Consider the following 114674-nt stretch of genomic DNA (forward strand, 5'->3'; position numbering starts at 1 on the left):
CCCGAGTTCGCGGTCGCGGCCGTGGTGGCGGTGCCGAGTACGAGGGTGGTGAAAGCGGTGGCGGACAGTGCGCGAGCGGTACGGCTCAGCGGCATGGGGCTCGGTCTCCTTCGGCCGTCGGCTGGGGACCCCCACGCCCGGCTGCGGCGACGGAGGCGGAGCACGACCGGCATGCCCCGCAGTCCATCAGAGCCCGCCGCCGCCCGGGGCGCGCGCGGCCGGGCACCATTCGTGCCACGCCGACGCCCGAGCGGGTGACCCGGCGCGCATCCGTGCCGTCAGCGGCGAGACTGCGCAGATGTCACGCGACGTCCTGCATGACCTGGTCGCGCAGCCGGTTGCAGCAGCGGCTGATCAGCCGGGAGACGTGCATCTGGGAGATTCCGAGCTGTTCGGCTATGGAGCTCTGGGTCATGTCACCGAAGAACCGCATGTAGAGGATCGCCCGCTCGCGTTCGGACAGGGCCTCCAGACGGGGCTTGACCGACTCGCGGTCGATCACGATGTCGAGGGCCGGGTCGGCGAAGCCCAGTGCGTCGCTCAGGGAGTAGCCGTCCTCGCTGCCCGGCAGTTCGGCGTCCAGCGACAGCGCCGTGAAACTCTCCAGGGCCTCAAGACCGGCGCGTACCTCGTCCTCGCTCATCTGCGCGTGCGCGGCGATCTCGGCGACCGTGGGCTCCCGGCCGGGGATGGTCTGGGACAGGTCCTGACGCGCGAAGCGGACACGGTTGCGCAGGTCCTGGACCCGGCGCGGTACGTGCAGGGTCCACATGTGGTCGCGGAAGTGCCGCTTGATCTCACCGGTGACGGTCGGCACGGCGTAGCTCTCGAAGGCGTTGCCGCGCTCGGGGTCGTAGCGGTCGACGGCCTTGACCAGGCCGAGCGCCGCGACCTGCCGCAGATCGTCGAAGCTCTCACCGCGGCTGCGGAACCGGCCGGCCAGCCGCTCCGCCATGGGCAGCCAGGCTTCGATGATCTGGTCGCGGAGGGTGTCGCGCGGCGGACCCGGGGGCAACGAAGCGAGCCTGCGGAAGTCCTCCGCGGTGTCGGGGGCGTCGTCGTGCGGGTGGTGCCTTGCGCTCGCGTGAGTTCGCATGATGCGTGCAACTCCCTTGAGGGTGCTCAGGTTGGACGGTCAACCGTGAGAGCGCACCCTGGAACCGGACGGGCACACCCGTGGGGCGAGGACACAACTCCCACGGACGTGCCTCCTGTCCGAAGCACTGAACGTCGCCTGCCCCGCGCATCACGGAGCAAACACGGAGTCCCGGACCCGGAACCCAAAAAGATTGCGCCGTTCCCCGCGCCCCCGAGAAGGGGCGCGGGGAACGGCGCAATCGGTTAGGGGCGCGGGGAACGGCGCAGGCGCAAGCGCTAACGTGACCGTTCGACCCGCCGCTCGTCCCAGACCGGCTCCGCCGTCTCCCGCACCCGCCCATCGCTGCCGAACACCAGATAGCGATCGAACGCGCGAGCGAACCACCGGTCGTGGGTGACGGCCAGCACCGTCCCCTGATAGGCCTCAAGACCCTCCTGAAGGGCCTCCGCCGACTCCAGGTCGAGGTTGTCCGTCGGCTCGTCGAGGAGCAGGGCCGTGGACCCCTCCAGTTCGAGCAGGAGGATCTGGAAGCGGGCCTGCTGGCCGCCCGACAGCCGGTCGAACCGCTGCTCCGCCTGCGCCGTCAGCTCGTACCGCCGCAGCCTCGACATCGCGGCCCCGCGGTCCTGGGCGTGCTCGGTCCACAGGATGTCGAGCAGGGGACGCCCCACCAGCTCGGGGTGCGCGTGGGTCTGCGCGAAGTGACCGGCCACGACCCGCGCGCCGAGCTTCCACTCCCCCGTGTGCGCCACCTCGCCGCCCGCCAGCAGCCGCAGGAAGTGCGACTTGCCCGACCCGTTCGAGCCGAGCACGGCGACCCGCTCGCCGTAGAAGACCTCAAGGTCGAAAGGTTTCATCAGCCCGGTCAGTTCGAGCCCCTTGCAGGTCACGGCCCGTACGCCGGTGCGTCCGCCGTGCAGGCGCATCGTGATGTCCTGCTCGCGCGGCGGCTCCGGCGGCGGGCCGGCCTCCTCGAACTTGCGCAGCCTGGTCTGCGCGGCCTGGTACCGCGAGGCCAGCTCATGGCTGATGGAGGCCGCCTGGCGCAGACTGAGCACCAGCTTCTTCAGCTGGGCGTGCTTCTCGTCCCAGCGCCGCCGCAGCTCCTCGAAGCGCGCGAAACGCTCACGACGGGCCTCGTGGTACGTGGCGAAGCCGCCGCCGTGCACCCAGGCGTCGGCGCCGGCCGGACCGGGCTCCACGCTGACGATCTTCTCGGCGGAGCGGGCGAGCAGTTCCCGGTCGTGGGAGACGAACAGGACCGTCTTGCGGGTCTCCCGCAGCTTCTCCTCCAGCCAGCGCTTGCCGGGGACGTCGAGGTAGTTGTCCGGTTCGTCGAGGAGCAGCACCTCGTCGGAGCCGCGCAGCAGCGCTTCGAGGACGAGCCGCTTCTGCTCACCGCCCGAAAGGGTCCGTACCTCGCGGAACTGCGCCTTGTCGTACGGCACGCCGAGCGCGGCGGTGGTGCAGATGTCCCAGAGCGTCTCGGCCTCGTACCCCTGGGCCTCGGCCCAGTCCGAGAGTGCCTGCGCGTACTGCATCTGCGCGGCCTCGTCGTCGACGGTCATGATGCCGTGCTCGGCGCGGTCCACGGCCCCGGCGGCCTCGCGGATCCGGGGCTGGGCCACCGACACGAGCAGGTCGCGCACGGTCGTCTCGTCCCGTACGGAGCCCACGAACTGGCGCATCACCCCGAGTCCGCCGCTCACCGTGACCGTACCGCCGTGCGGTTTCAGTTCGCCCGAGATCAGCCGCAGCAGTGTCGTCTTGCCGGCGCCGTTGGGCCCCACGAGCGCCACCACGGACCCTTCGCCCACCCGGAACGAGACGTCGCCGAGCAGCGCCCTCCCGTCGGGAAGGTAGTACTCCAGGTGCGCGGCTTCGAGATGTCCCATGGTCGGGCATTGTCCGGGGCGGACGGGCGACGGGGCAAACCGATATGCGCGCCGGGGGCCCGCCGGGGTAGACGATGGGGCATGACCGTTGAAGTAGACCTCACCGCCACGGGAGCCGGCCATGACCTGCTCAAGCGACTGATGGCCCTGGACCTCCGCCTCTTCGAGGCGGTCGCGACCCGGCACTGGCCGGGCGCCGACCCGCTGCTGCCGAAGCTGAGCCGCAGCGCGAACCACGGGGTGCTGTGGTTCGGCGCGGCGGCGGCCCTCGCGGCGACCCGCTCGCCCCGGGCACGCCGCGCGGCCGTCCGCGGTATCGCCTCGCTGGCCCTGGCCTCGGCCACGATCAACACGGTGGGCAAGCGCTCGGTGCGCCGGCCGCGCCCCCGGCTGGACGCCGTGCCGGCGATGCGGCAGCTGAAGCGGCAGCCGATCACCACCTCCTTCCCCTCGGGCCACTCGGCGTCGGCGGCTGCCTTCGCGACGGGCGTCGCCCTGGAGTCCCGTTCGCTCGGCGCGGTGGTGGCCCCGGTGGCCGCCGCGGTGGCCCTGTCCCGTATCTACACGGGTGCTCACTTCCCGAGCGACGTGCTCGCCGGTGCAGCGTTCGGAGTGGGCACCGCCTTCGTCGCACGCGCCCTGGTGCCGACGCGTGACCAGCTGCCGCCCCCGGGCCGGCCGCGCGCGGACGTGCCCGCGCTGCAGGACGGGGAGGGCCTGGTGCTCGTGGTCAACACGTCGGCGGGCACCGCGGACCGTATGCGCGCCATCGGGGACGCCCTGCCGCTCGCCGAGGTCGTGGAGTGCGAACCCGTCCATCTGCGGGCCGAGTTGGAGAAGGCGGCGGCCCGCGCCGAGGTGCTGGGGGTGTGCGGCGGCGACGGCTCGATCAACGCGGCGGCCACGGTGGCCCTGCGCCACGGCCTGCCGCTCGCCGTGCTGCCCGGCGGCACGCTCAACCACTTCACGAAGGACCTGGGCGTGGAGGACGTACGCGGCCTGGGCCGCGCCCTGACGGAGGGCGACGCGGTACGGGTGGACGTCGGCCGGTACTCCGCCGGTGACCAGGAGGGGTACTTCCTCAACAACTGCAGCCTGGGCGTCTATCCGGAGCTGGTGCGCGAGCGGGACCACTGGTCGAAGCGGATCGGCGGCTGGCCGGCCGGAGTGGTCGCCACCCTGCGCGTCGTGCGCGCGGGCCGGCATCCGCTGCGGGCCGAGTTCGACGGCAAGGAGCGGCCGCTGTGGCTGCTGTTCGCCGGGAACGGCACCTACCACCGGATGGGGCCGATCCCGGCCCGCCGCTTCGACCTCGCGGACGGCCTCCTCGACGTGCGGGTCGTGCACGGTGGCCGCTTCCCGGCCGTACGCCTCCTGGCCGCGGCCGTGGCCGGACCGCTGACCAAGTCGCCCGTGCACGCGGCGCTGCGGGTCGGCGGCCTTCGCGTGCAGGGCGTCGAACCGGGCACGCTGCTGGCCTTCGACGGCGAAGTCACGCCCGTGGAGGGTGATGTGACGATCCAGAAGCTCCCGGAGGCACTGACGGTCTACCGTCCGAGCGGCCCTCGCTGACCAGCCGTCAGTCCGTATCGTGATACACGGGTCTCATAATTCGACATGGCGGCGTAGCTTGACAGGTATTCCCGTACGAGTGAACGGATGCCGCCATGCCGAAGGAGACCGCCGTGTACACGCACGGCCACCACGAGTCCGTGCTGCGCTCGCACACCTGGCGCACGGCCGCCAACTCGGCGGCCTACCTCCTCGGTTCGCTCAAGCCCCACATGCGGATCCTGGACATCGGCTGCGGGCCCGGCACCATCACCGCGGATCTGGCCGAACTGGTGCCGCAGGGGCACGTCACCGGCGTCGACCACGCGCCGGGCATCCTGGACCAGGCGCGGGCCACGGCGGCCGAACGGGGCCTGGAGAACGTCGACTTCGCCGTGGCGGACGTCCACGCGCTGGAGTATCCGGACGACACCTTCTGCGTCGTCCACGCGCATCAGGTGCTGCAGCACGTGGGTGACCCGGTGCAGGCGCTGCGGGAGATGTACCGGGTGACCGCGCCGGGGGGCTTCGTGGCCGTCCGGGACTCGGACTACGCGGCGATGACCTGGTATCCGCGGTCCCCGGGCATGGACGACTGGCTCGACCTGTACCGGCGGGTGGCCCGTGCCAACGGGGGTGAACCGGATGCCGGGCGGCGCCTCAAGTCCTGGGCGCTGGCGGCCGGCTTCGACGACATCACCGCTTCGGCCGGCACGTGGTGCTACTCCACGGCGGAGGAACGTGCCTGGTGGAGCGGGCTGTGGGCGGACCGTACGGTCGCGTCCGCGTACGCCCGTCTCGCGACGGAGGGGGGTCACGCGGGCGTGGAGCGCCTGCACGCGATCGCCGCTGCGTGGCGGGAGTGGGGACGCCAGGAGGACGCCTGGTTCGCCGTCCTCCACGGCGAACTCCTGTGCCGCAAGCCGACGCCCTGAACCGGCGGGGCCGTCCGCGCCGTTCCCCGCGCCCCTATTGGCGAAAAGCAGGGGCGCAGCCCCGCTTTTCAGGGGCGCGGGGAACGGCGCAGTCTTTTGTCTTTTTGGGGGCGCGGGGAACGGCGCAATCTCTTGGGCCCCCACCACAGCCCCACCAAGGCCCCGCGGCTACTCCCTCGGGAGCAGGGGGCCCAGCGGGCCCAGATCCAGGTTCAGGTCCTCGGGGCGGAGCCCGTAGCGGTCCCGCAGCTCCGCCATCCGCTCGTCCAGGAGCATCAGCGTCAACCCGATCCGCTCCTCCTGGTCCTCCGACAGATCCCCCGTGTCGAACCGCCGCACGGCCTGCCGCTCCATCAGCTGCCGCAGCAACTCGACCACGGTCAGCACGAGCTTGATCAGATCCCGCTCCACGGTGTCCGGTTCGAGGTCGAGCCGACTCCGCCCGGCCTTCTTCCCGGCCCCGGAGCCGGGAACGGCCCCGGTCCCGGTCCCGTTCCCGGTTCCGAAGACCGCGTCGTCGACGACCCTCTGAAGTGCTTCCCCGGCGCTCACAGCATCGCCTCCCACGGCGCGGGAACGTTCTCGTTCACCGAGCTGATGAGCGCGTTCAGATCGATACGTACGAGATCGACGTCCGCGATCCGCAGGGTGAGGTCACCGGTGATGACGACCCCACCCGCGAGCAGCCGGTCGAGGAGGTCGACAAGAGCGATCTCCCGGCGTTCCACGACAGTCACGCGTCCTCCCCGCTGAACGAGTAGGCGGCCCACGGACCGGTCAGCTCGACCCGCAGTCCCGGCGCGTCGTCCTTGGTGCGGTCCACCAGTTCCACGAACGCCTCGGATTCCGTGCGCGACACCAGATAGGCGGCGTTCAGGAGGTTCCGGCCGGGCGCGCGGGAGAGCGCCGAGTTCTGCGGTGCGTGGATCCGGGTGTCCTCCGCGTACCCGGAAAGGGACTCGTGGAGCCGGGCCGCGAACTGCTCGGCCCGCTCGAACTTCTCCTCGCTCTCCCTGCGCTGGGCGCGCCGCTGCCGCAGATAGTCGCGCCCCGACCCGGCCCTGCCGGGAGCGGATGCCGACCGCGCGGCCGTACCGCCGGAGACGTCCGGCTCCCCGGAGGTCTCCGTGGGTTCCGAGTACACCTTCACGCCCCACTCCACCCGCCCGTCGAGCCGGTCGAGTGTCCGCAGGAAGGTCTCCTCCCGCTCCTCCATCATCGTCCGGACCCCGCTGTCGTCCAGGAACACCGTGGCGAGCCGGAGCGGCAGCGGCGAGGTGACGACGGTGAGGGCGTCGATCACGTTCTGGTGGGCCCGCGCGGTCGCGCCGAGCCAGTCCAGGTCCTCCAGATGGGCCCGCAGCGGCTCCTCCGCGAAGTCCGCCTCGGGCACCTGGCCGACGACCGCGACCAGGTCGCCGTGGACCAGTTGCTTGGGCGGCACGCCGGCCACCCCTGTCAGCTGGGCCGGCAGGGGTGTACCGAACGGGCGGCAGACGGCGTAGACGTAACGCAGGCCACTCATTCCTGGGCTTCCTTCTTCGCGGACTTCGAGGGTGCGCTCCTGCGCGCGGGCACTTCGGCGCGCGCTTCCTCCAGCTCCGCGACCTGCTCCCGCAACTCGGCGTTCTCACGGGCGAGTTCGTCGCGGCCGGCGCGGGAGGACAGCTGCGGATCGCTCTCCCACCAGTCGATCCCCATCTCCTTCGCCTTGTCGACGGAGCAGACGATGAGCCGCAGCTTGATGGTGAGCAGCTCGATGTCGAGCAGGTTGATGCGGATGTCACCCGCGATCACGATGCCCTTGTCCAGGACCCGTTCGAGGATGTCCGCGAGATTGGCGCCACCTCCGTTCCCGTAGGGGTCGGGCAGACGCTGAGCCGTGGTCATCGACGGCCCCTGGCGCCGGCGGGCTCACGCTCGCGCTCGTCCGCCTCCTCTTCCTCCGGGACCTCTTCGTCCTCGTACTCGGCCTCGGGGGCGTCCTCGTCCTCGTACGCCTCCTCGCCCTCCGGGACCTCCTCGTCCTCGTACTCGGCCTCGGGGGCGTCCTCGTCCTCGTAGCCCTCTTCGTCCTCGGGCAGCTCGTCCTCGGCGGACTCCTCGTGCTCCGGAGTCTCCTCGGCCGAGGCCTCGGTGTCCTCCGTGTCCTCGGAGGTCTGCTCGGCTTCCTCCTCCTCCGCGACCGCGTCCTCGTGGCTCGTGACGACCTCGCCGTCGCGGATCTCGCCGCGCCAGCCGTCGTCCGCCTCACCCTTGATGGTGATGAACCGGGCGAAGTTCTTCAGGTCGAGGCGTGCCCTGCGGCCCTGGGCGCGCCAGATGTTGCCGGTCTTCTCGAACAGACCCTTGGGGTAGTACTCGATGACCAGCAGCACGCGGGTGAGGTTCTCGGCGAGCGAGTGGAAGGTGACGACGCCCTTGGTGGTGCCCTTGGCGCCCTCGGACGTCCAGCTGATCCGCTGGTCCGCCACCTGCTCGGTGGTGTGGGCCTTCCAGCTGCGGCTGGACCAGAAGATCTTCATCTGCCAGTCGGACGTCGTGTCGTCGGCGCGGTTCGCGCTCTTGACGCCCTTGGCGAAGGTGCTGAAGTCCTGGTACTGGGTCCACTGGTCGTAGGCCGTGCGCAGCGGCACACCGACGTCGATGAACTCGATGATGACGGTGGGCTTCTTGCCGGCGCCGCCCTTGCGCCTGCCCTTGCCGCCGGTCAGGTTCTTGAACGCGCCGACCACGCTGTCCTTGGCCTTGCCCGCGCCGAGCTCCAGCGCGGTGCGCATCGGCCCCTTGCCGTCGGCCAGTTTGCGGCCGCCGTCGAGGGCGAGCTTGGCGAAGCCGGGGCTGTCGCCGGAGGCGATGTCGTTGAGCTTGCCCGTCGTCTGCCCGAGCTTGGTTCCGACTCCGACCAGCAGTCGCTGGGCCTGGGCGGCCAGGTATGCCTGGGCCTCCTCCTTGAGCCGGTCGACCGCCTCGCTCTGGGCGACGGAGGTCAACGGGTTGCTCTTGGCCTGCTTGGTCGCGGACCCGAGGGTGTCAGTCATCGTCGCCGCCTCCCCTCGTCGTACGGGCCCGGGTGGTGCGGCGCGTGGCGGTCTTCGCCGCGGCCGTCTTCCTGCCCGGAGCCTTCTTCGCGGCCCTGGCCGCCGTCTTCTTCGCCGGAGCCTCGTTGCCGGAGCTCCGCCTCTCGGCGGCCTTCTTCGCGGGCGCCTTCGAGGTCTTCTTCGCGGGAGCCCGCTTGCGGGGCCGCGGCTTCTCCTCGTCGTCGGCCGGCTCGCGGTCCGCCGCCTCGTCGTCGTCCGTGTCGCGGGTGCCGCGGGCGGAGTCGTCCGGGTCGTCGTCCTGCTCGTACTCGTCGTCGTCGTACTCGACGTCCTCGTACTCGTCGTCCGGCTCCTCGTCCCGCTTGCGGCGCTTCTTGCCGCCCACTCCCGGTACGTCGGGGACCGCGTCCGGGACCACGCCCGCGAGCTGGTCCTGCACCTGGCTGGTCCGCCCGTGCAGCCGGTCGGCGAGACCTGTGATCTGCCGCTCGACGAGTGCTCCGGTGGCGGCCTTGCCCACGCCGCGCAGGTCCCCGCGCAGCTGGTCGCCGATCTCCTTGAACTGCGGGTTGTTCTGCAGTTGCGTGGAGACCAGGTCCGCGAGCGCCCGCGGGCTGAGGTGCAGCCGTTTACCGGCCACCATGGTGCCGACGGCGAACGCCAGCTTCATCTTCTTCGTACGTCCGAGGACGTATCCGGCCCCTACGGCGAGGCCAAGCCCTAGTCGGTTCATTGTCCAGTCCCGTTGTTGCCTGTTCCGGTGCCCCTGGTCATGGCTGTCTCCAGCCTGTCGAGGAGCTCGTCCTCCATGCGGTCGAACTCCGCCTCGTCGATCTCGCCGGCCTCAAGACGCTCCTCGAGCCTGCCGAGTTCCGCGCGGACGACCGCCGGGTCGTAGTACTGGCGCTCGGCCTCGTTCACCACCTGCTTCATGGCCCAGAGGCTGCCGCGCACGGGGGCGAACGGCAGCATCAGGACCTCTCCGATCAGCCCCATGTCATCAACTCCTGTGTTCAGACGCTCAGTTGCTCGCCTTGGCGGGCTCGGAAGGGCCCGGCTCGACGAAGCTGTAAGGAGGCAGCGGTCCGTGGACCCGCAGATCGAGATGCGGGTGTCCCTTGCGGACCTCTTCGACGGCGGCGATGAACGTCTCGGCCGAGTCGCGGTCCACGAGGAACGAGAGGTTGGCCAGCCAGCCGGTGGACTCGGGGCCCACGCTGACGGCGGCGGCCTCCGGCTCCAGCGCCCGCTGGATCTCGGCGGCGTCCTCGACCTCTCGGTTCTTCACCGCGGCGACCACCATCTCGCCGAGGCGCAGCTTGTCGTCGTAGTTGCCGCCGCCCGCACTGCGGTTGGCCTCGGTGAGGGCCCTGACGTCCGGGTTCTCGGACATCACCCGGTGCAGTACGGCCTCTTCGTCGTGCGTGGCCTTGACGTTGTACTCGACCTTGCCCGCCAGCGCGTCGAGGCGCTCCTTGAAGTGCTCGGCGCGCTCGGCCAGGACGCTCGCCACGGCCGCGTCGTCCGTCGAGACACTGCCGAACCGCATGGGCAGCACCGGGCCGCCCGCGCCGGCCTCGGCCAGCACGTTCTGGTGGGCGAGCAGGTCCCTGCGCTTGGGCCGCAGCCCTTCGGGCGCGTCACTGACGACGGCGGCGAGGTCGCCCTCCTTGATGACACGCACCGCCAGAGCCGGCTCGCCGACGCCTTCCGTGCCGTCCGGGAGCGTGGGCAGCGAACTGGACGTGATGCCGTAGACGTACGTGCTCACTCCTGCTCCTCCTTACGGCGCGAGGCGGCGGTCTTGCGGGCACGCGGGCGCGACTCGGACTGGCTCTCCTCGCGGGACTGCTTGAACGCGTCGGAGATGGTCTCGGCGGCACCCGACAGGGCGCCCTTGGACTTGCCCTTCGCGCCGGACTCGGTGATCGAGCCGACGAGGTCGGGGAGTCCGGGGCTGCGCTTGGGTCCGGCTTCCAGGTCGAGGCGGTTGCACGCCTCGGCGAAGCGCAGATAGGTGTCGACGCTGGCTATGACGACACGTATGTCGATCTTGAGGATCTCGATGCCCACGAGGGAGACCCGAATGAAGGCATCGATGACGAGCCCGCGGTCGAGAACGAGCTCCAGGACGTCGTAGAGGCCGCTGGAGCCGCCTCCACCACCGGATTGCTGTGCCGGGACAACGGTCATACCGACCGGCCCTCCTTGTCTGTCGGGGTGTGTGGGCAGGTGGACGGGCTAGCGGCCGCCGGATTTCCGGTTGTCGGCCCTGCCGCGTTCGTAACGACGGACGCGTCGGTATCCGGTGAGTTCGCCGCGCGGGTCGAGGGTCACCTCGTAACTCGCGAGCAGACTCATCGTGTCGGGGACCCGGACCAGTTCCAGGACCTCGATCTCCAACGACCAGCCGTCCTCGGTGCGTTCGAACGACGACACCGACTCGGCCTCCATGCCGGTCAGCTCGGCGAGCTGGCCGCGCGCCTGGCGCAGCACGTCCATGGGACCCAGCTCGTCGTCGTCCGCAGCGCTCCTCTGCCTGCTCTTGGATGAGTTCGATGAACTCTGTGAATCTGATGTGTTGGATGTGTTCGACATGGCCACCTCGAACACCGAGTGACCGGCCGATCGTTGACCAAACCTGCGAGTGTCGGCGCTCAGCCCCGCAGGGCGTTCAGCCGGCGCCTGGCGGGCCCGAGCGCGCGACCGCTGCGCAGCAGCCCTGACCAGGGGTTGGTGCGGGCCTGGTCGACCGCGTCGGCGATCGTCCAGCGGCGCGGGCCGAGTTCCGCGTCTTCGAGCTGGTCCCAGGTGACGGGCGTGGCGACCGGGGCGCCCGGCCTGGCGCGGACGGTGAACGGGGCGACGGTGGTCTGGGCGTAGGCGTTGCGCTGGATGTCCAGATACAGCCGGTCGCCGCGGTCCTTCTTGCGGGCCTGTGTGGTGAGCCGGTCGGGGTGTGCCTCGGTGAGCGTGTCGGCGACGTCCTTGGCGAAGGTGTGCACCTCGTCGAAGCCGTGCCGCCCGTCGAGGGGTACGACGACGTGCAGTCCGCGTGAGCCGGTGGTCATCAGGGCCGACGGCAGCCGGAGTTCGTCGAGGAGTTCACCGAGGAGCCGCGCGGTGTCGCGTACCGGCTCGAAGTCGTCGGTGGCGGGGTCGAGGTCGAAGACCAGCCGGTCCGGCCGGTCGACCGTGCCGTCGGCCGAGACCCGGGCGAGCCACCGGTGCAGGGTCAGACAGGCCTGGTCGGCGAGGTAGACGAGGGTCGCGGTGTCCTCGCACACGGGGTGCAGGACCGTGCCGCCCTCCTTGGGCACCTCGACCCTGCTGATCCAGTCCGGATAGTGGTCCTGGACGTTCTTCTGCATGAACTTCGGCCCGTCGAGCCCGTCCGGGTACCGCTCCAGCATCAGGGGCCGCCCTCGCAGGTGCGGCAGCATGAACGGGGCGATCTCCCGGTGGTACGCGACGATGTCCGCCTTCGTGTACTCCTTCGCCCCTCCCCCGGCGGATCCACCGGACCCGCCGGATCCGCCGGGGAACATCACCTTGTCCGGCCGGTGCACCTCGACGGTCCGCCGGCCCGCGCGTACGGCAGTCATCGCACCACCGCGTTCTCCACCAGCAGTTTCACCGCGGCCACGATCGACTCGGCGTCGATGCCGGCCGCGCGCAACTGCTCGGCGGGGGTGGCCGAACCGGGCATGCCGCGTACGGCCAGGCGGACCAGGCGCGGGGTGGGGCGGCCGTCGAGGAAGGCGTCGAGGACCGCGTCACCGATGCCGCCCTCCTGGTGGTGGTCCTCGACGGTGAGCAGGCAGCCGGTCTGCTCGGCGGCCTCGCGCAGGGTCTCCCGGTCGACGGGCTTGACGGAGTACAGGTCGACGACCCGGACGGCGATGTTGTCGGCGGCGAGCGCGTCGGCGGCCTTCAGTGCCTCGTGGACGGTCACTCCGGCGGCGACGACGGTCAGCCGGTCGTCCGTGGAGCGCCTGAGCACCTTGCTGCCGCCGACGGGGAACTCCTCGTCGGGGCCGTACAGGACGGGCGTCGCGCCGCGTGAGGTCCGCAGATAGCGGATGCCGTCGAGGCCCGCCATCGTGGCGACGAGTGCGGCCGTCTGGTTGGCGTCGCACGGGTAGAGCACGGTCGAGCCGTACACCGCCCGGAACATGGCCAGGTCCTCGACGCCCATCTGTGAGGGCCCGTCCTCGCCGATCGCGACACCCGCGTGCGAGCCGACGAGGTTGATGCCCGCGCCGCTGACCGCCGCCATCCGGACGAAGTCGTGGGCGCGGGTGAGGAACGCGGCGAAGCTCGACGCGAACGGCACCCAGCCGCGTGTGGCGAGTCCCACGGCTGCGGCGACGAGTTGCTGCTCGGCGATGTAGCACTCGAAGTACCGGTCGGGGTGTTCCTTCGCGAAGAACTCGGCGCGGGTCGAGTCACCCACCTCGCCGTCGAGCGCGACGACGTCTCCGCGGGAGGTGCCGAGCGCGGTGAGCGCCTGGCCGAATGCGTCCCGGGTGGCGACCTCGTCGCCGGTCTCCCAGCGCGGGAGTTCCAGGTGTCCGGCCCGTACGGCGTGCAGCATCCGTGCGGCGGACGGCTGCCCGACCTCGACGCGCAGGTCGCGCGGGCCGCCGAGTTCCTCGATCGCCTCGTCGGCGTCGGGCAGCGGCTTGCCGTGCAGGCCCTCGCGGTCCTCCACCGACGCGACGCCCTTGCCCTTGAGGGTGCGGGCCAGGATCGCGGTCGGCTGCCCCGCTGTGGACACGGCCTCGCCGTACGCCCGCTCGATGTCCTCGACGTCATGGCCGTCGACCTCGACGGTGTGCCAGCCGAAGGCCTGGAAGCGGCGGGCGTACGCGTCGAGGTCGTGGCCGTGCCGGGTGGGGCCGCGCTGGCCGAGCCGGTTGACGTCCACGATCACGGTGAGGTTGTCGAGCTGCTCGTACGCCGCGTGCTCGGCGGCCTCCCAGACGGAGCCCTCGGCCAGCTCGCTGTCCCCGCACAGCACCCACACGCGGTAGCCCACCCGGTCGAGCCGCTTGCCCGACAGGGCGATGCCCACGCCGACGGGCAGGCCCTGGCCCAGCGATCCGGTGGCGGTCTCCACCCACGGCAGCCGGCGCGGTGTCGGATGCCCTTCGAGGCGGCTGCCCAGGGTGCGGAAGGTCAGCAGTTCACTGTCCTCGATGGCCCCGGCGGCCTTGTACGCGGCGTACAGCAGCGGCGAGGCGTGCCCCTTGGAGAGTACGAAGCGGTCGTTGCCCGGGTGGGTGGGCCGCTCGAAGTCGTAGCGGAACTGCCGGGCGAGGAGGACCGCCATGAGGTCGGCGGCGGACATCGAGGAGGTGGGGTGCCCGGAGCCCGCCGCGGCGGCCGCGCGCACGCTGTCGACGCGCAGCTGCTGGCCCAGCTCGATGAGTTCGGGGGTGTTCATGGTGTTCCTTCCACAGGGGGTTCCGCCGGGGGTTTCGCGAGAGGTCGCGCAGGGGGTCCGGTGCCGGGCCGGCCCGGCACGCGTGCCGTTTCGGGTGAGGCCGTGTCGAGCGGTACCGACCAGGACCTGACGAGGCCGAGCTGTACGCCCTGGCGGGGCAGTACGGCGTCCAGGAGCCAGTCCGCGGCGACCCGGACGCGGTTGCCCGGCATCGCGGCCAGGTGGTAGCCGCGGGTGACGGCTCCGGCGACCGGTCCGGAGAGCGGGACGCCGAGCGGGTTGGCGGCGGCCTTCACCCCGCCGAGGTCGACGACGAAGCCCAGGTCGCGGTGGCGGTAGGCGCGGGGTTCGCCGACGCCGAGCGAGGCCGCGACGTTGCGTCCGGCCGTCCGGCCCTGCCGCCAGGCGTGCTGCGCGGTCATCGGCGTGTACTCGCCCGGTTTCTCCAGGTCGGGCACGGCGGCCGCGTCACCGCAGGCGAACACCTCGGGTCGGCCGGGCACCTGGAGGTTCGGTTCGACGAGCAGCCTGCCCTGTTCCATGGGCAGCCCGAGGCCCTCGGCCAGCGGATCGGGCCGTACGCCGACGCACCAGACCAGGGTCCGGGTCCTGACGAGGTCGCCGTCGCTGAGCAGGACCCCGTCCCGGGTGGCCTCCTTCACGGAGGTTCCGGTACGGATCTCGACGCCCCGTTGCCGCAGTACGCGGTCGGCGGTGCGGGACAGTCGCTCGTCCAGCTCCGGGAGCACGCGCGGGGCGATGTCGACCAGCGTCCAGCGCGGCCACAGGCCCGTGCGGTGCGGCTGCCCGCGCACCAGGGCGTCGGTGAACAGCTGTCCGTGCGCGGCCACTTCGGTGCCGGTGTAGCCGGCGCCCACGACGACGAACGTGCACCGGGCGGCGCTGGTCGCGGGGTCGTCGGCGGCGGAGGCGAGTTCCACCTGCCGGGTCACGTGGTCGCGCAGGTACAGCGCCTCGGGCAGTCCCCGGAAGCCGTGCGCGTGCTCGGCCACACCGGGGACGGGCAGCAGTTTGTTGACGCTGCCGGCGGCGAGTACGAGCCGGTCGTAGGAGAGCGTGCCCTCGTCGCCCTCGGGGTCCGTGTAGTGGACGGTGCGCGCGTCGAGGTCGATGCCGTCGGCCTCGCCGAGCACCAGGCGTACCCGGGGCAGGGTGCCGGTCAGCGAGACGGTGACGCGGCGCGGCTCCAGGACACCGGCGGCCACCTGCGGCAGCAGGGGCAGGTAGAGGAAGTAGTCCGTCGGGTTCAGCAGGACGATGTCCACCGGGCCGGCCTTGCCCCGGGCCTGCCGGGACAGGGTCTGCGCCGCCCGGTACCCGGCGAAACCCGCTCCGACAATCACGACGCGGGGTCGGCTCATCGGTCGGCTCATCGTCGCCTCCGGCGGAATCGCGCATACGGGGCTTTCCGCGTCCCCCTGGCCCGGTTGCCCAAACGTCGGGCCCCGGGTCGGCGGCCGTGCACGCCGGGCCTGCGGGGACGCCCTCGGGCCGGGTTCCGGTCGCCGTGGAGAACCGGCGTGGCTCCTTCGACCTCTACCGACTTCTACCGCAGGAAGGCCGCCGCCGCAGCTCCGGAAGTGGACTTCGTGACGTGCCGTCCGGCCATGGCCGAGCCCGGGGCACGGCCGACGAGGTTCCCGGGCGGGCGGCGGGCAGGACGGACGCGGGCAGCGAAGGCCGGGGCCACACCTTTGTGGCCCCGGCCGGTATGAGGGTCCGGGCTGCGGCGCGGCTCACCGGGCCCGGGTGTCCGGGGCCGTGTTGCCGGGCGCGACCGGCGGCATCGGGGGCACGTCGAGTCCGTCGGCCGTACCTGCGGGGACGCCGCCGCCGGCCACCTGAGGGGCGCCGTCCGGGGCGGGCTTGTGCGCCGACGGCCGCGCCGCGTTCCGCAGCACGTACGCCAGCGCGCCGAGCACGGCGGCGGTGATCAGCGCGGCCGCCCAGTCGGGCAGGCCGATCGCGAGGGCGAGACCGACGGTGAGCGCGAGGGCCGCGCCCGCGTAGAGGGCGACGGCACCGGACGCGGCGTACATCGCGGCCGTCCGGCGCTGCTTGCGGGTCTGTTCCCGCAGCTCCTCGCGGATGGCGTCACGGGCCACCTGTGCCAACTCGTCGGCCAGGTGCTTGTCCAGATGTTCCATGTGATCGATGCGGTCCATGCGCTCCGGGTACCCGCCGCCTCCGGTGCGTAACGCCCGCCGGGCCGGACCGGACGTGCCGGGACACGGGATCCGTCCGAAACGATCTCCTTCCCGGCCGACCCCAACTAGGCTCGTCCGCATGGACATTCTGGGAGCCACGCTGCGCATCTGCGTCGACGACCTGGAGGCTGCGGTCCCCTTCTACGAGAGACTGGCGGGTGGACCGGCGCTCCGTTTCGAGCGCGGCGGTGTCTCCGTCGCCGCTGTCGGCTGCTTCCTGTTGATGAGCGGGCCGGAGTCGGAACTGGAAGTACTCCGCAAGGTCTCGGCGACCATCGCCGTCGAGGACGTCGACGAAGCCCACCGGGTGCTCACCGAGTCGGGCGCACACGTCGTCGCGGGCCCGGTGGCGACACCCGCCGGGCGCAACCTGATCGCGATGCACCCGGACGGGTACGTGTACGAGTACGCGGACCGCCGCACGTCGGAGTAGGTTCAGCCGGTGCCTTCGGTGCCGGGCGGGCGCATCCGGAAGTCGTAGCGCTCCGGCAGGGGTTCGTCGCAGATCCGGGACCACAGCAGCCCGATCGCCTCGGCTCCCTCGCGCAGGTCGGCCACCTCGAAACCGGCGTCGAAGACGGCACGCGCCGCGTCCCGGTCACCCTCGGCGAGCAGCAGCCGCGCCTCGATCAGCCGGAACCGGCCGCGTTCGCGGGTCGCCGGGCGCAGCCGTTCCCACACGGAGCGGGCGTCCGCGGCGCGCCCTGCCGCGAGCAGCGCACCGATCGCCTCGCGGCCGAGCGCGGCGGTGGCCGCCGTCCAGGTCTCGCCGTCGTCGCGCCGCTCCTGGCACAGGTCGTCGAAGGCGTCGGCGTACCGGTCGGCGGCCCGTTCCCGGTTGCCCGCCTCCTGGTCGGCGACGGCGAGGCAGCGCAGCAACGGCCAGAGGGACGGGGCGAGTTCGAGGCCGCGTTCCCAGCTGCGCACGGCCTGGGCCCGGTCGCCCGCGTGCCACTGGGCGACTCCCAGGTGGTATTCCGCGAGCGGTTCCGCGGGGGCCGTCTCCAGCATGTCCCGCCAGTGCGGGGCGACCAGCGTCTCTCCGGGCGGCCCGACCCGGCGCTGCTCCGGGAAGGAACCGGACCTGAGCAGCTCGGCCCACGGCTGCTGGGCGTCCCCGAGCGTGGCCTCGTCGAAGGGGGTGCCGGGCAACTTGTGTGCGGCGCGGAGCACTTCGAGCGCTCCCCAGCCGGAACCGACGGCGAGCACCTCCTCGGGTTCGGTGTCGGCGGAATCCAGCCAGCGCTCGTACGCCGTCTCGAACTCCGCTCGCGGCAGGGCCCGTTCCAGTCCCGCCTCGACCTCGGAGCGGGCGGCGGCCCAGTCGTCGCCGTGCACCTGACGCGCGTCGGTACTCAGCGGTCCGTACGCCTCCAGCCAGGTCACCTCGCTCTCCGCGTCGAGGCGTACGTGCTCCAACTGGGTGCGGGCCAGGCCCGCCTGGATCTCGCAGTAGCCGTCGGTGCCGGGCTCGGTGAGCCATTCCTGCCAGCGGCGCCCGCCGGTGCCGGTCCCCCACACGAAGAGTTTGCGTCCGCGCAGTGCGTCGGTGGAGGTCTGCGCCAGCCCGTGCCCGGCCTCGTCCAGGGCGGCGATCCAGCGCCGCTGCCCGTCGGGCACCTCGTAGAAGTAGTCGGCCGGGTACTCACCGCGCCGCGGATACGTCCGGTCGACACCCTCGTACGCCGGGACGGGCACCCGGCGCAGTCGTCGCTCGTACCCGAACTGCCAGGCCTCCTCGGCGGGCGCGAGCACCCTGCGGTCCTCCGGGACGGCGGTGTTGGACCACCAGTACAGCGGTGCGGCCCTCTCGTGCGGATTGCGGACGCGTACGCCGACGTACAGGAAGTCGGAGCCCTCCGGCAGCCACAGGTCGACCTGGAAGGGCAGGTCGCGCAGCCGCTCCCACTCCCACAGGCGCAGCATCCGTGTGCCGTCGGGGGCGGTGACGCGGGCCGCGTGCAGCGGTGAGCAGGCGAGGGTCGAATGGCCGGTGGCGCCGACGTTCCACTCGATGCCGCCGGAGAACCAGGCGCCGTTGAGCGCGAAGTCCGCGGGCTGCAACACCGGGTTCCGGTAGAGGAGTTCACGGTCGGACGGCTTGTGGAAGAGGGAGACGAGCCGGCCTCCGAAGCCGGGCAGCACGGTCGCTCGCAGCCGGTCGTTCTCCAGGACGAGGGTGTCGACCTCACGGGGCGTACGAGTCCTCCCGTACCCGTCCCGGACGCGCTCGGGCAGGAGGCTGCGCAGTGGTTCGTACCCCATCTGCCGGGCCATGTCGCGGGGCAGGCCCTCGCGTTCCCGCTCGCCCACGTGGTGCGTCTCGTCGAGCGGGCGCAGCGGTGGCAAAGGGTTGGCGGGGCCCAACTCCGCGACCGGAAGCGTCAGTACGTCACGTCGAATCGTCGTCACGTCGACCATGGAACAGGGTGGACGGCCGGCCGACCAGGGGCTCTTCCGGTCAGGATCCGGTCAGGACTGCGCAAAGGCCGCGACGACGATGTCGGCCAGGAGGGCGCCGGCGGTTCCGTCGGGGTCCAGGTCGGGGTCGTAGATCGTGACGTTGAAGCCGACGCAGTGCGGGGAGCGCACCAACGGCCGCAGCAGTGCGACCAGTTCGTCGGGCAGCAGCCCGTCGGGGTCGGGGCTGTCGACGGCGGGCATCACGGACGGGTCGAGCACGTCGGCGTCGAGATGCACCCAGAAGCCGTCCAGGTCGGGCACCTCGAAGGCTTCGGCGGTGGCCCGTGCCAGGGCGTCGGCGCCCCACTCCCGGATGTCGCCGACGGTCACCGTGGGCATCTTCAGCGCGGCCAGCTCAGCCCGGTCGTCCTCGAACTCGTCGCGGATGCCGAAGAACCGTACGTCCTCGTCGCGCAGATAGGGCTTGAGCCCTTCCAGGTCCGTCAGGTCGTCCTGGCCGCGGCCGGTGGCCAGGGCGACCTCCTCGCCGCCCGCCGCGCCGACGTGGCCGGAGTTGCCCGGGTGGCGGAAGTCGTGCGAGGCGTCCACCGCCGCGAGCCCGTAGCGGCCGATGCGGCGCAGCGCCAGTGAGGCGCCGAGCTGGATGGAACAGTCGCCGCCGAGGACGACGGGCAGTTCCCCGGCCCGTACGTGTGCCTCGATGCGGTCGGCGAGCGTGCGGGTGTACGTGGCGAGCGCGGCGGCGTTGAAGACGCCGTCGCCCTCCTGCCAGTCGCCGCGGTCGTAGCGCGGCGGTACGACCACGCCGCCCTCCAGGGCGTTCAGCCTCCGCACGATCCGCTGCTCGCGCAGGGCGCCGGCCAGCTTGTAGCAGCCGGGCACCGTGCCGGGGGCGGGCGGGCGGAGCCCGAGGTTCGAGGGGGCGTCCAGGACGACGAGATTCCGAAGAGCACTCACGTTCGAATCATATCGGCGGTGATGGCCCAGCGCTCATGATCCCGCCAGGCCCCGTCGATGAAGAGGAAGTCCGGCGAGAAGCCCTCCAGCCGGAACCCGCAGCGGTTCGCCAGCGCGATCGAAGCGGCGTTGCCCGGCTGGACGTTGATCTCCAGCCGGTGCAGCCCGAGCGTGCCGAACGCGTACCGCACGACCAGGTCGAGCCCCTCGCTCATCAGCCCGCGGCCGGCCGCGTGCGCGAAGGCCCCGTACCCGAGCGCCCCGCACAGGAAGGCGCCCTCGACGATGTTGTTGATGTTGACGAACCCGGCGATCCCCCCGCCGTCCTTCTCGCAGACGAAGAACCCGGCCTTGGTCGGATCGTCGATCAGCCGGCCCGCGTACGAGGTGTAGGCGGCGGGGGTGCCGGGCGGGAAGAGCCACGGCTGGTGCAGGGCCTTGCTCTCCCGGGCCCGGGCGGTGAACTCGGGCCCGTCCTCGTGGGTGAAGGGGCGAATACCCACGCGGGGGCCTTCGGCGAGGTACACGGACGCGGACGCGGTGGAGCCGGACATCCCGCCACGGTACGCCTGCGCTCCGCTCGGGGCGTGGGGGACCTCCTGCCGGCCGGTGTGGACGTGGGGGCTGGTCGCGCCGTTCCCCGCGCCCCTCAAAAGACGAAAGACTGCGCCGTTCCCCGCGCCCCTGGGGGGGGGAGCGCAGCGTTCAGCCCCGGCGGCGCATGAAGTACGCCCCGCACAGCGCTCCGATCACCGCCGTGGCGAGCAGCGCCATCCACAAGGGCATGGTCACCTCGGGAATCAGCAGACGGATCTTCGTGGCCCGGGTGTTCTCGAAGATGAAGACCAGCCCGAGAACGGCCAGCGCGACGACAGCCACCCGCCCGGGGGTGAGCAGGCTCCCCCTGCCCGCTCCCGCGCCACCACCACCGCCACTGTTCTGCGAAGTCTTCGGGCTCATGGGACCAGGATGGCCTCAGGAGCGGAGGTCACGCGCGGTGAGGGACCCCTCCGGGTGAGGTGAGGTGAGGTGCGGCCAGACCGGGCCTGGCCCATGGATGTCAGGCCAGGGCCGGTACATCCAGTGTCAGGGCCCCCGCCCCCGCGTCCAGCTCCGCCCGCACCCCGAACGGAATCGTCAGCGCCCCGTCCCCGTGCCCGAAGCCGAACTCCTCCGCGATCGGCACCCCGAGCCCGCCGAGCCGGTCGAGAACCAGGTCCCGCACCCGCTCGTACGGATCGCACCGGTCCCAGGACCCGAGCAGGATCCCCGCGACGCCGTCGAACCAGCCGGCCCGCAGGAGCTGGGTGAGGTAGCGGTCCAGGCGGTACGTCTCCTCGCCCACGTCCTCCAGGCACAGCAGGCCGCCGGCCGCGGAGGGCCGGGCGTGCGGTGTGCCCAGCTCGGAGGCGAGCAGGCACAGGCAGCCGCCGAGCAGGACGCCCGAGGCCCGCCCCGGGACCAGCGCCTGTCCGGCCGACCTGATGGTCCGCACGGTCTCCGGCTCGAAGAGGGTCGCCCTGAGGTGCTCCTGGGCGCGGGCGTTCTTGACGAAGTCGATGCCCGCGGCCATCGGGCCGTGCAGGGTCACGAGTCCCAGCCGGGCCGCGAAGGCCTCGTGGAGGGCCGTGATGTCGCTGAACCCGAGGAACACCTTGGGTCCCGCGGCCCGCAGGGCGTCCCAGTCGAGCAGGTCGGTCATGCGCTGTACGCCGTAGCCGCCGCGGGCGCAGAACACCGCGTCCACGGACGGGTCGCACCAGGCGGCCTGGAGGTCGGCCGCCCGGTCGGCGTCCGTGCCCGCCAGGTAGTCGAACCGCCCGTGCCGGTCCAGGACATGGGGTGCGACGACCGGTTCCAGGTCCCAGCCGCGCAGGATGTCGAGGCCCGCCTGGAGGCGTTCCTCGGGCACGGGCCCGCTCGGCGCGACGACGGCGACCCGGGCTCCGGCGACCAGCCGCGGCGGCCTGACAAGGTCCTTCAACGGCCGGTCACTTGACGAGCTCCAGTGCGGGAACGCCGGGCGGAGTGAGGCCGAACACCTGCGCGTACAGGGAGAGTTCGGCCTCCAGGGCGCGCACCATCGTGTCGGTGCGGCGGAAGCCGTGGCCCTCGCCCTCGAAGGTGATGTAGGCGTGCGGCACGGACTGTGCCCGCTCCTCCAGCCTGGCCAGGAACCGCTCGCACTGGGCGGGCGGGCAGATGACGTCGTCGAGGCCCTGGAGGAGCAGGAAGGGCGCGGTGACCCGGTCGGCGTGCTCGGTGGGCGACCGCTCCGCGTACCGTCCGGGGACCTCGGCGCGCGGTCCGATCAGGCTCTCCAGGTACTGGGACTCGAAGTCGTGGGTCTCGCCGACGCCCCAGCCCACCAGGTCGAGGACGGGGTAGAGGATCGTCCCGCACGCGTAGACGTCGGTGCTCACCAGCGAGGCGGCCGTGGTCCAGCCGCCCGCGCTGCCGCCCCGGACGGCCAGCCGGTCGCGGTCGGCGGTGCCCTCCTCGGCGAGGGCCAGGGCGACGGCCGCGCAGTCCTCGACGTCCACGACACCCCACTGCTCGCGCAGCCGGTTGCGGTACTCGCGCCCGTATCCGGTGGAGCCGCCGTAGTTGACCTCGGCGACCCCGATGCCGCGCGAGGTGAAGTACGCGATCTGCAGGTCGAGGACGAGCGGGGCACGGCCGGTGGGTCCGCCGTGCGCCCAGACGACGTAGGGCGGGAGCACATCGCCGGGAGCCACGTGGCCGGGGTGGTGGGGCGGGTAGACGTGGGCGTGGATATCCCGCCCGGCGGGCCCGGTGAACGTACGGATCTGCGGTTCCGGGTAGTAGGCGGGGTCCACCGGGTCGTTGTGCGGGGCTCCCACGACACGGGCCCGTCCGGTCCGGGCGTCCAGTTCCACGACCTCGTAGGCGCTGCGCGGGCTGGCGGCGACGGTGACGACGCGGCTGCCGTCGACGGCGAGGGTGGCCTCGTACTCGCTCCAGGGTCCGGCCGCGTCGACGACCTCGCCGGTCTCCGGGTCGAGGATGCCGAGCGCGGTGGCGCCCCGGCCGTGCACGACGGCGATCAGTCCGCTGTCGAGCGGTGCGAACCAGCGGCGGCCGATCGTCCACAGCGGGCCGCCGAACTCCTCCTCGCGCGTGCACAGCGCTTCGCCGTCGCGGTAGAGGTTCCACCAGCCGGTGCGGTCGCTGGAGTAAAGGAGGGCTCCGTCCCGGTCCCAGTCGGCCTGGGCGATCGCCTCGTCCGGTCCGCCCGCGGCCCTGCGGGGTTCCCCGAACGTGCCGTCGGGGGTCACGTCGGCGACCATCAGCTCGGTGCCGTCCCACGGCATCCGCGGGTGGTCCCAGACCAGCCAGGCCGCGCGGCGCCCGTCGGGCGAGACCCGCGGCCCGGTGACGAACCGGTGCTGTCCGTCGGTGAGTTCGCGCACCGCCTCCCGGTCCTCGGCGGCCGATCCGTCCAGCGGCACCGCGGCGACGACCCGCCGCACATCGCTGGGCCCCTCGCCGGTGAACTCCTCCAGTACGCACCAGACCTCGTCGAGTTCCAGGTGCAGCCGCGGGTCCACCCACCGCAGTCCGCCGCCGACGGAGGAGAGGGGAGTGAGGGGGCGCGGGCCCTTCCCGGGGTCGGCGGGCTCGTACGCGTACAGCCGCTGGTCGGCGAAGTTCACGAACACGACCACCGGGCCGTCCTCGCCGGCCGTGCCGGCCCAGGGCTGTCCGCCGTACTCGACGACGCGGCTGCGGACGTTCCACGGGGCGGGCAGGACCGACTCCTCGGTGCCGTCGGCGCGGCGGCGCACCAGGGTGCGACGGCCGCCCTCGGCGGGCCGGGGCTCGGTCCACCAGGCCTCGTCGCCGACGAAGCCGACGTAGTCGGGGTGCCCGTCGTGTGCGGCGGCGAGCGCCGCGTCGATGGGCGAGGGCCAGGAACCGTAGGCCAGCGTCTGCACTGTGTCCCCCATTTTTTTCCTCTAGGCCGTGCGCAGGAAGCGGTCGAGTACCCGGACACCGAAATGCAGTGCCTCGACGGGCACCCGTTCGTCGACTCCGTGGAAGAGCGCCTGGTAGTCGAAGCCCGGCGGGAGTTTCAGCGGCGCGAATCCGTAGCCGGTGATGCCCAGCCGCGAGAACTGCTTGGCGTCCGTGCCGCCCGACATGCAGTAGGGCACGACGTTCCCCTCGGGCGCGAACTCCTCCACGGCGGCCCGCATACGGGCGTACGTCGTCGAGTCCAGCGGCGCCTGCAGGGCGACCTCGCGGTGGACGAACTCCCAGTCCACGTCCGGCCCGGTGAGCTGGTCGAGGGTGGCCCGGAACTCGTCCTCGGTACCGGCCAGAAAGCGTCCGTCGACGTGCGCGCTCGCCTCGCCGGGGATCACGTTGACCTTGTAACCGGCGTCCAGCATGGTCGGGTTGGCGCTGTTGCGGACCGTTGCCTCGACGAGGGACGCGGCGGGGCCGATCTTCTCCATCAGCCGGTCGACGCCGTCGGGATCGTCGAGATCGGGCTCGACGCCGTACAGCACGGCGAGTTCGGTGAGTGCCGCGCGGACCGTCGGGGTGAGCCGTACGGGCCACTGGTGGTCGCCGATCCGGGCGATCGCGGCGGCGAGCCGGGTCACCGCGTTGGACCGGTTCACCTTGGAGCCGTGGCCGGCCCGGCCGCGGGCGGTGAGCTTGAGCCAGCCGGTGCCGCGCTCACCGGCGGCGAGGGGGTACAGCTGACGCCCGCCGCCGTCGTGGAAGGTGAACGCCCCGGACTCGCTGATGCCCTCGGTGCACCCCCCGAAGAGCCCCGCGTGCCGGTCGGCGAGGAAGCCCGAGCCGTCCTCGGCGCTCGCCTCCTCGTCCGCGGTGAACGCGATCACCAGGTCGCGGCGGGGGCGTACACCGGAGCGCGCCCACTGCCGGACGACCGCGAGGATCATCGCGTCCATGTTCTTCATGTCGACGGCGCCGCGCCCCCAGACGACCCCGTCGCGGACTTCGCCGGAGAACGGATGGACGCTCCAGTCCTCCGCCTGCGCGGGTACGACGTCCAGGTGACCGTGGACGAGCAGCGCGTCAGCGGACGGGTCGGTGCCCTCCAGGCGTGCGACGACGTTCGTACGCCCCTTGGTGCGCTCCAGGAGGGTCGGCTCCAGCCCTGCCTCGGCGAGCCGGGCGGCGGCGTACTCGGCGGCCGGCCGCTCCTGGCAGTCGCCGCCACCGCGGTTGGTGGTGTCGATGCGGATGAGGTCGGAGGTGAACCGGACGACCTCGTCCAGTGCCCGCTCGTCGACGGTCGGCTCTTGTGTCGCGCTGATGTCAGCCATAGGTCTCCTCCACGGCAGCCGAGACGATCGTGGTGACCGCCTTGAAGGTCCGGATGCCCTCGTACATGGTGGCGCTGGTGTACGCCACCTTCCGTTCCCCGCTCTGTTCGACGCCCGGGACGACGGTGGCCGCCATCGCCAGGTGTTCGGCGTCGAACTCCAGGGCCACGGTGAAGGGCCCCGCCTGAGCGGGCTCGTGCCGTACCGCGAGCCGCGCCGCCTCCTTGGCCGCCGAGCGGATGTCCGCCGCCGTACGGGCCGGGGTGCGGCACACGGCCGCGTACCGCGAGACATGGTCCTTGACGGCGACCTTCAGTGCCTCGGGCGCGTAGCCGAGCGCGTCCTCGCAGGCCACGTCGTCACCGGTGACCAGCACGACGGGGACTCCGTACTCGGCGACGACGCGCGCGTTGAGCAGGCCCTCGCTGGCCCGCTCGCCGTTGATCCACACGCCGGTGATCGAGTTGGCGAGGTAGGTGTGGGCGAGGACGCCCTCCATGCCCGCTCCCGCGTGGTAGCCGACGAAGGCGATGCCGTCGACGTCGCCGTGCTGCACGCCCTCGACCATGGAGAGCGACTTGTGCCGCCCTGTGAGCATCTGCGCCCGTTCGTCCAGTTGTTCCAGGAGCAGGTTGCGCATGGTCCAGTGGGCCTCGTTGACGAGGACCTCGTCGGCGCCGCCGTCGAGGAAGCCGAGGACCGCGGCGTTCACGTCCGAGGTGAACATCGACCGGCACCGCTCCCACTGCGGTGTGCCCGGCAGCACGTCGGCCGGCCAGGTCACCCCGGTGGCGCCCTCCATGTCGGCGCTGATGAGGATCTTTACCATGCACCAGTTGTATCGCAGTCGCGATGCGCCCCACAGGGCCGGGCGGTCAGCCGGTCGAACCGACCGAAACCTTCACTCGGCCGTCGGCATGTTCCTCGGCCACGGTGACGGTGGTCCCGGAGTCGGCGTCGTGGCTGGATCCGTGGGGCGCCGTGTCGTAATGGTGGACGCCCTTGAGGTCGTCGAAGACCGGCACCGCGGGCCGGGACGGGATCGTCGTCCGCACGCCACCCAGGTGGAAGACGAGCGGGGCGGTGGGCCGCAGCCCGAAGGGCGCGTCGTAGGACTGGAGGCGGTTCCGGATGACCGCTCCGGCGGCGGACCGCGCGGGTTCGGCGTGGGCGTCGACCGGCAGGAGCAGTCCGTGACCGCCGTTGGCCCGGGTCCTGTTGTCGCGGTACTTGGTGTTCCAGTACCAGATGAGGATGCCGCTCTCGTAGTGCAGCCGCTCCTTGAGCCGGGAGCGTCCCGACCCCCGACCCAGCTGGAACGGGCTCGACTCGAGGTGACTGTCCTCCCCTACGTACTGCCTGTTCTCGACGACGTAGTGGCGGGCGTTGCCGTCCGCGTCGGGCGGGAGGTTCACGACGAGTGCTTCCGGGCCCGCGGTCGAGGAGGGCACGGACAGCGGGTTGAGGGTGACCGTGGCGGAGGTGCCGGCCTTGACGGTCACGTGGTCGAGCCAGCCGAGCCGGAGCTTGGCCCAGGCACCCAAGTCTGCGGGGTGCGCGGCCAGTTCGCTCTCCGACGACAGCAGTGAGCCCTGTGCCATGACCGACCAGAAGCCGGCGGAGTTCTCGGCGCCCGAGGTGTCGTACAGGTCGGGCAGGCCCAGGTCGTGGCCGTACTCGTGGGCCAGGGTGCCAAGCCCCCGGTTCTCGTTGGTCATGGTGTAGTCGTTGACCCAGATCCCGGAGTCGCCGACCTCGCTGCCCCCGTCCCGGTTCCCGTTGCCCGGCCCCACCTTCCCGGCCCCGGTCTGCAGATGGCTGACGGTGCCGCGGTGGGAGCCGATCGCGTCGGAGCCGTTGACACCACCGCCGTTGACCTGCGACTCCCCCGCGAACATCAGCATCACCCGGTCGAGGTAGCCGTCGGGTTCGTTGAAGATCCCGTCGCGGTCGTGGTCGTTGCGGTCCCATGTGTCGTACGTGGCCAGGTACTTGGTCAGCGAGGCGACGGTCCGGCCGGTGGCGCGCTGGTCCTCGTACCACTGGGTGAGTCCGTCGGTGACGAGCCGCTCGTTGCAGTAGTACGTCGAGACGGGCTTGCCCTGCTTCTTGCAGGTGTCGGTGCCGTAGTACGCGAGGGGGCGGTCCACCCGCGTCCAGTCGTGGACGGCGCCGGTGATCGTGTAGGCGCCGCTGGACTGCCGCTGGTAGTACGACTTTAGGGTGTCGCCGGAAACGCCCTCGGTGCCGGCCGTGCCGAAGATCTGCCGCTGGTAGTAGGCCCGGCTGTAGTCCGCCGTCCACACAGTGGAGTTGTCGGTGGCGCGGTCTGGCTTCGGGATCCGGTTGTGCGTGTGGTCGGCGAACTCCACCGGCAGGACGAAGACCCGGTCCGCCATGGGCAGTGTGCGGGGCGGCTCGGGCACGCCTGCTGTCCGGTGCGGGTCCGCTGTGGCCGGCCGCGCAGTTCCCCGCGCCCCCAAAAGACTGCGCAGTTCCCCGCGCTCCTCTTTTGGGGGCGCGGGGAACTGCGCATGGGGGGTTCGGGGGCGAAGCCCCCATGCCTGTGCCGCGGCGTCGGGGGCCAGGGCGGACAGGGCCACGGCAGCAGCAGCGGCCACCACCGCTCCGCGCGTCCACTCGCTCATGTGCGTCCTCCTCGCGCTCCTGGTCCTGGACCGCACTCAGGAGAGCATGAGGACGCACACGCGCCAGGTTGCCGGACAGCGTGTCGCCGTCACGGTCACTCGGCCGCCCACAACCCCCGTACATGCCCGAGATGCCGTGTCATGACGGCGCGTACCGCTTCCTCGTCGCGGGCGACCAGCGCGTCGAGGATCTCCAGGTGCTCCTCGGCGGAAGCCTCCAGGCGGCCCGCCTCGACCAGGGCGTGCAGTCCGTAGAGCCGGGAGCGCTTGCGGAGGTCGCCGACGACCTCGACGAGGTGCTCGTTGCCCGCGAGGGCGAGCAGGCCGAGATGGAAGCGGACGTCCGCCTCGACGTACGCGATGAGGTCGCCGTCCGCCGCGGCCGTGACGATCTCCCGCGCGACGGGCCGCAGCGCCTCCAGGGCCGCGGGCGCGGCGGAGGTGGCGAGGCCCACGGTGGTGGGGATCTCGATGAGCGAGCGGATGTGCGTGTACTCGTCGAGCTGCTTCTCGGAGACGGCCGTGACCCGGAACCCCTTGTTGGGCACGGTGTCGACCAGCCCCTCCTTGGCAAGGTCCAGCAGCGCCTCGCGGACAGGAGTGGCGGACACCCCGAAGCGGGCGGCGAGAGCCGGCGCCGAGTGAACCTCCCCGGGCCGCAGCTCCCCCGCGATCAGGGCGGCTCGCAGCGCATCAGCAACCCGCTCCCGATAACTGGACTTCCTACCGCCCAACGTGGGCAGGACGGGCGCACTGACGCGCTGGGCAACCATCGGTAGATCTCCTCGGAGGGGGCAAGTGCGGGCGTCTCTTTTTAGGGGCGCGGGGAACGGCCCAATCCTTGAGCCTTTTTTTGGGGGCGCGGGGAACGGCGCAATCCTTGAGCCTCTCTTGGGGGCGCGAGGAACGGCGCAATCCTTGAGGCGCGCACGGCCCCCAGCGACGCGGCACCATCCAGGGGCGCGGGGAACTGCGCAATCTTCAAGGCGCGCGGCACGCGAAACCCGCACGGGACTACAGGATGAACCCCGCCGGAAACGGATCCCCCGGATCAAGCAGGTACTGGGCGGTCCCGGTCACCCACGCCCGACCGGTGAAGCTCGGCAACACGGCCGGGATCCCGGCGACCTCGGTGGTCCCGTGCAGACGCCCGGTGAAGTGGGTGCCGATGAAGGACTCGTTCAAGAACTCGGTCTCCAGCGGCAGTTCGCCCCGCGCATGCAACTGCGCCATGCGCGCACTGGTACCCGTCCCGCACGGCGACCGATCGAACCACCCCGGATGAATGGCCATCGCGTGCCGCGAGTGCCGAGCTGTCGAGCCGGGCGCGATCAGATGCACATGATGGCAGCCCCTGATCGAGGAATCCTCCGGATGGACGGGCTCCCCCTCGGCATTGACGGCGTCCATCAACGACAGCCCCGCCGCGAGGATTTCGTCCTTGCGCCCCCGCTCGAAGGGCAGCTCGAACTGGTCGAGCGGCAGAATCGCGTAGAAGTTCCCCCCGTACGCGAGGTCGTACGTCACCGTCCGCCCGTCGGCGAGCTCGATCTTGCGGTCGAGGGCCACGGCGAAGGACGGCACGTTCCTGAGCGTGACCGACCGGGCGGCCCCGTCCCGCACCTCGACCTCGGCGACGACGGGCCCGGCCGGCGTGTCGAGCCGGATGGTCGTCACCGGTTCGACGACCTCGACCATGCCGGTCTCCACGAGGACGGTCGCGACCCCGATGGTCCCGTGCCCGCACATCGGGAGATAGCCCGACACCTCGACGTAGATGACGCCGTAGTCGCAGTCGGGGCGAGTGGACGGCTGCAGGATCGCGCCGCTCATCGCCGAGTGACCGCGCGGCTCGTTCATCAGCAACTGCTTGATGTCGTCGCGGTGTTCACGGAAGTACAGCCGACGCTCGTTCATGGTCGCGCCGGGAACGGTGCCGATACCGCCGGTGATCACGCGGGTCGGCATGCCCTCGGTGTGCGAGTCGACGGCGTGCAGGACGAGTTTGCTGCGCACGATACCCACCTCTCCTGGACGAGTCCTGCTGGTCGAGCCCTGCTGGTCGAGCCCTGCTCAGCTGAGCCCCGCGGCCACGGCCTTCTCCGTGGCGGCCCGGACGGCGGCCTCCTGGTCGGCCCGCAGCGGCACGCGGGGCGGTCGCACCGGACCGCCGTACCGGCCGACGATGTCCATCGACAGTTTGATCGCCTGCACGAACTCGACCTGGGAGTCCCAGCGCAGCAGCGGGTGCAGTTGCCGGTAGAGGGGCAGCGCGGTGTCGAGGTCGCCCCGGACGGCGGCGCGGTACAGCTCGACGGACGCGGCGGGCAGCGCGTTCGGGTATCCGGCGACCCAGCCCTTGGCGCCGGCGACCGCCAGCTCCAGCAGGACGTCGTCCGCGCCGATCAACAGGTCCAGGTCCGGGGCGAGTTCGGCGATGCGATAGGCGCGCCGCACATCGCCCGAGAACTCCTTGACGCCCTGGATGTATCCCTCGCCGTGCAGCTTGGCGAGCAGTTCGGGCACCAGGTCGACCTTGGTGTCGATCGGGTTGTTGTAGGCCACGATCGGCAGGCCCGCCTCGGCGACCGCCGCGTAGTGGGCGAGGACCGACCGCTCGTCGGCCCGGTAGGCGTTCGGGGGCAGCAGCATCACGGAGGCGCAGCCCGCGTCGCGTGCCTGCTCGGCCCAGCGGCGGGCCTCGGCGGAGCCGTAGGCGGCGACGCCGGGCATGACGCGCGAGCCGCCTATCGCCGCCACGGCCGTCCGAACGACCTTGGCGCGCTCCTCGGGGGTCAGCACCTGGTACTCGCCGAGTGAGCCGTTCGGTACGACGCCGTCGCAGCCGTTCGCGACGAGCCACGCGCAGTGGTCGGCGTACGCGTCGTGGTCGACGGAGAGGTCGCCCCTGAGCGGCAGCGCGGTGGCGACGAGAACGCCGCGCCAGGGGCGGTTGTCGGTCTTGTCAGTCATGACGGTTCCCATCCGGTCCATGGATCCACAGGGCGTGCTTGTCAGAAGGTCACGAGGGTGTGCGCGCGTCGGGAGGTGCGTGCCGGGCAGCCTCGCCCGGCTCGCGTGCGAGCACACCGAGGGGTACGGGCCGGGCGAACGGCCGCCGTGAGGGTGTCGGCGGGCAGCCCGCAAGGCCCGCCACCGCAGGGCCGCACATCCCACCCTGGCACCAGCCCATCCCGGCGCGGGTCAGCAGTTTCACCGTGCGTACGTCCCCGGCGCCGAGGTCGTCGACGGCCTCCCGGATCGCGGAGGCGGGCACCTCCTCGCAACGGCACACGAGGGTGTCGTCCCCGACCCGCTCGACCCAGCGGTCGGACGGAGTACAGACGTTGTCGACGGCGGCGAAGAACGCCCGCAGTCCGGTACGCGCTTTGGCGGCTCGCGCGTAGGAACTCGGTGCGGGCTCCCGTGAGTCGAGCCGGGCAGCGACGGACAGACCGGCGATCCGGCCCTCGGCCAGCGAGAGCGCGGCGCCGCCGATCCCCGTGGTCTCACCGGCGGCCCAGACTCCCGGTACGTCGGTGCGCTGTTCGTCGTCCACGGCGACGTTCACCCCGTCGAGGCGGCAGCCGAGCGTCTCGGCGAGGTCGGTGTGCGGAAGCATGCCGTGTCCGACGGCGAGGCTGTCGCAGGGAACGCGCCACTCGCTCCCCTCCCTGACGCGTCCGTCGGTGTCGAGCGCGGCCACGGTGACGGCTTCGAGCCGGTCGGTTCCGTGGGCCGCGACGACGGTGTGGCGGACGTGCACCCCGACCCGGTGCCGCGCCAACTCGGCCGCGTACCGGGCTCCTTCGGCGAGCTTGTCCGGATGGGCGGCGAGAACCCGGGCATGCCGTACGAGGGCTCCGGGGTCGGCGGACTCCACGAGGGCGGCCACCTTCGCCCCGGCCGCGGCCAGTGCGACGGCCACGGGCATCAGCAGCGGCCCGGTACCGGCGACCACGGTGGTGCGGCCCGGCAGGACGAGTCCGCTCTTGAGCATGGCCTGCGCGCCGCCCGCGGTGACGACTCCGGGGAGGGTCCAGCCGGGGAACGGCAGCACCTTCTCGTAGCCGCCGGTCGCGAGGAGCACGGCGTCGGCACGGACCACGACGGGCTCCTCCTGCGCGGGCCCGAGCAGGGCGTGCACGGTGAAACCCCCGGCACCGCACTCCCCTTCCACGCACCACACATGATGGTCGCTCAGATGCGTGACGCGTCCCGCCGCGATGTGCGCCGCGAGTCCGTCACGGAGCCGTTCCCAGGTACGCCACTGGTGGTGCAGGGCCCGGGGGCGGCGGGCACCGAGCCCGGCGGCGGGCTGACGGTAGAACTGGCCTCCGGCGTCCGGGGCGGCGTCCACGAGGGTCACCTGCACACCGCGCGCGGCGGCGGCGAGGGTGGCGGCGAGCCCGGCGGGGCCCGCGCCGATCACCGCGAGTCGACGTCGCCCGGCCCGCCCGGTCCGTGTCCGCTCAGTCATGATGCCCGGTTCAGTCATGATGCCCGGTCCCCTCCTGCGTGCGGATCACGTCGCCGGGTTCGGCCCGTACCAGACAAGCCCGTTGATTGGGCCGCCCGTTGACGGTCAGCAGACAGTCGAAGCACACCCCGATGCCGCAGAAGACTCCGCGCGGCTCGCCACTCCCCCGGGTCGTGCGCCAGGACATGACACCCGCGGACCACAGGGCGGCCGCGATCGTCTGGCCGGGGACGACGGTGAGCGCACGGCCGTCGAACGTGACGGTGAACGGCGGTTCGGGCCGGGCCCGGACCAGCCTCATGGGAGTACGCGGCATCACGGGCCCTCCACAGGCGCGGGGTCGGGAAAGCGGTCCGGGCGGAACGGCGCGAGATCCAGGTCGGGCGTCTTGTCCGCCAGCACCTGGGCGATCAGGTGACCGGTGCCCGTGGCGAGTCCGATCCCCGCCCCCTCGTGCCCGCAGGCGTGGAAGAGGCCGGGCACGCGCGCGTCGGGCCCCACGGCGGGGAGGTGGTCGGGCAGGTAGGGGCGGAAGCCGAGGTAGGAGCGCATGGCCCGCACCTCCGCCAGGAACGGGAACAGCCGGATGGCACCGGCGGCGAGTTCCCGGGTGACGGGCAGCGAGAAGGAGCGGTCGAAACCGACCCGTTCCCGGCTGGCCCCGATCAGTACCGGTCCCGCCGCCGTTCCCTCGACCACCGGCGAGGTCTGCAGCGCGGCCGAGTCGCTGGCCACGTCGGCCACGTAGTCCGCCGCGTACACCTTGTGGCGCACCCTGCGCGGCAGGGGTTCGGTGACGAGGACGAAGCCGCGCCTGGGCAGCACGGGCAGGAACACCCCGGCCAGCGCGGCCAGTTCACCGCCCCAGGTCCCGGCCGCGTTGACGACCGCGGGCGCGTGGATGTCGCCGTGCGGGGTACGCACACCGCGCACCGCCCCCGACGCCGTGCGCAGCACTTTCGTGACCGTGCGGCCGGTCCGCAACGAGGCGCCCGCCGTACGGGCGAGCCGGACGAGCCGGGCCGCCGCGAGTGTCGGCATCACCTGGGCGTCCTGCGGGTAGAGCACGCCGCCCGCGAGGCCGTGCGCCAAGTACGGTTCGAGATGGTGGAGTTGGTCCGGGGCGACGGACTCGGTCCCGACCCCGGCCGAGCGCTGCGCGGCGGCGAGCCCTTCGAGTGCCGCCAGTCCCTCGGGCGCGGAGGCGACGACGAGGCCGCCCTTCGCCTCGTACTCGACCGACTCGCCCACGCCGGGCTCGGCGGCGAGGTCGGCCCACAACCGCCCGGAGAGCAGCGCGAGTTCGAGTTCGGGGCCGGGCACCTTGTCGGAGACGAGCAGGTTGCCCTCGCCGGCCCCGGTCGTGCCGCCGGCCACCGGACCTCGGTCCACCAGGACGGCACTCAGCCCCGCCCGGGCCGCGTAGAGGGCGGTCGCCGCCCCCACCATCCCGGCCCCGACGACCACGACATCGCAGGTCAGCGAGTTGCTCACGTCAGTACTATGTCACATACCTCTCTGGAGCACACCCCCTTCGCAGGGCACCGAGACGCAAGCGCTCAGCCCGCCCGAGCACTCAGCGCGACGGGCGACCGGCGACCGGCGACCGGCAGCAGTCAGCGCGTCCGGTCTCAGGTGCGGCCCACCACCATCCATATGGAGGGCAACTCGATCCGCGAACCGTCGGCCCCGGACTCCGTCGTGGCGAGGGGCAGTTCCCCCCTCGCCACCACCACGAGCCCGGCCGCCCGCAGGTACTCCGGGACGGCGGCATCGGTGACCTCCCCGGGCGCGATGCCGTGCCGGAAGACGGGCGCGAGTTTCGCCGGCGGCCCCTCGGGGCTCCGGGCGAGAGCGCGCAGCATGACTCCGGCCGCCTCGGCGAGCTCGACAAGGAACGCGCGGCCCCGGTCGCCGACGAGGGTGGCCAGGCCGTCGACGAGCGACTGCCGGTCGGCCGGCTCGCACTGGTGCAGGACGCCCCGCATGTAGACGTTGGCGTCACCGATCTCGGCGTGCAGCGTCTCGGCCTCGATCTTCTCCGCCGCGTCGACCATCCGGTAGGAGGCCTGGCCCGCCGGGTCCGCGAGCCGGGCGTGGTCGAGGGCCGCGGCCGACAGATCGGCGCCGATGACCCGCGGGTAGCGGTCGGCGAGGAACCGGGTCTGGGTGCCGTTGCCGCAGCCGAGGTCCACGAGGGGCAGCCCGGGGGCGGTCAGATGCGGTTCGAACAGGCCGAGATGGACGCCCGCGGTGAGCGCCGGCTCGGCGTCCCAGAAGACGGCTCCCCGCTCGGCGGGAGCCTCGCGCCAGAAGCCCTCCCAGGCCTCTCTGTACCGAGTAGTCACGCTCATGCCAGCTCCCCAGGATGCGACCACGGACCGCCGAAAAGTGACGGGCAGTCCGGTTTATCGCGCCCGGAGCGCAGCGACAAGAACACGGCGCACACCTTCACGCCTCATTCGCGGGCGCGCCCCGTCAGGGGCGCGGGGAACTGCGCGCCCAGCCCCCGCCGAAGCCGCGGATTCATCCCGAGCTTCCAGCGGAGCGCCGCGCGCTCAGCGACGCGGCAAGGTCAACTCGAACCACACGGTCTTGCCGGAGTTGGTCCGGCTGCTCCCCCACTCACGCGCCAGCGTGCTGACCACACGCATGCCACGGCCGAACTCGTCGAAGCGGCCCGCGCTGAGCAGCGTAGGCAGGTCGTGATCGTCGTCGTCCACCTCGCACAAAAGCGTCTCGCCCCGGACCAGCCGAAGATCGATCGGCCGGCTGTGGGAGTGCCGTACGGCATTGGTGACGAGCTCGCTCACCAGCAACTCCGCGGTGTCGGCCACCGAGTTGAAGCCCCACTCGTGGAGCTGCTCACGCACTGCGGCGCGCGCCCTGCCGACTTCCTGCGGACCGTGCCCGATCCGCCACTGGGCGACGTCGTCGGGTTCGATGCCGTTGAGCCGGGCCATCAGGAGCGCCACGTCGTCCTTGCGGCCGCCGCGGCCGGCGCTGGAGAAGGTCGCGGCGAGGGCGCGGATGATGGTGTCGCAGGCGTCGTCCATGGAGGCGGCCGGGTGGGCCGCGGACTCGCAGAGCGTGGCGAGGCCGACACCGATGTCCTCGCCGCGCACCTCGACCAGGCCGTCGGTGCACATCACGAGCCGGTCGCCGGGCGCCACCCGCACCCGTACGGACTCGAAGGGCACTCCGCCGACTCCGACGGGCGCGCCGGTCGGCAGTTCGAGCAGCTCGCTCCGGCCGTCCTCCGCGCGGACCAGCACGGGCGGTATGTGGCCGGCGTTGGCGATCTCCAGTTCGCTCGCGATGGGGTCGTAGACCGCGTACAGACAGGTCGCGAGGTAGTGCTCGCCGAGTCGCTGCGCCAAGTCGTCCAGATTGCGCAGGAGTTGGGCGGGGGGAAGGTCGAGGGCCGCCATGGTCTGGACGGCGGTGCGTAACTGGCCCATCATCGCGGCGGAGTTGAGGCCGTGTCCCATCACGTCACCGACGACGAGTGCGGTCCGTGACCCGGGCAGTTTGACCGAGTCGAACCAGTCGCCGCCGACCCGCCCGAGCAGGGTGCCCGGCAGATAGCGGGTCGCGATGTCGCAGCCGGACATCCGCGGGGCGATGTGCGGCAGCATGCTTTCCTGGAGGGTCTCGGCGACACTCTCCTGGTACGTGTACATGCGGGCGTTGTCGAGCACGAGCCCGGCGCGGGCGGCGAGTTCGGCGCCGGTGACCCGGTCCATGTCGTTGAACTCGACGCGCTCCGGGTGACGGAGCAGGATCATGAAGCCGAGGACCACGTTCCGGGCCTTGAGGGGCACGACCAGCATGGAGCGGCCCGTGATGAGGGGCCGGATGTCGCGCTTCTCGAACTGGGCGGCGATCGTGTGGCCCATCTGCTCGCTGATGCGCGGCACGAGGACGGGGTCGCCGGTGGTCATGCACTGGAAGAACGGGGTGTGCGCCGGGAACGGCATGGCCTCGCCGACCGGTACGACGTCGTCCCAGCGGCCCGGCTCGTCCGTGTGCTCCACAGCCACCCGGTGCCACATGGTGGTCGTGTCGGGCACGCCGTCGGGGAAGCCCTCACCGGCGACGACCTGTTCGCGCAGATAGGTCCCGGCGACGTCCGTGAAGCGAGGGACGACGGCCCGGCTGACCTCGACGATGGTGCGGGACAGGTCGAGCGAGGTTCCGATGCGTCCGCTGACCTCGTTCAGGAACTCCAGCCGCTCCCGTACGGCCACGTATTCGAGGTCCTCGCCCTCGTCCTCGACGTCCTGCGGCGGGGGCTCGCCCGACCTGGCCGCCGCGGCGGCCCGCTCCTGGCGCGCCTTGCGTTCGGCGCGCCGCGGGACACCCCAGTCGGGGGTGACGGGGACCCGGTCGTTCTGGCTGAACTCCAGGACGGGATAGCCCAGTTCGAGGACCTGGGCGACGATGCGGGCGCTCTCGCCCACGCTCATGCTCGGCAGGATCTCGGGCAGCCGGCGCGCCAGGTCCTCGGCTCCGGGGAAGTCGGTGTGCAGCGCGAATCCGGGCGCGATGCGCTCCATGGCCGTACTCGCACCTGCCCCCGCTCCGGGGTCCTCCTGGCGCAGCGCGCCCGCGTCGGCGGCGAGGACCAGCAGCCGTTCCGCGCCCGGCCCCACCAGGGGGTACGCCCACCACAGGACATCGATGCGGTCGCTGTCCGCCGCCGTCAGCCGCGCGCGGCCCGCCGCCGGGTAGAACAGCCGCCCGTCGAGGGAGGATTCGAGGTCGGGGCCCAGCCCGTCGTACGCCGCGTACGCACCGTAGGGCGCGCTCTCGTCGTCCTCGGGCAGAGCGCCGGAGACCGGCAGCAGATCGACCACGGGACGGCCGACGGCCTCTTCCCTGGCGGTACCGAAGAGGCGCCGGGCGCCGCGGCTCCAGTGCGAGACCAGTCCCTCACGGTCCACCACGACCACGGCCAGCGGAATGCGTCCCGCCGCGGAGGCCCCGTCACCGGCCGCACGGTGGAAAGGTGCGCCCCTTTCGGTGCCACGGTCCATGGCTCAGGCCCTCTCTTCCACGGTCCGCAAGATCTGCGCCACCACACCAACCACGGTACGTCCGCGCCCGGTAGCCATGTGTGCCAATCCCCGAATTGACTCCGGCGCACACCAGGCCCCGCCCGGGGCGCGGGGAACTGCGCGCTCAGCTCCAACCGGCCTGCGCCCGACGACCTGCCCGAGCCCTCACCCCCAGGGGCGCGGGGAACGGCGCAGTCTTCTGCCTGCGGGCCGGTGGGGGCCGGCTGCGCAGTTCCCCGCGCCCCTACAAGCAAAGGATTGCGCCGTTCCCCGCGCCCCTAAAGGCAAAGGATTGCGCCGTTCCCCGCGCCCCTAAAGGCAAAAGATTGCGCCGTTCCCCGCGCCCCCGAAAGACGAAAGACTGCGCCGTTCCCCGCGCCCCCCAGAGGCAAGAGACTGAGCGCCTCAGCCGTCCTCGTGACCCAGTTGGAGGTCCCGTTCGGTCCTCCCGCCCCCCGCCACCTGCAGAACCGTAGCCACCGGCGGGTACCCCGCCGCGATCACCGTGTACTCCCCCGACGACAGGTCGATGAACCGGAACGCCCCGTCACCCCCGGTGGTCAACGTGTCCACCACATTCCCCGCCGCGTCGAGCAGCGTCACCCGCGCGTCCTCGACCGGCCGCCCCCCACTCGCCCGCACGGTCCCCCGCAGCACCGCCCCGCCCGCGAGCTCGACGTCCTGCCGGGTCTCGCGCGCGGCCTGCACGCTGACGGGCAGCGCGGCCGGCCGGAACGCCGGAGCGCTCCCGGCCAGCGTGTACTCCCCCGCCACCAGCTCCGTGATGACATAGCCGCCCTCGCGCCCACTGCGCGTCGAGGCGACCACCTCCCCGTGCACATTGGTGAGCGTGACGGTCGCGTCCCGCACCGGAGTGCCGTCCGCCGTGACCACGCTCCCGGCCAGCCGGCCCGCGCCGCCGAGCACCACGTCCAGTTCGACGGGCCGTTCCCCGACGGTGACGCTGACCGCCTGGGGCTGGTGCCCGCCGGCCGCGGCGATCAGGACGTACGCCCCCGATCCGGGCGTCGACAGCGCGTACCGTCCGTCCTCGCCGCTCGCGCCCCGCCCGATCTGCTGTCCCGCGACGTCGATGAGGGTGAGCGCGGCACGGGGCACGACGGTGCCGTCGGGGTGCTGCACGGTGCCGCAGACGGGGATCCCGGCGGCGTACGTCGAACGGGCCGCCGGGATGGGGGTGTCGAGCGGTGCGGTCCCGGGGGTCGCGGTGGGGGTGTGGTGGGACACCAGTGGTTTCTCCTTGAGGAAGAAGGCGACGAGCAGGCCCAGGACGAGCACCGGCACGAGGTAGAGGAAGATCCGCGGCATCGCGTCGGTGTACGCCGCGATGTAACCGTCCCGCAGTTCGGCGGGCAGCGCGTGGACGAGCTGCGGGGTGATGGACTCGGGGTCGGGCACACCGGCCCCGGCGGGCAGCCGGTCGGCGAGGGAGTCGGCCAGCCGGTCGGCGAAGAGCGTGCCGAAGACCGCCGCGCCGACGCTGCCGCCGATCTGCCGGAAGTAGTTGTTGGCGCTGGTCGCGGTGCCGAGGTCGTACGGGTGCACGGAGTTCTGCACGGCGAGGATCAGCACCGGCATGACCAGGCCGATCCCGGCGCCGAGCAGGGCCATCCACACGCTGTAGTGCAGCCGGGGCGTATCGGCCTCGAGCCGGGAGAGCAGCCACATGCCGAGGACGGACAGGGCGCCGCCGAGGATCGGATACACCTTGTAGTGGCCGCTGCGGCTGATGAGGTGTCCCGAGACGATCGAGGCACCGACGATGCCGCCCATCATGGGGAGCATGAGCAGGCCGGACTCGGTGGCGGTGGCGCCCTCGACCATCTGCAGGTACGTGGGCAGATAGCTGGCCGCGCCGAAGAGGGCGACGCCGACGATCACGCCCACGAGCGCGGTCACGTTGAAGACGCCGTCGCGGAACAGCCGTAGCGGGATGAGGGGTTCGGCCGCGCGGTGCTCGGCGAGAAGGAAGAGCGCGGTCGAGGCGACGGCTCCCGCGGCGAGTCCGAGGACGACCCGTGAGTCCCACGCGTACTCCGTGCCGCCCCAACTGGTCAGCAGCACAAGGCAGGTCGAGGCGACGGCGAGCAGCAGGGCGCCGAGGACGTCCAGGCGCGGTCTGGCGGTGGGCTTCGGCAGTTCGAGGACGACGGCGACGACGGCGAGCGTGATCAGGCCGAAGGGGACGTTGACGTAGAAGCACCAGCGCCAGGAGAGGTGGTCGGTGAAGTAGCCGCCGAGCAGCGGGCCCGCGACCGAGGCGAGGCCGAACGCGGCGCCGATCATCCCCATGAAGCGGGCCCGCTCCCGGGACGGCACGACGTCCGCGATGATCGCCTGTACGCCGATCATGAGACCGCCGGCGCCGACCCCCTGGAGGGCGCGGAAGGCGATCAACTGGTCCATGGTGTGCGACCGTCCGGCCAGCGCGGAGCCGATGACGAAGACGACGATCGCGAACTGGAAGACGCCCTTGCGGCCGTACAGATCGCCCAACTTGCCGTAGACGGGCAGTCCCACGGTCGAGGTGAGCAGATACGCGGTGATCGCCCAGGACATCCGGTCCAGGCCGTGCAGCTCTCCGACGATCTTCGGGAGCGCGGTGGCGACGATCATCTGCTCAAGGGCCGCGAGCAGCAGCGCGAGCATGAGCGCGAAGAACACCAGACGCACGCGGCGCGGGCTCAGTGTCTCCAACTGGGCGGGGTCCGGCGGCGCTTGGGATATGTCCGGGGCCGGAGCCGAAACGTCTCGTCCGCTCTCCGCCAGAGCCGTTCCGCCCACGTGCTGCTCCCCTCGTCGCGCCTGCGGGGCCCATTTCTCGCATTGTGCGACATCTGGGAGCAAGCGCGACGAGTCGCCCTGAGATGGGCTTCGGCGGACGTATCCGCCGGTGGGAGCCCTACGGCGTACAACTGGGCCGCGACGGAAAACCACCCGAAACGGTGAGCGGGGGAATCACGCGGAGCCGCCCGCCCTGGACTCGTACAAGGGGCGGCGCAAGGGCTGGTGGAACTACTTCTCCACCTCGGCGGCGAGCTTCGCCAGCACCTCGTCGTAGATGCGGCCGAGGCCCTTGGGCGCGAAGGTCCGCTCGAAGAAGCCGCCGATGCCGCTCGCACCGTCCCAGACGGAGGTGACGACGACCCGGGACCTGCCCTCACCGGCCGGGGTGACCCGCCAGGTGGTGACCATCGAGGAGTTGCGGTCCTTCTCCACGAGCTCGCCGTCGGTGGGCTCGCTCACTTCGAGCAGGCAGTCGCGGATCCGCTTGCTGGTGGCCTGGAGCTTCCAGTGGACGAGGGTTCCCTCGCCGTCGCCGCCCTCCCGGACCTCGTACTCACTGAAGTGCTCGCTCAGGATCTTCGAACGCGTGCCGTTGTAGTCGGCCAGCGCGTCGAACACGTCGTCCGGCTGACCCGTCACGACTCGCTCGGTGGTGGCCTCGACCTGCGCCATTGCGTTCCTCCAGCACTCGGGATCTCGGGCGTCAGCGCTCAGCCAACCATCACGCGGCCGAGCCGCCCAAATCGGGGTCCGCAACTATGGGGTCGCACGATCAAGGGAACATGTGTTCTATTCTGTGATCAGTGCTATCGAGGAGGCGTCATGCGGTGGGAGAACCTCACAGTGGAGTCCGGCGGTAATCCGTCGGGAAACCCCACGAACCCCGCTCTGTTCGGCGCGGAGACGGTGACCACTCGTACGTTCGACACGCCCGAGTTCCGCGGAATCACCTTCCACGAGATCCGGGCCAGGTCGATCGTCAATCGCGTACCGGGGGCTTCGCGCATGCCCTTCGAGTGGACGGTGAACCCGTACCGCGGCTGCACGCACGCGTGTGTCTACTGTTTCGCGCGCAAGACCCACAGCTATCTCGACCTCGACACCGGCCTCGGCTTCGACAGCCAGATCGTGGTGAAGGTGAACGCCCCGGAGCTGCTGCGGCGGCAGCTGGGCTCTCGGCGCTGGCTCGGCGATCACATCGCGATGGGCACGAACGTGGACTGCTACCAGCGCGCCGAGGGGCGCTACCAGCTGATGCCCGGCATCATCGCGGCCCTGCGCGACCACGCGAACCCCTTCTCCATCCTGACGAAGGGCACGCTGATCCTGCGCGATCTGGACCTGCTGAAGCAGGCTGCTGCTGTCACCGAGGTCGGGATCTCCGTCTCCGTGGGCTTCACCGACCTCGACCTGTGGCGGACCGTGGAGCCGGGCACCCCCGCCCCCGAGCGCCGCCTCGACGTCGTCCGCACCCTGAGCGCCCACGGCATCGACTGCGGGGTCCTGATGGCCCCCGTGATCCCCTTCCTGGGCGACGATCCCTCCCAACTGCGCGCGACGGTACGGGCGATCGCCGCGTCCGGCGCGACCTCGGCGACCCCGCTCGTGCTGCACCTGCGGCCCGGGGCGCGCGAGTGGTTCATGAGCTGGCTGGGACACCATCACCCGCATCTGGTGCGCCGGTACGAGCGGCTGTACGCGGAGGGCTCGTACGCCCCGAAGTGGTACCAGCGGCGGATCACCCGGCAGGTGCACGAGCTGGCCGAGGAGTACGGGATAGGCCCCACGCGCGCGGGGATGCCCCGCAGGATCCCGGTGCCGGAACCGGTCGCGCCGGTGCCCACCCAGCTCACCCTTCTGTGACCGGCACCCCCTCACGCACCGGCCGGCACTCCCTGCCCGGCATCCGGCCGCATCCCACGGCCCAATGGGGTCAACTCTCGGCAGAAGCGGTCCTTCCGGGTGCCCTCCCCGGGACGATACGGCCAAGGCCGTGACGCGCACGGCTCCCTGACCGAGGAACGGGACGGGCCCCCGACCGGGACTCCCGACGGGACCCTGACCGGTACCTCAATGTGAGGCGATTCATGTGAACCGACGCGCAGCTGCTCTGTGCGGTGCCGCCGCCGTGGTTGCCGGAATGATCACCGCGGTCCCGGCCGGCGCGAGCCCGGCCGCCGCGGCCCCCGCCGTCCCGGCGGCCGGGCCCACCTGGAAGAAGTGCGGCACCAAGAACTACCCGACGCTCCAGTGTGCGTCCCTGAAGGTGCCGCTCGACCACGCGAACCCGCACGGCCGGAAGATCACACTCGCGCTGTCACGGGTCCCGCACACCTCCAGGAAGACGTACCAGGGGCCCCTGCTGGTGAACCCGGGCGGTCCCGGCGGCAGCGGTCTCACCCTCGCCGGGTTCGTCGCGGCCTCGCTGCCGAAGAGCGTGGCGGGCCAGTACGACGTCATCGGCTTCGACCCGCGCGGGGTCGGCGCGAGCAGGCCCGCCCTGAACTGCCGGCCGGGGCACTTCGCACCGGTACGCCCCGACTCGGTGCCGGCGACGCCCGCCCTGGAGAAGGCCAACCTCGACCGCGTCCAGACCTTCGCGAAAGCCTGCGCGACCAAGCACCAGGACGTGCTGCCGTACATCGACACGGTGAGCGCGGTCCAGGACATGGACGCCGTCCGGAGCGCGCTCGGCGCCAAGAGGATCAACTACTTCGGGTACTCGTACGGCACCTACCTGGGCGCCGTCTACGCCAAGCTCTACCCGGACCGGGTACGGCGCATGGTGCTGGACTCCGTCGTCGATCCCACCGGCGTCTGGTACGACGACAACATCGCGCAGGACCACGCCTTCAACTCCCGCCACCGGGCCTTCATGGCCTGGGTCGCCAAGAACGACGCGACGTACAAGCTCGGCACCGATCCGGAGAAGATCGAGAAGACCTGGTACGCGATGCGGGCGGCGCTGGCGAAGAAGCCCGCGGACGGGAAGGTCGGCGCCTCCGAGCTGGAGGACACCTTCTCCCCCGGCGGCTACTTCAACGGCTACTGGCCGTATCTCGCCGACGCGTTCGCGACGTATGTGAAGACCAAGAACGACGATCCGCTGGTCGAGGCGTACGAGAACTTCGGCGCCGTCGACACCGCGGGCGACAACGGCTACAGCATCTACACCTCGGTGCAGTGCCGTGACGCGAGCTGGCCGCGCGACTGGGACGAGTGGCGCGACGACAACTGGGAGGTGTACGAGAAGGCGCCGTTCCTGACCTGGAACAACGCCTGGTACAACGCCCCGTGCGCGTTCTGGCCCACCGACTCGGCCGAGCCCGTGGACGTCTCGAACGACTCGGTGCCGCCGGTCCTGCTGTTCCAGGCGACGGACGACGCGGCCACCCCGTACGAGGGCGGTGCCATGGTCCATCGCCTGCTGGGCGGGTCCAGCCTGGTGGTCGAGGAGGGCGGCGGAAACCACGGCATCACGCTGAGCGGGAACGCCTGCCTGGACAGGCACCTGGCCGCCTATCTGACCGACGGCCGGGTCCCGCGCGGCGACGGCGAGGCCGACGCGGTGTGCGGGAAGCTGCCCGACCCGAAGCCGCTGACCGCGAAGGCGACATCGGGCGCGGGCTCGCGCGGCGCCGCGCTGCACGGTCTGCTCGGCTTCCGGGGCTGAACCCCGGCCGGCGGGCGGCGACCGCCCGCCGGGGCGTGGTCAGTGCGGTGGTGCAGGATTGATCCATGACCGGACAGATCCGCATCACCGCCCCCGACGGCGTCGCCCCCGCCGCCGCGTACTCGCATGTCGTCATGGGCACGGGCCGCTTCGTGGCGGTCTCGGGCCAGCTGGCGCTCGACGAGGACGGAAAGCTGGTCGGCGAGGGCGACCCGGCGGCGCAGGCCCGTCAGGTCTTCGAGAACCTGCGACGCTGCCTGGCCGCGGCCGGCGCGGGTTTCGACGATGTCGTCAAGCTGACCTTCTTCGTCACGGACATGGCCCATATGCCGGCCGTCCGCGCGGCCCGGGACGAGCACATCGCACCGGACCGCCTCCCGGCCGCCTCCGCCGTACAGGTCGCCGCCCTGGTGCGCCCGGAGTTCCTGATGGAGATAGAGGCGTTCGCGATACTGCCCGGATGAGCCGCTCCCGTGCCCCGTTGCGCATCCGCGAGATGACCCTGGCCGACTGTCCCCGCGTGGCGGAGATCCGCGTACGCGGCTGGCAGAGCGCCTACAAAGGGCTGATGCCCCGGTCGTACCTCGACGGGCTCGACGTGGCGGTCGAACTCCCGCGCAGGCGGGCCCACTTCGAGCAGGCGGGCCAGGGTGTGGTGAACCTCGTCGCGGAGTGGGCCGGTGAGGTCGTCGGCTGGGCCTGCCACGGGCCGTACCGCGACGGCGAACCACTCGCTGGGGGCATCGGGAACGCCGAGAGCGCCGGGGCCCCCGGGGATGCCGAGTTGTACGCGATCTACGTCGACCCCGACCGGATCTCTCGCGGGGTGGGCCGTGCCCTGTTGCGGGCATCCGTCGCAAGGTGTGCCGCCGTGGGGCACGACAGGATGCTGCTCTGGGTGGTGCGGGAGAACGCGGGCGCGCGCCGCTTCTACGAGAGGGCCGGTTTCGCCGCGGACGGCGCCGAGGAGCCTTTCGAGGTCGAGGGCGTCGACGTGCCCGAGGTGCGGTACGCCCGGCTGCTGGGCGGCGCCGGAGCAGGGCTCCCCTTTCCTGAGGAGGGTGAGAAGGGCTCGTAGGGAGCCTGATGACGAGTCACCCCGCGGGAAGGCTCACGCAGAACACCGCGCCGTTCGGGCGGCCCGGCTCGTACCAGGCGTCGCCGCCGTTGGCCCGGGCCAGGCTGCGGGCGATCCACAGGCCGAGGCCGGTCCCCTCGGTGGCCGCCGCGGTGGCGGGGTCGCGGCGGTAGCGCTCGAAGAGGTGCGGAACGAAGGACTCGGGCACACCGGGGCCGTGGTCCACGACCCGCAGTTCGATCCGCCCGCCGGCTTCGCGCGCGGTGATCTCGACGGGATCGCGGCCGTAGGCGAGCGCGTTCTCCAGGTAGTTGCCGAAGATCTCGGCGAAGGACACAGGGTCGACGCGCGCCACCAGACAGGCCGGCACGGCGAGTCTCAGTCCGTCACCGAGGGCCTCGGACCCGGCGAACCGGTCCAGCAGGAAGCCCAGCACCTCCACCGGCTCCGGCACACCCTGCTGCCCGGCGCCGTCGATCCGTGCTGCGGTGAGGAGTTTGCGGACCAGCGCCTGCAGCCGGGCCGTGCGCTCGGCGATCCGCTCGACCAGCTCGGCCCGTCGCTCCTCGGCCAGTCCGGGCGGCGGCTCTCTGAGCACGTGTACCAGGGCGGCCAGGGCCGCGAGCGGGTTGTGCAACTGGTGCGCGGCGACCGCGACGACCACGCTCTGGTGCTCCAGGGCGGCCTGCAGCACATGGTCGGCCTGCTGTCTGCGGGTCCCGTCGCGCAGGGTGGCCACGTACAGCCGCCGGCCGTCGAACCGGGCGAGGGCGACCGTCATGTCGACGACCTTGTTGCGGCCGTTCGGCAGGACCAGCGTGACCTCGGTGGCCTCCCCGTCGCTGAGCGGAAATCCGAACACGGAGCCGATCAGCTCGTCGGCGGGCCGTTCGAGCAGCGCCGCGGCGGCCGGGTTGCAGGCCCGGACGCAGCCGTCGGCGTCGACCGCGACGATGCCGTCGGGCGCGGCCAGCATCATGGCCGCGTACAGCTCCTGACGCCCGTCGTCAGTCATCGTGATCGTCCCCGCGCCCCTTTCGCCGAGCCATCGGTGCGTCCGGCGAACCGGTACCCCTCATGTCCCCCCGTTTCGCCCGCGTCCCCCCGGCATGCCCCGTCGGTGGGGGCCACGCGTCGCGGTGAGGGCCGTGGGATCCCCTTCACCGGCCGCCCGTTCCGGCTTCCCCACGGCGTCGACGTCCCCTGTCCGCAAACGGTCGGACAGGCGGTACGCACAGCACATCAGGCGCGTGTCGGCCGACGCGGCGGGGATCCCCCCGTAGCCCCGGACACCTGCGGGACAAGGAACGGGCGGGTCTCCTCCCGGCGTCCCCCGCCACCTGCCACTGACCGGCCGCAGCCTGCGTTCTCCTTCAACTCTGTACCGCGTCCGGGGTGTTGGGCCAGACACGGGAGGCATATTCCCGGGTACGGCCGGGACCCGCCGGGGACGGGCGGCACTACGCTCGAAGCGCATCGCCACCACCGGCCCGGGGAGAGCCGGCCATCCGGAGGGGGAGGATCCGGGGATGATCCGCGTGCTCGTGGTCGAGGACCAGCGCGCGCTGGCCGACGCCTTGGCCATCGCCATCGGAGCACAGCCGGACCTGGACTGCGGCGAGGCGGTGGGTACGGTCGACGAGGCGTTGCGGGAGGCGGCCCGTCGGCCCCCCTCCGTGGTCCTGATGGACATTCATCTGCCGGGCACGGACGGTATCGAGGGCACCCGGCTGCTGAAGGAGGCCCATCCCTCGGCGCGGGTGGTGGTCCTGACCGCGGACGCGACCCCCGACCAGCTGGCGCGGGCGGTGACGGCGGGCGCCTCGGCGTTCCTCGCCAAGCACAGCGCGTTCGGGGACATCCTCACCGCGATCCGGACGACTGCCACCGGCCAACTGCTCGTGGAGGAGTCGACCCTGGCGGCCCGGCTGCCGCCGCGGCAGCGCAACGGGTACGGGCTGACCCGCCGGGAGCACGAGGTGCTGGTGCTGCTCGCTCAGGGACACGGTCTCAAGACGATCGCGGACCGGCTCGTGCTCAGCCGGCACACGGTGCGCGGACATGTGAAGAGCGTCCTGGTCAAACTGCGCGCGCACAGCCAGCTGGAGGCGGTGGTGACGGCCACCCGGCTGGGGATCCTGCCGCGCGAGGTGCCGTAGAACGGGAATCAGCCCATCTGAGGGGGCGGTTCGCCCCGCCTGGGGGATTTCCGACCGAACAGCCGTCGCTTATGGTGCGAAATGTGTGACCTCCCACGGCAACGGCCCGAGCCGTCGCCACGCGACTTCCCGAATCCCACGTCGCACCCAGCCGGGCGGTCGCACGGACTGGGGCCGCCGGGGAGCAGGACCCGGGCCATGTGCGCGGAGATGACGGCAGTTCGGATCCCGCGACGTTCGTCCGCCTGCCGGTCGCCCGTCTCCCGCCGGGCGAACCCCCGGCGACCCCGCCCCACCAACACACCACAGGGGCCGACCGCGCGACCAACCCCCACCAGTGCCCCGTAAGGGGCGCGGGGAAGTGCGCACCCAGCCCCCACCGCCGCGCAGACCACCCAACCCCAGCCCCCACCCCGCAAGGGGCGCGGGGAACTGCGCAACAAGCCCCACCGGACCCGCACCCACACCACCACGCCTCCCGGCAGGGACCCGGCAGGGCCCACTCACCCCCGCCCCGGAGGCACCCTCTGCGCCGGCAGCCGCCGCAACGCATCGGCAGCGGCCCGAGCCAACTCCGGACGGACAAGCGCCTCGTTCAGAACGGGACGGGCCCGCTCGTCCCCCAGCACCCCCAACCCCTCCACACACGCGAGAGCGACCCGTCGATACGGATCGTGCGGCCGGAACCTGCGGGCCAGGGTGGTGATCAGGGCGGGCACGGACTCGGGCGCCCGCAGCTCGACCAGCAGCCGCACCGGATGCAGGGCATAGGCGACCCGCAGCTCGTTGGTGGCGAGGGCCGCCGCCGCCCGGGCGGTACGCGGGTCACCCAGCCGGGCCATGGCATAGGCGGCGGAGGCGCACCGCTGCGGATCCCGGTGGTTGAGCAGCAGGACGAGCGCCTCGAAGGCCCGTCGGTCCCCGGCGACACCGAGCCGGAAGGCTGCCAGTTCCCGCGCCCAGAGCGGCTGTTCGGGAGCGATGAGTACGGCGGCCAGCTCGTCGAGATCGCCGGTCGCGGCCAGTCGTTCGTACGAAAGGGACGCCATCGCGCCCGCCTCCTGCCGTAAGCGCTGGGTGAGCGATCGCAACTCTTCGTCCATGACGCAGAGACTATCGGCGACGTAGGTCACATGGACCGGGCAGGAAGGCGGGCTGGCGCGCTCGTTACTCACCGGTTAAGCTCAATCGAGCGAGTTACCCACTCGTTGACTTGCCCGTGGCGGCCTGGTGACGCAGCCGTCGTGGGAACAACCCTCACGCCCCCGTGGCAGTGAGGGAGCTGGTCGGTTCGGTACCTCAGGTACCTCAGTACGGCATGGCTCCGGGACAGGGCCTGTCGGTTCACCTCACCGCTTCGCGGGTTCGTGCTCCAACCCCCGCGACCGGCACCGGGCGTGTGCGCTTCGCAGCCCGGCGACACCCGCAGGCATCACCGCGACCTCCGTACTCCGTGCGCCCGTCGGCGTACCCCGGTGCGTACCCGTTGCGTCCCTCAGTCGTCACTCATTCCTGGAGTCCCGCGATGGCCACTCCCCTGTCCGACCCCTCCCAGCCGTCCTTGTCGTCGGAGGCCCCCCTCAAGACCGTCGCCGTCGTCGGCCTCGGCACCATGGGCACCGGTATCGCCGAGATCCTCGCCCGCGCCGGCCGCGAGGTCGTCGGCATCGACGTCAGCGAGGCCGCCGCGACCCAGGCCGTCACCGCCCTGGAGTCCTCGACCGCCCGTGCCGTGCAGCGCGGGCGCCTCACCGAGCAGGAACGCGACGACACCCTCGCCCGCTTCCGTACCTTCACCGATCTGCGGGCGGCGGCCGACGCCGACCTGGTGATCGAGGTGGCCCCCGAGTCGTACGAGATCAAGCACCAGATCTTCCGGGAGCTGGACGGTGTCGTGCGGCCGGGGACCATCCTGGCGACCGGCACGAACGCCTTGTCGGTCACCCGGCTGGCCGCCGACTCGGCCCACCCCGAACGGGTCCTGGGCCTGCACTTCTTCAACCCGGCGCCCGCGATGAAGCTCGTCGAGGTCGTCTCGTCCGTGCTGACCGCGCCGGGCGCCGTCGCGGCCGTCACCGACCTCGCGCTCGAACTCGGCAAGGAGCCCGTCGCCGTCGGCGACCGCCCCGGCTTCGTCGCCGACGGCCTGCTCTTCGGCTACCTCAACCAGGCCGCCGCGATGTACGAGGCGAAGTACGCCAGCCGCGAGGACATCGACGCCGCGATGAAGCTGGGCTGCGGCCTGCCCATGGGCCCGCTCGCCCTGCTCGACCTGATCGGCGTCGACACCGCGCGTACGGTCCTGGAGGCCATGTACGCCGAGTCGCACGACCGGCTGCACGCGCCGGCGCCCGTCCTGAAGCAGCTCAGCCAGGCGGGTCTGACCGGCCGCAAGTCGGGCCGCGGTTTCTACACGTACGACGCCCCGGGCAGCGCGACCGTCGTCCCGGACGCGCTCACACCGCTCGCCGAAGGATCCGAGGCGACCGGTCGGCTCGTCCGCTCGGTGGGCGTCGCGGGCTCCGGAACCATGGCGTCCGGCATCGCCGAGGTCTTCGCGAAGGCCGGGTACGAGGTCGTCCTCGCCGCCCGCACCGAGGAGAAGGCCGAAGCCGCCAGGGCCCGGATCGGCAAGTCCCTCTCGCGCTCCGTCGACAAGGGGCGGATGACCGCCGAGACGGCCGCCGAGACCCTGGAGCGCATCACCCCGGCGGGTTCCTACGAGGCCTTCGCCGACGTGGATCTGGCGCTGGAGGCCGTCGCCGAGGACCTGGAGGTCAAGCAGCAACTCTTCGCGGTGTTCGACAAGGTCTGCAAGCCGGGCGCGATCCTGGCCACCACGACCTCCTCGCTGCCCGTCGTCGCCTGCGCCCGTGCCACCTCGCGTCCGCAGGACGTGATCGGCATGCACTTCTTCAACCCGGCGCCCGCGATGAAGCTCGTGGAGGTCGTGCGCACGGTCCTGACGGCCGACGACGTGCACTCCACGGTCCGCGGGCTCTGCTCGAAGATCCGCAAGCATCCGGTGGACTGCGGCGACCGGGCGGGCTTCATCGTGAACGCGCTGCTGTTCCCGTACCTGAACAACGCGATCAAGATGGTCGAGGAGCACTACGCGACGCTCGACGACATCGACGCCGCGATGAAGCTCGGCGGCGGCTACCCGATGGGCCCCTTCGAACTCCTCGACGTGGTCGGCCTGGACGTCTCACTGGCCATCGAGAAGGTGCTGCACCGCGAGTTCCGCGACCCGGGGCTCGCCCCGGCGCCCCTCCTGGAGCACCTGGTGGCCGCGGGCTGCCTCGGCCGCAAGACGGGCCGCGGCTTCCGCGAATATGCGCGGCGCTGAGCCGCACCAGGGCGGGCCCGGGGACAGGCCCGACATGCCCGCCTCCGGACCAGGGGACCGGCCCGGAGGCGGGCGTGTGGACTGGGGCGGGCTGCTCGACCCCGCCGGCGTCTGTGCCGGGGCCCTGGGCCCCGGTGGAGAAAGACCCGGTCATGAGCGCTCCGACGCGTACATGCAGTACGTTCGGGGCATGTCCCAGTCCGCCAAGTCCTCCCGTACACCAGCCGCGTCCGACGTGCCGGAGACCGCCGCGGGCGGTCGCGCGGCGGCGCAGCGGCTCAAGATGCGCCGCGAGCTGGCGGCCGCCGCGATGGAGCTCTTCGCGACGAAGGGGTACGAGGCGACGACGGTCGACGAGATCGCCGCTGCGGCCGGGGTCGCCCGGCGCACCTTCTTCCGGCACTTCCGTTCCAAGGAAGAGGCGATCTTCCCGGACCACGACGACACCCTGATCCGGGCCGAGGCGGTGCTCAACGCCGCGCCGGCGCACGAGCACCCGCTGGACACGGTGTGCCGCGGGATCAAGGAAGTCATGAAGATGTACGCGGGCCGGCCGGAGATCTCGGTCTCGCGCTACAAGCTCACGCGTGAGGTGCCGACCCTGCGCGAGGCGGAGATCGCCTCCGTGGCGCGGTACGAGCGGCTGTTCACCCGCTACCTGCTGGGCCACTTCGACGAGCACGCCCACGACGACGACGCCAACGACGACCCGCTGCTCGCGGAGGTCGCCGCGTCGGCCGTGGTCACCGCCCACAATCACGTGCTGCGCAGATGGCTGCGGGCGGGCGCCCAGGGGGACGTCGAGGCCCAGCTGGACCACGCCTTCGCGATCGTCAGGAAGACCTTCGGTACGGGGATCGGGGCCGGGCGGGACACCACCGCGCACTCGGCGCCCGTGTCCACCGCCTCGGTGGAGGGCGAGGTCCTGGTGACCGTCGCCCGGGTCGACGCCCCCTTGCACCAGGTGATGCGCACGATCGAGCAGGCTCTCAAGGAACGGTCGTAGCGGACCTCCCCAGCAGCACCGAAGGGGCACGCCCACCAGGGTCGTGCCCCTTTTTCATGCTCTTTTGCGACCCCTTCTGATCGATCATCGCTCATCTGTTACCAGCAGATGACAAGTGAGAGAAATTGTTGGCACTCGGTGCCTTGCTAGATGACACGCAGTGTCATACGTTGAAGTTGTCCGGGCGGCCGGCGTGCAGAGATCCTTCGTACGCCGGCTGTCCCCGCAAGCCAAGGCCTGCGAGCCCGGACGCCTGCGTCACAGGCAACCTTCCGCGCCACAAAGCGCTGCCGAGCATCACCCCCTGCCGAACCGACGGCACGCCTCACCCAGCAGCTGTCCACCCCGACGTAACCCTCAGCGTTCTCCTCGGACGCTCATCGCCGGAGGCATCACCGTGAAGGAAATCCTGGACGCGATCCAGTCGCGGACGGCCACGTCCGCCGACTTCGCCGCGCTACCGCTCCCCGAGTCCTACCGCGCGATCACCGTGCACAAGGACGAGACCGAGATGTTCGACGGGCTCGCCACCCGCGACAAGGACCCCCGCAAGTCGATCCACCTGGACGACGTGCCGGTGCCGGAGCTCGGCCCCGGCGAGGCCCTGGTGGCCGTGATGGCCTCCTCGGTCAACTACAACTCCGTGTGGACCTCGATCTTCGAGCCGGTGTCCACCTTCAGCTTCCTGGAGCGCTACGGCAGGCTCAGCGAGCTGACCAAGCGCCACGACCTGCCGTACCACGTCATCGGTTCGGACCTCGCGGGCGTCGTGCTGCGTACCGGCCCCGGCGTGAACGCCTGGCACCCCGGCGACGAGGTCGTCGCGCACTGCCTGTCCGTCGAGCTGGAGTCCAGCGACGGGCACAACGACACCATGCTCGACCCCGAGCAGCGCATCTGGGGCTTCGAGACCAACTTCGGCGGGCTCGCCGAGATCGCGCTCGTCAAGTCCAACCAGCTGATGCCCAAGCCCGACCACCTGTCGTGGGAGGAGGCCGCCGCACCCGGGCTGGTCAACTCCACCGCGTACCGGCAGCTGGTCTCGCGCAACGGCGCCGGGATGAAGCAGGGCGACAACGTCCTCATCTGGGGCGCGAGCGGCGGCCTCGGCTCTTACGCCACCCAGTTCGCGCTGGCCGGCGGCGCCAACCCCATCTGTGTGGTGAGCAGCCCGCAGAAGGCGGACATCTGCCGGGCGATGGGCGCCGAGGCGATCATCGACCGCAACGCCGAGGACTACAGGTTCTGGAAGGACGAGCACAACCAGGACCCGAAGGAGTGGAAGCGCTTCGGCAAGCGCATCCGCGAGCTGACCGGCGGCGAGGACGTGGACATCGTCTTCGAGCACCCGGGCCGCGAGACCTTCGGCGCCTCCGTGTACGTCACCCGCAAGGGCGGCACGATCGTCACCTGCGCGTCCACCTCGGGCTACAACCACGAGTACGACAACCGCTACCTGTGGATGTCCCTGAAGCGGATCATCGGCTCGCACTTCGCCAACTACCGCGAGGCCTGGGAGGCCAACCGGCTCATCGCGAAGGGCAAGATCCACCCGACGCTCTCCCGCGTGTACTCGCTGGAGGAGACCGGGCAGGCCGCCTTCGACGTGCACCGCAACCTCCATCAGGGCAAGGTCGGTGTCCTGGCACTGGCGCCCACCGAGGGCCTCGGCGTGCGCGACGAGGAGAAGCGCGCCCAGCACGTCGACGCCATCAACCGCTTCCGGAACATCTGAGGTCCGAAGATGACAGAGCGCCAGACGCCGCAGGGGCGGCCCGAGAAGGACCGGCCGTGGCTGATGCGGACCTACGCGGGCCACTCCACCGCCGAGGCGTCCAACGAGTTGTACCGGCGCAACCTCGCCAAGGGGCAGACGGGTCTGTCGGTCGCGTTCGACCTGCCGACCCAGACCGGCTACGACCCGGACCACATCCTCGCCCGCGGCGAGGTCGGCCGGGTCGGCGTGCCGGTGTCGCACCTCGGTGACATGCGCCGGCTGTTCCAGGACATCCCCCTGGACCGGATGAACACCTCGATGACCATCAACGCCACCGCCATGTGGCTGCTGGCGCTCTACCAGGTCGTAGCCGAGGAGCAGGGTGTGGACATCACCACGCTCCAGGGGACGACCCAGAACGACATCGTGAAGGAGTACCTGTCGCGGGGCACGCACGTGTTCCCGCCGGTGCCCTCCCTCCGTCTGACGACGGACATGATCTGTTACACGGTCAACAACATCCCCAAGTGGAACCCGATCAACATCTGCAGTTACCACCTGCAGGAGGCGGGAGCCACTCCGGTCCAGGAGATCGCGTACGCGATGTCCACCGCGATCGCCGTGCTCGACGCGGTGTTCGCGTCCGGCCAGATCGCCGAGGAGCAGAAGGGCGACGTGGTCGCCCGTATCTCCTTCTTCGTGAACGCGGGCGTCCGCTTCGTCGAGGAGATGTGCAAGATGCGGGCCTTCGGCCGCATCTGGGACAGGATCACGCGCGAGCGGTACGGCATCGAGAACCCCAAGCACCGCCGGTTCCGGTACGGGGTCCAGGTCAACTCCCTCGGACTGACCGAGGCCCAGCCGGAGAACAACATCCAGCGGATCGTGCTGGAGATGCTGGCCGTGACCCTCTCGAAGGACGCACGCGCGCGTGCCGTCCAACTGCCCGCCTGGAACGAGGCGTTGGGGCTGCCCCGGCCCTGGGACCAGCAGTGGTCGCTGCGCATGCAGCAGGTGCTCGCCTACGAGAGCGACCTGCTGGAGTACGCCGACATCTTCGAGGGCTCGCACGTCGTCGAGGCGAAGGTCTCCCAGCTGATCGAGGACTCGTTCGCCGAGATCGACCGGATCCAGGAGATGGGCGGCGCGATGGCGGCCGTCGAGTCGGGCTACCTGAAGTCGCAGCTCGTCTCGTCGCACGCCGAGCGCCGGGCCCGTATCGAGTCCGGCGACGAGAAGATCATCGGCGTCAACATCTTCGAGTCGACCGAGCCCAACCCGCTCACCGCCGACCTGGACGCCGCGATCATGACGGTCGACCCGGCGGTCGAGGCCCGGGTGACCGCGGCCCTCACGCAGTGGCGCGACACCCGTTACCAGCCCCCCTTCAACCACCCGCGCCCGTGCAAGGCGCTGGACCGGCTGAAGGAGGCCGCGAAGGGCACCGGCAACCTCATGGAGGCCACCCTGGAGTGCGCCCGTGCCGGAGTCACGACCGGCGAGTGGGCCGGTGCCCTGCGCGAGGTGTTCGGCGAGTTCCGCGCCCCCACCGGTGTGTCGTCCGCGCCCGTCGCGGTGACCGCCGAGGAGGGCACCGCGATGGCGGCGGTCCGCCGCAAGGTGGAACTCACCGCTCGGGACATGGGTGTCGGCAAGCTCCGCTTCCTGGTGGGCAAGCCGGGCCTGGACGGGCACTCCAACGGCGCCGAGCAGATCGCCGTACGGGCCCGTGACGCCGGCTTCGAGGTGGTCTACCAGGGCATCCGGCTGACACCCGAGGAGATCGTGACCGCGGCCGTCGCCGAGGACGTCCACGGGGTCGGCCTGTCCATCCTGTCGGGCTCGCACGCCCAGCTGGTGCCCGACGTGCTGGAGCGGCTGCGCGAGGCCGGCGCCGCCGACATCCCGGTGATCGCCGGCGGGATCATCCCGAACGCCGACGCCGAGCTGCTCAGGGCCGCCGGAGTGGCCGCCGTCTTCACCCCGAAGGACTTCGACATCACGGGAATCATCGGCCGTATCGTCGACGAGATCCGGAAAGCGAACAAGCTCGACCCTCTGGAGGTCCCCGCATGACCAGCCCTGTTCCCCAGGTCAACCGTTTGCGCCCGCGGCGCTCCTGCCTGGCCGTGCCCGGCTCGAACCCCCGCTTCCTGGAGAAGGCGCAGGGCCTTCCGGCCGACCAGGTCTTCCTGGACCTTGAGGACGCGTGCGCGCCGCTCGCCAAGCCCGAGGCGCGGCACACCATCGTCAAGTTCCTCAACGAGGGCGACTGGACGGGCAAGACGCGGGTCGTGCGCGTGAACGACTGGACGACGGAGTGGACGTACCGCGATGTCGTGACGGTCGTCGAGGGGGCGGGCCCCAACCTCGACTGCATCATGCTGCCGAAGGTCCAGGACGCCCAGCAGGTGGTGGCCCTCGACCTGCTTCTGACGCAGATCGAGAAGACGATGGGCTTCGAGGTCGGCAAGATCGGCATCGAGGCGCAGATCGAGAACGCCAAGGGTCTGAACAACGTCAACGAGATCGCGACCGCCTCCCAGCGTGTCGAGACGATCATCTTCGGCCCGGCCGACTTCATGGCGTCGATCAACATGAAGTCGCTGGTCGTGGGCGAGCAGCCGCCCGGCTACCCGGCGGACGCCTACCACTACATCCTGATGAAGATCCTGATGGCCGCCCGCGCCAACAACCTCCAGGCGATCGACGGCCCCTACCTGCAGATCCGCAACGTCGACGGCTACCGCGAGGTCGCCCGGCGCGCCGCGGCCCTCGGCTTCGACGGCAAGTGGGTGCTGCACCCGGGCCAGGTCGAGGCGTCGAACGAGATCTTTTCGCCGTCCCAGGAGGACTTCGACCACGCCGAGCTGATCCTGGACGCGTACGACTACTACACGTCCGAGGCCGGCGGCAAGAAGGGCTCCGCGATGATCGGCGACGAGATGATCGACGAGGCAAGCCGCAAGATGGCCCTCGTCATCTCCGGCAAGGGCCGCGCCGCGGGCCTGCAGCGCACGTCCAAGTTCGAAGCGCCCTCCGCCTGACTCGGGCCAGGCAGTTCGGAACACACAAAAAAACCCTCATCCCCCAGACCCCGCAGGGGCCTGGGGGCATACCAGCCCGGAGGGCGAGACCATGCAGTTCGGCCGTACCTACGAAGAGTTCACCGTCGGCGACGTCTACAAGCACTGGCCCGGGAAAACGGTCACCGAGTACGACGACCACCTCTTCTGTCTGCTCACGATGAACCACCACCCGCTCCACATGGACGCCAACTACGCCGAGAACACCACGGACTTCAAGAAGAACGTCGTGGTGGGGAACTACATCTACTCCCTGCTGCTCGGCATGTCCGTCCCCGACGTCTCGGGCAAGGCGATCGCCAACCTGGAGGTCGAGTCGCTGAAGCACGTCGCGCCGACCTTCCACGGCGACACGCTCTACGGCGAGACCACGGTCCTCGACAAGACACCTTCCCGGTCCAAGAACGACCGCGGGATCGTGTACGTCGAGACCAGGGGCTACAAGCAGGACGGCACGCTGGTCTGTGTGTTCCGCCGCAAGGTGATGGTCCCCACCGAGACGTACATCAAGGAGCGCGGCGGCGAACAGCCCGGCCGCCCCCAGCTCAAGGAGCAGGAGAAGTAGCCATGGCGCGACTCGCCCAGACCGCCGGTCTGACCGACATCCAGCGGGAGATCCTGTCGACCGTACGGGACTTCGTCGACAAGGAGATCATCCCGGTCGCGACCGGGCTGGAGCACCGCGACGAGTACCCCCAGCAGATCGTCGACGGTCTCAAGGAGTTGGGCCTCTTCGGCCTGATGATCCCCGAGGAGTACGGGGGTCTGGGTGAGTCGCTCCTCACCTACGCGCTGTGCGTGGAGGAGATCGCGCGCGGCTGGATGTCGGTCTCCGGCATCATCAACACCCATTTCATCGTGGCCTACATGCTCAAGCAGCACGGCACGCAGGAGCAGCGGGAGTACTTCCTTCCGCGCATGGCGGCGGGCGACGTGCGCGGCGCGTTCTCCATGTCCGAGCCGGCGCTCGGCTCCGACGTGTCGGCCATCACGTCCAAGGCGGTGAAGGACGGCGACGAATATGTCCTGAACGGCCAGAAGATGTGGCTCACGAACGGCGGTACGTCGACTCTCGTGGCCGTTCTCGTGAAGAGTGACGAAGGCCACCCCGAGGGCACCGCGCCCCATAAGTCGATGACGACCTTCCTCGTGGAGAAGGAGCCCGGTTTCGGTGAGGTCCGTCCCGGCCTGACCATCCCCGGGAAGATCGACAAGATGGGCTACAAGGGGGTCGACACCACCGAGCTGATCATGGATGGCCTGCGCATTCCGGCCGATCGCGTGCTCGGCGGCACCACCGGCCGAGGTTTTTATCAGATGATGGACGGCGTCGAAGTGGGCCGCGTCAACGTGGCCGCGCGTGGTTGCGGTGTCGCTCAGCGTGCGTTTGAGCTGGGCGTTTCCTACGCCCAGCAGCGCCACACCTTCGGCAAGCAGATCGCCCAGCACCAGGCGATCCAGTTCAAACTGGCCGAGATGGCTACCAAGGTCGAGGCCGCCCATGCGATGATGGTCAATGCGGCGCGCAAAAAGGACTCCGGGGAGCGAAACGACCTCGAAGCAGGGATGGCGAAGTACCTCGCCTCCGAGTACTGCAAAGAGGTCGTGGAAGACGCCTTCCGGATCCACGGCGGCTACGGCTTCTCAAAGGAGTACGAGATCGAGCGCCTCTACCGCGAGGCGCCGATGCTGCTCATCGGTGAAGGTACCGCCGAAATCCAGAAAATGATCATCGGACGCAGGCTGCTCGAAGAGTATCGACTCCAGGGTTAGATATACCGATTCGGGGTGTTTTCATCGAGAAGAAGATCACACCCCGTCAGCGCTCTTCGGACACCGACTCGGCTTCCTGGCTTACCCAGTTGTGGCCCGCGACCGGTACGATCCCGGGAAAGCCGCCGTCCCCAGTCACAGCGCGGCATCATCCGCTACGAAGGTCATCCATGCCCCACAGCCAAACCTCTGCACCACGCGACAGCCTGGCCGGCGTACGTCTTGCGCGCGGAGCATCGCCGTGGCTCCTCCCGACCGTCGCCACCGCAGCCCTCAGCCTGGTACGCGCGCGCAAGTCCGGCGCCGCCAAGGCCGTGGCCGTACCCGCCACCGCTCTTGCGGCGGGCATGCTGTGGTTCTTCCGCGACCCCGAGCGCGAGATCACCCAGGGCCGGGTCATCTCGCCCGCCGACGGTGTGGTGCAGAGCATCATGCCGTGGAAGGACGGGCGCACCCGCGTCGCGATCTTCATGAGCCCGCTGAACGTCCACGTCAACCGCGCGCCTCTCTCCGGCACGGTGACGTCGGTCGAGCACATCCCCGGCGGATTCGTTCCGGCGTTCAACAAGGAGAGCGAGAACAACGAGCGCGTTGTCTGGCACTTCGACACCGAGCTCGGCGACATCGAGATGATCCAGATCGCCGGTGCGGTCGCGAGGCGCATCGTGCCGTACATCCCGCAGGGCACGAAGGTCGAGCAGGGCGAGCGGATCGGGCTGATCCGCTTCGGGTCGCGCGTCGACATCTATCTCCCCGAGGGCGTGGAGGTCGACGTGGAGGTCGGTCAGAAGACCGTGGCGGGGGTGACTCGCATTGACCGTGATTGATCCCGAGACGCAGACCGGCTGGGTGCCGGAGGCCGACGAGCTCGACGACGAGGAGGAGATGCCCCTTTCTCTCCGCCTCTCGATAGCGGACACGCTCACCCTCGGTAACGCCACGTGCGGCTTCATGGCGGTGTACTTCACCACCACAGGCATCCTGATCCCGCACCTCACGGGCAGCCAGGAGTCCGGCATGGCGCGGCACAGTGCCGCCACCGCCGTGATCCTGATGCTGTGCGCGGCGGTCTTCGACCTGTTCGACGGCCTGGTGGCCCGCAAGCTGCGCTCCTCACCCATGGGCGCGGAGCTGGACAACCTCTCGGACCTGATCAGCTTCGGTCTGGCGCCGGCGTACTTCGTGCTCGTCTACGGCATGGTCGCCGACGACGCGCACCAGCGGGTGGCGGCGGTGGGGGCGATCGTGGTCCTGCTGGCCGTCGTGCTCCGACTGGCCAGATTCTCGTGCGTCACCGTCAAGGACGGCACCTTCCAGGGCATGCCGTCGCCGTTCGGTGCGCTGACGGTCGTCTCGATCGTGCTGCTTGAGCTGCCGTTCGTCGCCACGCTCATGGCGATCATCGGTACCGCGTGGCTGATGGTGAGCCGGGTCGAGTACCCGAAGCCGCGGGGGCGGCTCGCGGTGGCGATGCTCTCCTGGATCGTGCTGAGCATGGCGCTGCTGGCCTCCTGGGCCTTCGAAGCGCCCGGTGGGCAGCTGCTGCTGCAGACCGGGTGTGCGTTGCAGCTGGTGATGGGGGCCGTGATTCCCCTCTTCGCCACGGCTCGTCGGGTGAACAACTTCAGGGACAACCGGCGAGAGGCCAGGGCGGCGCAGCTGCCCTAGTTCTTACCGCCTGTGCACAGGGGAAGGGCCCCGAACCTCTTGGTTCGGGGCCCTTCCCTTGTGCTTCGGAGTGCGGATGCGTGGGGCCTTGTGCTTCGGAGTGCGGATGCGTGGGGCCTTGTGCTTCGGAGTGGGGGTGCGTGGGGGTTGCCCGCGCAGTTCCCCGCACCCCTGAAAGGGCCCCTGACGGGGCCCCGCAGGGTGTCAGGCGCTCGGGGTGTAGGACTCCGCCACCGTTGAGGCCGCCGGTTCCTGGACCACCTTCATGCCGCCTGTCACCGACTTGTCGGGCTGGAGGATGACGCTCTCCTTGGAGGAGGACGCCTTGGGGTCGGTGAAGTTCTGCGGGATGCCGAAGCCCGTGTCCAGGGCGTCGATGGTGAGCAGGGCCTTGTCCACGCCCTCCCGGGTCAGGTCCTTGGACTCGCAGGCCTTCTTCAGGGCCTCGCCGAACGCGGCGGCGGCCGTCCAGCCGGCGACCACACCGTTGTCCAGGGAGTCCTTGGGGTACGCCTTCTTGTAGTCGGTGACCAGCTTCTTGGCGCCCGGGGTGTCCGCGCCGATGGGGAGCGAGGGCGAGGCCACCCAGTAGTTCTTCTCCAGGGCCGGACCCGCCTGGGTGGCCAGGAGCTGCGGGGCGAAGGCCGAGTTGTTGCCGATGATCGGGACGTTGAAGCCGCCGGCCGCGGCGACACCGACCAGGGAGGCCGCCTGGCGGGGGCCCGCACTGAGCACGACCGCCTTGACGCCGGCCTTCTTGAGGGCGGCGACCTGCGCGGTCATGTCGTTGTCGGTCGGCTTGATCTTCTGCTCGACGACGGTCAGCCCGGCCTCCTTCGCGATGTGCTTGGAGCCGGTCAGCGCGCTCTCGCCGTAGTCGCCCTCGAAGTAGACGTGCCCGAGCTTGTCGCCCTTCTTGAGGCCCTTCTCCTTCATCAGGAAGTCGACGGCGTTGATCGTCTCGATGTCGTACGTGGATCCGATGACCCGGATGTAGGGGCTGCCGAGCAGGGCGGACGACCAGGCCTGCGGCAGGACCAGGCCCTTGTCCTGTCCGTCGATGCGCGGCTTGGCCGCGGCGACGAACGGCGAGCCGATGAACTGGGCGAACCCGAGCACCTTCGGCGCCAGCTCGGTGTACCCGGAGAGGGCCTTCTGCGGGTCGTAGCCGTGGTCGCGGACCGTGAGCTGGACCTTGTAGCCGCACACGCCCCCGTCGGCGTTCAGCTGCTTCACATAGAGCTGCTGGGCCTGGGTGACGCTCTTGCCGAGGGTCGCGTAGACCCCTGTCATGTCGGTGAGGGCGCCCAGCGAGATGGTCTTGCCGGAGATGCCCTCACCGGTCTTCACCTCTCCCGCGGCGGTGTCGCCCTTGTCGTCGTCCTTGGCCTTGGAGCTGCAGCCGGACAGCAGCAACAGCGCCGCGAGCGCTCCTGCGGTCACCCTGACCGTGTAGGTCGCGTTCATCGTGCTCATCGTTCCTCCCCTGGATCGGTCCTGAAGCGTCGTCCGGCGGCCACCCTGACCAGGCCGCCGGGAAGGAAGAGCACCACCACGACAATGGCGGCGCCGTAGAGGTACCGGGATGCCTCCCCCGGTGCGATCCCGCCCGTACCGGGGGCGGAGACCAGGGGCAGCGCATCGCTGTAGCGGGTCAGCAGCTGCGGCAGCACGGAGACGAACACCGCGCCGATCACCGCCCCCGAGACCGAGCCGAGCCCGCCGATGACGATCATGGCGAGGTATTCGAGCGACAGCGTGATGCCGAAGTAGTCCGGCACCGTCCGCTGGAAGACCAGGGCGAGCAGAACGCCCGCGAGGCCCGCGTACATCGAGGACAGGACGAAGACCGCGGACCGGTAGCGGGCCACGGGGACGCCGATGACGCCGGCCGCGATGCGGTGGTCGCGGATCGCGTTCATGGCGCGTCCGGGGCGGCCCCGCAGTACCCCGCGGGCGAAGAGCGCGCAGCCGAGGAGCAGGACGAGCGCCGCGTACCAGAGCTTCTCAGCGGAGCCGAACGGAACATTGGCGACGAGGAGTTCACTGTCGTCGAAGGTCAGCCCGAACAGGCTCAGGGGCGGTACGTCACGGCCGTTGAAGCCGCCGGTGAGGTCCTTGGCGTTGAACAGCACGTGCTGGCCGATGAAGATCAGCGCGAGGGTGGCGATGCCCAGGTAGGCGCCGCGCAGGCGTCCCGCGATGGGGCTGAAGAGGCCGCCGGCGAGGCCCGCGACCAGGACGGCGAGGACGGCCGCGAGCCAGGTCGGCAGGCCGAGGCCGGTCAGCCCGTCACCGCCGTCCGCGGCGAACACGCAGTAGCCGTACGCGCCGACCGCGAGGAAGAAGGCGTGCCCCATGGAGAGCTGGCCGGTGGAGCCGGTGAGCAGGTTGAGGCCGATCGCGCCGATCGCCGCGGCCATCGCGAACAGGCCCGCCTGGAGCCAGAACCGGTCCAGGTAGAAGGGCAGGGCGAGCAGCAGGAGGGCGCCGGCGGCCCAGACGTACGTACGGGTGCGGATGGTGGACCGCAGGCGTCGGGCGGGGGCCTCGGGCGCGGGCTTATCGGACACGGGGGCTTCGGACACGGGTGTCTCAGACACGGGCCAGCTCCTTGGTGCCGAACAGCCCGGAGGGCCGGATGAGCAGGATCACGGTCATCACGAGGTAGGGGGCGACGTCGCCCAACCCCCGGCCCAGGAAGGACAGTTCGCTCTGGTAGCCGGTCGCGAGGGACTCGGTGACGCCGACGATCAGGCCTCCGACGAGCGCTCCGGTCGTGGAGTCGAGGCCGCCGAGGATCGCGGCCGGGAAGGCCTTGAGGGCGGCGAGCGAGGTGGCCCTCTCCAGGCCCGGGGTGGGGAAGACGGTCAGGAACAGGGCGGCCACGGCGGCGAGTCCGCCCGCCACGGCCCAGGCCCCGAGCGACACCCGTCCGAGCCGTACGCCCATCAGCGCGGCCGTCTCCGTGCTCTCGGCGGCGGCCCGCATGGCGACACCCCAGGAGGTGTACCGGAACGTGAGCAGGAAGGCCGTGATGAGCAGGCCCGCGGTGACGAAGGCGGCGATGCGCGTGTGGGCCAGCGAGATGGAGCCGATGGTGAGGACGTCGTCGCCCCACGGATCGCCGAGGGGCAGCACGTCGGTGCCGATCCGGCGGGTCAGTTCCGTGGTGAGCAGGATGTCCACGCCGATGGTGACGATGGCGAGGACGCTGTGGTCGGAACCCCGGTAGCGGCGCATCACCAGGAACTCCACGGCCGCCCCGACCAGTGCGGCCCCGGCGATCCCGACCAGCAGTGCGGGCCAGAAACCGATGTCGTCGTGGAGGACCGCGGTGATGTATCCACCGGCCAGCAGCAGCGAGGCGTGGGCGAAGTTGACGACCTCGGTGGCCCGGAAGATGACCACGAAGCCGAGTGCGATGAGGGCGTAGACCGACCCCATCGACAGTCCGTTGAGGAGGAGTTCGGCGAAGGTGCTCACGACGTGGTCTCCTCTTCGTCGGAGCGCCCGGCCCGTTCGGGTTCCTCGGAGCGCTCCCCCAGGTAGGCGCGTACGACCGCCGGATCGTTCTGTACGTCGGCGGGGGCGCCGTCCGCGATCCGGCGCCCGAAGTCGAGTACGGTCACCGCGTCGGCGAGCCGCATCACCACCCCCATGTCGTGTTCCACCAGGACGATCGAGATGCCGAGGCTGTCGCGGACTCCCGCGATCACGGCGGACGTCCGGATCCGCTCGTCGGCGGTCATGCCCGCGACCGGCTCGTCCAGGAGCAGCAGGCGGGGCTCCATGCACAGGGCGCGGGCGAGTTCGGCGAGCTTCTGCTGCCCGTACGGCAGGGAGCCCGCCGGACGGCCGAGACAGGACGAGATGCCGACGAACTCGGCGATCTCCCGTACGCGTTCGCGATGACGGCGCTCCTCACGGGCCGCCGCGGGAAGCCTCAGGCCCGCGGCGAGGAAGCCGGTGCGGGTCAGCCGGTGGCGGCCCAGCAGGAGGCTGTCCTCGACCGTGGCGAGCGGTGGCAGGGCGAGGTTCTGGAAGATGCGGGCGACGCCCAGACCGGCGATGCGGTGCGGAGGCATGTCGGTCAGTTCGTGCTCGCCGAAGCGGACGCTGCCTTCGGTGGCGCGGTAGACGCCGGACAGCACGTTGAAGCAGGTGGACTTGCCGGCTCCGTTGGGGCCGATGACGGCGTGGACGGTGCCGGGGCGCACGGTGAAGTTCACGGCGTCCAGGGCGGTCAGTCCGGCGAAGCGCACGGTCAGGTCCCGTACATGCAGCGGTGGTACGTCGGTGCCGGCACCGGAGTCGGCTGCCGGTCCGGTGCCCGGCCCGGGTCCGGACGTGGGTGAAGTGCGCTGTGACTGCGCGTCGTTCGTCATGGTGATGTGCTCACCCCTTCCATCGGGTCAGCGCCGGGTGCGAGGCGCGGGCCAGCTCGGCGTCGGCCGCCGCGTCCTCGTCGACCACGCCCAGGTAGCGGCGGCGCACCTCGTCGGAGGCGGCCAGTTCGTCCGCGGGGCCCGACAGGGTGACTTCGCCGACCTCCAGGACGTAGGCGCGGGTGGCGAGGCGCAGGGCCAGGGCGGCGTTCTGTTCGACGAGCAGGATCGAGGTGCCCTGGGCGTTGATCTCCCGTACCGTCTCGGCGATCCGTGCCGCCATCAGCGGGGCGAGTCCCAGGGACGGTTCGTCGAGGAGCAGCATCCTCGGGGTGGCCATCAGGGCGCGGCCGACCGCGAGCATCTGCTGTTCGCCGCCGGACAGGAGGCCGGCGTGCTGCTGGGCCCGGTCGGCGAGGACGGGGAACAGCTCGTGGACGCGGCGCAGGGCGGCGGCCCGCTCCGCCCGGCCGCCGGTGGCACCGAGCGCCCCGGCCCGCAGGTTGTCGGCGACGCTCATCCTGGCGAACACCCGCCGCCCTTCCGGGATCTGGGAGATCCCGGCGGCCACCACCCGGTCCGGCGCGAGGCCGTCGATGCGGCGGCCGTCGAAGGTGACGGTGCCGCCGGTGACCGCGCCGCCGTGGAAGGACAGGGTCCGGCAGATGGCCCGCAGCAGGGTCGACTTGCCCGCGCCGTTGCCGCCGAGGACCGTGACCACGGCCCCTTCGGGCACCTCCAGAGACACCTGGCGCAGTGCTCGTACGGGACCGTATCCGACCGACAGGTCCTGTACTGCCAGCCCGGAACCACCCATGGCATTCCCCCAGTCATCGTGCTCCTGCTCGCCGTGCACCCGGCGTGTTCACGGCCGGTGTGGCGCTCACCACAGCACCGGCTGGGGCGTCCGTCCACGGGGCGCGGGGGAATCGCTGCGGGTGACCAGCGGGTGCGGGCAGGCGTTGTGCGCGCGCACAACACCGCGTGTCAGGGGCCTGTGCGGGGTGGCCCACGGGTGGCATCCTCCGGCCATGGGAGCCCGCAGAAGGCGCACCGGTCATGACTGGAAACTGCTCGCCGAATCCTGCACGGCACTGCTGGAGCGGCTGCCGGAGCTGGTCGACGAGCACATGCGACAACTGGCCGAACACTCACCCGTCTACGGGGAGTTCCTGCCGTACGACCAGCAGTGGCGGGAGGCGGAGGAGGCGATGCGGATCGGGATCGAGACGATCTCCGCGCCCCGTGACTCGCCCCGCCGCGATCTGGAGTACGCGGAGGACGCGGGGCGGCGACGGGCCCAACAAGGCCTGCCGCTGGACCTGTTGGTCCATGCGTACCGTTCCGCGGGCTATCTGGTGTGGGACGCCCTGATGGAGGGGGCGGCCGGCCGGGAGCCGGAGCGGCTGGCCGTGCTGATGCGGTCGGCGACGATGGTGTGGTCCGCGGTGGACGCGCAGGCCGCGGTGGCGACCGAGGCGTACCGGGCGACCGAGATGGAGCTGCGGCGGCGTACCGACGAGCGGCTCCAGGCGCTGCTCGACGCGCTCCTGGAGGGGCAGGAGGCGCCCGGCCTGGCGGCGAGGGCCGCGGCCGGCCTGGACCTCCCCGAGCGGGGCCCGTACGCCGTGGTGGTGCTGCGCTCGGAGCGCCGTGAGCCGTTCCGGCGGCCCGTGGAGGGGGCGGGGCTGCGGTTCGTGTGGCGGATGCGGGCGGACTGCGAGGTCGGGGTGGTGGCGCTCGCGGCCGGGCAGGGGCTCGACGGGGTGGCGCGGGCGCTCGACGGGCGCTGTTCCGGTCCCGGCGGGATCAGTCCCGTCGTCGCCGGGCTCGCCGAGCTCGGACGGGCGAGGCGGCTCGCCGAGCTGGCGCTGCGTACGTGTCCGCCGGACGCGAGTGCCGTCGTACGGCTCGATCAGCGGATGCCGACGGCGCTCGTCGTCAGCCAGCCGGAGCTGGCCGGGCGGCTGGTGTCGGACGTCTTCGGTTCGCTGCTGGAACTCGAACCGGCGGATCGGGCGGTGCTGTTGGAGACGCTCGACGCGTGGCTCAGCTGTGAGGGGTCCGCGGGGCGGGCGGCGGGGCGGCTGTACTGCCACCGGAACACCGTGTTCAACCGTCTGCGGCGGTTGGAGCAGCTGACCTCTCGGTCGTTGGCGCGGCCGCGGGACCTGATCGAGATGACGCTGGCGTTGGACGCGTATCGGTTGGCGGGGGTGGCGGGGGTGGGGTGAGGCGTTTCCCGCCCCCGCCACCCCTACCCTTCCCGTCACTGCATGGGGGCTTCGCCCCCTCGCCCCCGTATCGCGCTGCGCGCTCGTCCTCAAACGCCGGACGGGCTGAAGATCGTCTTTCAGCCCGTCCGGCGTTTGAGGACCGGGGGTTCGGGGGCGGAGCCCCCGAGACGTGGACGGGAACGGGTAGGGGCGGCGGGGGCGGAGAACAGGTCCGTCAGGTCAGGAAGTCCTGGGCGATGTGCTCCGCGACTTCCTCCAGGATCGGGCCCGCTTCCGCGATGCACCGCCCCACGTCGGGCTCGACATCCGTGAGCGGATACACCCGCCGAATCCCGGCCCGCCCGAGCGCCTCAGGAGCAAGGGCAAGCCGCCCACAGACAGCGATGACCTCCTTGCCGGCGGCCCGCGCCGCGGCGGCAACCCCGGCGGGAGCCTTCCCGTGGAGGGTCTGCTCGTCCAGGGACCCCTCCCCGGTGATGACGAGCGTCGCCCGCTCCAGCGCGGCCGCGAAGCCCAGCACGTCGAGCATGACCTCGATACCGGGGCGGAAACTCGCGCCCAGCCCCACCAGAGCCCCGTACCCGATGCCGCCGGCGGCCCCCGCACCGGGCGCGACGGCATACTCCGCCGCCCGGCCCCCGATGGTCTTCTCCAGGACCGCGGCGAAGTGGGAGAGCCCCGCGTCGAGCACCGCCACGTCGTCCGGCGAGGCGCCCTTCTGGGGCCCGTACACCGCCGGCGCGCCCTTCGGCCCGGTCAGCGGGTTGTCCACGTCGCTGGCGAGGACCACGTCGACGGTGGCGAGCCGGGGGTCGAGACCGGTCAGGTCCGCCGTGGCGAGTTCCCCGAGGGAACCGCCCCCGGGCGGTACGGGCTCGCCGTCCTCGTCGAGGAACCGGGCCCCGAGCGCGGCCAGCATCCCGGCCCCGCCGTCGGTGGTCGCACTCCCGCCGACGCCGAAGACGATGGTCCGCGCCCCGGCGTCGAGCGCGGCCCGCAGCAGTTCCCCGGACCCGTACGTGGACGACGTGAGCGGGGCGAAGGTTCCGGCGGGCAGCCGCTGCAGCCCGCTGGCCTCGGCCATCTCCACGACCGCGGTCCCGTCGCGCAGCGCGAACGCGGCGGTGACCTCGTCCCCGAGCGGCCCGGCGACCCGTACCTCGTGCCGCTCGAACCCGGCGGCGACCGCCGCGGCGACGGTGCCGTCGCCGCCGTCGGCCACCGGGAGCGACTCGACCTCGACCTGTGGCGCGATCCGGTGCAGCCCTGCCGTGACCCGCTCGGCCACCTGCACGGCCGTGAGCGAGCCCTTGAACTTGTCCGCGGCGATGAGTACCCGCTGGATCTGGCTACCGGTCCGGTTCACTGCAGCGTCCGCCACCTTGGATTCCCCTTGCTCTTCGGGCCTTGCACACGTCAAGGCAGTCGCGCCGCTGCGACCCTAACCGCAGGAGGGGGCCGCTGCCCAGGGCGGTTCTCAGGACCCGGACAGCGGTCGGACAGGCTGGGGACGGCGGCGGCCGGTCAGCCGGCGTCGGTGCCGCGCGAGTCGTAGAGCTGGTGCGTCAGCGTTCCCTTGTGCCCGAACGGGATGCTGATGTGCTCCAGCACGTCCTCCAGGAGATCGAGGTCCCCGGTCCGCACGCCGACGTCCCCGGTGTTGACCAGCGGATCGGCGGGAGCGGCCTGGGCGGAGGCGGTACCGGTGCCGGACAGGACGGCGGCGACCGCGGCGGCGGCACCGGCCGCGAGGACCGTCGTACGACTCAACGACTTCATGGGGCTCCAAACGCGCAATACGAACAAAACCTGATGACCTTCTCATGTGGCGTGGTGCCGGATATACGTAAAACGGGCGTGACCGGCAGGAATTCGGCACACCGGGTGTAAGCCCCTTGCACGTTGACGATCTTTCGAGGCCCTCAGTCGATCTCGTTAGGCTGGCCCGATGACCATCCCTGACTACGCCACGTACATCGCGAGCCTTCCCCGTGTGCTCGTCGGCGCCGCCGCGCTCTTCCGTGACGCCGAGGGCCGTGTGCTGCTCGTCGAGCCCAACTACCGCGAGGGCTGGGCGCTGCCGGGCGGCACGGTCGAGTCGGACGCAGGGGAGACCCCGAGGCAGGGGGCCCACCGGGAGACCCTTGAGGAGATCGGCCTGGACCTGGAGATCGGCAGGCTGCTCGCGGTGGACTGGGTGCCCGGCACGGAGCGGCCTCCGATCGTGGCGTACCTGTACGACGGTGGAGTCCTGGTGGAGGAGCAGTTCAAGTCGATCCGCCTCCAGGAGTCGGAGCTGCTGTCCTGGAAGCTGGTGCCGCGCGAGGAGCTCACCCAGCACATGTCGGGCTCCCTGGGCCGCCGTGTGGTCGCCGCGCTCGACGTCCTGACGGAAGGCGCGGGAACGGCGGAGCTGGAGAACGGCGACCGGGTCGGCTGACCCGCCCCGATATCGGTTCGCCCCGCGCGGTCGGGCGCCCTACGCTCGCCACATGAGCAAGCCTCTCGTCGCCGTCCTCAGTGGTGCGGGCATCTCCACCGACTCCGGGATCCCGGATTATCGCGGCCCCAACGGTGTGTGGCGGCGCGATCCCGAGGCACAGCGGCTCGTGACGTACGAGTACTACATGGGTGATCCGGAGATCCGGCGGCGGTCCTGGCAGATGCGGCGCGAGAACCGGACCCTGCGGGCGGAGCCGAACGCGGCGCACCTGGCCGTGGCCGAGCTGGAACGGGCCGGGGTGCCGGTCCGGGTGATCACACAGAACGTGGACGGGCTGCACCAGCTCGCCGGGATGCCCGCCCGCAAGGTCCTCGAACTGCACGGCAGCGCACGGAGTGTCGTGTGTACGAAGTGTCATGCGCGCGGGCCGATGGAGGACGCCATCTCCCGGGTCGAGGCCGGGGAATCGGATCCGCCGTGCCTGGAGTGCGGCGGAATCCTCAAGTCGGCAACCGTCATGTTCGGCGAACGGCTCGACCCGGTGGTGCTGGCCGAATCGGTCGCGATCACCAAGGCGTGCCAGGTGTTCGTCGCCGTCGGCACCAGCCTCCAGGTACAGCCGGCGGCGGGCCTCGCGGGCGTCGCCGCCGATCACGGGGCCCGCCTCGTCATCGTCAACGCCGAGCCGACCCCGTACGACGACCGGGCCGACGAGCTGATCCGGGAACCGATCGGCACGGCGCTGCCCAAGCTCCTGCACGGACTGAACACCGACGACAACGCTTCCTGACGACGTCCCCATGTTCCCGCCCGGGCGGGAACATCCAGCAAGAGGGACGACGGGCTCGTGCGCACATGAGTCAGTGGAAAAGTCCATTCACCCAGATCACGAGGAACACAAGGGCCGCCACCCGACGGACCCGTACCGCGCCTCGAAGGCGGCGGTCTCGTCGGCGGTCCGGTCCTCTTCGAGGTACGTCCAGCGGCCCGCCTCGGCGGCGTCGCCGTGGAGCCGGTACACCTCGGCCAGTCGGCGGCGGAGCGTCAGGTCGTGCGGGAACCCTTCCGCCCTTCCGCCAGCGATACTTGGACGATGGACAGCTACGAGGGCATCGCGACGCTTGAGTGGTGGGCCAATCGGTCAACGTGCTTGCGCAGGGCCGGTGTTCGAGTCGAGGTTCGTGTCGTGGGCGGGGACTGGACGTGCGATGCGATTCTCGATCCTCCCCTGCCCCCGGAGGATCGGGAGAGCTTCGCCTTCCTGATTCAGCTCGATCCGTTCTTCACCCCGCGCTTCGACGAGGAGAGCGCTCTGCCGGTCCGCGTCGTCGCAGCAGGAGAAGACGGGCGACTGGTCCTCACCGGCGCCCGAGCAGACACCGCGTCGGCAGTTCGCACGCCCGGACTTCCGTGTGGCGACGTGCAGTTCGGCCGTCGCCACTGCCCCGCGGTGCCTGACCTCGGGATCTCAAGCCGGCGAGAGCCTGTCGCCCGCGTGCCTGGCGGTCACTTCGTCCAGTAGCGGATGTTACGGAAGCGCGCCTCGGCGCGCCCGGAACCGTGGTTGTAGGCGCCGTTCTTGAAGTAGGTGCTCGTCCACTCCGGCACACGGCCCGACCTCGTCATCGCACCCGTCGCCGTCAGTGAACCGGGGGCAGCCTGGGGTCTGCCGTAGCAGCCGGTAGCGGCTTCGAGGCGGCTCAGAAGAGAGACATGTTCCGCTCCCGCCGTTCTCCCCGCTCGAAGTCCAGGAGTCGCTGCTTGCGTTCCAGGCCGCCGCCGTAGCCCGTGAGGCTGCCGTCCGCGCCGACCACGCGATGGCAGGGCACGATGATCCCCAGCGGGTTCTTGCCGTTGGCGAGACCCACCGCCCGCGACGCCTTCGGATTGCCGAGGGCGTCCGCGAGTTCACCGTACGAACGGGTCTCGCCGTACGGGATCCTGCGAAGCTCTGCCCAGACCGACTGCTGGAACGGGGTTCCGTGCAAGTGCAGTTGGACGGAGAAGTCCTTCAACTCACCGGCGAAATAGGCCCGTAGCTCCTCGGTCGTCTCCCCGAACGGCGTGTCGTCCGGCTCGCCGAAGCTCTCCTCGGGCGGACGGTGGCGCTGGTCCGTCATGTAGAGCCCGGAGAGGACGCCGTCGGTGGCGACCAGCGTCAGCGGGCCGTACGGGCTGTCGACGACGGTGTGCTGCTTCAGGTGTTGGTTCACGTGTTGTTCCATGTGCTGCTTCACTGCGCGTCCTTCGGTACGTCGTGGGCGGCCTGTTCGTGTCCGGGAAGGAAGTTGATCGGGTGCGTGCCCGTCGCCCACAGGTACTGGACGGCGTACGCGCGCCAGGGCCGCCAGTCCGCCGCGCGTGCCGTCAGTGCGGCGGGGGTGGACGGCAGGCCCAACTCCCGTGCGGCGTAACGGATTCCGAGGTCGGTCACCGGGAAGGCGTCGGGGTCGCCGAGGGCGCGCATGGCGATGACCTCCACGGTCCAGGGCCCGAAGCCGGGCAGGGCCAGCAGCCGCGCCCGAGTCTCGGTCCAGTCGCTCTCGACGCCCAAGTTGATGGCGCGGTCGGCCAGTTGGCCCACCAGTGTGGTGAGGGTGGTCCGGCGCGTGGCCGGCATGGCGAGGGCCTCGGGGTCGAGTGCCGCCAGGGCCTCGACGGACGGGAAGAGGTGGGTGAGGCCGCCTTCGGGGTCGTCGACCGTTTCGCCGTGGGCCGTGACCAGGCGTGCCGCGTGCGTGCGGGCGGCGGCCGTGGACACCTGCTGGCCCAGCACGGCCCGTACGGCGAACTCGGCCTCGTCTACCGTACGGGGCACGCGGCGGCCCGGCGCCTTGTCGACGAGCGGCGCCAGCACCGGATCCGTACGCAACTGGTCGTCGACCGCGACCGGGTCGGCGTCCAGGTCGAGCATGCGGCGGCAGCGGCTGATGGCGACGGTCAGGTCGCGCATGTCGCTGAGAGTGAGGCGGCAGCCGATGTGGTCGGGCTTCGGAGTGAGCGCGACGACCCCATGGCCGTACGGCAGACGCAGGGTGCGCCGGTACGCGCCGTCGCGCCACTCCTCCACGCCCGGTACGGCGGTGGCGGCAAGGTGGCCGAAGAGGTTGTCGGGGTTGAGCGGGGCCCGGAAGGGGAGCCGGAGCGCCAACACCCCTGGTGTGCCGGTGGAGTTGGCACGGTTCTTGGGTGCCCGCGTGCGCAGCTCGCTCGGGGCGAGGGCGAAGACCTCGCGGACCGTGTCGTTGAAGGTGCGGATGGAGGAGAAGCCCGCCGCGAAGGCGATCTCGGCCATCGGCAGCGGGGTCGTCTCGATGAGCAGGCGTGCGGTCTGGGCGCGCTGGGCGCGGGCGAGGGCGAGCGGGCCCGCACCCAGCTCGGCGAGTAGCTGGCGTTCGACCTGCCGGGTGCTGTATCCGAGGCGGACCGCGAGCCCCGGTACGCCCTCGCGGTCCACGATCCCGTCGCCGATCAGCCGCATCGCGCGGGCCACCAGGTCGGCGCGCTGGTTCCACTCGGGCGAGCCGGGGCTCGTGTCGGGGCGGCAGCGCTTGCAGGCCCGGAATCCTGCCTGCTGGCAGGCTGCGGCGCTCGGGTGGAACGTCATGTTCTCCGGCTTCGGCGGCACGACGGGGCAGCTGGGCCGGCAGTAGATCCGCGTGGTCAGGACAGCCGTGAAGAACCATCCGTCGAAGCGGGCGTCCTTCGACTGGACGGCGCGCACACAGCGCTCGGTCTCGGTGTGCATCCCGTTCTGCATGCCCACCAGCATCGCCCTTGGTCAGGGCGATGGCTGGCGGGAATGCGACATCTGCCTCAGCCCGGGTCACTCCCCCGGGCCCTCCGAACCGTGCGAGCCACTTGCCGGCTCACTCGTCCGCCGTGGGGCGCCTGGAGGCCGCCATCGCCTTGTCTACGTCGGTCAGGGGGCGCAGTCGGTAGGTGTAGGAGTAGTCCCGGTCGGCGAAGAGCTTGTACTCGTCGTGCGTGTGCGCGCCCCAGCTGTTGTCGCCGCCCACGCCCATCTGCCGGTGGTTCACCCGTAGGACGACCTCGTCCCGCGCGGTCAGCTGGTAGTCGTGGCGCGTGCCGACCGACAGGTCCTCGGGGGTGAAGTGCGAGGCGTTGACCTCGATGAGCGGTTCGCCGCTGACGAGCAGCCCGGCGCCGTCGCGGCCGGTCAGGGCGGCCCAGCGGACGTCGGTCCTGTTGCCGTTCTCCTGCGGGCGGATGTAGCGCGACCACTGGCCCGCCACGGTCCCGGAGTACAGCCCCACGTCGGTGCCGTCGTTGCGGTCCCAGTGGTTCTCCTCGGGGCCGCGGCCGTAGTAGCGCAGGTTCGTCAGACGGCCCGGGAGGAACAGCAGGGTGCCGACCTCCGGGATGTAGGGCAGGTTCGCCGCGCCCGGGTGCAGGGTGTTGTCGACCCGGATCTCACCGTTGCCGAAGACCGTGTAGGTGGTGGTGTACGCCGATTCGGTGCTGGTGGGCAGGGTCCCGGTGACCTTGATCCGGACGGCCCGGTCGCGCAGGGTGTCTACACTCACGTCCGTCACCTTCCGCAGGGTCCCGGCGTCGCGCCAGGTCTGGTTGCGGACGTGCTGGCCGTTGCCCCTGTCGTTGTCGGTCGGTGCCCGCCAGAAGTTCGGCACGGGCCCGGAGGTGATGAGCCGGGCGCCGCCGGCCTCGTACGAGGTGATGGTGCCCGTGCTCCTGTCGACGGTGACGCGGAAGCCGTCGCCGCGCACGGTGACGGACCTGCTGCCGTCCTGGTGGCGCAGCGCGGGTACGCGTTCCAGTGGCACGGGCCGTACGGCCGGGCTGCCCGCATCGACGGGGATCTGCTGTTCGGCCACCGCGAAGCCGGCCTCGGCCCACTTCGTGCGCTCCTTGGTGGTGAAGGACAGCTGCAGGAAGTACTCCGTACCGGGCGCCGGGTTGGTCGGCAGGCCGAAGGGCACGGTGATGTCCTTGCTGCTGAGCGGCGGGACGTCGAGCTGGGCGCGGCTGAGCTTTCCGCGCCGCACGATCCGGCCGTCGGCGACGAGTGACCAGCTGCCGTCGAAGTCACGGAGGTTGGTGAACAGGTACTCGTTGGTGAGGGTGATCGCGGCCCCGGCGGCCAGGGTTTTCCCGGACGACGCTGCCGGTGCGGCGTTGATCGCCTGGTAGATCCGCTTGACCTGCGCGGCCTTGCCGGTGTGTCCGCGGTCGGCGGTGACGATGCCGTCCGCGACGAAGGCGCCGTCGTTCGGGTGGTCGCCCCAGTCGCCGCCGTACGCGAAGAACGTGCGCTCAACAGCGCCGCCCCCCGGGCCCCCGGGTCGCTTCTCGGTGACCTTGACGGTGGCGGCGTCGAACCAGAACCGCACCCCGTCGTCGCCGGGGCCGCGCCCGTTCGCGGCGAGTTCGGCCGCGGACAGGGCTCGGGCGTAGACACGCGCCCGGCGGATCGTGCCGCTGAACTCGCGGGTGGGGTTGTCGACGTCCGTGGCGAGCGAGAGCGGCGCGGTGTTGACGGCGGGCCGCCGGGTGGTGGTCCTGGTGGCCCTCACCGCGCCGTCGACGTGGAGGGTCAGGGTGCCCGCCGCCGCGTCGAAGACACCCGCGATGTGGTGTTCCTGGCCGGTCCAGTCGTTCGGGAGCGGCCAGGTCGCGCTGATCCACTGGCCGTCGCCGTGGATGAAGAACTCCAGGTTCCCACTCGTCTGCTTGAGGGCGTACTGGGTGTCGCCTTTGGTGATGAGCGGCTGGTGGTAGCCGGTCACGTGCGGGGTGACCCAGGCCTCCAGCGTCAGGGAGCCGGTGATGTCGAGGCCGGGGTCGCGGGCGAAGACGGTGCTGCCGGACACGCCCTTCCTCCGGTCGAAGGTCGCGCTGCCCGCCTGGATCTCACCGCGCACCGCGGCGGGCCCCGTCTCGGTGAACAGGGTGCGCGTCGGGGTCGGCGTGGTCAGTGACTGGTCGACGAAGTCCCAGATCCAGCCGCCCTGGAGGACGTCGTGGCGGCGGATGACGTCCCAGTACTTCTTGAAGTTGCCGGTCGAGTTCCCCATCGAGTGGGAGTACTCGATCATCACGTACGGGCGGGTGTCCGAGGTGTCCTCGGCACGGGCCTCCACGCGCCCGGGGCTGTCGTACATCTCCGAGCGGATGTCGCTGATCTCCGGCCGGTCGTCGCCCTCGTACTGGATGACGCGGGTGGTGTCGTACGAGCGGATCCAGTCGTGCATGGCGACGAAGGTGCTGCCGCCGCCGGCCTCGTTGCCGAGCGACCAGATGACGACGGAGGCGTGGTTCTTGTCGCGGTGGACCATGTTCCGGGCGCGGGCCACGCACGCCCTGCTCCAGTCGGGGTGGTCGCCCGGGTACTCGTCGCGGATGCCGTGGGTCTCCAGGTTGGTCTCGTCCACGAGGTACAGGCCGTACTCGTCGGCCAGCTCGTACCAGAGGATGTTGTTGGGGTAGTGCGAGGTGCGGACGGTGTTGATGTTCGTCCGCTTGATGATCTCGATGTCCCGGACCATGTCCGCGCGGGTGAGCGCGGTGCCCCGGTCGGGGTGCATCTCGTGCCGGTTGGTGCCCCGCAGGGAGACGGGCTGCCCGTTGATGCGCATCAGGCCGTCCTTCAGCGCGAACTCGCGCAGGCCGACCCGGTGCGAGAGCGTCTCGACGACCTTGCCCGCCGGATCGCGCAGCCGCAGCACGGCCGTGTAGAGGTACGGGTCCTCGGCCGACCACAGCTTCGGCGCGGGCACGGCCCTGGCGGCCTGTACGGTCACGTCCTCGCCGGCCGGGGCGGAGCCGAGGTCCACGGCCTGTCGCAGCGGGCGCTGCCAGACGGCGTGCCCGCGCGCGTCGTGGAGCTGGGTCTCGACGGAGTACGTTCCCCCGCCTGTGCCCCTGCCGCTGCCCCCGTCCTCCCGGCCGCCGTAGTCGCGCACGCTCGCGGTGACCGACAGCTCGGCGGATCTGTGGTCGTCGCCCAGCGGGGTGTCCAGCTTGAAGTCGCGCAGGTGTACGGCCGGGGCGGAGTAGAGGTGGACCGAGCGGAAGATACCGCTCAGCCGGATCATGTCCTGGTCCTCCAGCCAGTCGCCGTCGGAGTAGCGGTAGACCTCCACCGCGATCCGGTTGGTGCCCGGCTTGAGGTGCGGGGTGATGTCGTACTCGGCGGGGGTGTAGGAGTCCTCGTGGTAGCCCACCAGTTCTCCGTTGATCCACACGTAGTGGGCGGACTTGACCCCTTCGAAGTGCAGGAACGTCCGGCGGCCCGACCACCCCTTCGGGACGGTGAAGGTGCGTCTGTACTGGCCCACGGGGTTGTAGCGGGTCGGGGCGGCCGGTGGCTGCGGCTCCTCCCCCAGCCCGTTGGGGCCCCAGTAGGGATACGTGATGTTGATGTAGATCGGGAAGTCGTAGCCGTGCAGCTGCCAGGCGGAGGGGACGGGGATGGTGTCCCAGTGGCTGTCGTCGAGGTCGGTGCGGTGGAAGTCGGGGTCCCGGTCGTCGGGGCGGTCGGCGTAGGCGAACTTCCACTTCCCGTCGAGGCTCATCCGGTACGGCGAGCGGGTGCGGTCGCCGTCCAGCGCCTGCCCGACGTCCGCGTACGGGGTGAGGGTGGTGTGCGGCGGCTCGGTGCCGACCTGGAAGACGTCGATGGCGCCGTTCCACTCCGGGGAGCCGCCCGGTGCGGTGGGGCCGTCGGCCGCGTGGGCCGTGGGGGACGCCCCGGGCAGGGCGAGCGCGCCGAGGACGGCGGCCCCTCCCTCAAGAAGTCGACGACGGCTGACAGGAGTCATGTGCGGATCGGGGCGCGAGTGCGGGTGGGGATGCGGGTGCGGCATGGCTGTGGCCTTCCTCGGTACGACAGCGGGGTGCACGAACTGAGGGAGCGTCAGATCTGGTCGATGCTGATCGATGCAGTTGACATACGGAAGTTGATGTCAGGCCAGAATGCGACTGCTGAGGACAAAGGCACCTTGTGAGCCACAGAAAACCCTAGGACCCGAACACAATCGGAGCAATGACCTTGTCGGGCTTTGTGTGATCCTGAGGACCGGCGGGCACGGCTGTACCGGCGCCGGACGGTGAACGGCCAGCGGATCCGCGCCGCGGACACTCAGCGGTCCTGCGGCACGGAGGCTCAGGGGCCCGGCGTCGCGGAGGCTCAGCGGTCCTGCGGCGCGGACGCTCAGCGAGCCCGCGCCGCGAACGCCTCGTACGCCTGCTCGTCGAAGAGGACGAACCTGACCTCGGCCACCGCCGTCCGCGTGTCCCGCACGGTCCCGACCGCGAGGCGGGCGGCGTCCTCCATCGGCCAGCCGAAGATGCCCGCGGAGATGGCCGGGAACGCGACGGTCCGCGCCCCCAGCTCGTCGGCGACCCGCAGGGATTCCCGGTAGCAGGAGATCAGCAGCTCGGAACGGTCCTCGCTCTCGCTGTGGACGGGCCCGACGGTGTGGATCACCCACCGCGCGTCGAGTCGGCCTGCGGTGGTGGCGACGGCCTGGCCGGTCCGCAGGCCCTTGCCGTAATGGGAGGCGCGCAGTTTGCGGCACTCGGCGAGGATCTCGGGGCCGCCGCGACGGTGGATGGCTCCGTCCACTCCCCCGCCGCCCAGCAGGGAGGAGTTCGCCGCGTTGACGATGGCGTCCACGCTCTGCCGGGTGATGTCGCCCTGGACGAACTCGACGGTGGTCATGACCGGCGCAGCTTCTTCCAGACGGCCTTGGCGGCGTTGTGCCCCGACATGCCGTGCACGCCCGGGCCGGGCGGGGTGGCCGAGGAGCAGATGAACACCGCCGGGTGCGGGGTGCTGTACGGGAACGCCGACAGGTTCGGGCGCAGCATCAGCTGGAGGCCGGAGGCCGCGCCGCAGCCGATGTCACCGCCCACGTAGTTGGCGTTGCGAGCGGCTAGTTCGGGCGGGCCGGCCGTGGCACGGGCGAGGACGCGGTCGCGGAAGCCGGGCGCGAAACGCTCCAGCTGACGCTCGACGGTGTCCGTGAGGTCCCCGGTCCAGCCGCTCGGCACATGCGCGTACGCCCAGAACACCTGCTTGCCGTCCGGTGCCCGGGAGGGGTCCACGACGCTGGGCTGCACGGTGATCAGGAACGGCGCGTCGGGGGCCCGTCCCTCACGGGAGGCCGCGCGCAGGGCGGCCCCGATCTCCTTGCGGTCCGCGCCGACCTGCACCGTGCCGGCCCGGCGGGCCTCCTCGGCGGTCCACGGCACCGGCCCGTCGAGCGCGTAGTCGATCTTGAACACGCCCGCCCCGTACCGGTACCGCTCGTAGTAGCGCCCGAAGCCCGCGATCCGGCTCAGCGCGGTGGGCGAGGTGTCGAAGACGTACGCGCGCGCCGGCGGCAGGTCGTCGAGGCGCTTGACCTCGTAGTCGGTGTGGACGGCGCCGCCCAGGTCCTTGAGATACGCGGTGAGCGCGTCGGAGATCGCCTGGGAGCCGCCGCGGGCGACGGGCCAGCCCCGGGCGTGCGCGGCCAGCGCGAAGACGAGGCCGACGGCGCCGGTGGCGAGACCGTCCAGCGGCGACATCACATGGGCGACGAGTCCCGCGAACAGCGCCTTGGCCCGCTCGTCGCGGAACCTGCGCATCAGCCAGGTCGAGGGCGGCAGGCCGACCAGGCCGAAGCGGGCGAGGGTGACCGGGTCACGGGGCAGCGCGCTGAGCGGCAGGGACATGAAGTCCTGCACGAGGGTGTCCCATCGGTGCGTGAAGGGCTCCACGAGCCTGCGGTACGTGCCCGCGTCGCGCGGTCCGAACGAGGCGGCCGTCTCGGCCACCGACCGCGACAGCACGGCCGCCGTGCCGTCCAGGAAGGGGTGCGCCATGGGCAGTTCGGGCTGCAGCCACTCCAGCCCGTACCGCCCGAGGGGCATCGCGCGGAAGGCGGGTGAGTTGACACCGAGGGGGTGCGCGGCCGAGCACGGGTCGTGCCGGAAGCCCGGCAGGGTCAGTTCCTCGGTGCGGGCACCGCCCCCGACGGTGTCGCGCGCTTCGAAGACGGCCACGGAGAAGCCGCGGCGGGCCAGCTCCACGGCAGCCGTCAGTCCGTTCGGCCCCGCACCCACCACGACGGCATCGAGCATCGACGGCACCTTCGGACTCCTTTGTCAGCCGATGGCCACTGACGGTCAGGATATGCCGGGCCTCCTACCGGGCCCGTCCCAGCCCCTCGCCGGCTCGTCACCGGCCCCTCGCCCGCACGCCTCAGGCGCCGCCCGACAGCAGGTCCAGCACCCGGCGGGCCGTGGCCGCGTCCCGCGCCGCCGTGAACGGAAGCGCGTTGCCGCCGGTGACGCGGAAGGGCTCCCCCGCGAGCGTCAGGTGCGCGCCTCCCGCCTCCTCGACGAGCAGGAGCCCCGCCGCGTGGTCCCAAGCCGCCTCCCAGCTGAACGCGACGGCGTCCAACTCGCCGCGGGCGACGGCGAGGTACTCCAGACCGGCGGAGCCGCAGGGGCGCGCGTTCACACCCTCCGTGCGCAGGCCCAGGAGTGCCCGCTTCTGGTCGTCCGTCGTGTAGTCCGGGTGCGACGTGGCGACTTGGAGGTCGCGGCCGGGGTCCGGCGCGCCGGGCAGGAGGGGTTCGCCGTCGAGCAGGGCGCCCCGGCCCCGTATCGCCACGGCGAGTTGGTCACGCACCGGGGCGTACGTCCAGGAGGCCAGCACGACGCCGCGCTGGGCGAGCGCGACCAGCGTGCAGAAGCCGGGGTCGCCGTGGACGAACTGGCGGGTGCCGTCGACCGGGTCGACGATCCAGACGGGGGCCTCGCCCTGGAGCGCCTCGTACGTCGCCGGATCGGCGTGGACCGCTTCCTCGCCGACCACGACCGAGCCGGGCAGCAGCTCGACGAGCACCTCCGTGAGGTACTCCTCGGCCTTGCGGTCGGCGTCCGTGACCAGGTCGTGCGGGCCGCTCTTCTCGTCTATCTCGTGCGCCGCGAGCTGCCGGAAACGCGGCATGATCTCGGCGGCGGCCGCCTTGCGGACGGCCTGTTCGACGTCTGCGGTGCGGTGTGCGAGAAACTCGTCGATGGTTTCCATGTGTTCGATCATGCCTCCATGAGAGCACGCGCCACTGACAATCCCCACCCGGTGGGTGCATCACGGGTGGAATCGGCATGAACAACGAGCGCCCCGAGGTCGGTGGGCGGTGAGCCCCGCCGGGCGGTCCTCAGCACGCGGCGAGACCCGCCGACGGGCCGCGCGTCGGGGTCGGCGTCAGCGTCCGACCGCGTACCCCTGCATCCCGCGCGGGTTCGCCGCCGCCGACAGGACCCCGGTCCGTGGGTCCCGGGCGACCGCGCACAGCCGCCCCTCGGACCAGGCGTCGCCGACCTGGACGTCGTGGCCCCGGCGCCGCAACTCCTCGATGACGTCAGGGTCGGTGCGCGACTCGACGGTCACGCTGCCGGGGAGCATCCCGCGCGGGTGGAAGGAGCCGGGGAAGCTGTCGTTGTGCCAGTTCGGGGCGTCGATGGCGCCTTGGAGGTCCGGGCCGCCGCGTACCTCCGCGCGCAGGGCGACGGCCAGGAAGAAGTGCAGCTGCCACTGGTCCTGCTGGTCACCGCCGGGCGTACCGAAGGCCATGACGGGGACCCCGTCCCGCAGCGCGAGCGACGGTGTGAGCGTCGTACGGGGACGGCGGCCCGGGGTGAGGGAGTTGGGCAGCCCCTCGTCCAGCCAGGCCATCTGGAGCCGGGTGCCGAGCGGGAAGCCCAGCTCGGGCACGACGGGGTTGGACTGCAGCCAGCCACCGCTGGGCGTGGCCGCGACCATGTTGCCCCAGCGGTCGACGATGTCGAGGTGGCAGGTGTCGCCCCGGGTGCCGCCGTCGGCCGAGACCTCGGGCTCCCCGGGCACGGGAGACGTCGGCGACTTGGCCACGGTGGGCTCGCCCCCACCCGCCCGCGCCACGGTCGGCCCGCCCGCCTCTGCCCGCGCCACCGTCGGCTCCCCCGCGCCCGGCGCCGCGAGCGCGTCGAACCCGCCCTCCCCCGAGGCCACCACGCGCGCGTGCCCACTGAGCAGCGGAGTCCGGCCGCCGGGGCTCCCCGGCCGCAGCTCGTACGAGGCCTTCTCCCCGACCAGCGCCCGCCGACCGGCGTTGTACTCGGGCGACAACAGCTCCGACAGCAGCTCCGCCGGGGGCACCTCGCCCGCGTCCCCGTACCAGGCCTCCCGGTCGGCCATCGCGAGCTTGCAGCCCTCGATCAGCAGGTGCGTGTACTCGGCGGAGCCGTACCGGGGCAGCTCGGGCGGCAGCAGGGCCAGCTGCTGGAGGAGTACCGGGCCCTGGCTCCAGGGGCCGGCCTTGCACAGGGTCCAGCCCCGCCAGTCGTACGTGGCCGGAGCCTCGTAGGACGCGGACCAGGAGGCCAGGTCGGCCGCCGTGAGCGTGCCGGAGTGGCGCTCGCCGCTGGTGTCCCGGGTGGGCCGGCCCGCCTGTCGCACGAGCGCCTCGGCGATGAAGCCCTCGCGCCAGATCCGCCGCGCGGCCTCGATCTCCGCGACGCGGCGGTCGCCGTCCTGGGTTCGGGACTCCCGGGTTCCGGGCTCCAGGGATGCTCCCGGCTCCCGGTCCGCGCCGGACTGCGGTGCGGCTCCTGACTGCGGAGCGGCTCCGGACTCCCGGCTGCTTCCGGCGTCCCGGACGGCCTCCGCGATCAGCCGCGTCCAGGTCGCCGCCAGCGCGGGGTTGCGGAACAGTTCGCCGGGCCGCGGGGGTTCGCCGCCCGGCAGATACACCTCGGCGGACGACGTCCACTCGGTCTCGAAGAGCTCCCGTACGGTCCGCACGGTCTCGCCGACGCGCTCCACGGGCGCGTGCCCGTCCCGCGCGTACCCGATGGCGTACTTCAGGACGTCCGCCAGGGACTTCGTGCCGTGGTCGCGCAGCAGCAGCATCCACGCGTCGAAGGCGCCGGGCACGGCGGCCGCGAGGGGCCCGGTGCCGGGGACGAGATCCAGACCGAGTCCCCTGTAGTGGGCGACGGTGGCCCCGGCCGGTGCCACACCCTGACCGCACAGGACCCGCACCTCACCGCCCGCCGGGGCGAGGATGATCGGGACCTCACCGGCGGGCCCGTTGAGGTGCGGCTCGACGACGTGCAGCACGAAACCCGCGGCGACGGCGGCGTCGTACGCGTTGCCGCCGTCCTCCAGCACGGCCATCGCCGACTGCGAGGCGAGCCAGTGCGTGGAGGACACCATTGCGAAGGTGCCCTGGAGCGTGGGTCGGGTCGTGAACACGGGGGAACTCCTCACTGCGGGGCGGGCCCGCCGACCACGGGGCCGGACTGCGGGGCCGGACGTCCGGCGATGGTACGCAGGCCGCTGCTACCCGGGTTGCGAGGGCTGCCAGGCCGTCGTCCCCAGGATGTTCTCCGGACCGATGTCGAGCGGATACGGCGGCTGTACGGTCACCGTGTCGTCGCCCTTCTTCGGGGCGACGCGGAGGTACACGCCGTCCGTGTTGTGCATCCGCCAGTACAGGGACGCGTGCGCGCTGTCGCCGGGGGCCAGTGTCAGCGACCGGGGGCCGGGGTCCTCCGGCGCCATGAACACCTGGTCCGTGCCCTCGACGGTCCGCACGCCGGGGAACGGCTCGCCCGATCCGTCCAGGACTGTGACGGCCGGATAGCCGTTCAACTTGTGCGGGCTGTCACCGCAGTTGGTGACGTCGAGGCCCATCGCGCGCAGCCCCATCGCCGCGTCGCCCTCATCAGCCGTGAAGCGCAGACCGGACTTCGGGCAGCCCTCCGCCTGCAGAGCGGGGGCGGGCGGAGAGGGCTCGGGGGTCACGGCCGTGGGCGTGGGCGTGAGGGTGAGCGTGGGCGGGACCACCGTCAGGGACGGCGACGACGAGTGCGTGCGTTCGGGGTTGCTCTCACGGTCCAGTTCGGCGGAGAGTCCGCACCCGCTCGCCCCCAGCACCAACAGGCAGACGAGGGCGGTACTGCGGAACAGCCTCGGGCGTATCGCGATCACCCGCCGATCATCACACGAGCCCTCGGCGGAAGCCCTCACTCCTCCTGCCTCGTGCCGCGCCCCCGCCTGCCACCCCGTACCGCCGCTTCGCCTCCCCCCGTGCCCTCACTCCGTCTGCCCGCGTGCCGTGACCAGCCCCGACTCGTAGGCGAACACCACCAGTTGGGCGCGGTCGCGGGCACCGAGCTTGGTCATCGCGCGGCTGATGTGGGTCTTGGCGGTGAAGGGACTGATGACCATGTGGGCGGCGATCTCCTCGTTGGTGAGGCCGCGGGCGGCGAGCGCGGTGACCTCGCGCTCCCGGCGGGTCAGGCACTCAAGACCGGGCGCCTTCGCCCGGTCCGGCGGCCGGGACACGAACTCGCCGATCAGCGTGCGGGTGACGGACGGCGACAGCAGGGCCTCGCCGCGCGTGACGACCTCGATGGCCTGGAGCAGGTCGGCGGGCTCGGTGTCCTTGAGCAGGAATCCACTGGCCCCGGCCCGCAGCGCCTCGAAGACGTAACTGTCGAGGCCGTAGTTGGTCAGCATCACCACGCGGACGGTGGACAGCCGCGGGTCGGCGGCGATACGGCGGGTCGCCTCGATGCCCGTCATCACCGGCATCTGGACGTCGACGAGGGCGATGTCCGGCACCTGTTCGCGCACCAGCGCCACGCCCTGTTCGCCGTCCGCCGCCTCGCCGACCACCTCGATGCCCTCCTCGGCGTCCAGGAGGGCCCGGAACCCGGCCCGCATGAGCGCCTGGTCGTCGATGAGCGCGACCCGGATCACGCGTGCTCCAGCGGCAGACCGGCCCGTACCGAGAAGCCGCCCTCCTCGCGCGGGGCGGCCCGCAGGGTGCCGCCGAGCGCCGCGACCCGTTCGCGCATGCCGGTGAGTCCGATGCCCTCGGCGGGCGGGCAGGACGGTTCGGCGGTTCCGTCGTCGTCGACGCGAATCGTCAACTCACCTTCTCCGTAGTCGAGTTGCACGGCCACCTTGGTGGGGCCCGCATGTCGGGCGGCGTTCGTGAGGGCTTCCTGGACGATGCGGTACGCGGCCCGGTCCACGGTCGCCGCCAGCGGGCGCTCGCGGCCCGTGACGGTCAGGTCGACGGCGAGGCCCGCCGCGCGGGCCCGCTCCACGAGCAGCGCGGGCGTGCCGGTCGGCTCGTCGGTGCGCAGGATGTCCAGCGTGGCGCGCAGTTCGCGCATGGCCTCCCCGCCGGCCTCCTGGATGGCGAGCAGGGCCGGGGGTATCTCCTCGCCGCGCTTGCGCGCGAGATGGACGGCGACACCCGCCTGGAGCTTGACGATGGAGATGCTGTGGGTCAGGGAGTCGTGCAACTCCCTTGCGATCCGCAGGCGTTCCTCACCGGCCCGGCGCAGGGCCGCCTCCTCGCGGGTGCGCTCGGCCTCCAGCGCACGCTGTTCGGTCTGGCGCAGATACGCCTGCCAGTTGCGGCCCGCGAGACCGCTGACCACGGCGCACAGGAACCAGCCCGCGAGCAGGGCGGTCCGTTCCACGGTGTCGTGCGAGACCGGGCCCGCCGCGAGATACGCGCCGAGGAACACGGCGCCCGCGGCCGCGCCCACGGCCCGGTGTCCCGCCTGCGCCGCGATGTGGACGGCGGCCACCACGGGCAGGGCGGCCACCGGCCCCGGCTGGGCGTGCAGCGCGTGGGCGCTCAGGGCCGCCGTGGTCACCGCCAGCACCGCCCGGGGCGCTTTTCGGTACGCGGCCAGCGCGAGCGAGCCGGCCACGATCAGCGCGAGGTCGAGCGCGGTGGTGTCCTGGTCGGAGGCCGCCGCGGACATGGTGATCGCGCCGATCACGACGGCGAGTGCCACGTCGGCGAGCCGCTTGAGGATGACCTGGTCCGCGCTCATGTCCGTAAGGTAGACCGCCCCGCCGACAACGGCGTCAGCCCTGTGGACAACTCCGGGACTACTCCCGCCGCAGTAGCGGGACGTGCCGGGCGGTCGCGTCGGCGCACCGCCGACTGCCTTCGGCGGTACGACGCGTGGGGGCACCCCGGGGAGCCAGGGTTCTCCCCATGAACACAGCCTTCCTGACCGCGCCGTTCACGACCGCCCCCTTCCGCCACACCGAGCCCCTGCCGCCCCGGGCCGCCACCGGCCGTACCGCGGAGGTGTACCGGCAGCTCGCCGAGGACTTCGGCATCGAGAGCGCCTCCACCTTCGTCGTCCTGTCCTCCTCGCCCGACCTCATGTCCGCCGCCTGGGCGTTGATGAGGGAGTCGCTGCTCGCGGGCGAGGGCAGCCGCACCGGCAAGGAGCTGGCCGCCTTCGGGGTGTCCCGTGCAAACAAGTGCCCGTTCTGCGTGGACGCGCACACCCTCCTGCTGCACGCCACCGGCGACCACGCCCTCGCGGAGCGCCTGGCCCGCGGCGAAGCCCCGGAGAAGGAGGTCCAGGCCCGCATGGTCGCCTGGGGCGAGGCGACGCGTGTCCCGGGCAGCCCGGCTCTCACCCCGCTGCCCTTCTTCGCCCGGCACACCGCCGCGTACGTGGGCACCGCCCTGGCCTTCCACTTCATCAACCGGGTCGTCTCGGCCCTGCTGACCGAGAACCTGCTGCCGGGCAACGTCCAGCGGTTCAGGCCGGTCCGCAGCCTCGTCGGCCGGTCCGTGGCGAGGACCGTACGCCGGCGCCTCGTCCCGGGCACGAGCCTCGCCCTCCTCGACGGCGACGCGGGCCCCGGCCCGGCCTGGGCCGCCGGGTCCGCGGTCGGCCCGGCCTATGCGGCACTGCGGGCCGCGGCGACGGCCGGCTCCGCGCTGCTGACCGAGGCCGACCAGAACCTCGTACGGGACACGGTCGCGGTCTGGGACGGTACGCATCAGCCGTTGGTGTGGGACGCGCTGCCGGGACGCGCGGACCGGCCCGGGGCTCGGCTGGCGCTGCTGGCCGCGCTGGCTCCCTACCGGATCACCGACGAGGACGTGGCCGCCTGGAAGAAGCCGCCGTACACGGATCACTGTCTGGTCCAGCTGATCGCGTACGGCGCGTTCGCCGCCGTGGACCGCATCGAGCGGGCGCTGCCCCTCGGTGCCGCACTGCCCCTCGATCCCGCCGTGCCCATTGATGACGGGGCGCCCGGCGCGGTCGGCGGTCGGCCGCAGTAGTCACTGTCGGCCGTTGCTGTCACCGCTGTCGCTGTCACCGCGCGGGCACGGGCGGGCACGGAGCGAGTTCGCACTTCCGCCCCCACAGCCACTCATGTGACACTGGCGTCCCGTCCGCCGTGCGGACCCTCTCCGCACCGTCCCCCACGAAATGTGCGCCGTGCGATCTCTTCCTCTCGCTCTCACCGCGCGTCTGGCGCCGGTCGTCGTGCTTGCCACGGCGGGCTGGGCGCTGTCGTCCGGGCCGCTCGCCGCGCCTGCGGCCACGGAGAAGAAGGCCTCTCCCGACGGCGAGAGATCCCCGTCGGCGCCCGCGACCGCAGCGGCGAGCCGTACGTACCGCAATTCTCCGGCGCCCTGCGAGGGCGTCACGAAGAAGACGGTGACCTCGCTGGTGCCCGGCGCCAAGACGGCCGGCAAGGAGATCCCCTCGACCGACGAGTCGCTGCGCCGCACCTGCTCCTGGAACGCGCTCAAGGCGTTCGACTACCGCTGGCTGGACATCTCGTACGAGATCAAGAAGTCCGACGAGACCGCCCTGGCCGCGTACAAGCAGCGCGCGACGGAGAAGAGCGGCGGCGGTCAGGTCCCCGGCGTCGGGGACGAGGCCTACTCGGTGGTCAACCTCACCACCGAGAAGAAGCAGCAGACCCGTGAGGGCATGGTGATCGTCCGCGCGTCCAACGCCCTGGTGGTCGTCACGTACAACGGCAGTGACTTCGAGACCAAGAAGGCGCCCAGTACGGACGAGATCAACAAGGGCGCCATCAAGGCCGCCAAGGAGGGGATGGCCGCGCTGGAGGCCGCTCAGTAGAGCCGGCTCCGGCGCGGCCGGACCCGTCCGCCGTCAGACGGCCTTGTCCGCGGGTTCCTCCCGTCCGGCCGTGGCCGCTTCCCGTTCGGCCCGCGCCAGGGGCGCCATCAGGGCGACGTACAGGACGAGCGACGAGGCGACGCCGACCGCCCATCCGTAGTCCGCGAGCGGCTTGAGGAACGGGACGAGTCCGTCGACCGGGAACGGGCCGAGCTTCTCGCCCTTGGCGTCGACGTTCGAGTACGAGCCGCCGACGGCCAGGACGCCGCCGACCACGAAGGCGAGCACCGCCCGCCAGTTCCAGCCGTTCGTGTACCAGTAGCGTCCGCCGGGCGTGTAGAGGTCCGCGAGGTGCAGGACCGTGCGGCGGACGATCCAGTAGTCGGCGATCAGGATGCCCGCGACCGTGCCGAGCAGCCCGCCGACCACACCGAGCCAGGTGAAGATGTAGAACTCCGGGGTGGAGATCAGCTTCCACGGGAAGATCAGGATGCCGATGACACCCGTGATCAGCGCGCCCGTACGGAAGTTGATGAACTTCGGCGCCAGGTTGGACAGGTCGTACGCCGGTGAGACCACGTTCGCCGCGATGTTCACGGAGATCGTGGCGATCAGCACGATGAAGAGCGCGAAGAGCAGACCGAAGGCGCTGTCGGTCTTGGCCGCGAGGGCCACCGGATCCCAGATCGCCTCTCCGTAGACGGCCTCGGAGCCGGAGGTGACCAGCACGGCGAGGATCGCGAAGAGCGTCATCGTCGTCGGCAGCCCAAGAGTCTGCCCCCAGGTCTGCGCCTTCTGGCTGGCGCCGAAGCGGGTGAAGTCGGGGATGTTGAGCGACAGGGTCGCCCAGAAGCCGATCATGCCCATCAGGGACGGGAAGAAGACCGGCCAGAAGTCGGGGCCCCAGCCGAGCTTCGAGGGCTGGTCGAGCAGCGCGCCGAAGCCGTCGGCCTTGATCGCGATCCAGATCAGCAGTGCGAACGCGCCGACGATCACGACGGGCGCGGCCCAGTTCTCGAAGCGCCGCAGGAAGTCCATACCGCGGTAGATGATCGCGATCTGCACGGCCCAGAACAGGATGAAGCACAGCCACAGCGGCCAGGGGTTGCCCGCGATCTGCCCCGCCTTCTCCCACTCGCCGCCGGTCAGCTTGGAGCCCAGGGCGAAGATGCCGCTGCCGCCGATCCAGGTCTGGATGCCGAACCAGCCGCAGGCCACGGCCGCCCGGATGAGCGCCGGGACGTTGGCCCCGCGCAGCCCGAAGGAGGCACGGGCCAGTACGGGGAAGGGGATGCCGTACTTGGGTCCGGCGTGCCCGGTGGCCACCATCGGCAGCAGCACGATGATGTTGGCCAGCGCGATCGTGAAGACGGCCTGTTTCCAGTCCATGCCGAGGGCGACCAGACCGGAGGCGAGGGTCCAGCTGGGAATGCAGTGGGCCATGGAGATCCACAGCGCCGCGAAGTTGTACGTCGTCCACTTGCGCTCGGCGACCGGGACGGGACGCAGGTCCTCGTTGGCGAAAGGGCTGTCGGCGGGGAAGGCCCCGGGGCTGAGTTCGATCCGCCCCTCGGCGTCGGCGGACTGGGATATCGGCGGCCCCGTGGGGACGGTTTCGGTCATGAGCAGGCCAATCGATGAGGTGGGACGGGAAAGGCCGTGCGGGTGGCGCCGTGGGGGTGGTGGTGCGGTCCCCTTCCCGGGGAGGTGGGAAGGGGACGACTCGGGTGCGGGCGGGATGAGTGCGGGCGGGTTGGGTGCGGGCAGGTCGGGTGCGGGCGAGTGGGAGGGCTCGCCGCTAACCGTTGACGGCGGGGATGACCGTGGATCCGTACGCCTCGATGACCGCCTCCTGAGCGTCATGCATGTCGTACAGGGCGAACTGGTCGACGCCCAGCTCCCGCAGGGCGTTCAGCTTCGCGACGTGCTGCTCGGCCGTACCGATCAGGCAGAACCGGTCGACGATCTCGTCCGGCACGAACTGCGTGTCGGGGTTCCCGCTGCGCCCGTGGTGGGAGTAGTCGTAGCCCTCGCGGGACTTGATGTAGTCGGTGAGTTCGTCGGGGACGGCGGCGGAGTGCTCGCCGTACTTGGAGACCAGGTCGGCGACGTGGTTGCCGACCATGCCGCCGAACCAGCGGCACTGCTCACGCGCGTGGGCGAGCGCCTCGGGCGAGTCGTCCTCGGTGACGTAGGCGGGCGCAGCCACGCAGATCTTGATGTCGGCGGGGTCGCGTCCCGCCTCGGCCGCCGCGGTCTTCACCGCCTTGACCATGTACTCGGTGAGATACAGGTCGGCGAGCTGCAGGATGAAGCCGTCCGCCTCCTCGCCGGTCATCTTGAGGGCCTTGGGTCCGTACGCGGCCATCCAGACGGGGAGTTCGGCGCCGGGCCTGATCCACGGGAACTTGATCACCGTGCCGCCGAGGTCGGCCTCGTCGCCGCGCCCCAGCGCCCGGATGACCTTCATGGCCTCGCTGATCCGGGCGAGGGTGTTGGGTTTGCGGCCGGCCACCCGCATCGCCGAGTCACCGCGGCCGATGCCGCAGACCGTGCGGTTGCCGAACATGTCGTTGAGGGTGGCGAAGGTCGAGGCGGTGACCTCCCAGGTGCGGGTGCCCGGGTTCGTCACCATCGGGCCGACCGTCAACTTCGTCGTGTTGGAAAGGATCTGACTGTAGATCACGAACGGCTCCTGCCAGAGCACGGCGGAGTCGAAGGTCCAGCCGTACGTGAAGCCGTTGCGCTCGGCCCGCTTCATCAGGCTGATGACGCGGGAAGCGGGTGGGTCGGTCTGCAGGACGAGTCCGAAGTCCATGGCGCCACTCCTGGTCGCTCAGAGAAGGTACTGACAGGTGGAGCGAGGGGTGTAACTGCCGTGCCCGGCACGGCCGGTGAACTCCCGCTCGGTGATGACGGGTGTGCCGCGCGACAGGACCGTCTCGACCCGGCCGGTGGTGCGCCTGCCCTCGTACGCCGAGTAGTCGACGTTCATGTGGTGGGTCTCGGCGGACATGACCTGCTCGGCGTGCGGGTCGTAGATGACGACGTCCGCGTCGGCGCCCGGCGCGATCGTCCCCTTCTTCGGGTACAGGCCGAACATCCGGGCCGGGGTGGCGCAGGCGATCTCGATCCAGCGGCGGCGCGAGATGTGCCCGTCGACGACGGCCTGGTGCAGCAGGTCCATCCGGTTCTCGACGCCCGGCAGACCGTTGGGGATCTTCGAGAAGTCGCCCCGGCCCAGCTCCTTCTGGCCCACGAAGCAGAAGGGGCAGTGGTCGGTGGAGACGACCTGGAGGTCGTTCGTGCGCAGGCCCCGCCACAGGGCGGCCTGGTGCTCCTTGGGCCGCAGCGGGGTCGAGCACACGTACTTCGCGCCCTCGAAGTCCGGTTCCGCGAGGTTGTCCGTCGACAGGAACAGGTACTGCGGACAGGTCTCGCCGAAGACGTTGAGGCCCTCGTCGCGGGCCCGCGCCAGCTCGGCGACGGCTTCCGTCGCCGAGACGTGCACGACGTACAGCGGGGCGCCGGCCACCTGGGCGAGCTTGATGGCTCGGTGGGTGGCCTCGGCTTCGAGGAGGGCCTTGCGGACCTCGCCGTGGAACCGGGGGTCGGTCTCGCCCCTGGCCAGCGCCTGCTCCACCAGGACGTCGATCGCGATGCCGTTCTCGGCGTGCATCATGATCAGGCCGCCGTTCTCGGCGGAGCGCTGCATGGCGCGCAGGATCTGGCCGTCGTCGCTGTAGAAGACGCCGGGGTAGGCCATGAACTGCTTGAAGGAGGTGACGCCCTCCTCGACCAGCAGGTCCATCTCCTTGAGCGTGTCCTGGTTCACGTCGGAGACGATCATGTGGAAGCCGTAGTCGATGGCGCACTTGCCGTCGGCCTTGGCGTTCCAGGCGTCGAGGCCCTCGCGCAGTGAGCGGCCGACGCTCTGTACCGCGAAGTCGATGATCGTGGTCGTGCCGCCCCAGGCGGCGGCGCGGGTGCCGGTCTCGAAGGTGTCGGAGGCGAAGGTGCCGCCGAAGGGCAGCTCCATGTGGGTGTGGGCGTCGACGCCGCCCGGGATCACGTACTTTCCGGTGGCGTCGATGGTCCGCTCGGCGGTCCAGGCCTCGGCGGTGGGAGTGCCGCTCGCGGCGAGGGCGACGATGCGGGTGTCCTCGATGAGGACGTCCGCGTGTAGTTCGTCCGACGCGGTGATCACTAGGCCACCGCGGATGACTGTACGGCTGCTCATGCTTCGTCTCCTGTCTGTCCGGACGGGCACCTCCGGTGGAGGGCGGTGGGTGGGTGCGGGTACGTCGTGGTCGGCCGCGCAGTTCCCCGCGCCCCCAAAGGCGTCGTGGCTGAGCAGGCGATCGACGCCCCACTGGCGTCGTGGCCGGGTGCGCCGTTCCCCGCGCGCCCTGCGGGGCCCCGGCCGGGGTCGGGCCTCAGGGAGCCGTCAGGGTGCCGTACGCGTCCGGGCGGCGGTCGCGGTAGAACTGCCAGCGGTCGCGGACCGTACGCAGTTTCTCCATGTCCAGGTCGCGGACGACGAGTTCGGACTCCTTGTCGCTCGCCACCTCCCCGACGAACTGTGCTTCCGGGTCCACGAAGTACGAGGTCCCGTAGAAGTCGTTGGAGCCCAGTTCCTCCACGCCCACGCGGTTGATCGCGCCCACGAAGTACTCGTTGGCGACGGCCGCGGCCGGCTGCTCCAGCTGCCAGAGGTAGGCGGACAGACCGCGCGAGGTGGCCGACGGGTTGAAGACGATCTCGGCCCCGGCGAGTCCGAGGGCACGCCAGCCCTCCGGGAAGTGCCGGTCGTAGCAGATGTAGACGCCGACCTTGCCGACCGCGGTGTCGAAGACCGGCCAACCGCTGTTGCCGGGGCGGAAGTAGAACTTCTCCCAGAAGCCCTCGACCTGCGGGATGTGGTGCTTGCGGTACTTGCCGAGGTACGAGCCGTCGGCGTCGATCACCGCCGAGGTGTTGTAGAGGACACCGGGCTGCTCCTCCTCGTACATCGGCAGGACGAGGACGATGCCCAGCTCCTTCGCCAGCGCTTGGAAGCGGCGCACGATCGGGCCCTCGGGGATCTGCTCGGCGTACTCGTAGAACGCCTTGTCCTGGACCTGGCAGAAGTAGGGCCCGTAGAACAGCTCCTGGAAGCACAGGACTTGAGCACCCTGCGCGGCCGCGTCGCGGGCCGCCTGCTCGTGGACCTGGATCATCGACTCCTTGTCGCCCGTCCATGCGGTCTGGAAGACGGCGGCGCGGATCACTCTGCTCATCGGGACCTCCGGTCGCTGGGTGTGCGGCGAGCCTAGGAAGTCCGGAGGGCGGCTTTGAGTTGCACGGTGTCACGTCTGCGGGCGTGTGGCGTTCCACGGTGTCACCCTTGCGAAGGCCCATGTTTCACCACCGTTTTCCCAGGTCGTTCGATGTTTCAGTGCTGTTGCGCGTCGTGTGCGAGGAGGGCGATGTGGATGGAGGCGGCCTGTTCGAAGTCGTCGAGGTCGACCCCGAGCCGCGCCTCTATGGACTCCAGCCGCCGGTACAGGGCGGGCCGGGAGACATGGTGGAGCTGCGCGGTGCGCGACTTGTTCCGGCCCGTGGCGAGATACGTCCGCAGCACGGGCAGCAGCTCCGCCTCCGCGTCGGCGTCGCGCAAAAGCCCGTCCAACTCCCGCTCCGCGAAGGACTGGACGTGCGGATCGTCCCGCAACAGCCGGACCAGCCCTCGCAGATGTACGTCCCTGAGCCGCACCACGACCGGCAGGTCGAGGCCGGCCGGGCTCTCGGCGACGGCGTCGGCCACGTGCCGGGCCTCGCGCAGCCCGGCGGGCACGTCGTCCCATCCGGTCCGCGCGTCCGCGGCGGCGACGACGGCCGCGGGCTCCTGCGCCCCGCCACCGCCCGAAGCCGGTCTGCCATCACCCGTCTCCGCCCCGCCGTCGCCCTGTTCCGCGCGCAGCCGGGCGGCGAAGTGTGCGGCGAGGGCTTCGGCGTCCTGGTCCCTGGCGAGGCTCAGCAGTACGGCGGTGACCCCGTCCGCCAGTTCGGCGACGAGCCCGGGGAGCCCCAACAGTCGCAGCACGCGGACCAGTTGGGCAGCGCGCACGCCTCGTACGGCCAGCGGCACGAACGTCCGGCGGTTGACCGGCAGCCCGGCCGCGCGGGCCCGGGGCAGCAGTTGTCTGGCCGGTACCGCCCCGGAGACGAGGTCGGTCAGCAGGCCCTGCGCCGACTGCTCCTCCCAGGAGTGCGCGGAGCCGCCGAGCATGCGGTGCAGGACGAGCGCCTCGGCGGCGCGGTCGGCGAGGAGCCGCCCGGTGGCGGCGTCGCCGCGGTAGCCGCAGAGCACGATGCGGCCCCAGCGCTCGCCGCGCCCGCCCAGTTCGGCGCGGACCCAGCCGTCGCCCTCGCTGCCGCCGGCCTGCCGTGCGATGCGCTCCCAGTCGCGCAGCACGTCGTCGACCGCGGACCGCTCCCCCGCCGTGGCGAGGACCCGGTGGGCGAGGTTGGTGACGACGACCGGGCAGACGCTGTGGCCGGCGATCTCGTCGAGCATGCGCTGCAGCGGGGCGCCCGTCGTGATGAGCCCGGTCAGCGCGGTGCGTACCGCCTCCGAGAGGCTGACGGCCGCGAACTTCCTTCGTACGAGCCGCGATTGCACCTCTTCGGTGAGTTCGGCGAAGGGGAACGGGCGGTGCAGGACCACCATCGGCAGCCCGCACCGCTCGGCGGCCCGGCGCATCACCTCGGGGGGCGCGGGAAAGGCCCGGCCGAGTCCGAGGACGACGGCCGAGGCCTCCGCGCGGTGCAGGGAGCGGATGTACTCGGCCTGTGCCTCCCGGTCGCCCGCGAGCAGCACACCGGTGGTGAGGACCATCTCACCGCCGCTGAGCATCACCCCGACGTCGGCGGCCTCGGCGACGTGCACCCAGCGCACGGGCCGGTCGAGCTGGCCCGCGCCCGCCACCACCTCGGGCTCCCCGGCGAGCACCCGCTCCAGGGCGAGGACCTGCCGGACCGACAGGGCGGGTTCCGAGGCGGTCGTCATCGATGCGAACCTTCAATCTCGCGGTGCCGAACACTCCTCGGAGCCGACTCCCACGGGGAGTTGACCGCCACTCGGAGCTGACTACTGCTCAAACCTGACCTTTGCTCAGACCTGACCTGCACTCGGGCCCGACTGGCACTCGGGCCCGACCGCCACTCAGACCAGACTGCTCCGCAGGGCGCGCTCCAGCATCGCGGCGCCCTCCTCGGCCTCCGCGACGGTGAGCGACAGGGGCGGCGCGATGCGCAGGACGCTGGTGCTGTGACCGCCGCCCTTGCCGATCAACAGGCCTTCCTCGCGGGCCGCTTCGAGCACGGCGGCGGCCGCGTCCGGGTCGGCCTCGTCGGTGCCGGGCTTCACCAGCTCGACGCCGATCATCAGTCCACGGCCGCGCACCTCCCGTACGCCCGGGAACTGTTCGGCGACGGCCCGCAGCCGCTCGATGAGCAGTCCGCCGACCCTGCGGGCGTTGCCCTGGAGGTCGTGCTCCAGCAGATACAGGAGGTTGGCGAGGCCCGCGGCCATGGTGACCTGGGTGCCGCCGAAGGTCGAGATGGAGTTGGAGTCCAGGCAGTTCATGATCTCGGCGCGGGCGACGACCCCGCCGATGGACATGCCGTTGCCGATGCCCTTGGCGAAGGTGAGGATGTCGGGCGGGCCGTTCTGTCCGTGGGCCTGCCAGCCCCAGAAGTTGTCGCCGGTCCTGCCCCAGCCGGTCTGCACCTCGTCGGCGATCCACAGGATGCCGCGCTCCTGGAGGACCTCGCGGAAGGCCGCGTACAGGCCGTCCGGCGGGGAGGTGAAGCCGCCGACGCCCTGGACGGGTTCGGTGATCAGGGCGGCGGGCGCGCGTACGTGCCCGAGCAGGTCCTCCAGGTCGGCGACGCAGGCCGCGATGAAGCCGGCGTCGTCGAGATCGGCGTACGGGCCGCGGGTGCGGACGCCGCCGTGCACGTACAGCGTCTGGAGGGGTGACAGGCTCGTCGGCGACCAGCCCTTGTTGCCGGTGATGCCGACCGCGCTGAACGAGCGGCCGTGATAGCTGTTGCGCATCGCCAGGATCTGGTTGCTGCGGCGGTACGCGGTGGCCAGGAGCAGCGCGGTGTCGTTGGCCTCGGTGCCCGAGGTCGTGAAGAAGACACGGGCGTCCGGGATGCCCGACAGCGCGGCGATCCGCTCGGCCAGGTCGACCATGGGCCGGTTGAGGTAGAGCGTCGAGGAGTGGTTGATCCGGCCGGCCTGCTCGCTGACGGCCTTCGTGACCTCGGGCAGGGCGTGCGCGGTCATCGTGGTGAGGATGCCGCCGAAGAAGTCGAGGTACCTGTTGCCCTCGGCGTCCCAGACGTGGCGGCCCTCGCCGTGGGTGAGTTCGAGGGGCTCGGCGTAGTAGAGGGCGAGCCAGTCGGGCAGGACGGCCCGGTGACGCCGGTGCAGACCCTTGTCCGGGCCGCGGACCGAGCCCTGGGCCGAGCTCTGGACCGAGCCCTGGGCCGACGCCCGGGCGGAACTCTGGGTCGAACTCTGGGGAGCGTCTGTCGTCACGGCTGCACCAGTCCTTCGTACGCGTCGGGGCGGCGGTCCCGGTAGAAGGCCCACTGCTGCCGGACCTCGTCGATCAGGTCGAGGTCGAGGTCGCGGACGACGAGTTCCTCGCTCTTGTCGCTCGCGGGCTCGCCGACGAACCGGCCCCGCGGGTCGACGAAGTACGACGTCCCGTAGAAGTCGTTGTCCCCGTACTCCTCCTCGCCGACCCGGTTGATCGCGGCGACGAAGTACTCGTTGGCGACGGCGGCGGCCGGCTGCTCCAGCTGCCACAGGTGGGCGGAGAGGCCCCGGGAGGTCGCCGACGGGTTGTAGACGAGCTGGGCGCCGTTCAGGCCGAGCTGTCGCCAGCCCTCCGGGAAGTGGCGGTCGTAGCAGATGTAGACGCCGACCTTGCCGACCGCGGTGTCGAAGACGGGCCAGCCGAGGTTGCCCGGTTTGAAGTAGTACTTCTCCCAGAAGCCCTTGACCTGGGGGATGTGGTGCTTGCGGTACTTGCCGAGATACGTGCCGTCGGCGTCGATGACCGCGGCGGTGTTGAAGTAGAAGCCGGACTGCTCGATCTCGAACACCGGGACCACGACGACCATGCCGGTCTCGCGGGCGAGTTCCCGCATACGGGTGACGGTCGGTCCGTCCGGTACCGGTTCCGCCCAGCGGTAGTGCTCGGGCTCCTGGACCTGGCAGAAGTAGGGGGCGTTGAAGACTTCCTGGAATCCGATGATCTTCGCGCCCTGACGGGCCGCCTCGCGGGCGTGCTCCTCGTGCTTGGCGACCATGGATGCGGTGTCGCCGGTCCAGGTGGCCTGGACCAGAGCGGCACGTACGACGTTGGCCATGAGCTGCTCCTTCGACGTGACGCCAGAGAGCTTCTACGCCCGTAGACACTGGGCGTAGAGCCCTGAAAGTAAGCCTCGGCGCTGCCCTGGGCAAGACCATCGTCGTTAACCGGCGGAGTCGATCATGTTTCACACCCCTGTGGGTGAGCGGGACCGAGTCGAGGGGGCTCGCGTGTTCCCCTGTCCGGGCCTCGTCGAGAGCCGTGCGGCCCGCCCCGCCTCACGCCGTGTAGCCCGCCACCCGCAGGGCGTGGATCAGGTCCCAGTAGCGCTGTTCCGAGACGTTGCGGGCCGACTCCAGGAGCAGCGGGGCCAGGAACTGCGGGTCGGCGTCGATGCTGCGGACGGCTTCTTCGGGGGTGCGGATGCTGACGTACGCGTCCAGGAGGGCGCGGACCTCGCGGTGGCGGCCCTCCTCGACCAGGGCCAGGACGGCCTCGCCTATCTCCGGGGCGGGCCGTACGACGCCCTGGCGCAGCATCTGCCGGCCGTCCGCCGTACGTCCGGCCGCCACCAGCGCGTCGGCCGCGGCGACCAGCCGGTCGGCGGGCAGCGAGACCGCCTCCCAGAGGAGGGAGGCCCAGTCGGCGTCGAGTCCGGCGCGGTGGAGTTCGGCGGCGAGCAGCGGAAAGCGGGCCGCGGGCCAGTGCGCGGCCTCGACCAGCACGGCGTGCGCCTCGCCGGTGTGGCCCTCGGCCCGCAGCCGGACGAGCTTCGCGACGGTCTCGACGGTGGTCCGCCGCGCCCCGTCGTCCAGCGGCTCGCGCCGCGGTGCCGACGACTGCCCGCTCTCCTCGACACCCCCCGCGAACCGGGCTCCCCGCGGGGTGCGCTGCGCGGGCGGCGCCACGGGTGCCGGCTCGGGCACGGCGACGGGGGGTACGGGGACGGCCTCGCCCCATGCCGTGCCCGCGTCCGTCCCGGCACTGGTGTCCGCCATACCGGCGAAGCGGGCGCCGCCCCGGGCACCGCCCCGGATGCGGCGCTTGGAGCGCTGTCTGGGCGCGGGGGACGCGGGAGGCTCGGGGTGCCCGGCCGCTTCGGGAGATACCGGCTCGGCTCCCGGGGCGGCGTGCACGGGCGTGGTGGCGTGCGGGGCGGAGCCGGTGTCGGGGGTCGGGCCGTTGCCGGAGGCGGAGGCCCGCGCCGCGTCCTGCCGTGCGGCCCGGTCCGCGGACGCGTCGCGCCAGAGGTCCGGCCAGTCGTCCTCGTCCGGCGCCGGACGCTGCGCACCCACGCGCGGCGCGGCCGCGCGGGCGGGGTCACGGCCCCCGCCCCCACCGTCGCCGGTGGGCGGCGCCACCGGGGACTCCTGGGCGTGTCCGCCCACCGTCCACCGGTCCAACTCGTCGATGCGGGAACGGATTTCGGCGCAGCGGGCCGTCGCGCGGTCGTGGTCGTCACGGGCCCAGGCCAGATCGAGGCGGACGGAGTCGGCCTCCTCCTGGGTGCCGGCCGCGGGGAGCGACCGCGCCAGCTCCGAGAGCCGTTCGGCGGCGTAGCGCTGTTCGCGCAGCATGACGTCGAGCCGGTCACCGAGAGCGTCACGACCGCCGGGCCGCGCGTCGTACGCGGCGAGCGAGGCGGCATGCAACGCCCGGGCCCGCTCGGTCTCCTGGGCCGCGGCCCGCTCGCCGTACTCGGCACCCAGGTCCTGGAGGATGGCCTGCACGACGTCCCAGGGCGGCACCTCCCAGCCGTCCAGGCAGGCCCGCATCCCGTCGGGGTCGCGCTGCCAGAACACGCCGCACCAGCCGCCGCCCTGATCGAGCCGGGACAGCAGGCCGTTGAGGTACTGCGCGAACTCCCGTACTTGGCCTGGGAGTTGTTCCACTGTCATTGCGTTCACCCCACGCCGGACCGGAGTACTCCGATCCGGTAGAAAACACCATTCGTGTTACGGAAGCGCTACGACGAGTTTTCGGCCTGGACGCAGAGTGCGGTTACCACCCCGGAACGTTAAGTGAGAGCCACCCCGATACCGGCAACCCCCGCCGGTACATCGCCCGGCCCGGCGGCACCAGCCCCCGAAGGGGCGCGGGGAACGGCGCACCCGCATGCGACCACCTACGGCCAAGGCCACGGCTACCGCGCAGGCCGCACCACCATCGCCGACCCGCCACCCCGGCGCACGGTCTCCGCGGCGGCCAGCCACTTGCCGTCAGGCAGCCGCTGAACACCCGTCGCCGCACCGATCTCCGGGTTCTGCCGGAACCCGTGCCCGATGCCCTCCAACTGGGTCCTCAGCGGACTGTTCCACAGGCCCGGTTCGAGCTCGGTCGTCGTCTGGTTGCGCTGACTGGCCCGCGGCGCCGCGATCGCGTCGACGAGCGGGAGCCCCCGGTCGAGGAAGCCCGTGAGCGTCTGGAGCACCGTCGTGACGATGGTCGCGCCACCGGGCGAGCCCAGCGCCACCACCGGCTTCGCGTGGCGGTCGAGCACGATCGTCGGCGAGATCGAGGAGCGCGGACGCTTGCCGGGCCCGGGCAGGTTCGGGTCGTGCACGGCCGGGCTCGCCGGGGCGAAGGAGAAGTCCGTCAGCTCGTTGTTGAGGAGGAATCCCCGGCCCGGGACGGTGATCCCGCTGCCGCCGGTCTGCTCGATGGTGAGCGTGTACGCGACGACGTTGCCCCACTTGTCGGCCGCCGTCAGATGGGTCGTGTTCTCACCCTCGTACGTCGTCGGCGCGGCCTTCCCGCCGGTCGCGCACGCCGCCGGGTCGCGCGGGTCGCCCGGCGCCAGCGGGCTCGTGAGCACCGCGTCGTCCTTGATCAGGCACTCGCGCGAGTCGGCGAACCGCTGCGAGAGCAGTCCCTTCGTCGGTACGTCCTCGAAGGCGGGGTCGCCCACCCAGCGCCCCCGGTCCGCGAACGCGATCCGGCTCGCCTCGATGTAGCGGTGCAGGTACTGGACGTCCGAGGCCTTCGAAAGGTCGGTGTTCTCAAGGATGTTGAGCGCCTCGCCGACCGTCGTCCCACCGGAGGAGGAGGGCGCGATGGAGTAGACACCCAGACCGCGGTACGAGGTCTTCGTGGGCGCCTGCCGCTTCGCGCGGTACTTCGCCAGGTCCTTCAGCGACAGGTCGCCAGGACGGGCGTTGTATCCCGAAGCGGGGTCCACCGGCGGCTCGTTGACCGTGTCGACGATGTCCCGGGCCAGCTCACCCCGGTACAGGGCACCCACTCCCTTGCGGCCCAACTCCTCGTACGTACGCGCCAGATCGGGATTCCTGATCGTCGAGCCGACCACCGGCAGCGCGCCGCCGGGCAGGAACAGCCCGACCGTGTCGGGGAAGTTCCTGAACCGCGCCTCGTTGGACGCGGTCTGCGAGCGGAACGTGTCGTCGACGGTGAATCCGTCCCGCGCGAGCCGCTCCGCGGGCCTCAGCAGCGATCCGAGCCCCTTGCTGCCCCAACTGTCCAGCGCCGTCTGCCAGGTGGCGGGTGTGCCGGGCGTGCCCACTCCGAGGCCGCTGGTCACCGCGTCGGCGAACGGGATCGGCTGGCCGTTCTCCAGGAAGAGCCCCGAGTCGGCCGTCAGCGGCGCCGTCTCGCGTCCGTCGATGGTGTGCACCGTACGGGACTTGGCGTCGTAGTAGACGAAGTAGCCGCCTCCGCCGATGCCCGACGAGTACGGCTCGGTGACGCCGAGGGCCGCCGCCGTGGCGACGGCCGCGTCCACCGCGTTGCCGCCCTTGCGGAGGATCTCCACACCGGCGGCCGAAGCGTCCGCGTCGACGCTCGCGACGGCCCCGCCGTACCCGACGGCGACCGGCGTCTTCTCCGCCGGGCCCGAGCCTCCCCCGGCGGCCCCCGAGGAGGGCGGCGCCGCCCCCACCGACACCACAGCGGCCGACACCGCCAGCACAGCAAGTCTCCGCGCGACCGAGCGCCTCATCCGTACCTCCAGTCAACGACCGTCCGCGCAGCGTAACCGCCTGGGCATGGTCGCGTCAGGTGCCTCTCGAACACCGATACGTGCGACCGCTAGCATGCGCGCCCATGACTGACGACGTGCGCAATATCGTCCTGGGGGTGATCGCGGCGGGCCTCAGCGCCTCGCTGGGCTGGATCGCCCGGACCTACCTGTGGAAGCGGAAGCTCCGCCGCAAGCAGGCCTTCTTCGGGCTGCCCGACCACTCCGAGTCCCTGCTCGTGGTCAACCGCGACGCGGGCAGCCCCGATCTGGCCGTGCACCGCTACGACGTGTTCGCGCTCCTGGAGCTGGCCGCGCTGATCAAGGACTGCAACGCGCACGCCGACGTGATCACCCAGGACGCGGCCCGGCAGGGCTTCGGCGAACGTACCGAGTTCTGCGTCGGCGGCCCCGGGTCCAACCGCCGCATGGCCGCCCATATGCAGGCCATGCTGCCGGGTGTGCGCGTGAACGTCGATCCGGAACCGGGTCCGGACCGCCTCGCGTTCCAGATAGGCACCGACCGCCACCGCATGCAGCCAGGACAGGCCGAGTACGTACTGCTCGCGCGGCTCACCGCCGCACAGCAGGGCCCGAGCAGGCCCGTGTTCCTCTTCTGCGGCCAGCGCGCCATCACCAACCAGGCGGCGACCCGCTATCTGGCCCGCAACCACGAGCGGCTGTACCGCAAGCACGGTGACAGCTCCTTCGCCCTGCTCCTGAAGGTCGTGAACTCCCAGGCGTACGGGCCGGACGTGGTCGAGCTGGTCGCCGACGTGACCCGTGCCGCCCAGACCCCGCTGCCCGAGGCGGCCACCCGGACCACCCATCGCGCCTCCTAGCCACCTCGCCCCCCGACCTCCTGACCTCCAGCCCCCCGCCGTCTTCCTGCGCCTTTCAACGATCGTTACTGGCACGTAACTTACCGACGGGTTACTTACGGTGAGCGGCTGCGGTTACCGTCGGGTCACTTTCACGCTCACACGAGTAGGAGTGGCCCGTGGGACACGCCCGCAAGGCCCTGCGCACGACCGCCGCGGGCGCCGTCTCGGCGACGCTGATCGCCGGCACGGCCCTTGGGCTCGCCCCGGCCGCACAGGGTGTTCAGGGTGTTCAGGGCGCGGCGCGGGCCGGTCTCCGTCTCGTCGACATCCCCGGGGACGGCGGCACGGTCCTCAAGGCCAACGTCGTCACGCCCGCGGGCGCCGGCTCCGACGCCGGCTCCCGCGCGTACCCCCTCGTCGTGCTGCCCACGAGCTGGGGCTTCCCGCAGGCCGAGTATCTCGTCCAGGCCGAGAAGCTCGCCGACTCCGGCTACGTCGTGGTCACGTACAACGTCCGTGGCTTCTGGCAGTCCGGCGGGGAGGTGGAGGTGGCGGGCCCGCCCGACGTGGCCGACGCCTCGAAGGTGATCGACTGGGCTCTCGGCCACACCCCGTCCGACCCCCGGCACATCGGCATGGCGGGCGTCTCCTACGGAGCCGGCATCAGTCTGCTCGCCGCCGCGCACGACAAGCGCGTCAAGGCCGTCGCGTCGCTCAGCGGCTGGGCCGACCTCACCGAATCGATCTACTCGGGCCGCACCCAGCACACCCAGGCGGTCGCCCTGCTGGACGGCGTCGGCCGGCTCACGGGCCGCCCCGGCGCCGAGGTCCGGCAGACCTTCGAGGACTTCTTCGCCGCGGACCTCGCCAAGGAACCGGAGCTGGTCGCCTGGGGGAAGAAACGTTCCCCCGCGACCTACGTCGACCAAATCAACGAGAACGGCGCGGCGATCCTGCTCGCCAACACCTGGGGCGACACGATCTTCCCGCCGAACCAGTACGTCGACTTCTACGAGCGGCTGACCGGTCCCAGGAGGATGGAGTACCGGCCCGGCGACCACGCCACCGCCGAGCTGACCGGCCTGTTCGGGCTGCCCAACGACGTGTGGACGGACACCCGGCGCTGGTTCGACCGCTATCTCAAGGGCGAGGACAACGGCATCGACCGCGAGTCGCCCGTACAGCTCACGTCCCGTTCCGCGGGCGGTTACGAGGGTTATCCGGACTGGAAGTCGGTCGGCGCGACACGCAAGATGATCGCCCTCGCCGGCTCCACCACGATCCGCGCGAACGTCGACTCGGGCGCGAACGGCGGGATCGTCCTCCTCTCCAGCGTCCTCGACCAGCTGACCCGGACACCTCCGGTGGCGTCGATCCCGCTGCTGCCGCGCCGGTACGCCGCCGTCTGGCAGTCGGAGAGGTACGCGAGCGCCCGGCGGGTGCGCGGGACGGCGAGGCTGCACACCACGCTGAGCGGTACCAAGGAGAGCGGCACCCTCGTCGCGTACCTGTACGACGTGGGCCCGCTCGGCCTCGGCAAGCTGGTCAGCAACGCGCCCTTCACCTTCCACGGGCAGACGCCCGGCAAGCCGTTCGGCGTCGACCTGGAGCTGTTCTCCACGGCCTACGACGTTCCGGCAGGGCATCGTCTCGCCCTGGTCGTGGACACGGTGGACCCGCTCTACATCGAGCACAACCCGACCGGCGCGCAGCTGACCTTCTCCTCAGCCGCGGCCGACCCGTCGTACGTGTCGGTCCCGCTGCGTGAGCAGTGATCCCCGGCTGCCGCCGGACGGGCCATTGCCCCTCGCTACCGCGTGCCCGGCAGCAGCGTCCCTGGGTCGGCCGAGGCGCCTTCGACAGCCTCTGTCACCGCGGGGATGAACGACAAAGCGTAGTCGAGACCGGGCACGGCCCGTCCCCCGGCCTGGCGAAATCCCTCACCGGCGCCGGGGCACGGCGCCGACTCGGGGGTGCGGACGGCGAGTTGGGCCCCGCCACGGGATCCGTGGGAGGCGTGGGGGGCGCGGGAGGCGGGCATGACGAAAACGCCGGACGCCGCCGGTTCAGGGCGTACACATGCCGTACGGATCATGATCACGCTCCCCCGCTCAGTGTGTGAGGATCTTGGAGAGAAAGTCCTTTGCGCGGTCGCTGCGTGGGTCGGTGAAGAACTCCTCGGGGGTTCGGTCCTCGACGATGCGGCCTTCGTCCATGAAGACGACCCGATTGGCCGCCGAGCGCGCGAACCCCATCTCATGGGTGACGACGACCATCGTCATGCCGTCGCGCGCGAGCCGCTGCATGACCTCCAGAACCTCGTTGATCATCTCCGGGTCGAGTGCCGAGGTCGGCTCGTCGAAGAGGAGCACCTTGGGGTCCATGGCGAGGGCGCGGGCGATGGCCACGCGCTGCTGCTGGCCGCCGGAGAGCTGCGCCGGGTACTTCGGGGCCTGCGAGGCGAGTCCCACCCGGTCGAGGAGTTCGAGCGAGCGCTTGTCGGCCTGGGCCTTCTTGCGGCCTCGCACCTTCATCTGGCCCAGTGAGACGTTCTGCAGGACGGTCTTGTGCGCGAAGAGGTTGAAGGACTGGAAGACCATCCCGACCTCGGCGCGGAGTTTCGCGAGTTCCTTGCCCTCCTCCGCCAGCAGCTGTCCGTCCAGCCTGATCTCACCCGAGCCGATGGGCTCCAGGCGGTTGATCGCCCTGCAGAGGGTCGATTTGCCCGACCCCGAAGGGCCGATGACCACGACCACCTCCCCCTTGCCGACGGTGAGGTTGATGTCGCACAGGACATGCAGCTCCCCGAAGTACTTGTTGACGTCCCGCAGCTCGATCAACGGATCGACGGCCATGCTCAGCCCTACCCACTCTCAGCAGTGTCGCGATTGCGGCAAACTATCCAGACAAGAGTGGAGTTAATACACGACACGCACTTTTCGGGCATTAGCCGTATTTACGCCGCCGGTGCAGGCCAGGGCTTCACGTTTCCGCAACCTCGGCGTACAGCTGCGAGAGTTCGGGAACTCCGCTGGCCGCCCACTCATGACCTGATACGACCACATCGATCTCCCGGCCCGACACCAGCCGCACCACCGGCCGGCCGTTGGGCCACACCTCCCAGAGGGCGCCGGGCACGGTGCGCACGATGACCGTGCCGAGGTAGAGGCCGGCGTCGTTGCCGAGCCAGGGCAGGCTCTCCTCGTCGTCGCGCCAGCGCGGCAGCAGTTGGTCGAGCGCCTCCAACGAGGCGGCGGAGTCGTCCAGTTCGATCCCCGCCTGATAGGCCTGGGAACGAAGCAGTTCGCATTCGGAGAGCAGTTCGGCCACCCCCTCGTGGTCGCTCTCGCTGTCGGAGAAGACCGCGACTCCCCTCGCGGGGCCCCGCTTCTTGCGCCAGTTGCCCAGGAAAGGGATGTTCATACACCCAGCCTTTCATCCGTATCGCCCGGCGCACCACAGGGCGCGCGGAACGCCTGTTCCCAGGGAGTTCGCACTCAGTTCGCACCTGCCTCATTGACGAGACCCTCTCGTCTCCTTAGCTTCACGGTGCATCTGTCGCCTCGTCAGTGAGCCGTCCGGGACACGTCGGTGGACCGTCCGTACGTGGTCCGTCCGTATGTGGTCCGTGAGTCCGTGAGTGGGAGGAGTCGGTGTGCGCCGACGTGTGTGGGGTACCGCCGTTGCTCTGACTCTGCTGTCGACGGCGGCGGTGACGGTTCCGGCGACGGCCGCGCCGGAGAGCAGGGTGCGGCCGCTGTCCCTGGAGCGGCTCTTCGACAACACGGCTGTCAGCGACGACGACCGGCCCGCCGAGGCCGATTTCGACGGCTCGGGCGGTTCCCTGTCGGCGCAGGACCTGACCGCCGCCGGCTGGACACCGGGACGCTCGCTGACGGTCCAGGGCGCCGGGCTGACCTGGCCCCGCCGGGCACCGGGCGAGCCCGACAACGTACGCGCCGACGGTCAGTCCGTACGCGTACGCGGCCAGGGGGACGCGCTCGCCTTCCTGGTGGCGGGCACGGGCGGCGGCGAGGAGAGCGGCACGGGCCTCGTGCGCTACCTCGACGGCTCCCGCTCCTCGTACCGGCTGAGCGCGTCGGACTGGCGCGGCGGCCCGCTCGCCACCAAGGCCGTGGCGCTCCCCCACATCAACACACCCGGCGGTCAACTCGCCGAGAAGGCACGGCTGTACGTGGTGACCGTGCCGCTCGCCCGAGGGCGCTCGGTGGCCTCCGTGGAGCTGCCGCGCAACGCCGACCTGCATGTGTTCGCCCTGTCGGTACGCGCCGAGAGCCGTGGCTGGACGGGGAGTTGGGCCGCGTCGACCTCCGGCTACACGGCCGTCGGGCCGTGGACGGACCGGACGCTGCGCCTGGTGGTGCACACCTCGGTGGGCGGGCCGCGGGTACGGATCCGGCTCGACAACACGTTCGCGGCCACGCCCGTACGGATCGGCGGCGCGACGGTGGCGGTGCAGGCGTCCGGGGCGAGCCCGCGCGGCGCTCCCGTGCCGCTGTCCTTCCGGGGCTCCGAGGACACCCAGATCCCGGCGGGGACACAGGCGTTCAGTGATCCGCTGGGCTTCGACGTGCCCGCGGACAGCAATCTCCTCGTGAGCCTCCACCTGCCGGGAACGGTGACGGCGGCGCCCGTGCACAGCCTGGCCGTCCAGCAGTCGTACGTCAGCGAGCCCGGCGACCACGCGGCGGACGCCGCCCCGGACGCGTACACCTCGACGATCCTCAACTGGCCGCTGCTGACCGGTGTCGACGTGGGGACCGAGCGGGGTGGACGGGGTGGTGACGGGCCCGGGTCCGTCGTGGTGCTCGGGGACTCGATCACCGACGGCGAGAAGTCGACGCGGGACGCGAACCGGCGCTGGCCCGATCTGCTGGCCGACCGGCTCCGGGATCAGGATGTGGTGCCACGCCATGGGGTGCTCAACCAGGGGATCTCGGCGAATCGTGTGGTCACGGACCGGTACGCCGGTGACGGTGTGTCCACCGACACGGGTGGGGTGAGCGCGTTGCACCGGCTGGACCGGGATGTCCTCGCGCAGACGTCGGCTCGTACCGTCGTCGTCTTCCAGGGGGTCAACGACGTCCGCTGGGGTGCGAGTGCGGAGCAGGTCGTCGACGGGCTGCGGGAGGTCGCCGAGCGGGCGCGTGGGCGTGGGCTGCGGGTTCTGGCCGCGACGATCGCGCCCTGCGAGGGGGAGGCGCGGTGCACCGCCGCGGTCGACGCGCAGCGTGGGCTCGTGAACCGGTGGATCCGGTCCGGCTCGGCCGACGCGGGATTCGACGGGGTGCTCGACTTCGACGCGGTGTTGCGGGATCCGGGGCGGCCCGCTCGGATGCTTCCCGCTCATGACAGTGGGGATCATCTGCATCCTGGCGATGCGGGGCTCGCCGCGCTGGCCGAGTCCGTGGATCTGGGGTTGTTGTAGGCGGGGCGGCACTGGGGCAGGTCGGGTTGTGTGTCGGGGCGGGCCGGACGTGGCTGGGCGCGCGGTTCCCCGCGCCCCTGGGCGGGGTCGTGCGGGGTTGTGTGTCGGGTACGCGCCCGGACCTGGCTGGGCGCGCGGTTCCTCGCACCCCCTGGGGGGCGCCGGCCCTAGACGTCCAGGTCCACTACCACCGGGGCGTGGTCCGAGGCGCCCTTGCCCTTTCGTTCCTCTCGGTCCACGTAGGCGTCGGTCACCGCCTTCGCGAAGGGGGCGTTGCCGTAGACGAGGTCGATGCGCATGCCGCGGTTCTTGGGGAAGCCGAGCTGGCGGTAGTCCCAGTACGTGAACGGGTGGTCGTACTTGAGGGGGCGCGGGACCACGTCCGAGAGGCCGGTCTCGCGCAGGGCGGCGAGGGCGGCGCGCTCGGGGGCCGTGACGTGGGTGGAACCCTCGAAGACGGCCCGGTCGAAGACGTCCTCGTCCGTCGGCGCCACGTTGTAGTCGCCCATCACCGCGAACGGGCGGCTGCCTCCCGCGTCGCCGGCGACAGCCGCCTTCAGTGCCTCGAACCACTGCAGCTTGTACGCGTAGTGCGGGTGGTCCACCTCGCGGCCGTTCGGCACGTAGACCGACCAGACGCGGAGCGGGCCGCAGGTCGCGGAGACCGCTCGGGGCTCCTCGGTGCCCTCGTAGCCGGGATCGCCGGGCAGGCCCCGCACGACGTCCTCCAGGCCCACCCGGGACACCACCGCCACGCCGTTCCACCGGCCCGTCGCGTTCACCGCCGACTCGTAGCCCAGCTCGCGGAGCTCCTCGGTCGGGAACTGCTCCGCGGTGGTCTTCGTCTCCTGGATGCACAGCACGTCCGTGCCGCTGCTCTCCAGCCAGGCCAGCAGCCGCGGGAGACGAGCGGTGATCGAGTTCACGTTCCAGGTGGCGATACGCATGCTTCACAACCTACCGGGCGGCACTGACACTCAGCGGCCGGCCGCTCAGAGGTCAGCCGCTCAGTGGCCCGCCGCTCAGAGGTCGGCGGTCTCGCCCGGCGCCAGCCGAAGGTGCTCGGAACCGCCCAGCGTGCCGATCTGGCGGTCGTAGGCGGGGCGGGCGAGGTCCGTGAGCAGGGCGTCGTGGATGTCGTACGCGCGCTGCGGCTTGACCTCGCGGACGTAGTCGATGACCTCGGAGATCTTGCTCCACGGGGCCTGGACGGGGAGCAGCAGCGTCTCGACCGGGTGGTCGGGGAGCGTGAGGGCGTCGCCCGGGTGGAAGATGCGCCCGCCGTCGACGAGGTAGCCGACGTTCGTGATGCGCGGGATGTCCGGGTGGATCACGGCGTGCAGCTCGCCGTGGACCTGTACGTCGAAGCCCGCGACGGTGAACGTGTCGCCGTGGCCGACGGTGTGCACCCGGCCCGGGAACGCGGCCGAGAGCTGGTCGGCGACGGACTTCAGCGTCCAGATCTCCGCCTGCGGGTTGGCCTCCAGACCGGCCCGCAGGTGTCCTTCGCTGAAGTGGTCGGGGTGCTCGTGCGTGACGAGGACCGCGTCCGCGCCCACCGCGGCGTCCTCCTCGCTGAAGACACCGGGATCGATGACGAGTACGCGGCCGTCCTTCTCCAGGCGGACGCAGGCATGCGACTTCTTCGTGAACTTCATGCTTTCCATCCTGCCTCCGCCCGTCGGCGCGGGCTCACCCGAGGGGGCCCTTTCCCGCCGCTCACTCCTGCGGAGTGGTCTCCTCTCGGATCACCCGCTGGGCCACCTTGAAGGCGCTGTTCGCGGCCGGTACGCCGCAGTAGACGGCCGCCTGGAGCAGTACTTCCTTGATCTCGACCGGGGTGAGTCCGTTGCGCAGGGCGGCCCGGGTGTGGAAGGCCAGCTCGTCGAGGTGGCCGCCCGCTACCAGGGCGGTGAGCGTGACACAGCTGCGCGAGCGCCGGTCGAGGCCCGGCCGGTCCCAGATCTCGCCCCACGCGTAGCGGGTGATGAACTCCTGGAAGTCCCCGGAGAACTCGTCGGCCTGCGCCAGCGCCCGGTCCACATGGGCGTCCCCGAGCACCTCGCGGCGGACCTTGATGCCCGCGTCGTAGGGGTCGGATCTGCCCGTCAGCGCCTCGGGCTGCGGGGCGGGGGCGATCTCGGCGACGGGTGCCGCCTGCTGCGGCACGGAGAGCACCGGGCTCGCCTGCGGGACCACGACCGACATCTGCCCGGTGGACGAGTCGTAGGCCGGCTGCTGCCAGGCGGTGGAGAAGTGCCGTACGAGGAGGTCGGTGACCGCCGCCGGCTGCTCCACGGGGACCAGGTGGGAGGCGCCGGGCACGACCGCGAGGCGGGCGTCCGGTATTCCGGCGACCAGGGTGCGGGCCTCGGCGGGTCCGGTGACCTGGTCGTCCGAGCCGACCAGGACGAGCGTCGGCACCCCGATCCGGCCGAGGTCGGCGCGGATGTCGAAGGCGGCGAGCGCCTCGCAGGCGGCGATGTAGCAGCCCGGATCCGTGGTGCGCACCATCTGCACGGCCCACTCGGTGATCGCGGGCTGCGCCGCGGCGAACCCGGTCGTGAACCAGCGCTCGGGGGACGAGCGCGCGATGGGGTCCAGCCCGTTCGACCGGACGATCACGCCGCGCTGCCGGAACTCGTCGGCCGTGCCGAACCGCGGGGAGGCCGCGATCAGCGTGAGCGAGGCGAGGCGCTCCGGGCGGCGCAGCGCCAGTTCGGCGCCCACGGCACCGCCGAGCGCGCAGCCCGCGTAGCCGAACCGCTGGACGCCGAGCCCGTCGAGGGTGGCGAGCAGCCGTTCGGCGAGCTCGGTGACCGAACCGGTCGGGTGCGCGGGCGCGCCGCCGTGACCCGGCAGGTCGAAGCGGAAGATCCGCCACTGCTTGGCCAGCTCCGGAACCTGCCGGTCCCACATGTGCCAGGTGGTGCCCAGTGAGGGACCCAAGATCAGGACAGGTGCGTCTTCCGGCCCGTCAAAGCGGTATTGAAGGGTGTTGGTCTTTACGTCGCTCACCCGCCTCACGCTCCCACATCTCACGATTTCTCACGTACTTGGGTCGGATCCCCACGCAGGCCGTCCCACGTTGTGGGAGCCTCGCGAAGATCCTCCGCACAGGGCTTCACATACCACCGCACGGTGGCGGCCACAACGGTGTGTCCGGCCCACCCGGCAAGGAAGCGGTCCGGCACGACGTCGTCGGCCAGGACCGTGAGGCGCGCTGCGCGTGCATCGTACAGACGCGCCCTGAGAAGCTTCGGGGACTTCGGGCGCCCTCGGGGCTCTCGGGGGTCCAGGAGCCGGTACGTCGCTCCACCCGGCCGACCGTCTCGGCAGCCCCCGTCGGTCCGGCCGGGCGGGTGGCCGACGCGGTGGCCGACCCGGCGGCCGGTCGGCCGGTGGATCACCTCGGCGGACTCTCCGGTAACGTCAGAATATGAGCCATCCACATCCCGAACTGAAAGCCGCCCCTCCCTTGCCCGAAGGAGGGCTGAGGGTCGTCGCCCTGGGCGGTCTGGGTGAGATCGGCCGCAACATGACCGTCTTCGAGCATGCCGGAAAGCTGCTCATCGTCGACTGCGGGGTGCTGTTCCCCGAGGAGACCCAGCCCGGCGTGGACGTGATCCTGCCGGACTTCACCTCGATCCGTGACCGCCTGGACGACATCGTGGCCGTGGTGCTCACCCACGGCCACGAGGACCACATCGGCGGCGTGCCGTACCTGCTGCGCGAGCGCTCCGACATCCCCGTCGTGGGCTCGAAGCTGACCCTGGCGTTCCTGGAGGCCAAGCTCAAGGAGCACGGGATCCGGCCACGCACGGTGCGGGTACGTGAGGGCGACCGGCGCGGCTTCGGCCCCTTCGACTGCGAGTTCGTGGCGGTCAACCACTCCATCCCGGACGGCCTCGCGGTCGCGATCCGCACCGGGGCCGGGATGGTGCTCCACACGGGCGACTTCAAGATGGACCAGTTCCCGCTGGACGACCGGATCACCGACCTGCGCGCCTTCGCCCGCCTCGGCGAGGAAGGTGTCGATCTCTTCCTCACCGACTCCACCAACGCCGAGGTCCCCGGCTTCACCACCTCCGAGCGCGACCTGAACCCGGCGATCGAGCAGGTGATGCGCACCGCCCCGCGCCGGGTGATCGTCTCCAGCTTCGCCAGCCATGTGCACCGCATCCAGCAGGTCCTGGACGCCGCGCACCAGCACGGCCGCAAGGTCGCCTTCGTGGGCCGCTCGATGGTCCGCAACATGGGCATCGCCCGCGACCTCGGCTACCTGAAGGTTCCCAGCGGTCTGGTGGTGAGCACCAAGGAGCTGGAGAAGCTTGCGGACCACAAGATCACTCTGGTGTGCACCGGATCCCAGGGCGAGCCGATGGCGGCGCTGTCCCGGATGGCCAACCGCGACCATGTGATCCGCGTCGGCAAGGGCGACACCGTCCTGCTCGCCAGCTCCCTGATCCCCGGCAACGAGAACGCCATCTACCGGGTGATCAACGGGCTGACCCGGTGGGGCGCCCATGTCGTCCACAAGGGCAACGCCAAGGTGCACGTCTCCGGGCACGCCAGCGCCGGTGAACTCGTGTACTGCTACAACATCGTCAAGCCCCGCAATGTCATGCCCGTGCACGGCGAATGGCGCCACCTGCGGGCCAACGCCGACCTGGCCATCCGTACGGGGGTCGACCCCGACCACGTGGTCATCGCCGAGGACGGCGTCGTCGTCGACCTCGTCGACGGGCGCGCGAGGATCACCGGCAAGGTGCCCGCGGGCAACGTCTACGTGGACGGCATGGAGGTCGGCGGCGCCACCGAGGCATCGCTGAAGGACCGTGTCACCCTCGCGGAGGAAGGCGTGGTCACCGTCGTGGCGATCGTCGACGCCGACACGGGCGCCCTCGCCGAGACGCCCGACTTCCTGGCCCGCGGGTTCGTCCACGACGACACCACCTTCGAGCCGGTCATTCCCGTCATCGAGAAGACCTTGGCGACCGCGGCCAAGGAAGGCGTCGGCGACCCCCACCAGCTGGAACAGCTCATCGCCCGCGCCGTGGCGAACTGGGCCTTCCGGACCCACCGCCGCAGGCCCCTCATCATTCCCGTCATCATCGACGCCTGACCGTCGGTCCGCCGCCCCTTCTGCCGTGCTCCGCCCGGCCGGCAGGGGGCGGTTCCGCGCCCGCGTCCGCCCCTTCACCGAGGGCCGGACGCGGGCGCCGCCTTCGGGCATCAGGTTCTGGGCATCGACTTCGAGCATCGACATCGGGCATCGGGCATCGGCATCGGGCACCGTCGGTGCGGCAGAAAGGCAGACGAATGAGCGCGCGGTTCGAGGAGATCGACTGGCGTCCGACAGCGATGGGCGACATCAGCCTGCGGCGCCGACGCGACCCGGCATCGGGCACCGAGGTGTACGAGGTGAAGCTCGGCGACGAGTTCCTGATGTCCAGCCTCTTCACGGCCGGCGAGATCGCGCTCGCGGAACTCGGACTGGCTGAACTGCCGGGCACCGAACTGGACATCGTCGTCGGCGGGCTGGGCCTCGGCTACACCGCGCAGGCTGTGCTGGACGACCCCCGGGTGCGTTCGCTGGCCGTGATCGAAACGCTCGCCGAAGTCATCGACTGGCATCAGCGGGGCCTGGTCCCTCTCGGCGCCGGGCTGGCCTCGGACGCCCGCTGCCGTCTGGTCCAGGGCGACTTCTTCGCGCTGGCCGCCGACCCGGGCGGGCTGGATCCGGCGCAGCCGGGCCGTCGCTTCCACGGCATCCTGCTGGACGTCGACCACTCGCCGCGCCATGTGCTCCACCCCCGCCACGCCGCGCTCTACCAGCCCGCCGGGCTCCGCGCTCTCGCCGAACACCTCCACCCCGACGGCGTCTTCGCGCTGTGGTCGAACGACCCGCCGGACAAGGAGTTCACCTCCGTGCTCACAGAGGTCTTCCCCCGGTCGGCGGCCCACGTCGTCGACTTCGACAACCCTCTGCAGGGCGGCACCTCGACCAACACCGTCTACGTGGCCAGGACGGAACCGGACCCGCGCTAGGCACGGGTCACGGGTCACGGGTCACGGGCGGCGGGGCAGGTCAGACGGCCTGGACCGGGTGCCGGACGACCGCGTCGAAGAGGTAGCCCTGGGTGTTGTGGACGGTGGTCTCCGGCTGGGTGCGGCCCGTCGTGTCCGTCGCACGGGCCAGGAGGGTGTACGCGCCCGGGCCGGCCGGACGCCAGTCGGCGGACCAGCGGACCCAGTCGGCGCGGCGCGGGGCGTCGTGGAGGCGGGCGCGCCGCCAGCTCGCGCCGCCGTCGGTGCTCACGTCCACCCGCGCGACACCGCCCGCGCCCGACCAGGAGCGGCCGGTGAGACGGTGGTCGGCCGCGGCGTCCAGGCTCGCGTTCCACGGGAGTTCGAAGGCGCTCTTGAGGGTCTGCCGGGTGAGCGGGGCGCTGCCTCCCGCCGGGTAGGCGTCGCCGAACAGCCGGTAGAAGTCGGTGTTCCACGGGGAGTACAGCGGCTGGGCGGAGACCTCTATGTCACCGACCCACTTGATCGACGCGATACCGATCCAGGACGGCACGAGGACCCGTACGGGGCCGCCGTGGTCCGGCGGGAGGGGCTCGCCGTTCATCTCGTACGCGAGCAGCACGTCGTCCAGGGCCTTCGACAGGGGAAGCGGGCGGCGGACCCGGCCGAGGTTCGTGCCGTCCGCCGTCACGTAGTCGGGGTCCAGGCCGCGCGGCAGGACGTCCACGGCGCCCCGGCTCAGTCCGGCGCGGCGCAGCACCTCGCCGAGCCGTACGCCGCGCCAGCGGGCCACGCCGACCGCGCCCAGCGTCCACGCCGTGCCGGACACGGTCTGGCCCTGCTGTGTCGTGAAGAAGCTGCGGCCGTTGCCCGCGCACTCGACGAACGCGCTGCGGGTGGTGGCGGGCAGGCGCTTCAGCTCGTCGAGCGTGAACTCGGCGGCGCGGCCCCCGCTGAGGCCGTCACCCCAGACGGTCAGGCTCCAGGTGCTCGCGTCCAGGACGGGGGTGGAGGTGTGGTTCCGGACGAAGAAACGGTCCGTGGGGGTGTGGTGGCCGGTGCCCGCCAACGCCTCGAACTTGGTCTCCGCGTTGGTGCCCCGGGACGTGAACCAGGCTTCGGGCAGGGGCTTGACGATCCCGGGAACCGCGGCGGCCGAGGCGCCGCCGGTGCTTCCGGGGGTTCCGGTGCCGGTGCCGGGAGCGGCCAGGGCGGGTGCGGCGAAGCCGGCGGTGGCCGCGGTGGCTGTGGTGGCCAGTCCGGCGGCGGCGAGCAGACGGAGCATGTCGCGCCGCTCGATGCCGTCGGCCCGGGCCTCACCCGCGAGCCACTGACGGAGTCTGCGACGGTCGTAGACGGCTTCGTCGGAACGGGTGCCGGTAGGGGATTCGCCAAGCGATTCGGTGGGCGGCTCGGCGTGCGATTCGGTACGGGGCATGGGTGGGCTCCTGCCTTTCGGAGGTTCACGGGCATGCGTGTGGAGGAGGCGGGACGGGGGCGGGCCCGCGGGTACGGCAGAGCTCGCCGGACCTTCGGGCAGGCCTGGCAGTGCCTGGGCCGGGGGAGCCGGGGTGGTGCGGCCGGGAACGCGCTTACGGCCTCGGCGGACGTCCGCCGGCGGTCAACGCTGTCCGGCCACGGGCTCGGTGAGGATCAACAACAGCCGTGCGACATACGCACGTGGAACCGCGGAGCAGGGCGGCACAGGCTGGAGATCATGGACGCCATGGTACGAGGCGACGCGCCGGCTCGCGGGTGAATCCGGGTAGTCGGATCCGACCGGGCCGGTCCGGGCCCGCGCTCAGAAGTCGGTCGGTGAGCCCAGGCCGGTGAGGGCGCCGACCGGATCGAGGTCGGGGGTGCCCCGGGGCCACCAGTCGTCGTGGCCCGGTTCCGACTCGTACGCGTACCAGAGGCCGTCATGGCCCAGGCGGAGCTGTATGTGGCCGTGCGGGTGGGTGAGGTGGTTGTGCCAGGGCCGGAAGGCGGGGAAGTCGGCCGCGAGGAGCAGAGGGCGGGCCCGGTCGAAACGGCCCGCCGGAGGATCCCAGGCCTCTTCGAGGACGGCGAGCCCTTCGAGTCCGCCCTGCCGCCACGCGGCGACCGCGCGGGCCAGGTCCCCCGGGGTGCGGCGCGCGGCGGTGGCCAGGGACGCGTAGAGGGCGCGGGTGGTGGCGGTGAGGCCGGAACCCGGGCGGGTGGCGGCGATCCGGACGGCGTCCTCCCAGAGCGTCAGCCCGGCGAGCGGGTCGCGGCCCGTGGTGAGCAGGACGTGCGCGCGGGCCGCCGCGTCGGTGGCCAGCTGGTCCAGCGCGAACGGGTCGGGGCCGCCGGGCGACGCCGGGTATGCCGGAGGCTGCTCCGGATGCGCGGGCGGCGGCTGCGGGGCAGGCAGGGGCGGCAGCACGCGGCGCTCGACGGCCTCGCGGGCCGGGACACCGGGAAGTTCCGGTTCCTCGGCGGCACGGGCCGAACGGGCGGCCAGCGTGGCGTTGCGCCGGGACAGCTCGTCCAGCAGTTCGCGCTCGCCCCGGCCGCGCAACAGGAGGAGCACGAACGGGTCCTCGTCCAGCAGCCGCGCCGTCTGGTAGCA

The 114674-nt window shown here is 71.4% G+C and carries 99 protein-coding genes and 2 pseudogenes (2 of these 101 only partly in view); 28 read left to right on the forward strand and 73 right to left on the reverse strand.

The features are described from left to right. From OHS59_RS09825 to OHS59_RS09835, 3 genes are all read right to left on the reverse strand, one after another. Positions 1-95, reverse strand: partial view of a hypothetical protein gene (locus OHS59_RS09825; protein WP_328492999.1) — the 5' end (the start) only. Its footprint begins 775 nt before the window's first position; only the first 95 of its 870 coding nucleotides appear in the window; its start codon is at positions 93-95; its stop codon lies off the left edge, out of view. Between the two features lie 206 nt (positions 96-301). Continuing rightward, positions 302-1096 (reverse strand): RNA polymerase sigma factor SigF, encoded by a 795-nt coding sequence (locus tag OHS59_RS09830; RefSeq protein WP_328493000.1) that lies wholly within the window; start codon positions 1094-1096, stop codon positions 302-304. Positions 1097-1374: 278 nt separating this feature from the next. Next, the gene (locus OHS59_RS09835; RefSeq protein WP_328493001.1) at positions 1375-2994 is read right to left on the reverse strand and encodes an ABC-F family ATP-binding cassette domain-containing protein; all 1620 of its coding nucleotides are present in this window, start codon (positions 2992-2994) and stop codon (positions 1375-1377) included. A gap of 81 nt (positions 2995-3075) precedes the next feature. On the opposite strand from OHS59_RS09835, the gene OHS59_RS09840 reads away from it, so the two are divergent. Together OHS59_RS09840 and OHS59_RS09845 are read left to right on the forward strand one after the other, a co-directional pair. Continuing rightward, positions 3076-4566 (forward strand): bifunctional phosphatase PAP2/diacylglycerol kinase family protein, encoded by a 1491-nt coding sequence (locus OHS59_RS09840; protein WP_328493002.1) that lies wholly within the window; start codon positions 3076-3078, stop codon positions 4564-4566. Positions 4567-4661: 95 nt separating this feature from the next. Next, positions 4662-5480: a class I SAM-dependent methyltransferase gene (locus tag OHS59_RS09845; protein ID WP_328493003.1), complete on the forward strand. Its 819-nt coding sequence runs from the start codon at positions 4662-4664 to the stop codon at positions 5478-5480. 168 nt (positions 5481-5648) lie between these two features. Here OHS59_RS09845 and OHS59_RS09850 read toward each other — a convergent pair whose 3' ends face one another. The 14 genes from OHS59_RS09850 to OHS59_RS09915 form a co-directional block, all read right to left on the reverse strand. After that, positions 5649-6032, reverse strand: coding sequence for a gas vesicle protein K (locus OHS59_RS09850; protein WP_328493004.1), 384 nt, complete (start codon positions 6030-6032; stop codon positions 5649-5651). Beyond that, on the reverse strand, positions 6029-6217 hold the full coding sequence (locus OHS59_RS09855) for a gas vesicle protein (RefSeq protein ID WP_328493005.1): 189 nt from the start codon (positions 6215-6217) through the stop codon (positions 6029-6031). The genes OHS59_RS09850 and OHS59_RS09855 overlap by 4 nt, the downstream gene beginning before the upstream one ends. Continuing rightward, on the reverse strand, positions 6214-7005 hold the full coding sequence (locus OHS59_RS09860) for a GvpL/GvpF family gas vesicle protein (protein ID WP_328493006.1): 792 nt from the start codon (positions 7003-7005) through the stop codon (positions 6214-6216). Before OHS59_RS09860 ends, OHS59_RS09855 begins: the two co-directional genes overlap by 4 nt. Next, entirely contained in the window at positions 7002-7370 is a 369-nt protein-coding gene (locus tag OHS59_RS09865) for a gas vesicle protein (protein ID WP_328493007.1), read from the reverse strand. Before OHS59_RS09865 ends, OHS59_RS09860 begins: the two co-directional genes overlap by 4 nt. Then, on the reverse strand, positions 7367-8521 hold the full coding sequence (locus tag OHS59_RS09870) for an SRPBCC family protein (protein ID WP_328493008.1): 1155 nt from the start codon (positions 8519-8521) through the stop codon (positions 7367-7369). Before OHS59_RS09870 ends, OHS59_RS09865 begins: the two co-directional genes overlap by 4 nt. Then, the gene (locus OHS59_RS09875; protein ID WP_328493009.1) at positions 8514-9254 is read right to left on the reverse strand and encodes a DNA primase; all 741 of its coding nucleotides are present in this window, start codon (positions 9252-9254) and stop codon (positions 8514-8516) included. Before OHS59_RS09875 ends, OHS59_RS09870 begins: the two co-directional genes overlap by 8 nt. Beyond that, a complete protein-coding gene (locus OHS59_RS09880) occupies positions 9251-9517 on the reverse strand; it encodes a gas vesicle protein GvpG (RefSeq protein ID WP_328493010.1) in 267 nt (88 codons plus the stop codon). The genes OHS59_RS09875 and OHS59_RS09880 overlap by 4 nt, the downstream gene beginning before the upstream one ends. A gap of 25 nt (positions 9518-9542) precedes the next feature. Beyond that, positions 9543-10292, reverse strand: a complete 750-nt coding sequence (locus OHS59_RS09885; RefSeq protein WP_328493011.1) for a GvpL/GvpF family gas vesicle protein — start codon at positions 10290-10292, stop codon at positions 9543-9545. Continuing rightward, on the reverse strand, positions 10289-10714 hold the full coding sequence (locus OHS59_RS09890; protein WP_248776658.1) for a gas vesicle structural protein GvpA: 426 nt from the start codon (positions 10712-10714) through the stop codon (positions 10289-10291). The genes OHS59_RS09885 and OHS59_RS09890 overlap by 4 nt, the downstream gene beginning before the upstream one ends. 48 nt (positions 10715-10762) lie before the next feature. Then, positions 10763-11119 (reverse strand): gas vesicle protein GvpO, encoded by a 357-nt coding sequence (locus OHS59_RS09895; protein WP_328493012.1) that lies wholly within the window; start codon positions 11117-11119, stop codon positions 10763-10765. A 59-nt stretch (positions 11120-11178) separates the two neighbouring features. Continuing rightward, positions 11179-12126: a non-homologous end-joining DNA ligase gene (gene ligD, locus OHS59_RS09900; protein ID WP_328493013.1), complete on the reverse strand. Its 948-nt coding sequence runs from the start codon at positions 12124-12126 to the stop codon at positions 11179-11181. Then, the gene (locus OHS59_RS09905) at positions 12123-13970 is read right to left on the reverse strand and encodes a transketolase (RefSeq protein ID WP_328493014.1); all 1848 of its coding nucleotides are present in this window, start codon (positions 13968-13970) and stop codon (positions 12123-12125) included. The genes ligD and OHS59_RS09905 overlap by 4 nt, the downstream gene beginning before the upstream one ends. Next, positions 13967-15352, reverse strand: a complete 1386-nt coding sequence (locus tag OHS59_RS09910) for an NAD(P)/FAD-dependent oxidoreductase (RefSeq protein ID WP_328493015.1) — start codon at positions 15350-15352, stop codon at positions 13967-13969. Before OHS59_RS09910 ends, OHS59_RS09905 begins: the two co-directional genes overlap by 4 nt. A gap of 375 nt (positions 15353-15727) precedes the next feature. After that, the gene (locus OHS59_RS09915; protein WP_328493016.1) at positions 15728-16156 is read right to left on the reverse strand and encodes a phage holin family protein; all 429 of its coding nucleotides are present in this window, start codon (positions 16154-16156) and stop codon (positions 15728-15730) included. 121 nt (positions 16157-16277) lie between these two features. Between OHS59_RS09915 and OHS59_RS09920 the strand changes: the two genes are divergently transcribed. Next, positions 16278-16631 (forward strand): VOC family protein, encoded by a 354-nt coding sequence (locus OHS59_RS09920; RefSeq protein ID WP_328493017.1) that lies wholly within the window; start codon positions 16278-16280, stop codon positions 16629-16631. 2 nt (positions 16632-16633) lie between these two features. On the opposite strand, the gene OHS59_RS09925 is transcribed toward OHS59_RS09920, so the two are convergent. From OHS59_RS09925 to OHS59_RS10015, 19 genes are all read right to left on the reverse strand, one after another. Beyond that, positions 16634-18619 (reverse strand): DUF5107 domain-containing protein, encoded by a 1986-nt coding sequence (locus OHS59_RS09925; RefSeq protein ID WP_328493018.1) that lies wholly within the window; start codon positions 18617-18619, stop codon positions 16634-16636. A 51-nt stretch (positions 18620-18670) separates the two neighbouring features. Next, entirely contained in the window at positions 18671-19579 is a 909-nt protein-coding gene (locus tag OHS59_RS09930) for an arginase family protein (RefSeq protein ID WP_328493019.1), read from the reverse strand. After that, the gene (locus OHS59_RS09935) at positions 19576-20133 is read right to left on the reverse strand and encodes a GNAT family N-acetyltransferase (protein WP_328493020.1); all 558 of its coding nucleotides are present in this window, start codon (positions 20131-20133) and stop codon (positions 19576-19578) included. The genes OHS59_RS09930 and OHS59_RS09935 overlap by 4 nt, the downstream gene beginning before the upstream one ends. Before the next feature lie 151 nt (positions 20134-20284). Further along, positions 20285-20539 carry a DUF1049 domain-containing protein gene (locus OHS59_RS09940; protein WP_328493021.1) on the reverse strand — a complete coding sequence of 85 codons (255 nt, stop codon included), beginning with the start codon at positions 20537-20539 and terminating at the stop codon, positions 20285-20287. Positions 20540-20639: 100 nt separating this feature from the next. Beyond that, the gene (locus OHS59_RS09945; RefSeq protein ID WP_328493022.1) at positions 20640-21563 is read right to left on the reverse strand and encodes a S66 peptidase family protein; all 924 of its coding nucleotides are present in this window, start codon (positions 21561-21563) and stop codon (positions 20640-20642) included. Positions 21564-21570: 7 nt separating this feature from the next. Continuing rightward, positions 21571-23550: a prolyl oligopeptidase family serine peptidase gene (locus tag OHS59_RS09950; protein WP_328493023.1), complete on the reverse strand. Its 1980-nt coding sequence runs from the start codon at positions 23548-23550 to the stop codon at positions 21571-21573. 9 nt (positions 23551-23559) lie between these two features. Then, entirely contained in the window at positions 23560-24903 is a 1344-nt protein-coding gene (locus OHS59_RS09955; protein ID WP_328493024.1) for a M20/M25/M40 family metallo-hydrolase, read from the reverse strand. Further along, a complete protein-coding gene (locus OHS59_RS09960; protein WP_328493025.1) occupies positions 24896-25732 on the reverse strand; it encodes a M55 family metallopeptidase in 837 nt (278 codons plus the stop codon). The genes OHS59_RS09955 and OHS59_RS09960 overlap by 8 nt, the downstream gene beginning before the upstream one ends. A 46-nt stretch (positions 25733-25778) precedes the next feature. Next, on the reverse strand, positions 25779-27551 hold the full coding sequence (locus OHS59_RS09965; RefSeq protein WP_328493026.1) for an immune inhibitor A domain-containing protein: 1773 nt from the start codon (positions 27549-27551) through the stop codon (positions 25779-25781). A gap of 95 nt (positions 27552-27646) precedes the next feature. Continuing rightward, positions 27647-28324: a GntR family transcriptional regulator gene (locus OHS59_RS09970; RefSeq protein ID WP_328493027.1), complete on the reverse strand. Its 678-nt coding sequence runs from the start codon at positions 28322-28324 to the stop codon at positions 27647-27649. A gap of 241 nt (positions 28325-28565) precedes the next feature. Then, positions 28566-29567 carry a proline racemase family protein gene (locus tag OHS59_RS09975; protein ID WP_328493028.1) on the reverse strand — a complete coding sequence of 334 codons (1002 nt, stop codon included), beginning with the start codon at positions 29565-29567 and terminating at the stop codon, positions 28566-28568. Positions 29568-29624: 57 nt separating this feature from the next. Then, entirely contained in the window at positions 29625-30524 is a 900-nt protein-coding gene (locus OHS59_RS09980) for a dihydrodipicolinate synthase family protein (protein WP_328493029.1), read from the reverse strand. A 49-nt stretch (positions 30525-30573) separates the two neighbouring features. After that, the gene (locus tag OHS59_RS09985) at positions 30574-32049 is read right to left on the reverse strand and encodes an FAD-dependent oxidoreductase (RefSeq protein ID WP_328493030.1); all 1476 of its coding nucleotides are present in this window, start codon (positions 32047-32049) and stop codon (positions 30574-30576) included. Then, a complete protein-coding gene (locus OHS59_RS09990; RefSeq protein WP_328493031.1) occupies positions 32042-32347 on the reverse strand; it encodes a (2Fe-2S)-binding protein in 306 nt (101 codons plus the stop codon). The genes OHS59_RS09985 and OHS59_RS09990 overlap by 8 nt, the downstream gene beginning before the upstream one ends. Continuing rightward, entirely contained in the window at positions 32347-33525 is a 1179-nt protein-coding gene (locus tag OHS59_RS09995) for an NAD(P)/FAD-dependent oxidoreductase (RefSeq protein WP_328493032.1), read from the reverse strand. Before OHS59_RS09995 ends, OHS59_RS09990 begins: the two co-directional genes overlap by 1 nt. A 137-nt stretch (positions 33526-33662) precedes the next feature. Beyond that, positions 33663-34385, reverse strand: coding sequence for a class I SAM-dependent methyltransferase (locus tag OHS59_RS10000; protein ID WP_328493033.1), 723 nt, complete (start codon positions 34383-34385; stop codon positions 33663-33665). Positions 34386-34589: 204 nt separating this feature from the next. After that, on the reverse strand, positions 34590-37070 hold the full coding sequence (locus OHS59_RS10005) for an ATP-binding SpoIIE family protein phosphatase (RefSeq protein ID WP_328493034.1): 2481 nt from the start codon (positions 37068-37070) through the stop codon (positions 34590-34592). A gap of 426 nt (positions 37071-37496) precedes the next feature. Beyond that, a complete protein-coding gene (locus OHS59_RS10010) occupies positions 37497-39896 on the reverse strand; it encodes an MFS transporter (protein WP_443061413.1) in 2400 nt (799 codons plus the stop codon). A gap of 231 nt (positions 39897-40127) precedes the next feature. Beyond that, on the reverse strand, positions 40128-40571 hold the full coding sequence (locus OHS59_RS10015) for an SRPBCC family protein (protein WP_328493035.1): 444 nt from the start codon (positions 40569-40571) through the stop codon (positions 40128-40130). A 150-nt stretch (positions 40572-40721) separates the two neighbouring features. On the opposite strand from OHS59_RS10015, the gene OHS59_RS10020 reads away from it, so the two are divergent. The 4 genes from OHS59_RS10020 to OHS59_RS10035 all read left to right on the forward strand — a co-directional run bounded on the left by OHS59_RS10020 (position 40722) and on the right by OHS59_RS10035 (position 44650). Continuing rightward, a complete protein-coding gene (locus tag OHS59_RS10020) occupies positions 40722-41762 on the forward strand; it encodes an Rv2578c family radical SAM protein (protein ID WP_328493036.1) in 1041 nt (346 codons plus the stop codon). A 226-nt stretch (positions 41763-41988) separates the two neighbouring features. Further along, a complete protein-coding gene (locus tag OHS59_RS10025; RefSeq protein ID WP_328493037.1) occupies positions 41989-43572 on the forward strand; it encodes an alpha/beta hydrolase in 1584 nt (527 codons plus the stop codon). 65 nt (positions 43573-43637) lie between these two features. Beyond that, positions 43638-44036, forward strand: a complete 399-nt coding sequence (locus OHS59_RS10030; RefSeq protein ID WP_328493038.1) for a RidA family protein — start codon at positions 43638-43640, stop codon at positions 44034-44036. Beyond that, positions 44033-44650 (forward strand): GNAT family N-acetyltransferase, encoded by a 618-nt coding sequence (locus OHS59_RS10035; protein ID WP_328493039.1) that lies wholly within the window; start codon positions 44033-44035, stop codon positions 44648-44650. The genes OHS59_RS10030 and OHS59_RS10035 overlap by 4 nt, the downstream gene beginning before the upstream one ends. Positions 44651-44666: 16 nt before the next feature. Here OHS59_RS10035 and OHS59_RS10040 read toward each other — a convergent pair whose 3' ends face one another. Beyond that, on the reverse strand, positions 44667-45665 hold the full coding sequence (locus OHS59_RS10040) for a sensor histidine kinase (RefSeq protein WP_328493040.1): 999 nt from the start codon (positions 45663-45665) through the stop codon (positions 44667-44669). 514 nt (positions 45666-46179) lie between these two features. On the opposite strand from OHS59_RS10040, the gene OHS59_RS10045 reads away from it, so the two are divergent. Then, entirely contained in the window at positions 46180-46809 is a 630-nt protein-coding gene (locus OHS59_RS10045; protein WP_328493041.1) for a response regulator transcription factor, read from the forward strand. A 503-nt stretch (positions 46810-47312) separates the two neighbouring features. Here the strand turns inward: OHS59_RS10045 and OHS59_RS10050 are convergent. Further along, positions 47313-47912, reverse strand: coding sequence for an adenylosuccinate lyase (locus tag OHS59_RS10050; RefSeq protein ID WP_328493042.1), 600 nt, complete (start codon positions 47910-47912; stop codon positions 47313-47315). 422 nt (positions 47913-48334) lie between these two features. Here OHS59_RS10050 and OHS59_RS10055 point away from each other — a divergent pair, with 422 nt between their 5' ends. The 9 genes from OHS59_RS10055 to pssA all read left to right on the forward strand — a co-directional run bounded on the left by OHS59_RS10055 (position 48335) and on the right by pssA (position 59408). Further along, a complete protein-coding gene (locus OHS59_RS10055; RefSeq protein ID WP_328493043.1) occupies positions 48335-50158 on the forward strand; it encodes a 3-hydroxyacyl-CoA dehydrogenase family protein in 1824 nt (607 codons plus the stop codon). A gap of 190 nt (positions 50159-50348) precedes the next feature. Continuing rightward, positions 50349-51164, forward strand: a complete 816-nt coding sequence (locus OHS59_RS10060; RefSeq protein WP_328493044.1) for a TetR family transcriptional regulator — start codon at positions 50349-50351, stop codon at positions 51162-51164. Positions 51165-51561: 397 nt separating this feature from the next. After that, positions 51562-52899 carry a crotonyl-CoA carboxylase/reductase gene (gene ccrA, locus OHS59_RS10065; RefSeq protein WP_328493045.1) on the forward strand — a complete coding sequence of 446 codons (1338 nt, stop codon included), beginning with the start codon at positions 51562-51564 and terminating at the stop codon, positions 52897-52899. Positions 52900-52908: 9 nt separating this feature from the next. After that, a complete protein-coding gene (locus OHS59_RS10070) occupies positions 52909-54957 on the forward strand; it encodes a protein meaA (RefSeq protein ID WP_328493046.1) in 2049 nt (682 codons plus the stop codon). Next, a complete protein-coding gene (locus OHS59_RS10075) occupies positions 54954-55928 on the forward strand; it encodes an HpcH/HpaI aldolase/citrate lyase family protein (protein WP_189775253.1) in 975 nt (324 codons plus the stop codon). Before OHS59_RS10070 ends, OHS59_RS10075 begins: the two co-directional genes overlap by 4 nt. Positions 55929-56019: 91 nt before the next feature. Further along, positions 56020-56532, forward strand: a complete 513-nt coding sequence (locus tag OHS59_RS10080) for a MaoC family dehydratase (RefSeq protein WP_328493047.1) — start codon at positions 56020-56022, stop codon at positions 56530-56532. Positions 56533-56534: 2 nt separating this feature from the next. After that, on the forward strand, positions 56535-57740 hold the full coding sequence (locus OHS59_RS10085; RefSeq protein WP_328493048.1) for an acyl-CoA dehydrogenase family protein: 1206 nt from the start codon (positions 56535-56537) through the stop codon (positions 57738-57740). A gap of 170 nt (positions 57741-57910) precedes the next feature. Beyond that, a complete protein-coding gene (locus OHS59_RS10090; RefSeq protein ID WP_107016765.1) occupies positions 57911-58567 on the forward strand; it encodes a phosphatidylserine decarboxylase in 657 nt (218 codons plus the stop codon). A gap of 22 nt (positions 58568-58589) precedes the next feature. Next, positions 58590-59408 (forward strand): CDP-diacylglycerol--serine O-phosphatidyltransferase, encoded by an 819-nt coding sequence (gene pssA, locus OHS59_RS10095; RefSeq protein ID WP_328499148.1) that lies wholly within the window; start codon positions 58590-58592, stop codon positions 59406-59408. 204 nt (positions 59409-59612) lie between these two features. Here the strand turns inward: pssA and OHS59_RS10100 are convergent, their stop codons facing one another. From OHS59_RS10100 to OHS59_RS10120, 5 genes are read right to left on the reverse strand one after another with little or no spacing between them, the layout of a single operon-like run. Further along, the gene (locus OHS59_RS10100) at positions 59613-60884 is read right to left on the reverse strand and encodes an ABC transporter substrate-binding protein (protein ID WP_328493049.1); all 1272 of its coding nucleotides are present in this window, start codon (positions 60882-60884) and stop codon (positions 59613-59615) included. Continuing rightward, a complete protein-coding gene (locus OHS59_RS10105; protein WP_443061414.1) occupies positions 60881-62011 on the reverse strand; it encodes a branched-chain amino acid ABC transporter permease in 1131 nt (376 codons plus the stop codon). Before OHS59_RS10105 ends, OHS59_RS10100 begins: the two co-directional genes overlap by 4 nt. Beyond that, the gene (locus OHS59_RS10110; protein WP_328493050.1) at positions 62004-62894 is read right to left on the reverse strand and encodes a branched-chain amino acid ABC transporter permease; all 891 of its coding nucleotides are present in this window, start codon (positions 62892-62894) and stop codon (positions 62004-62006) included. The genes OHS59_RS10105 and OHS59_RS10110 overlap by 8 nt, the downstream gene beginning before the upstream one ends. Next, entirely contained in the window at positions 62891-63796 is a 906-nt protein-coding gene (locus OHS59_RS10115) for an ABC transporter ATP-binding protein (RefSeq protein WP_328493051.1), read from the reverse strand. Before OHS59_RS10115 ends, OHS59_RS10110 begins: the two co-directional genes overlap by 4 nt. Before the next feature lie 10 nt (positions 63797-63806). Beyond that, the gene (locus OHS59_RS10120) at positions 63807-64613 is read right to left on the reverse strand and encodes an ABC transporter ATP-binding protein (RefSeq protein ID WP_328493052.1); all 807 of its coding nucleotides are present in this window, start codon (positions 64611-64613) and stop codon (positions 63807-63809) included. 214 nt (positions 64614-64827) lie between these two features. Between OHS59_RS10120 and OHS59_RS10125 the strand changes: the two genes are divergently transcribed. Further along, on the forward strand, positions 64828-66030 hold the full coding sequence (locus OHS59_RS10125) for a PucR family transcriptional regulator (protein ID WP_328493053.1): 1203 nt from the start codon (positions 64828-64830) through the stop codon (positions 66028-66030). 217 nt (positions 66031-66247) lie between these two features. Here OHS59_RS10125 and OHS59_RS10130 read toward each other — a convergent pair whose 3' ends face one another. Continuing rightward, positions 66248-67414, reverse strand: coding sequence for a glycerate kinase (locus tag OHS59_RS10130; protein WP_328493054.1), 1167 nt, complete (start codon positions 67412-67414; stop codon positions 66248-66250). A 143-nt stretch (positions 67415-67557) separates the two neighbouring features. After that, positions 67558-67812 carry a hypothetical protein gene (locus tag OHS59_RS10135; RefSeq protein ID WP_328493055.1) on the reverse strand — a complete coding sequence of 85 codons (255 nt, stop codon included), beginning with the start codon at positions 67810-67812 and terminating at the stop codon, positions 67558-67560. Between the two features lie 169 nt (positions 67813-67981). Here OHS59_RS10135 and OHS59_RS10140 point away from each other — a divergent pair, with 169 nt between their 5' ends. Both OHS59_RS10140 and OHS59_RS10145 read left to right on the forward strand, forming a co-directional pair. Then, complete coding sequence (locus tag OHS59_RS10140) at positions 67982-68473, forward strand: NUDIX hydrolase (RefSeq protein ID WP_328493056.1); 492 nt, start codon at positions 67982-67984, stop codon at positions 68471-68473. Positions 68474-68525: 52 nt separating this feature from the next. Next, positions 68526-69266, forward strand: a complete 741-nt coding sequence (locus OHS59_RS10145; protein WP_328493057.1) for an SIR2 family NAD-dependent protein deacylase — start codon at positions 68526-68528, stop codon at positions 69264-69266. Positions 69267-69380: 114 nt separating this feature from the next. Here the strand turns inward: OHS59_RS10145 and OHS59_RS10150 are convergent. Further along, positions 69381-69614: pseudogene (locus OHS59_RS10150) on the reverse strand (DUF6584 family protein); the annotation flags it as partial. Here OHS59_RS10150 and OHS59_RS10155 point away from each other — a divergent pair. Further along, on the forward strand, positions 69570-69998 hold the full coding sequence (locus tag OHS59_RS10155) for a hypothetical protein (RefSeq protein ID WP_328493058.1): 429 nt from the start codon (positions 69570-69572) through the stop codon (positions 69996-69998). The pseudogene OHS59_RS10150 and the gene OHS59_RS10155 overlap by 45 nt on opposite strands. Here OHS59_RS10155 and OHS59_RS44525 read toward each other — a convergent pair. From OHS59_RS44525 to OHS59_RS10205, 11 genes and pseudogenes are all read right to left on the reverse strand, one after another. Continuing rightward, positions 69983-70063 (reverse strand): annotated as a pseudogene (locus tag OHS59_RS44525) (cinnamyl alcohol dehydrogenase); the annotation flags it as partial. The gene OHS59_RS10155 and the pseudogene OHS59_RS44525 overlap by 16 nt on opposite strands. Positions 70064-70176: 113 nt before the next feature. Then, positions 70177-70677, reverse strand: coding sequence for a methylated-DNA--[protein]-cysteine S-methyltransferase (locus OHS59_RS10160; protein WP_328499150.1), 501 nt, complete (start codon positions 70675-70677; stop codon positions 70177-70179). Positions 70678-70709: 32 nt separating this feature from the next. Continuing rightward, positions 70710-72236 carry a DNA-3-methyladenine glycosylase 2 family protein gene (locus OHS59_RS10165; RefSeq protein ID WP_328493059.1) on the reverse strand — a complete coding sequence of 509 codons (1527 nt, stop codon included), beginning with the start codon at positions 72234-72236 and terminating at the stop codon, positions 70710-70712. Between the two features lie 109 nt (positions 72237-72345). Further along, a complete protein-coding gene (locus OHS59_RS10170; RefSeq protein ID WP_443061415.1) occupies positions 72346-76323 on the reverse strand; it encodes a glycoside hydrolase family 2 TIM barrel-domain containing protein in 3978 nt (1325 codons plus the stop codon). A 347-nt stretch (positions 76324-76670) separates the two neighbouring features. After that, entirely contained in the window at positions 76671-77180 is a 510-nt protein-coding gene (locus OHS59_RS10175) for an O-acetyl-ADP-ribose deacetylase (protein ID WP_328493061.1), read from the reverse strand. Then, the gene (locus OHS59_RS10180; protein ID WP_328499151.1) at positions 77177-78586 is read right to left on the reverse strand and encodes a phytoene desaturase family protein; all 1410 of its coding nucleotides are present in this window, start codon (positions 78584-78586) and stop codon (positions 77177-77179) included. Before OHS59_RS10180 ends, OHS59_RS10175 begins: the two co-directional genes overlap by 4 nt. A 121-nt stretch (positions 78587-78707) precedes the next feature. Further along, the gene (locus OHS59_RS10185) at positions 78708-79553 is read right to left on the reverse strand and encodes an inositol monophosphatase family protein (RefSeq protein WP_328493062.1); all 846 of its coding nucleotides are present in this window, start codon (positions 79551-79553) and stop codon (positions 78708-78710) included. A 165-nt stretch (positions 79554-79718) separates the two neighbouring features. Then, positions 79719-81749, reverse strand: a complete 2031-nt coding sequence (locus OHS59_RS10190; RefSeq protein WP_328493063.1) for a gamma-glutamyltransferase family protein — start codon at positions 81747-81749, stop codon at positions 79719-79721. A gap of 87 nt (positions 81750-81836) precedes the next feature. Then, the gene (locus OHS59_RS10195; protein WP_328493064.1) at positions 81837-82487 is read right to left on the reverse strand and encodes a DUF4232 domain-containing protein; all 651 of its coding nucleotides are present in this window, start codon (positions 82485-82487) and stop codon (positions 81837-81839) included. A 105-nt stretch (positions 82488-82592) separates the two neighbouring features. Further along, positions 82593-83261: a response regulator transcription factor gene (locus OHS59_RS10200; RefSeq protein WP_328493065.1), complete on the reverse strand. Its 669-nt coding sequence runs from the start codon at positions 83259-83261 to the stop codon at positions 82593-82595. Further along, entirely contained in the window at positions 83258-84358 is a 1101-nt protein-coding gene (locus tag OHS59_RS10205) for a sensor histidine kinase (RefSeq protein WP_328493066.1), read from the reverse strand. The genes OHS59_RS10200 and OHS59_RS10205 overlap by 4 nt, the downstream gene beginning before the upstream one ends. Positions 84359-84525: 167 nt before the next feature. Between OHS59_RS10205 and OHS59_RS10210 the strand changes: the two genes are divergently transcribed. Both OHS59_RS10210 and OHS59_RS10215 read left to right on the forward strand, forming a co-directional pair. Beyond that, a complete protein-coding gene (locus OHS59_RS10210) occupies positions 84526-85617 on the forward strand; it encodes a carboxymuconolactone decarboxylase family protein (RefSeq protein ID WP_328493067.1) in 1092 nt (363 codons plus the stop codon). 151 nt (positions 85618-85768) lie between these two features. Then, entirely contained in the window at positions 85769-86431 is a 663-nt protein-coding gene (locus tag OHS59_RS10215; RefSeq protein ID WP_328493068.1) for a hypothetical protein, read from the forward strand. A 33-nt stretch (positions 86432-86464) separates the two neighbouring features. Here the strand turns inward: OHS59_RS10215 and OHS59_RS10220 are convergent, their stop codons facing one another. The 9 genes from OHS59_RS10220 to ggt form a co-directional block, all read right to left on the reverse strand. After that, positions 86465-88054, reverse strand: a complete 1590-nt coding sequence (locus OHS59_RS10220; protein ID WP_328493069.1) for an NCS1 family nucleobase:cation symporter-1 — start codon at positions 88052-88054, stop codon at positions 86465-86467. A gap of 175 nt (positions 88055-88229) precedes the next feature. Further along, positions 88230-89249, reverse strand: a complete 1020-nt coding sequence (locus tag OHS59_RS10225) for a TIGR03842 family LLM class F420-dependent oxidoreductase (protein WP_328493070.1) — start codon at positions 89247-89249, stop codon at positions 88230-88232. Between the two features lie 18 nt (positions 89250-89267). After that, positions 89268-90671: a dihydropyrimidinase gene (hydA, locus tag OHS59_RS10230; RefSeq protein ID WP_328493071.1), complete on the reverse strand. Its 1404-nt coding sequence runs from the start codon at positions 90669-90671 to the stop codon at positions 89268-89270. A gap of 196 nt (positions 90672-90867) precedes the next feature. Beyond that, on the reverse strand, positions 90868-91710 hold the full coding sequence (locus OHS59_RS10235) for a nitrilase-related carbon-nitrogen hydrolase (RefSeq protein ID WP_328493072.1): 843 nt from the start codon (positions 91708-91710) through the stop codon (positions 90868-90870). 155 nt (positions 91711-91865) lie between these two features. Then, complete coding sequence (locus OHS59_RS10240; protein ID WP_328493073.1) at positions 91866-93482, reverse strand: PucR family transcriptional regulator; 1617 nt, start codon at positions 93480-93482, stop codon at positions 91866-91868. A gap of 156 nt (positions 93483-93638) precedes the next feature. Next, positions 93639-94916, reverse strand: coding sequence for an aspartate aminotransferase family protein (locus tag OHS59_RS10245; RefSeq protein ID WP_328499152.1), 1278 nt, complete (start codon positions 94914-94916; stop codon positions 93639-93641). A gap of 104 nt (positions 94917-95020) precedes the next feature. After that, positions 95021-95863, reverse strand: coding sequence for a nitrilase-related carbon-nitrogen hydrolase (locus OHS59_RS10250; protein WP_328493074.1), 843 nt, complete (start codon positions 95861-95863; stop codon positions 95021-95023). A gap of 220 nt (positions 95864-96083) precedes the next feature. Continuing rightward, positions 96084-97703 carry a hypothetical protein gene (locus tag OHS59_RS10255; protein ID WP_328493075.1) on the reverse strand — a complete coding sequence of 540 codons (1620 nt, stop codon included), beginning with the start codon at positions 97701-97703 and terminating at the stop codon, positions 96084-96086. 245 nt (positions 97704-97948) lie between these two features. Further along, positions 97949-99760, reverse strand: a complete 1812-nt coding sequence (gene ggt / locus OHS59_RS10260; RefSeq protein ID WP_328493076.1) for a gamma-glutamyltransferase — start codon at positions 99758-99760, stop codon at positions 97949-97951. 104 nt (positions 99761-99864) lie between these two features. Between ggt and OHS59_RS10265 the strand changes: the two genes are divergently transcribed. Continuing rightward, complete coding sequence (locus OHS59_RS10265; protein WP_328493077.1) at positions 99865-100620, forward strand: hypothetical protein; 756 nt, start codon at positions 99865-99867, stop codon at positions 100618-100620. Between the two features lie 158 nt (positions 100621-100778). Continuing rightward, entirely contained in the window at positions 100779-102377 is a 1599-nt protein-coding gene (locus OHS59_RS10270) for an alpha/beta fold hydrolase (protein ID WP_328493078.1), read from the forward strand. 336 nt (positions 102378-102713) lie between these two features. Here the strand turns inward: OHS59_RS10270 and OHS59_RS10275 are convergent, their stop codons facing one another. Both OHS59_RS10275 and OHS59_RS10280 read right to left on the reverse strand, forming a co-directional pair. After that, entirely contained in the window at positions 102714-103457 is a 744-nt protein-coding gene (locus tag OHS59_RS10275; RefSeq protein WP_328493079.1) for an amino acid ABC transporter ATP-binding protein, read from the reverse strand. 127 nt (positions 103458-103584) lie between these two features. Continuing rightward, positions 103585-104025: a DUF6278 family protein gene (locus OHS59_RS10280; RefSeq protein ID WP_328493080.1), complete on the reverse strand. Its 441-nt coding sequence runs from the start codon at positions 104023-104025 to the stop codon at positions 103585-103587. Between the two features lie 232 nt (positions 104026-104257). On the opposite strand from OHS59_RS10280, the gene OHS59_RS10285 reads away from it, so the two are divergent. After that, positions 104258-106051, forward strand: a complete 1794-nt coding sequence (locus OHS59_RS10285) for an SGNH/GDSL hydrolase family protein (protein ID WP_328493081.1) — start codon at positions 104258-104260, stop codon at positions 106049-106051. Positions 106052-106218: 167 nt separating this feature from the next. Here OHS59_RS10285 and OHS59_RS10290 read toward each other — a convergent pair whose 3' ends face one another. The 3 genes from OHS59_RS10290 to pcaDC form a co-directional block, all read right to left on the reverse strand. Further along, positions 106219-106998, reverse strand: a complete 780-nt coding sequence (locus tag OHS59_RS10290) for an exodeoxyribonuclease III (RefSeq protein ID WP_328493082.1) — start codon at positions 106996-106998, stop codon at positions 106219-106221. A gap of 75 nt (positions 106999-107073) precedes the next feature. Beyond that, positions 107074-107709 carry an MBL fold metallo-hydrolase gene (locus OHS59_RS10295; protein ID WP_328493083.1) on the reverse strand — a complete coding sequence of 212 codons (636 nt, stop codon included), beginning with the start codon at positions 107707-107709 and terminating at the stop codon, positions 107074-107076. 61 nt (positions 107710-107770) lie between these two features. After that, a complete protein-coding gene (gene pcaDC, locus OHS59_RS10300; protein ID WP_328493084.1) occupies positions 107771-109069 on the reverse strand; it encodes a bifunctional 3-oxoadipate enol-lactonase/4-carboxymuconolactone decarboxylase PcaDC in 1299 nt (432 codons plus the stop codon). Between the two features lie 421 nt (positions 109070-109490). Between pcaDC and OHS59_RS10305 the strand changes: the two genes are divergently transcribed. Next, positions 109491-111176 (forward strand): ribonuclease J, encoded by a 1686-nt coding sequence (locus tag OHS59_RS10305; protein ID WP_328493085.1) that lies wholly within the window; start codon positions 109491-109493, stop codon positions 111174-111176. A 197-nt stretch (positions 111177-111373) separates the two neighbouring features. Beyond that, positions 111374-112102, forward strand: a complete 729-nt coding sequence (locus OHS59_RS10310; RefSeq protein ID WP_328493086.1) for a spermidine synthase — start codon at positions 111374-111376, stop codon at positions 112100-112102. Between the two features lie 40 nt (positions 112103-112142). Here OHS59_RS10310 and OHS59_RS10315 read toward each other — a convergent pair whose 3' ends face one another. Together OHS59_RS10315 and OHS59_RS10320 are read right to left on the reverse strand one after the other, a co-directional pair. Further along, positions 112143-113519: a sulfite oxidase gene (locus tag OHS59_RS10315; protein ID WP_328493087.1), complete on the reverse strand. Its 1377-nt coding sequence runs from the start codon at positions 113517-113519 to the stop codon at positions 112143-112145. A gap of 363 nt (positions 113520-113882) precedes the next feature. Further along, positions 113883-114674, reverse strand: partial view of an SWIM zinc finger family protein gene (locus tag OHS59_RS10320; protein WP_328493088.1) — the end only. 1473 nt of this gene lie beyond the right edge of the window; 792 of the gene's 2265 nt are visible here — the last part of the coding sequence; its start codon lies off the right edge, out of view — the gene reads right to left on this strand; the stop codon is at positions 113883-113885.

Source organism: Streptomyces sp. NBC_00414, from assembly GCF_036038375.1.
In the GTDB taxonomy this organism is placed as follows: domain Bacteria; phylum Actinomycetota; class Actinomycetes; order Streptomycetales; family Streptomycetaceae; genus Streptomyces.

Bases quoted from the DNA above. Each gene is read 5' to 3' on its own strand.
- OHS59_RS10115 (WP_328493051.1), bottom strand. From the start codon at position 63,796: ATGACGAACGACGCGCAGTCACAGCGCACTTCACCCACGTCCGGACCC.
- OHS59_RS10050 (WP_328493042.1), bottom strand. From the start codon at position 47,912: ATGGACGAAGAGTTGCGATCGCTCACCCAGCGCTTACGGCAGGAGGCG.
- OHS59_RS10210 (WP_328493067.1), top strand. From the start codon at position 84,526: ATGAACACAGCCTTCCTGACCGCGCCGTTCACGACCGCCCCCTTCCGC.
- OHS59_RS10265 (WP_328493077.1), top strand. From the start codon at position 99,865: ATGACTGACGACGTGCGCAATATCGTCCTGGGGGTGATCGCGGCGGGC.
- OHS59_RS10055 (WP_328493043.1), top strand. From the start codon at position 48,335: ATGGCCACTCCCCTGTCCGACCCCTCCCAGCCGTCCTTGTCGTCGGAG.
- OHS59_RS10120 (WP_328493052.1), bottom strand. From the start codon at position 64,613: ATGGGTGGTTCCGGGCTGGCAGTACAGGACCTGTCGGTCGGATACGGT.
- OHS59_RS10040 (WP_328493040.1), bottom strand. From the start codon at position 45,665: ATGACTGACGACGGGCGTCAGGAGCTGTACGCGGCCATGATGCTGGCC.
- OHS59_RS09915 (WP_328493016.1), bottom strand. From the start codon at position 16,156: ATGGACCGCATCGATCACATGGAACATCTGGACAAGCACCTGGCCGAC.
- OHS59_RS10255 (WP_328493075.1), bottom strand. From the start codon at position 97,703: ATGACAGTGGAACAACTCCCAGGCCAAGTACGGGAGTTCGCGCAGTAC.
- OHS59_RS09940 (WP_328493021.1), bottom strand. From the start codon at position 20,539: ATGAGCCCGAAGACTTCGCAGAACAGTGGCGGTGGTGGTGGCGCGGGA.
- OHS59_RS10250 (WP_328493074.1), bottom strand. From the start codon at position 95,863: ATGGCCAACGTCGTACGTGCCGCTCTGGTCCAGGCCACCTGGACCGGC.
- OHS59_RS09910 (WP_328493015.1), bottom strand. From the start codon at position 15,352: ATGAGCCGACCCCGCGTCGTGATTGTCGGAGCGGGTTTCGCCGGGTAC.
- OHS59_RS10030 (WP_328493038.1), top strand. From the start codon at position 43,638: ATGACCGGACAGATCCGCATCACCGCCCCCGACGGCGTCGCCCCCGCC.
- OHS59_RS09835 (WP_328493001.1), bottom strand. From the start codon at position 2,994: ATGGGACATCTCGAAGCCGCGCACCTGGAGTACTACCTTCCCGACGGG.
- OHS59_RS10175 (WP_328493061.1), bottom strand. From the start codon at position 77,180: ATGACCACCGTCGAGTTCGTCCAGGGCGACATCACCCGGCAGAGCGTG.
- OHS59_RS10205 (WP_328493066.1), bottom strand. From the start codon at position 84,358: ATGAGCGCGGACCAGGTCATCCTCAAGCGGCTCGCCGACGTGGCACTC.
- OHS59_RS10290 (WP_328493082.1), bottom strand. From the start codon at position 106,998: ATGCGTATCGCCACCTGGAACGTGAACTCGATCACCGCTCGTCTCCCG.
- OHS59_RS10170 (WP_443061415.1), bottom strand. From the start codon at position 76,323: ATGCCGCACCCGCATCCCCACCCGCACTCGCGCCCCGATCCGCACATG.
- OHS59_RS10280 (WP_328493080.1), bottom strand. From the start codon at position 104,025: ATGAACATCCCTTTCCTGGGCAACTGGCGCAAGAAGCGGGGCCCCGCG.
- OHS59_RS10220 (WP_328493069.1), bottom strand. From the start codon at position 88,054: ATGACCGAAACCGTCCCCACGGGGCCGCCGATATCCCAGTCCGCCGAC.
- OHS59_RS10015 (WP_328493035.1), bottom strand. From the start codon at position 40,571: ATGGCGCAGGTCGAGGCCACCACCGAGCGAGTCGTGACGGGTCAGCCG.
- OHS59_RS10000 (WP_328493033.1), bottom strand. From the start codon at position 34,385: ATGAGCGTGACTACTCGGTACAGAGAGGCCTGGGAGGGCTTCTGGCGC.
- OHS59_RS10135 (WP_328493055.1), bottom strand. From the start codon at position 67,812: ATGAAGTCGTTGAGTCGTACGACGGTCCTCGCGGCCGGTGCCGCCGCC.
- OHS59_RS09965 (WP_328493026.1), bottom strand. From the start codon at position 27,551: ATGAGCGAGTGGACGCGCGGAGCGGTGGTGGCCGCTGCTGCTGCCGTG.
- OHS59_RS10145 (WP_328493057.1), top strand. From the start codon at position 68,526: ATGAGCAAGCCTCTCGTCGCCGTCCTCAGTGGTGCGGGCATCTCCACC.
- OHS59_RS10305 (WP_328493085.1), top strand. From the start codon at position 109,491: ATGAGCCATCCACATCCCGAACTGAAAGCCGCCCCTCCCTTGCCCGAA.
- OHS59_RS10125 (WP_328493053.1), top strand. From the start codon at position 64,828: ATGGGAGCCCGCAGAAGGCGCACCGGTCATGACTGGAAACTGCTCGCC.
- OHS59_RS09830 (WP_328493000.1), bottom strand. From the start codon at position 1,096: ATGCGAACTCACGCGAGCGCAAGGCACCACCCGCACGACGACGCCCCC.
- OHS59_RS10085 (WP_328493048.1), top strand. From the start codon at position 56,535: ATGGCGCGACTCGCCCAGACCGCCGGTCTGACCGACATCCAGCGGGAG.
- ligD (WP_328493013.1), bottom strand. From the start codon at position 12,126: ATGACTGCCGTACGCGCGGGCCGGCGGACCGTCGAGGTGCACCGGCCG.
- OHS59_RS10090 (WP_107016765.1), top strand. From the start codon at position 57,911: ATGCCCCACAGCCAAACCTCTGCACCACGCGACAGCCTGGCCGGCGTA.
- ggt (WP_328493076.1), bottom strand. From the start codon at position 99,760: ATGAGGCGCTCGGTCGCGCGGAGACTTGCTGTGCTGGCGGTGTCGGCC.
- OHS59_RS10070 (WP_328493046.1), top strand. From the start codon at position 52,909: ATGACAGAGCGCCAGACGCCGCAGGGGCGGCCCGAGAAGGACCGGCCG.
- OHS59_RS10240 (WP_328493073.1), bottom strand. From the start codon at position 93,482: ATGACGACCGCCTCGGAACCCGCCCTGTCGGTCCGGCAGGTCCTCGCC.
- OHS59_RS10005 (WP_328493034.1), bottom strand. From the start codon at position 37,070: ATGGACCGTGGCACCGAAAGGGGCGCACCTTTCCACCGTGCGGCCGGT.
- OHS59_RS10225 (WP_328493070.1), bottom strand. From the start codon at position 89,249: ATGGACTTCGGACTCGTCCTGCAGACCGACCCACCCGCTTCCCGCGTC.
- OHS59_RS09865 (WP_328493007.1), bottom strand. From the start codon at position 7,370: ATGACCACGGCTCAGCGTCTGCCCGACCCCTACGGGAACGGAGGTGGC.
- OHS59_RS10235 (WP_328493072.1), bottom strand. From the start codon at position 91,710: ATGAGCAGAGTGATCCGCGCCGCCGTCTTCCAGACCGCATGGACGGGC.
- OHS59_RS10140 (WP_328493056.1), top strand. From the start codon at position 67,982: ATGACCATCCCTGACTACGCCACGTACATCGCGAGCCTTCCCCGTGTG.
- OHS59_RS09935 (WP_328493020.1), bottom strand. From the start codon at position 20,133: ATGTCCGGCTCCACCGCGTCCGCGTCCGTGTACCTCGCCGAAGGCCCC.
- OHS59_RS09960 (WP_328493025.1), bottom strand. From the start codon at position 25,732: ATGGTAAAGATCCTCATCAGCGCCGACATGGAGGGCGCCACCGGGGTG.
- OHS59_RS09880 (WP_328493010.1), bottom strand. From the start codon at position 9,517: ATGGGGCTGATCGGAGAGGTCCTGATGCTGCCGTTCGCCCCCGTGCGC.
- OHS59_RS10310 (WP_328493086.1), top strand. From the start codon at position 111,374: ATGAGCGCGCGGTTCGAGGAGATCGACTGGCGTCCGACAGCGATGGGC.
- OHS59_RS10035 (WP_328493039.1), top strand. From the start codon at position 44,033: ATGAGCCGCTCCCGTGCCCCGTTGCGCATCCGCGAGATGACCCTGGCC.
- OHS59_RS09890 (WP_248776658.1), bottom strand. From the start codon at position 10,714: ATGACCGTTGTCCCGGCACAGCAATCCGGTGGTGGAGGCGGCTCCAGC.
- OHS59_RS09980 (WP_328493029.1), bottom strand. From the start codon at position 30,524: ATGACTGACAAGACCGACAACCGCCCCTGGCGCGGCGTTCTCGTCGCC.
- OHS59_RS09970 (WP_328493027.1), bottom strand. From the start codon at position 28,324: ATGGTTGCCCAGCGCGTCAGTGCGCCCGTCCTGCCCACGTTGGGCGGT.
- OHS59_RS10075 (WP_189775253.1), top strand. From the start codon at position 54,954: ATGACCAGCCCTGTTCCCCAGGTCAACCGTTTGCGCCCGCGGCGCTCC.
- OHS59_RS09875 (WP_328493009.1), bottom strand. From the start codon at position 9,254: ATGAACCGACTAGGGCTTGGCCTCGCCGTAGGGGCCGGATACGTCCTC.
- OHS59_RS09950 (WP_328493023.1), bottom strand. From the start codon at position 23,550: ATGGGGGACACAGTGCAGACGCTGGCCTACGGTTCCTGGCCCTCGCCC.
- OHS59_RS10060 (WP_328493044.1), top strand. From the start codon at position 50,349: ATGTCCCAGTCCGCCAAGTCCTCCCGTACACCAGCCGCGTCCGACGTG.
- OHS59_RS09870 (WP_328493008.1), bottom strand. From the start codon at position 8,521: ATGACTGACACCCTCGGGTCCGCGACCAAGCAGGCCAAGAGCAACCCG.
- OHS59_RS09990 (WP_328493031.1), bottom strand. From the start codon at position 32,347: ATGCCGCGTACTCCCATGAGGCTGGTCCGGGCCCGGCCCGAACCGCCG.
- OHS59_RS10155 (WP_328493058.1), top strand. From the start codon at position 69,570: ATGGACAGCTACGAGGGCATCGCGACGCTTGAGTGGTGGGCCAATCGG.
- OHS59_RS09905 (WP_328493014.1), bottom strand. From the start codon at position 13,970: ATGAACACCCCCGAACTCATCGAGCTGGGCCAGCAGCTGCGCGTCGAC.
- OHS59_RS10020 (WP_328493036.1), top strand. From the start codon at position 40,722: ATGCGGTGGGAGAACCTCACAGTGGAGTCCGGCGGTAATCCGTCGGGA.
- OHS59_RS10295 (WP_328493083.1), bottom strand. From the start codon at position 107,709: ATGAAGTTCACGAAGAAGTCGCATGCCTGCGTCCGCCTGGAGAAGGAC.
- OHS59_RS10165 (WP_328493059.1), bottom strand. From the start codon at position 72,236: ATGCAGAACGGGATGCACACCGAGACCGAGCGCTGTGTGCGCGCCGTC.
- OHS59_RS10180 (WP_328499151.1), bottom strand. From the start codon at position 78,586: ATGCTCGATGCCGTCGTGGTGGGTGCGGGGCCGAACGGACTGACGGCT.
- OHS59_RS10275 (WP_328493079.1), bottom strand. From the start codon at position 103,457: ATGGCCGTCGATCCGTTGATCGAGCTGCGGGACGTCAACAAGTACTTC.
- hydA (WP_328493071.1), bottom strand. From the start codon at position 90,671: ATGAGCAGCCGTACAGTCATCCGCGGTGGCCTAGTGATCACCGCGTCG.
- OHS59_RS09925 (WP_328493018.1), bottom strand. From the start codon at position 18,619: ATGGTCGACGTGACGACGATTCGACGTGACGTACTGACGCTTCCGGTC.
- OHS59_RS10080 (WP_328493047.1), top strand. From the start codon at position 56,020: ATGCAGTTCGGCCGTACCTACGAAGAGTTCACCGTCGGCGACGTCTAC.
- OHS59_RS09920 (WP_328493017.1), top strand. From the start codon at position 16,278: ATGGACATTCTGGGAGCCACGCTGCGCATCTGCGTCGACGACCTGGAG.
- OHS59_RS09860 (WP_328493006.1), bottom strand. From the start codon at position 7,005: ATGAGTGGCCTGCGTTACGTCTACGCCGTCTGCCGCCCGTTCGGTACA.
- OHS59_RS09840 (WP_328493002.1), top strand. From the start codon at position 3,076: ATGACCGTTGAAGTAGACCTCACCGCCACGGGAGCCGGCCATGACCTG.
- OHS59_RS09895 (WP_328493012.1), bottom strand. From the start codon at position 11,119: ATGTCGAACACATCCAACACATCAGATTCACAGAGTTCATCGAACTCA.
- OHS59_RS10185 (WP_328493062.1), bottom strand. From the start codon at position 79,553: ATGATCGAACACATGGAAACCATCGACGAGTTTCTCGCACACCGCACC.
- OHS59_RS09955 (WP_328493024.1), bottom strand. From the start codon at position 24,903: ATGGCTGACATCAGCGCGACACAAGAGCCGACCGTCGACGAGCGGGCA.
- OHS59_RS10045 (WP_328493041.1), top strand. From the start codon at position 46,180: ATGATCCGCGTGCTCGTGGTCGAGGACCAGCGCGCGCTGGCCGACGCC.
- OHS59_RS09985 (WP_328493030.1), bottom strand. From the start codon at position 32,049: ATGACTGAACCGGGCATCATGACTGAGCGGACACGGACCGGGCGGGCC.
- OHS59_RS09845 (WP_328493003.1), top strand. From the start codon at position 4,662: ATGCCGAAGGAGACCGCCGTGTACACGCACGGCCACCACGAGTCCGTG.
- OHS59_RS10215 (WP_328493068.1), top strand. From the start codon at position 85,769: ATGTGCGCCGTGCGATCTCTTCCTCTCGCTCTCACCGCGCGTCTGGCG.
- OHS59_RS10315 (WP_328493087.1), bottom strand. From the start codon at position 113,519: ATGCCCCGTACCGAATCGCACGCCGAGCCGCCCACCGAATCGCTTGGC.
- OHS59_RS10100 (WP_328493049.1), bottom strand. From the start codon at position 60,884: ATGAGCACGATGAACGCGACCTACACGGTCAGGGTGACCGCAGGAGCG.